Origin of the sequence: Kitasatospora sp. CB01950 (assembly GCF_001905465.1) — a bacterium.
In the GTDB taxonomy this organism is placed as follows: Bacteria; Actinomycetota; Actinomycetes; order Streptomycetales; family Streptomycetaceae; genus Kitasatospora.
The window spans coordinates 66,713-159,762 of the sequence record NZ_LISX01000002.1 but is presented as its reverse complement, the minus strand read 5'-3'; the positions used below and the strand labels follow the sequence as shown (position 1 = coordinate 159,762).

The window sequence follows — 93,050 nt, the reverse complement described above, 5'->3', positions numbered from 1 at the left end:
TGGGCGGGGGGCGAACGCCGGGCCGTGGCCCGGGCGTTCGGCGAGTGGCTGGCGGGTCAGCCCCCGTGGGGACGCCGAGCCCGGCGCGGGGGGTCCGGGCGGGGCCGGGGCGGCGTCGGTTGTCGGGGCGGGGAGAGTTTCAGGGGGTGGTCGGTCGCGTGGGTCCTACGGGGCCTGTGGGCGGTGGGGCATGTGCGGCCGGACGCAGCGTGGGCGGTCGGGCGGGGTCGGGGCGGCGTCGGTTGTCGGGGCGGGGGAGAGTGTCGGGGGGTGGTCGGTCGTGTGGGTCCTACGGGGCCTGTGGGCGGTGGGGCATGTGCGGCGCGGACGTAGGTGCGTGGGCGGTCGGGCGGGGCCGGGGTGGCGTCGGCTGTCGGGTCCGGTGGGCGGGGGGCGAACGCCGGGCCGTGGCCCGGGTGTTCGGCGAGTGGCTGGCGGGTCCGCCCGGGTGGGGACGCCGAAGCCCGGCGCGGCGGTGACGGGTGGGCCGTCGGGGCCGCGCCGGGGGGCGGGTCAGCGGGGGGTGAGGCGGCCGTCGTGCATCTCCAGGGTGCGGTCGGTGCGGGTCAGCAGGTCGCGGTCGTGGGTGACCATGACGGTGGCGGTGTTGTGGGTGCGGGTGATGTCGGCGAGGAGCTCGACGACCTGGGCGCCGCGTTCGTGGTCGAGGGCCGAGGTGGGCTCGTCGACGAGAAGGACCGATGGGTTGCCGAACAGGGCCCGGGCGATGTTCACGCGCTGGCGTTCGCCGCCGGAGAGCTGGTGGGGGCGGCGGCGCTGCTTGGCGGCGGCGAGGCCGACGGAGTCGAGGAGTTCCTCGGCGCGCCGGCGGGCGCGCTCGGGGCGGCGGCCGCGGACGGATTCGAGGACCAGGAGCTGTTCGACGGCGGTGAGCGAGGCGAGCAGGTTGGACTGCTGGAAGACGATGCCGAGGCGCTCGCGGCGCAGGGTCGTCCGCTCCCGGTCGCTGAGCGTGCCGGCGTCCACGCCGTCGACGAGGACCTGGCCGGAGTCCGGGCGCTGCAGCGTCGCGGCGACCGCCAGCAGGCTGGACTTGCCGGAGCCCGACGGGCCCGCGACGGCGGTGAACTCGCCCGGGGCGACCGTGAGTTCGACGTTGTCGAGGGCGACCAGGCGGCTCTCGCCGTCGGGGTAGGTGAGGGTGACGCCGCGCAGCGCGAGGCCGGTGCGGACGGCGGTGGTGGTGGTCATGGCGCGGGCCTTTCGGTGGTCGGGGGCGGCGGTCAGCGGTTGGCGCCGAGGGCGGCGAGCGGGTCGACGGCGGTGATCCGGCGGACCGCGAGGGCCGCGCCCGCCAGGCCGAGCAGCACCATCGCGGCGACCGGCACCGCGATCGTCGACACGCTCACGTCGAACGGCACCGCCGCCGAGGCGAACGCCCCGCCGATCGCGCCGATCGCCCCGCCGAGCAGCGCGCCCGCCAGCAGCACGGCCGCGGCCTGGGCGAGCGCGTCGCGCACCAGGTAGCCGCTGGACGCGCCGACCGCCTTGAGGACCGCGATGTCGGGCCGGCGCTGCACCGTCCACACCGTGAAGAACGCGCCCACCACGAGGGCGCTGACCGCGAACAGGAAGCCCTGGATCAGCTGCAGGCTGCCCTGCTCGGCCGCGTACCCGTTGATGCCCGACAGTGCGTCGCCCCGGGAGACGGCCTTCAGGTCGGCGGGCAGGTCGTGCGGGGTGCCGCGCACCGCGAGGGCGGTGGGCTGCTTCTGGCCGGAGACCTGCTGCCAGGTGTCGACGGTCGTCCACACGCTCGGCGCGTGCGACAGGGAACGCTCGGCGGTGACCGCGCTGACCGTCAACTTCTGCGAGCCGAGGGTGACTTGGGAGCCGGGGGAGAGGTGGTGCGCGGAGGCCGTGTCGGCGCCCACGGCGACCTCGCCGTCCTTCGGGGCCGCGCCCGCCGACAGCGGGGGCAGCAGCGCCGCGTCGGTGCCCAGCACGCTCACCGAGGCCGCGCCGTCCGGCGCCGTGAGCCGCGTCATCGCCACGCCCAGCGGGTGGACGGCGGTGGTGCCCGGGGCCGCGGCGACCCGCTCCTGCTGGGCGGTCGTCACCGTGCTGGACGCGAACGACACCTCCGCGTCCGCGCCCGCCGGCGCGCCGAACACCACGCCGTCCGCCGGGAGCTCGGCGACCGTCGAGGACGCGGCCGAGGCCAGCCCGCCGGTCAGGCCGTACAGGAACACCACCAGAGTTGTGATCATGGTGACCACCGCACCCATCAGGGCGAAGCGCCCACGGGCGAAACGGATGTCACGCAAGGCGACGAACACGGGAAACCTTCCGACGGACAGCGGACGAGACCACTCAACCCTCGCGGTTTTCGACCGCCCTGCCATCAGGGAGACGGCGGACTTCGCACCGTCCGAGGGGTGCAGCCGAAAATCCATCGAACGGTTGATGCCGCGCCGCGCCGACCGGCCGCCCCCGCCCCGTACCCTCGGACAGCGTGCCCCGTACCGAACCGCCCCCACCCGCCGTAGAACCGCACCGCTCGGCCGTCGGGCCGACGCCCGCCCTGCGCCTGGCCAACCTCGCCGTGCACGGCCTGTTCTTCACCCTGCTCGCGGTACTGCTGGTCCGCGCCGCCGCCGACGGCGCACTCGACGCGGCGGGCTGGGCCTTCGCCGGGGCACTCGCGGCCGTGTACGCCGCCGGCGGAGTGCTGCGCCAGGTGCGCGAATCGCGGGTGGTGGGCAGCGCCTGGCTGCTGGCGGTCGCCCTGCTGTGGATCGAACTCACCCTGCACCACCCCGAGTTCAGCTACCTCGCGTTCCCGCTGTACTTCGTCTGCCTGCACGCCCTGCCGCCGCGCTGGGCGCTGACCGCCGTCGCCGGGCTGACCGCCGCCGTGATCGCCGCCCAGGCCACCACCCCCGGCGGCCTCACCACCGCCAAGGTCCTCGGCCCGCTCGCCGGCGTCGTCGTCGCGCTGCTCACCGCCTACGGCTACGCCGCGCTCTACCGGGAGAGCCGGGCCCGCCAGCAACTCATCGACGACCTGGTCCGCACCCGCGACGAACTCGCCGCCAGCCAGCGCGAAGCCGGCCGCCTCGCCGAACGCCAACGCCTCGCCCGGGAGATCCACGACACCCTCGCCCAGGGCCTGTCCGGGATCGTCCTGATGGCCCGCGAAGCCGCCGCCGCGCTGCCGGACTCCCCGACACCCGCCGCCGCACCGCTGCTGCGCGACATCGAACGGACCGCCTCCGCCAACCTCGCCGAGGCCCGCCGCTTCGTCCACGCCCTCACCCCGCCCGCGCTCGACGACACCACCCTCGCCGACGCGCTGCGCCGCCTCGCCGACGGCGCCGGCGCCGCCTTCCACCTCGACGGCGAGCCCTACCCGCTGCCCGTCGAGGCCGAGGTCGCGCTGCTGCGCCTCACCCAGGAAGCCCTCGCCAACGCCGTCCGGCACGCCGCCGCCCAGCACATCGCCGTCACCCTCGGCTACCTCGACGACACCGTCACCCTCGACGTCTACGACGACGGCACCGGCTTCGACCCGGCCGACGCACCCGCCCCCGGCTCCTTCGGCCTGCACGGCATGCACGAACGCATCGCCGCGCTCGGCGGCACCCTCACCGTCGAATCCGCCCCCGGCGAAGGCACCGCCGTCGCCGCCACCCTGCCGCTGCGCGCCATCGACCCGCCCGCGTCGCCCGCCGAGGAGCCGAAGGCCCCTCCGGCGCGGCCCGGCGGCGGCACCGCGCTGCGCCTGCGACTCGCGGGGGTGCTGCGGTGATCCGGGTGCTGGTGGTGGACGACCACCCCGTGGTGCGGCGCGGCCTGCGCGCCATGGTCGACGACCTGCCGGACGTCACCGCCGTCGGCGAGGCCGCGGACGGGGCCGCCGCGCTCGACCTGCTCGCCGCGCTGCCCGCCGAGCAGCGCCCGCACGTGGTCCTGATGGACCTGCAGATGGGCGCCGGCATGCACGGCGTCGAGGCGACCCGCCGGGTCACCGCGCTGCCCGACCCGCCCGCCGTGCTCATCCTCACCACCTACTCCACCGACGCCGACATCCTCGCCGCCGTCGAGGCCGGCGCCACCGGCTACCTGCTCAAGGACGCCCCGCCCGAGGACCTCGCCGCCGCCATCCACGCCACCGCGCGCGGCGAGACCGTCCTCGCCCCGCCCGTCGCCGCCCGGCTGCTCGGCCGCGTCCGGGCCGGCCGCCCCACGCTGTCCCCGCGGGAGGCCGAGATCCTCCAACTCCTCGCCGAGGGGCTGCCCAACCGGCAGATCTCCAAGCGGCTGTTCATCAGCGAGGCGACGGTGAAGACCCACCTGGTGCACATCTACGACAAGCTCGGCGTCGACTCCCGGACGTCGGCCGTCGCGGCGGGCCTGGCGGCGGGGCTGATCCGGTCCGTGGGCTGATCCGGGCCGCTGCGCGAATTCTGGACCGAGTATGGTTTTGCACTCGGTCCAGCGTAGGGTGATCGGATGGTCGGACTGCGGGAAATGAAGAAGGAACGGACCGGGCGGCGGATCGCCGAGCAGGCGCTGCGCCTGTTCGACGAGCGCGGCTTCGAGGACGTGACGATGGGCGAGATCGCCCGGGCCGCCGAAGTGGCCCGGGCGACGCTGTTCGCCTACTACCCCACCAAGGAGGCGCTGGTCCTCGACGGCGTCGCCGGCGACGACCTGGCCGCCGCAGTGGCCGGACGCGCCGACGGACAGAACGCGCTCGCCGCGCTGCGCGCGCACCACCGCGCCCTGGCGGCCGGTCCGGTCGCCGCCGCCGACCTGCCGGCGCTGCTCACCCGGGTCCGGGTGATCCAGGCCAGCCCTGCGCTGCGGGCCGCCGCCGACAGCCTCCGCTACCGGCAGCGCCGGGCCCTCGCCGACGTCCTGGCCGAGGAACACGGCGAAGCGGCGGGCACGCTGATGGCCGCCCAGATCGCCGCCTCGCTGGCCGTCCTGCAGGAACGCCACTTCGCCCGCCTGGTCGGCGGAGACCCGGACGGGCGGGCGGGCCGCGCTCTGGAGCAGGAGGTCGAACTCGCCTTCGACCTGCTGGAACGGGGCTCCGCGCAGGCCGAGGGACGATGAGCACGCGCACGCTCGGCATCACCTACGACACCGGCACGTTCGGCGGTGAGCGGCTCACCCGGCGGCACTTCGATCCGGCCCAGGTGCGTCGCGAACTCGCGGTGATCGCCGAGGAGTTGCACTGCCGGGCGGTGCGGATCACCGGCGGCGACCCCGAACGGCTGGACGTGGCAGCACAGGCGGCGAGCGAGATCGGGCTGGAGGTGTGGTACTCGCCGTTCCCCGCGGACCTGCCGCCCGCTCGACTGCTGCCGTACTTCGCGGACTGCGCGCGGCGGGCTGAGACGCTGAGGGCGGAGGCGCTGCGGCGGGACGGCGCAAGCGGGTGTTCGAGGCGATGGCGAAGGCCTACCTGAACGCGGCGACGTAGCGCTGCGTCGAGTACGAGATCAGCGAACTCGGCCGCAGCCTGGCCCCGCTCTTCGCGCACCTCGCGCAGTGGGCGGCGAGCAACCTCGACGAGGTGGAACGGGCGCGGCGCGCGTACGACGTGCAGAACCCCTGACCTGGTGGGGTCACGGCCGTTGCGGGGGCGGCGGGTTGGGGGGTTGCCGGGCTGCGCGAGAATCGGCGGCATGGTGAGTGTCGGGTCGGTGGTGTTGGGCGCTTCGGATGTGGCGCGGGCGGCGGCGTTCTGGGAGGGGGCCCTCGGGTACCTGCCCCGGGAGGCGGGGACGGAGAGCTGGGTGGTGCTGGTGCCCGGCGAAGGGGGCGGGGGCGTGCAGATCGCGCTCGGGCTGAGCGAGTCGCCGGTGCAGGAGCACCCGCGGGTTCACCTGGACCTGTACGCGGCCGATGCAGCGGAGCAGGCCGCCGAGGTCGAACGGCTGGTGGCCCTCGGCGCGCAGCGCGTCGACTGGGACAGCTACCCGCAGGACCCGGACTTCGTGGTGCTCGCCGACACCGAGGGGAACCGCTTCTGCGTGATCGACACCAGCCGCGCCTGACCCGCCGAGCCACGGGAAAACCGCTGGTCGGGAGGGTGCCTCGGCTGGCAGGCTGCGGCGCATGGAGTCTCTGCGTGTGATGGCGATGCGTCAGGTCGTCGGGCAGCTGCGCTACGAGCAACTGCCCATGGTGGCAGCCGAGTTGCTGGCCGAAGGCGACGACTCGCCGGCGCTGCGGGAGTTGGCCGGGTGCAACGGCCGGGAGCCGCGCGACGAGCTGGAGCAGCTGTGGGGGCAGGCGCTCGACGAGCTCGGCGTGCAGCGGCCCGGGCAGGAGGAGGCCCAGCGGTGGGCGCTGCGCGACCTCGCCGGCCGTCTGTACTCCGGTGAGCTCGACTCGTTGGCCGAAGCGGTGGCGACGGTCGGCGGACTGGAGTACGCGGAGGGCGAACGGGAGTCGGCGTTCTGCCGGAGCGTCATGGAGGGTTGCTGCGAGGGGTGCGTCGCGGACGGGAACCCCGAGGTGCTCGCCGAGTGGGAGGCGAGGGTGCGGGCCGCCGCGGCGGCGCTCGTGGCCGAGGGGCGCCGTGTCGGCGAGTGAAGTGTCCATGGGCGGAGCGGCGTTGAAGCCGCGGTGCGAGCCAGTGCCTCGGGTGCTGGGTGCTGGGTGCTGGGTGCGTTCGGGTGGGGAGGCGGGGGAGCGGTGAGCGGGACGGTGGACGTGCAGCGCGTGCGAGAGGTGGCGCTGCGGTATCGGGCGGAAGAGCTGAGCACCGACGAACTGCCCATGGCAGCAGCCGAGTTGGTGGCCGAAGGGTGCGACTCACCGACGTTGTGCGACCTGGCGGGGCGGGGCGGGGGCGGCGGGAGTCGGCGTTCGAGCTGGAGGCGCTGCTGCGGCAGGTGGTGGACGAGTTCGGGCTGAGCCGGCCCGAACAGGCCGACGGGGAACGGTGGTTGCTGCGGAGCCTCGCGGGCCGGGCGGTGGCGGGGAGGATGACGCCGCTGGAGTTCGCCAGGGCGGTGACCGAGCGCGAGCTACGTGGCGTGGGCGAGGACGAGAAGGCGCTGGCCAGGCTGCTCAACCAGTACTGCTGGTGCTGCGGCGGACGGTGGACGCCGGCGGAGTTCGTCGTCCGGGAGGCGGACGTCCGGGCGGCCGCCGCGCGGGTGTCCGCCCCTGTCGCGGGGCCCGGGGGCGCCGCGACAGGGGCGGGGCGTCAGGCGAACTGTCCGGGGACGTAGTCGCCCGCCGGCTGGCGGATGATCACGTTGACCCGGTTGTAGGTGTTGATCAGCGCGATCAGGCCGACCAGGGCGATCAGCTGCTCCTCGTCGAAGTGCTTGGCGGCCTCCGCCCAGGCCTCGTCACCGACCCCGCCCGCCGCGTCGGCGATCCGGGTGCCCTGCTCGGTGAGTTCGAGTGCGGCACGCTCGGCCTCGGTGAAGCAGGTGGCCTCGCGCCAGGCGGCGACCAGGTGCAGGCGCTGGTGGGTCTCGCCGGCGTGCACGGCGTCCTTGGTGTGCATGTCGGTGCAGAAGCCGCAGCCGTTGATCTGGCTGGCGCGGATCTTCACCAGCTCCTGGGTGGCGGCGGGCAGCGCGGACCCGCCGATGGCGGCGCCGGCCGAGTTGATGTGCTTGAGGATCTTCCCGGCGAGCGGGTTGCCGAAGTAGTCGATGCGTGCGTCCACGGTCGGGCTCCTTGTCGTGTGTGCTTCTGCAAGGACTGACCGAACAGGCCCCCCGAATGTGACGACCCTGCAGATGTGACGCCCGTCACGCTACCGGCGGATGCTCTCCCGGCCTCGGAACCGGGGCCGCGCCGACACCGCGCACCCACACCGGGAACGGCGGGAACTCCGGCTCGGGCTCGTCGAGTACCGACCGGTCGGTGACGGTGACGAGGCCCGCCCAGGGGACCAGGCCCGGTTCCTCGTCCCGCAGGTAGCCCTCGACGATCGGGCCGAGGTCGTCGACCGGCAGGTACGCGGCGCCGAACGGCAGGCGGTCGGCGGGCACCGACCCGGTCGAGCAGCGGAGCTGGCCGGCCTGCTCGTCGTGCCACACGTAGAAGGTGGCGACCCCGGAGAAGCCCCGCTCCCGGATGCGCCGCCGGATGCGGTCGGCGGTCTCCTCGAAGGCGGCCGCCACCTCCCGCACGGACAGTGCCCGTCGCTCGGCGTCGTCCGTGCTCAGCCGCCAGGTGTTGGTCCTCCACTCCACCGGCCGGTCGTCCGGCTCCAGCGCCAGTGGTTCGTCCGCCACTTCGGCGATCCAGGTCAGCAGCATCCGGGGAGTGTCCCACGGCCGCCGGACGAGGGAGCGTCGGGGGGATCGGGCGCGGACGTAGGGTGGGGGCGACCGGATCGGCGCGCGTGGAGGCGAGGGAGCGGCATGGCATTCGACTGGGAGGTGCCGCTGATCGCGGCCCCGATGGCGGGCGGGCCGAGCACCCCCGAGCTGGTCGCGGCCGTGAACGGCGCGGGCGGCATCGGCTTCCTCGCCGCCGGGTACCGGACGGTCGACTCGACGCTCGAACAGATCCGCCGCACCCGCGAGCTGACGGACCGCCCGTTCGGGCTGAACCTGTTCGTGCCCGCGCCGCCGTCCGACCCCGGGCCGGTCGCCGCGTACCGTGAGCGGCTGCTCCCCGAGGCCGAGCGGTGGGGCGTCGAGCTGCCCGCCGGCATCCGGCCCGACCGGGACGGCTGGGAGGCCAAGCTGGAGGCCCTGCTGCGCGACCCGGTGCCGTACGTCTCCTACACCTTCGGCCTGCCCGGGCCGGACGAGGCCGCCGCGATCCGGGCCGCCGGGATCCGCCAACTCGGCACCGTCACCGGCCCGGAGGAGGCCCGCGCCGCCACCGCGCTCGGCCTCGACGCCCTGGTCGTCCAGGGCCCGGAGGCGGGCGGCCACCGCGGCACCCACCGCGCCGAGGACGTCCCCGGCACCCTCCCGCTGATCCAACTCCTCGCCACCGTACGGGAAGTGACGCCGCTCCCGCTGATCGCCGCGGGCGGCCTCGGCGACGGACCGGCCGTCGCCGCCGCCCTGCGCGCGGGCGCGATCGCCGCCCAACTCGGCACCGCGTACCTGCGCACCGACGAGTCCGGGGCCTCCGCCGCCCACCGCCGGGCCCTCGTGGAGATCCCCGACACCACCGTCACCCGGGTCTTCACCGGCCGCCCCGCCCGCGCCCTGCGCAACGCCTTCATCGCCCGCCACGACGGCCACGCCCCCGCCGCGTACCCCGAGGTCCACCACCTCACCCAGCCGCTGCGCGCCGCCGCCGCCCGCCACGACGACCCCTCCGGCATGCACCTGTGGGCGGGCACCGCCCACGCCTCGGCCCGCGAGGGCGGCGCGGCGGAGGTCACCCGCGCGCTGTGGGAGGAAGCCCGGCGCGCGTGACCCCCCACGACCCGAAGAACGGAGCCACCATGGCCGAGCGGCCCTTCGTGCTGCTGAGCGTCGCCACCTCGATCGACGGGTACATCGACGACGCCTCGGCAGAGCGGCTGCTGCTGTCGAACGCCGCCGACTTCGACCGGGTGGACCGGGTGCGGGCCGAGTCGGACGCGATCCTGGTCGGCGGGAACACGCTGCGGTCGGACAATCCGCGGCTGCTCGTCAACAGCGAGCAGCGGCGGGCCGCGCGGGTGGCGGCGGGCAGGCCGGCGTACCCGCTGAAGGTGACGGTCACGGCGAACGGCGACCTCCCGCGGGGGCTCAACTTCTGGCACTTCGGCGGCGAGAAGGTCGTCTACACCACCGACGCGGCCGCGTCGAAGCTGCGCGACACCCTGGACGGGCTGGCCGAGGTGGTCGCCACCGGGGAGGCGGTCGACTTCGGCGCGGTGCTCGACGACCTGGCCGGTCGCGGCGTGCGGCGGCTGATGGTGGAGGGCGGGGGGCGGATCCACACGCAGTTCCTGGCGCAGGGCCTCGCCGACGAGATCCAGTTGGCGGTGGCGCCGCTGCTGGTCGGCGAGGCCGGGGCGCCGCGGTTCGTGTACCCGGCGGCGTTCCCGGGCGGCAGCGCGCACCGGATGCTGCTGCTGGGCGTCGAGACGGTCGGCGACGTGGTGCTGCTGCGGTATGCGCCGAAGGGGAGTTGACGGCGCGCGTCAGTCGGTGTCGGTGGCCGCGAGGACGGCGAGGCGGCGGCCGTCGGGAGTGAGGGCGGCGAGCGCGACGTCCCGGGCGATGCGGTCGAACCAGGGGGAGGTGGGGGCGTCGAAGGTGAACCGGCGGTACGCGGCGGCGCGGGACTCGACGGTGTCGCGGCCGACGTCGGCGAGGGCGGTGACGGACTTCCGGGCGGCGAGGCGGCCGTACGCGCCGCGGCTGCCGGAACTGTAGGCGCCACCGGCGGAGGCTGCGGCGAACAGGATGCGCCAGGCCTCGGCGGGCGGGCAGGTGGAGACCGAGAAGGCGGCGGGCCGCACACCGGCCAGGCACTCCAGGCCGAGGGCGTGCAGGGCCCCGGGCACGGACGCGACGGGCAGCGGTTCGGCGAACGCGAACACCCGGGCTCGATCCGGCCGTTGGACTCCTCCGCCCAGCCGGCCACGGCCCGGGCCGGCGCAGCGCCCAGCTCGGGCGTGGTGGTCTCGGCGGCGGCGGGCGGGAGCACCGCGCCGCGACGGGACGTCAGTTGCTTGCCCGGGGCGGGCGCACGGCTCGTGACCTGCGCGCCGAGGCTCGGCAGGTCGGCGAGGATCTCCAGCGGCGAGCGCGTCAGCGGCAGTGGGCCCAGCGGATGGTGGGTGAAGGGGGCGCCGTTGCCCGGGCGAGGAGCCGGGGCAGCGCGGCGACGTTCGTGCTCCGCAGCACCAACTCGTGGACCAGGCAGGCCCGCAGCTCCTGCGAGGCGGGGTCGGCGAAGCGCCCAGCGGATGGTGGGTGAAGGGGGCGCCGTTGCCCGGGCGAGGAGCCGGGGCAGCGCGGCGACGTTCGTGCTCCGCAGCACCAACTCGTGGACCAGGCAGGCCCGCAGCTCCTGCGAGGCGGGGTCGGCGAAGCGCCCAGCGGATGGTGGGCGATGGGGGCGGGCGTCGCCCAGGCGAGGAGCCGGGGCAGCGCGGCGACGTTCGTGCTCCGCAGCACCAACTCGTGGACCAGGCAGGCCCGCAGCTCCTGCGAGGCGGGGTCGGCGAACACCGCGTCGAGGGCCGCGGGCCGCTGACCGGACGCCGGCATCGAGGCGGCGAGGCGCTGCACCCGCCGGTCGGCGGCCGGTGCGGTGGTGAGCAGGCCGAGCGCCCGGCGGACGTGCTCCGCGCCGGGCGTGGTCGTCAGCAGCCGGACCAGGTGGTCGAAGACGCTCCGGTACTGCCACACCTCCCCGGCGCCGCCGGGGCATTCGTCAAGACGTTCGGCGAGGCCGAGGTCGGCGAGGAAGGCGGGGTCGCCCTGCGCGAGCCGTCCTCGGCCACCGCCCGGACGCCGGTGACGCTGTTCAGATCGGGGAGCTGCGCCGGCAGGCGGGCGATGCGGTCGGTCATGGCAGCCGAGCCTGCACAGCACCGCCCACCCGATCATCCGGTTGTCGGGTCAGCGCTCCGACAGCAGCTCGCCCATCCAGGTCTCGATGCCGTCCACCGTGCGCGGCAGCGCGGAGGACATCAGCCGGGCGCCGTCGGCGGTGATGACCAGGTCGTCCTCGATGCGGACGCCGGTGCCGCGCAGCGCGGGCGGCAGGGTGAGGTCGTCGGGCTGCAGGTAGAGGCCGGGTTCGACGGTGAGCACCATGCCCTCCTCCAGGACGCCGTCCAGGTACGTCTCGGCGCGGGCCTTCGCGCAGTCGTGGACGTCCAGGCCGAGCATGTGGCCGCTGGCGCACAGGGTGTAGCGGCGGTACAGGCCGGAGTCCTCGCGCAGCGCCTCCTCGGCGGAGACGGGCAGCACGCCCCACTCGGAGAGGCCCTCGGCGATCACCCGCATTGCCGCGCGGTGGAAGTCGCGGAACGACGCGCCGGGGCGCAGCGTGGCGATGCCGGCGCTCTGGGCGGCGAGGACGAGTTCGTAGACGTCGCGCTGGGCGGAGGAGAAGGTGCCGGACAGCGGGAGGGTGCGGGTGATGTCCGCGGTGTAGAGGGTGTCGGTCTCCACGCCCGCGTCCAGCAGCAGGAGCTGGGTGGGGTCGAGCGGCCCGTCGTTGCGGATCCAGTGCAGCACGCAGGCGTGCGCGCCGGAGGCGACGATGGTCTCGTAGCCGGTGCCGTTGCCCTCGGCGCGGGCACGGGCGTTGAACGCGCCCTCCAGGATGCGCTCGCCGCGGTGGTGGCGCAGCGCGGCGGGCAGGGCGCGGACCACGTCGGCGAAGCCGGCGGCGGTGTGGTCGACGGAGAGCTGCAGCTGCTCGACCTCCCACGGGTCCTTGATCAGACGCAGCTCGCTGAGCGCGGCGGCCAGCTGGCCGTCGCGGACGGTGTGGTCGGCGTGCGGGCGGCCGGTCAGCGCGTCGAGGACGGGGTCGACGTCGGAGAGGACGCGGGTGGGGACGGAGCCGGTGAACAGCTTCGGCAGGTCGTCGAGGTGGGCGGCGCGGAGGCCGGTGAGGTTCGCGGCCTCGGCGAGGTCGGCGCGCCGGCCGACCCAGAGCTCGCCGTAGCGGCGGTCGCGGAAGAACGCGCCGGTGCCGTCGGACCGGTCGGAGCGCGGCCGCAGGTAGAGGACGCCCTCGCCGTCGGGCTCGATCACCAGGACGTGGCCGACCTGCTCCTCGCCGGTCAGTCCGGTGAGGTGGGCGTAGGCGCTGTTCGGGCGGAAACGGTAGTCGCAGTCGTTGCTGCGGACCTTCAACTGCCCGGCGGGAACGAGCAGTCGCTCGCCCGGGAAGGCGGCGGCGATCCGGGCCAGGCGGCCCGCGAGGTACCCGTGGCCGGGGACCCGCAGGTCGGCGGAGAGCGGGGTCGGGGCCCACTGGTCGGACATGTAGGCGGACAGGGCGGGGGTGACGGGGAGGTCGTGGCTGCCGGTGTGCAGCACGGACTGGTCGGCCATCGGGGGCGGGCTCCTTCGCGGGGGCGCGGTCAACAGGCGTGGTGGAAAAATCAGTTGCACTTTCGGGCGGGAGTCAATGACACGTCTCGGTAACGGTCCGACCGCCTCATTGCGCAGTGCAATTTCACATTACTATGTTACGGGTCACACCTCAGAGCGGGCCAGTCCCCGGGCGGCACGGATCCCCGGTTGAGCGGCCCCCAGTACCGGAGTGCACTCATGAACAGGCGTACCCACGCCGCCCTCGCGGCGGTCATCACGGCATCCCTCACCCTCGCCCTCGGCGCGTGCAGCAGCACCTCCAACGACGGCGGCGACAACGGCGGACAGCAGGGGGTGACCACCGCGGGCGACGGCATCATCGGCGGCACCCCGGTCAAGGGCGGCACCCTGACCATCCTGTCCAACCAGGACTTCGACCAGCTCGACCCGGCCCGCAACTGGACCATGCCCGTGATGGACGTCGGCGTGCGGATGCTCTACCGCACCCTGACCACCTTCAAGGCCGCCCCCGGCGCCGAGGGCCTGAAGCTCGAAGCCGACCTGGCCACCGACCTCGGCACCTCCAGCGACGGCGCGAAGACCTGGACCTTCCACCTGAAGGACAACCTCAAGTACGAGGACGGCACCCCGATCACCGCCGACGACATCAAGTACAACGTCGAGCGGTCGTACTCGCCGGAGCTGGCCGGCGGCCCCGACTACGCGGTGCGCTACCTCAACGCCCCGGCCGGCTACCAGGGCCCGCTGAGCGGCGAGCGGCTCGGCAAGGAGGCCATCGAGGTCCCCGACGCCAAGACCATCGTCTTCCACCTCAAGCGCCCGGTCGCCGAGTTCGCCTTCACCACCTCCCTGCCCACCTTCTCGCCGGTGCCCAAGGCGAAGGAGGCCGGCGCCAACTACTCCAACCACCCGGTCTCCTCCGGCCCCTACAAGATCGAGAGCTACGACCGCGGCAAGCGCATGGTGCTGGTCCGCAACACCAACTGGGACCAGGCCACCGACCCGGTCCGCAAGGCCTACCCCGACAAGATCGTCGTCGACCAGACCCTCAAGGGCGGCGGCATCGCCGACCGCCTGATCGCCGACCAGGGCGACGACAAGAACGCCGTCTCCTACGTCGACCTGGTTCCCTCGAAGATCTCCGAGGTGCTCACCAACCCCGACGTGAAGAAGCGCCTGGTCAGCGAGAACGCCGGCTGCACCACCAAGCTGGACATGAACAACACCAAGGCCCCGTTCGACAACGCCAAGGTCCGCCTGGCGATGCAGTACGCGGTGGACAAGGAGTCCTTCGCCGGCGCCATGGGCGGCCCCGCGTTCAACGAGATCGCCACCACCTACCTGCCGCCCGTGCTCACCGCCGGCGCGGCCGTCGACCACTTCATGATCAAGCCCGCCGGCGACCCCGAGAAGGCCAAGCAGCTGCTCGCCGAAGCCGGCTTCCCGAACGGCTTCTCCACCGAGATGGTCACCTCCACCGGCGGCAAGCCGCAGGCCGAGTCCATCCAGGCCTCCCTGAAGCGCGTCGGCGTGGACGTCACCATCACCACCGTCGACCCCACCGCCGTCAACTCCATCGTCGGCGACAAGGACAAGCAGCCCGGACTCACCAGCCTCGGCTGGTGTCCCGACTACCCGTCCGCCGGTACCTTCCTGCCGATGATCTTCGACGGCCGGGCGATCAAGGACAAGAGCAACAACGGCAACATGACCCGGTTCAACGACCCGTCCGTCAACGCCGAACTCGACCGGATCGCCGGCATGGACGACCTCCAGAAGGCCAACGCCGCCTGGCTCGCCCTGGACGCCAAGATCATGGACCTCTCGCCCGCCGTCCCGCTGGTCTGGCAGAAGAAGCCCGTCCTGGTCGGCTCCAACATCGCCGGCGCCTACGCCCACCCGGTCTGGGCCGGCCAGCTCGACTACGCGGCCATCGGCCTCAAGTCCGCCAAGTAGAGCCGGAGTCCAGACCATGACCACCCCGCTCCCCACGGCCCCGGCCGAGGGAGCGGGGGCCCCGGCCGCTGCCGAGGCCCCCGCCTCCCCCTGGGCCCTCGCCCTGCACCGCCTGCGCCGCCGCAAGGCCGCCCTCGTCGGCGCCGGCATCATCGGCTTCTTCGTGCTCGCCGCCCTCCTCGCCCCCGTGCTCACCGCGATCAGCGGCACCCGCCCCGACACGGTCGACAAGAAGGCCATCGACCCCTACCTCGGCGGCCTGCCCCGCGGCTCCCTCGGCGGCATCAGCTCGCACCACTGGCTCGGCGTCGAACCGCTGCTCGGCCGCGACATCTTCGCCCGACTCCTCTACGGCGCCCAGATCAGCCTGCTCGTCGCCTTCAGCGCCGCCCTGCTGATCACCCTCATCGGCACCGTCCTCGGCATCACCGCCGGCTACTTCGGCGGCCGCATCGACGCCCTGATCAGCCGCTTCATGGACGTCATGATGTCCTTCCCCAGCCTGATCTTCATGATCGCGCTGCTCTCCGTCGCCCGGGACGTCAACCGCGTCGTGCTGCTGATCGGCGTCATGTCGCTGTTCTCCTGGCCGTACATCGCCCGCGTGGTCCGCGGCCAGACCCTCTCGCTCCGGCACCGCGAATACGTCGAGGCCGCCCGGGCCAGCGGCACCGGCAACGCCCGCATCCTGTTCGGCGAGATCCTGCCCAACCTCACCGGCACCATCGTCGTCTACGTCACCCTCGCCGTCCCCGGCCTGATCGGCACCGAAGCCGCGCTCAGCTTCCTCGGCGTCGGCATCCGGCCGCCCACGCCCTCGTGGGGCCAGATGATCTCCGACGCGGTGCTCTACTACAAGGTCGACCCGATGTTCTTCATCCTCCCCAGCGCCTGCCTCTTCCTGGTCGTCCTCGCCTTCACCCTGGTCGGCGACGCCCTGCGGGACGCCCTCGACCCGAAGGGCAGCCGGGCATGATCGGATACCTGCTCCGCCGGCTCGCCGCGATGGCAGCCACCCTGCTGATCGTCTGCGCGCTCACCTTCGCCGTCTTCTACCTGCTCCCCAGCGACCCCGCCGCCCAGTTCTGCGGCAAGGACTGCTCCACCGAACGCATCGAACTCGTCCGGCAGCAGCTCGGACTGGCCGACCCCCTGATCGTCCAGTTCTGGCACTACGTCCGCGGCATCTTCGCAGGCCAGACCCTCGGCACCGGCCAGTACGCCGTGCAGTGCGGCTTCCCGTGCTTCGGCTACTCCTTCCAATCCGCCCAGCCCGTCTGGGCGTTGATGATGGACCGGCTCCCCACCAGCATCTCCCTCGCACTCGGCGCGGCCACCCTCTGGCTGCTCCTCGGCGTCGGCGCCGGCGTGATCTCCGCCCTGCGCCGCGGCACCTGGATCGACCGCACCCTGATGATCGGCACCATCGGCATCGCCGCCCTGCCGGTCTACTTCACCGCGATGATCCTGCTCTACCTGGTCGTCACCGTCGCAGGCATCCTGCCCTACCCCCGGTACATCGCCTTCGGCGAGAACCCCGTCGGCTGGATCACCAACCTGATCCTCCCGTGGATCACCCTCGCCCTGCTGAACGCCGCCATCTACGCCCGGATGACCCGCAACTCCGTCATCGAGACGATGGCCGAACCGTACGTCCGCACCGCCCGCGCCAAGGGCCTGCCCGAACGCCGGGTCGTCGGCAAACACGGACTGCGGCCCGCCCTCACCCCCGTCGCCACCATGCTCGGCATGGACCTCGGCGGACTGCTCGCCGGCGCCCTCATCACCGAATCGCTGTTCAGCCTCCCCGGCATCGGCAAACTCTTCGCCGACTCCCTCAACAAGTCCGACCAACCGGTGATCATGGGCGTGACGCTGCTCGCCTCCTTCTTCATCGTCACCTCCAACCTGGTCGTGGACCTCGTCTACGCCTGGATCGACCCGAGGGCGAGGCTGTCATGACCCCCCACCCGCTGCTCGAAGTCCGCGACCTCGCCGTCGAGTTCCCCACCGCCGAAGGAACCGTCCGCGCCGTCAAAGGCATCGACTTCACCGTCGAACGCGGACGCACCCTCGGCATCGTCGGCGAATCCGGCTCCGGAAAGTCCGTCACCTCGCTCGCGGTCATGGGACTCCACCGCGGCGCCACCGTCACCGGCTCCGCGAAACTCGACGGCACCGAACTGATCGGCACCCCCGACGACCGGCTCCGCGCCCTGCGCGGCCGGAAGATGGCGATGGTGTTCCAGGACGCCCTCACCGCACTGCACCCCTACTTCACCGTCGGCGACCAGATCGCCGAGGCCTACCGCCAGCACTTCGGCGGCACCCGCAAAGCCGCCCTCGCCCGCGCCGTCGACGTCCTCGGCGACGTCGGCATCCCCGAACCCGCCCGCCGCGCCCGCGAACACCCGCACCAGTTCTCCGGCGGCATGCGCCAACGCGCCATGATCGCCCTCGCGCTGTCCTGCGACCCCGACCTGATCATCGCGGACGAACCGACCACCGCCCTCGACGTCACCGTCCAGGCCCAGGTCCTCGAACTGCTGATGCGCCTCCAACAGGAACGCGGACTCGGCATCGTCATGATCACCCACGACCTCGGCGTGATCGCCCGGGTCGCCGACGAAGTCCTCGTCATGTACGGCGGCTCCGCCGTCGAACAGGCCCCCGCGGAGAAGCTGTTCACCGCACCCCGGCACCCGTACACCCGCGGCCTGCTCGACTCGCTGCCCCGCCTCGACGACGAGGACGGCGCCGAACTGCGCGCCATCCCCGGCTCCCCGCCCTCCCTGCTCGCCCCACCCGCCGGCTGCGCCTTCCACCCGCGCTGCCCCGCCTACGCCGCGACCTCCGACGGCCGCTGCACCGGCGACCGGCCGCCGCTGCGCACCGTCGCCGACGGACACCGCAGCGCCTGCGTCCTCGATGAGGTGACCGCATGACCACCGAGACCCTCCACGCCGCCGACCGTGCCCAACCCGCGCTCTCCGACGCCCTGTTGAGCGTCCGCGACCTCGGCATGACCTTCCCCGGCGCACGCGGCGTGCTGCGCCGAATGCCCGGCGTCCGGGCCGTCGACGGCGTCAGCTTCGACGTCCGGCCCGGCGAGACGCTCGGACTGGTCGGCGAATCCGGCTGCGGGAAGTCCACCACCGGGCGGATGCTGGTGCGGCTGCTGGACCCGACGGCGGGCACCGTCGCCTTCCGCGGCCAGGACATCACCCGGACCTCGCAGGGACGGCTGCGGCCGCTGCGCAGCAAGTTCCAGATGATCTTCCAGGACCCGTTCGCCTCGCTGAACCCGCGGCAGACCGTGCAGCAGATCATCGCCGCGCCGCTGCGGGCCCAGGGGGCATCGTCCGGGGAGATCGCGCGCGAGGTCCGTGACCTGGTCCAGCTGGTCGGACTCGCCCCGGAGCACCTGGAGCGCTACCCGCACCAGTTCTCGGGCGGACAGGCCCAGCGGATCGGGATCGCGCGCGCGCTCGCCACCCGGCCCGAGCTCGTGGTGGCCGACGAACCGGTGTCCGCGCTCGACGTCTCGATCCAGGCGCAGATCGTCGGACTGATGGAGCGCCTGCAGCGCGAGCTCGGCGTCGCCTACGTGTTCATCGCGCACGACCTCGCCGTGGTGAAGCACATCAGCCACCGGGTCGCGGTGATGTACCTCGGGCGGATCGTCGAGATCGGCGACAAGGACGACGTCTACCAGCGGCCGGCGCATCCGTACACCAAGGCGCTGCTGTCGGCCGTCCCGCTGCCCGACCCGGCCGCGGAACGGGCGCGCGAGCGGATCGTGCTGCTCGGCGACCCGCCCAGCCCGGCGAACCCTCCGTCGGGGTGCACGTTCCACCCGCGCTGCCCGAAGGCGCAGGCGCGGTGCCGCGAGGAGGCCCCGCTGCTGACGCTCACCACACGGGCGCAGCAGGTGGCGTGCCACTACCCGGAGACGTAGCAGCCGCGTCCGGCCCCCCGCGCCCCGTGACGGGGCGCGGGGGCAGTTGTCCTTGTTGATTCGCTCGGAAGGAACGTTTGTTGTGACTGCTCTGTCGTGGGACGGCTCCGCGCCGCCGTCCGGTCTGGTCGAGACCTCCCGGACCGTCGAGGCCGGGGGACTGGTGGTGCGGGTGACGGCGGTCGGGAGCGAGGTGCCGCCCGTGGTGCGGGTGGTGCAGGACGCCGGGGTGGTGGTGGTCGAGGCGGACGGCGAGCGGCTGCGGATCGAGTGGCAGCTGCCCTGCACCGGAGCCGCCGCGTACTGGACGCCCAACACCAACTCCCGCTGGCTGCCGCCCAGTTGGGCCCGGCCTCGGGAGACCTCGGTGGCGAAGGGCGCCCCCGTGGGCAGCCTGATCGGCGCGGGCGACCGGGCGTTGTGCACCTTCGCGCTCGGCGAGCTGGTCCGGCCGGTGACGATCGGCGAGGGCGCGGTGGAGGAGACCGGTCGGTTCGCCTGGTGGGCCGAGCACGACGGGCCGACGCTCTCCCTGCGCCTCGACCTGAGCGGACGCCACTTCGCCGACACCCTCGCCGACGTCTCCACCTGGTGGGAAGCGAGCCTGCCCGCCCGGCCCCCCGTCCCGGACCTCGCGTACCTGCCGGTGTTCTGCACCTGGTACGCCCTGCACCTCGCGATGACGCACACCGACGTCGAACGCCTCGCCGCGCTCGCCGCCCCGCTCGGCTTCCGGTCCCTGATCGTCGACGACGGCTGGCAGACCGACGAACGCACCCGCTCCTACGCCACCACCGGCGACTGGCAGCCCGCCCCGGAGGCGTTCCCGGACTTCGGCGCGCACGTGAAGCGGATCCAACAGCTAGGCCTGGCCTACCTGTTGTGGCACGCGATCCCGTTCGCCGGCGACCGCAGCGCCGCCGCGCAGCGCCTCGCCGGGCACACCCTCGCGCACCTGCCGCAGCTGGAGACGCACGTCCTCGACCCGCGCAGCCCCGGCGTCCGCGCCCACCTGGTCGACCGGCTCGCCGCCGCCGTCGAGCAGCACGGCGTGGACGGACTGAAGATCGACTTCATCGACACCTTCGCCCGCCCCGCCGACACCGCGTCCCCGGAGGCCGACCGCCCGACCGTCGCCGAAGGCGTCAGCGAGCTGCTCGCCGCGCTCGACATCCGGCTGCGCGCCACCACGCCGCAGGTGCTGGTCGAGCACCGGCAGGACTACGTGAGCGCGGGGCTGTGGCCGTACGCCACCATGGTCCGGGCCGCCGACTGCCCGCACAACGTGGTGGAGAACCGGGTCCGCACCGTGGACCTGCGGCTGACCGCCGGGCCGCTCGCCGTGCACGCCGACCCGCTGACCTGGCACCCCGACGAGAGCCCCGAGCAGATCGCCGTGCTGCTCCAGTCGGTGCTGTTCTCCACCGCCCAGGTCTCCGTGGACCTCGCCGCGCAGCGCCCCGAGCAGCTCGCCGCGCTGCGCTTCTGGCTGGGCGTCATGACCGAGCACCGCGGGCTGCTGCAGCGCGGCGAACTACGGCCGCACCGGCCCGAGTTGGCGTACCCGATGATCGAGGCGCGGAGCCGCCGGCAGCTCGCGTTCGGCCGGTACGCGCCGCTGCCGCTGCGGGCGGCCGGCGAGTGGGACCTGCTGCTGGTGGCCAACTCCGACCCCGACACCCTGGTGCGGATCGAGTTCGACCGGCCGCCGGGCCGGGTCGAACTGCTGGTCCAGGACTGCCTGGGCGGCGAAGTCGCGCGGGCGCAGACCCCGGTCGACGGGACGGAACTCGCCGTCCGGGTGCCCACCGGGGGCCTGCTCACGCTCACCAGGGCCGAGTAGCCGTCAGACCTCCAGGTCGGTCTCCACCTTCTTCAGCTGGTGACGGGCCATCGCCAGGTTCGCCCGGTTGCGGTCCAGCGCCAGGTACAGGAACAGACCCTTGCCGGAGCGGGAGGTGAGCGGGCGGATCAGGTGGTACTGGGAGGAGAGGGTGATCAGGATGTCCTCGATCGCCTCGTCCAGGTTGAGCAGTTCCATCGCGCGCAGCTTGGCCCGGACCACGTCGGTGTTGCCGGCGGCGGCGACGTTCAGGTCCAGGTCCGGGCCGCCGCCGATCAGGCCCAGGGCCATCCCGCTGTTGTAGTCGACCAGGGCGACACCGATGGTGCCCTCGACCGAAGCCATGATCTCCTTGAGGGCGGTTTCCAGACCAGACATCGTGCAAGTACCTCTTCCGTTGGGCAAGTTGAAGGCGCGTCGGATCGGCGCACCCGGCTGTTGCGAGAATGGGACGAGCGTCGCAGGGGCGACCGGATCAGAGCGGGCCGCGGTCGAGGTCCGCGTCGGCGAGGGCGGCTATCCGCGCCCCGGCCCGGCGCGCCTCCAGGTGCAGGCGGCCGACGTTGGCCTGCGCGCCGGCCATCAGGGTGAGCACCGTGTACGAGCCGGCGGCGTACGTCGCCGTGTAGCCGCGCTCGCCGCGGGTGATCAGCTCCAGGAAGGCGCCCTGCCCGGTGGCCTCCGTGAGCCGCGCACCGACGCCGAGCGCGGCGGCGGTCAGCGCGGCCACGCTCTCCGCCTCCAGGGCACTGGTGTCGTGCGCCACCACCAGGCCGTCGATGGTGGCGACCAGCGAACCCGTCAGGTGCGGGACGCGGGACCGCAGGCCGCGCAGTTCGGCGTGCACCTCGGCTTCCGGCAGCACGGGCGTCCTCCTCGCGGTCAGTTGACGGAACGTGCGCTTCATGACTCGAACGGCTGCTGGCAGGGGCGGGCGGGCAGGGCGGTCACAGGGCCTCCAGGGCGGCGCGTAGACGGAGCAGCAGGCCCACCTCCGGGTCCGAGGAGTCGTGGGGGCGCGGGCCGGGCGGCGACAGCTCGGCCGGAGGCGCCGTCGGCGGCACGGCGGCCGGTGGCGGGTCGGGGAGGACGGCGGGCCGGCCGGACGCGAGCAGCCCGGCGGCGGCCAGCTGCCGGACGTCCAGCAGGGTGCCGAAGGTGGAACGGCCCAGCAGCCGGGCCAGTTCGGGTGCCGTGCGGGTGCCGTCGGCGGCGGCCAGCAGCGCCTGAAGGCGGCGGCGCGGCACGGCGGTGCGGCGGACCGGCGCGGCGCCGGTGACGGCCGGCGGGACGGAGTCGAGCTCGGCGGACGGCCAGCAGGCGTCCAGCAGGGCGCGCCGCCGGCCGACCGCGCCGCGCAGCTCCAGCACGGACAGCGGGCGGGCCAGCCGGAACGCCGGGCGGGCGACGGGGTCGAAGCGCAGCTCGCCGCCGTGCTGGGCGAGTGCGTCGAACGCGCCGTCCAAGGTCGCGGTGAGGCGCGCGAGTTCGAGTTCGGCGCGGCCGACCAGACCGGCCGTGAACAGGTGGTCGGCCGGGCTCCCGGCGTCCCGCCGCACGGCCTCCTCCCAGTCGCGGACGGTGATCCGTCCCGCACCGTGGAGCAGGTGGCCGACGCTCGCCCCGCGCGCGGACTCGGCGTGCACCACCAGGCCCTCCGCCAGGTGCACCGCGCCGTCCGGGCCGTGCAGGACGCCGGTCGCGCCCTGGGCGGCGAGTTCGGTCAGCGCCGCCTCGAAGGTGGTCGCTGGCGCGCAGCTGGAACGCCGGCGGCGGGGCAGCGGGGCGGCCGGGGTGCGGGGTCCGCGCCGCGCCGACTGCGGCTCGGGCGGGGCGAGTCGGGGAGAGGAGACCAGCAGCGGCGGCACCGCCGGCATCGGCGGGACGGGCCGCGGGACGAGGGCGCCGACGGCCGGCGCGAGCTGCGGAGGGACGGCCGGCGCGAGCTGCACGGGGAGGGTCGGCGCGGGGAGGGTCGGGGCGGTGAGGGCCGGGGCGGTGAGGGTCGGCGCGGTGAGGGTGTCGGTGGGCCACATCAGGCGAGCACCAGTCGGTCGGCGACGGCGGCGAGGCGGAGCCGGGCCATGGCCAGGTTGGCGTGGTCGCGGTCCAGCCGGAGGTAGAGGAAGACGTTCGCGTCGAAGGCGGCGGGGACGAACCGGATCAGGTGGTAGTGGCCGGCCGAGGTGACGATGACGTCCTCGGCGGGCGGGGCTCCGGAGTCCGGGTCGGCGAACGACGGGGTCTGGGTGACGGCCCGGGCGAGTTCGGTGGCGTCGGCCGCCCCGACCTCGTGGTCGCCGTCGGGGCCCAGACCGGCCGTCCCGATGGCCAGGCCGTTGGTCCAGTCGACCAGGCTGACTCCCAGGGCGCCGGTGATCCCCATGGCTTCCGCAAGGCACTCTTCGATCCCGGGCACGTACGGCGTTCCCTCCCCACCGTGCGCGGCACGGTGCGTCCCTGGCCACCGCCTTCACCTGCGGTAGTCTGACCGGGACGCAACGCTACCGGCGGGGCCCCCGGAGGGCGAGACTTTCGGCCATATCCATCGGGCATATGCCCGAATGCGCTATCGTGCCTCGCCCTTCCGAGCCGCCGTCAGACCGGATGTTCGACCGGTTTCGGCTGGTCGGGCCGCTGATTCTGCTCCACCGGCCGGTTCTGGGCGGGCAGTTCGCGCAGCCGCGGGATCGGCGAGAAAACCACCCACAGTCCGGAGGCCACCGCTCCGATCGCGGCGATCCAGAGTGCGGGCCGCAGGCCCAGGGTGGAGCCCAGCAGGCCGCCGAGCAGCGAACCGAGCGGCCGCACGCCGTAGTTGACGGCCTGGTAGGCGCCGAACACCCGCGAGCGCAGGTCGTCGGGGATGCACGCGGCGAAGATCGTGCCGGCGGAGATGTCGAGGATCATCACGCCGACGCCGGACAGGAACTCCGCGCCGAACAGCAGCGCGGCGGCGGTGGCGGTCGAGCCGCCGGCCAGCGGGATCAGCAGCAGCGGCGCGGGGAACAGGACCAGGCCGAACAGGAACGCCGGGCCGACGCCGATCCGGGCGGCCAGCCGTCCGGTGACCGCCGCGCCGAGCAGCGTGCCGACCGCCGCGGCGGCCAGCACCGCGCCCAACAGGCCCGGACTGAAGCCGAGTTCACGCGTCGCGTAGAGCACGAACAGCGCGCCGATGACGAAGGTGAACAGGTTGACGGTCGCGGTGCCGAGCAGCGAGGCCCGCATCACGGGGGAGCGGCGGATCCAGCGCAGGCCCTCGCCGGCCGAGCCGCGCCCGGCCTCGGCGGGCGGCGGCTCCGCCGGGTCGATCCGGTGCAGGAACAGCGCGGACACCAGGAAGGACAGCGCGTCCACCACCAACGCCATGGGCGCCGCCAGCAGTTGGACCAGCAGGCCGCCGAGGCCCGGGCCCGCCACGTAGGTGGCGGCGCGGCTGCCGTTGATCAGCGCGTTGCCGCGCAGGTACTGGTCGGCGGGGACGAGCGCGACGAACAGCGGCGGGTTGCAGACGTTGAAGAACACCGACAGCGAGCCGACGGCCAGCACCACGGCGTACAGCTGGACCAGCGTCAGCGCGCCCGCCGCCCAGGCCGGCGGCACCGTCAGCAGCACCGCGGCGCGCCCCAGGTCGGCGGCGATCATCACCCGGCGGCGGCGCCCGTAGCGGTCGGCCCAACTGCCCGCGTGCAGCGACAGCAGCAGGTACGGCAGGTAGCCGGCGGCGGCCAGGTAGCCCATCTGCGCGGCGTCGGCGTGCAGCGCGGACACCGCGATCAGCGGGATCACCAGCAGGGTGATCTGGTCGCCCAGCGAGGAGACGGTCTGCCCGCTCCAGTAGCGGCGGAAGGCCGGCTCGCGCAGCAGCGGGGGTATCAGCGGGCGGCCGGTCACGGGCGCACGTCCGTCGGGACGGCCAGTCGGATCAGCTGGACCGCGCGTGCGCCGTCCGGCCGGTCGGCCGTCCGCTCCACGTACGGCCGGGTCAACTCCTCGATGCGGGCGTTGAGTTCGGCGAGCTCCTCGGCGGTGACGCGGACCACGGTGTCGCCGAAGCCGGCCGCCTCGCGCCACTCGGGCGGGTCCTCGGCGCGGTGCGCCAGCCAGGCGGCGGCGCGGGCGAACCAGCCGTCCAGCACGGCGCGTTGCAGGGTGTCGACGGCGGCGGCCTGCTCGGGGTCGGCGGGGGAGGCGTCCCAACCGGTGAACGCGGCGGTGGCCTGCCAGGGCTTCTCCCGACCGCGCCCGCCGCCGGCCTCCTCCACCAGTCCGTACTTGGCGAGTTGGCGCAGGTGGAACGAGCAGCTGGCGACGGACTCGGTACCGAGCAGCTCCGCGGCGCGGGTCGCGGTCAGCGGCCCGTGCACGCGGAGCAGGCCCACCAGAGCCATCCGGGTCGGGTGGGCGTAGGCGCGCAGGGCGCGCGGATCGGTCAGCCGAACGGTCGGCGGCGGTTCGCTCATGATGGAAAGCTATCTTTCTAAAAGATGCTTTACAAGCGAGCGGACCGGCCGCCGACCGTCACGGTCGGTGCGGGATCGACGGGATCGGCGGGATCAGGACGCCGGGCCCACCCGGACGGTGGTCAGCTTGCCGTCCTGGGTCTCGCGGACCACCTCGATCTTGGTGTTGGTGTCCGGCACCTTCACCCCGAGCTGCGGGATCGCCGGGTCGCTGTACACCCCGCTGTGGTCGTTGAACGCGGGCACCGCCGGCTCCGACGGAACCTTGGTCGCCACGCCCGCCTTGTGCAGGGTGAACGCGTCGGTCTTCTTCAGCGAGAACGTCGCGTCGTAGGGCTGCGAACGCCCGTTGGTGAGCGAGCCGTCCGCGAACCGCAGCGCCTTCGGGTGCGCGTCCACCGGTAGGATCAGCCCGCCGCCCAGGTGGTCGACGGTGTTGTTGTCGCCGTAGGAGGTGTCCCACAGCCACACCAGCACACCCTCCTGGTACGGGTAGTTGTCGATCACGTCGCTCTTGCCCGGCACGCCCGAGTACCCGAAGTTGTACGGCCCGGTCTTCAGGAACGCGCCGTAGCCGGCGTAGCGGCGGTTCTCCACCAGGTACGCCCGCGGGTGCTGCTTGACGACGTTCTTGCCGTGGACGACGGAGAACCCGACGGCCGCCCAGTCGCCCGGGCCGCCCTCCGCGCCGTCGGACAGCAGCACCGCGCCGTCCGCGGTCAGCTTCACCGCGTCCACCAGCACGCCCTTGCCGTGCGTGTTGGTGTCGGAGGTGACGTGGAAGCGCACCTGCACCTGCTTGCCCAGGAACCCGTCCAGCGGGATGTGCAGCTGCTTCCAGCCGCCCGAACTTCCGCTCAGGCCGGGGGTCTTGGCGCTGGTGTCGCCGATCGGCTGCCCGTCGACGGTGCCGTGCAGCGGCGTCCAGGTGCGGCCGCCGTCGGCGGAGGCCTCGACGGTGAAGAAGTCGTAGTCCTGCTCGGTGTCCCACCAGGCGGCCGTGTCCAGGGCGGCCGAGGAGGTCTTCCCGGTCAGGTCCACGGTGCGGGCCAGCGAGGCGTCCATGTTGTCGCCGGTGTCGCTCCACCAGTGCGCGCCGCCCTCGAAGGGGTCGGTCAGCGAGGTCGTGGTCGAACCCGGCGGCAGGTGCACCAGGACGGCCTGCGCCTGGTCGGTGTTGTAGCCGGACACGCCCAGGGTGTGGCTGGAACGGGTCGCGGCCTGCGCCTCGTCGTAGTTCAGCCAGCCCATCTGCAGCTTGCTCCAGGCGTCCAGGTCGCCCGGGTACGCGCCGGTGGTGTTGCGTCCCTTGCCCAGGTACGAGCCCGAGGACATCAGCGACCAGAAGGCGACGGAGTTGTCACCGCCGTTGGTCGAGTACAGGTCCGGCAGGCCCAGGTTGTGCCCGAACTCGTGGGAGAACAGGCCGACCCCGCTGTTCTCGCCCGCCTGCACGTAGTCGTACACGTACAGGCCGGTGTCGCCGACCGGCGCGCCGCCGATCCGGTTGCCCGCCGGGCCGGTCTGCCCGGCCGGGTCGGGGAAGGTCCAACTGCGGTGCGCCCACAGGGCGTCGCCGCCCTGCGCGCCGCCGCCCCAGGTCTCGTCGACGCCGGCGTGCACCACGATCACGTTGTCGAGGTAGCCGTCCGGCTCGTCGAAGTTCCCGTCCTTGTCGAAGTCGTAGCGGTCCTGGACGTCGTACTGCGCCAGCTCCGCCTTGACGTTCGCCGCCGAACGGCCCTTGGCGATCTCGCCGTCGTACCAGGCCTTGGTGGCGTCGCGGACGAACTCCTGCGCCTGGGTCCAGCCGCCGCCGCCCTGCGGGCCCTTGTTGGAGCCGTAGCGGGCCTCGTTCCACGGCAGGGTGACCCAGTCGGTGACGGTGCCCTCGATGTCGTACCGGCCCGAGGACTGGGTGCGGTAGAAGTTGCGCATCGAGTTCGCGCCCGGCGCGTCGTCGAAGAACATCTTCTGGTAGGAGTCGCGGCTGAAGTCGCGCTGCCAGTAGGTGTGCGTGTCGTTCGCGCCAGGCTGCGGAATCCGGTTGTGCTGCGGGCCCGGGGTGCCGCCGTAGCGCGGCTTGCCGTCGTACAGCGTGGTGTTGTCGACCTGGTCGCCGAACTGGGCGAGGATCACGAACACCTTGTCGGTGCGCTGGTGGGCCAGCTGGACGTAATCGTTGCCGATCTTGACCTTGGCCGGGGTGGTGCCCTTGTTGCTCTTGGCGACCTTGCCCTGGTTGACCTGCGCCATGGCCTGCGCCTTCAGCGCCTGCCGGGCCCGCTCCTGCGGCGGCAGCGGCGACGGCGGGGCCTCACGGCCCTCCTCCGCCCGGTCGACCGTCAACCGGCCTGCGGCAGCGGACGGTTCGGCGTGGGACGGGACGGCGGACAGCGCTATCGCGCCGGTGGTCAGCGCAGCCAGAAGGGCTGTGGAGAGTCTGCGCAAGTGACCTGCTCCTTGGTTGAAGGGGAGGTAAAGGAATGGGCGGTAATATTTCACATGTCATGCATCATGTGGAAGGGGTTGCGCCCAACTCCCGACGCAGGAACTCCAGTTCCACCGCCACCACGCGCTCCAGCTCGCCGTCCGGCAGCATGTGGCTCACCCCGGGCAGCGGAAGCACCGCATGCGGACGGCCCGCCCGGGTCAGCGCCTGCGACAGCAGCATCGTGTGCGACGGGTGCACGTTGTCGTCCGCCAGGCCGTGGATCAGCAGCAGCGGACGGCTCAGCGCCGGCGCGTCGGCCAGCAGGCAGTCCGCCTCGTAGCCCTCCGGGTTGTCCTGCGGCAGACCCAGGTAACGCTCGGTGTACGCCGTGTCGTACAGCCGGAAGTCGGTCGGCGGTGCGCCCGCGCTCGCCGCGTGGAACACGTCCGGGCGGCGCAGCACCGCCAGTGCCGCGAAGTACCCGCCGTACGACCAGCCGCGCGCGCCCACCCGGGACAGGTCCAGGTCCGGGTGCACCGCGGCCAGCGCCTGCAGGGCCGCGACCTGGTCGTCGATCGCCACCTGCGAGAAGCGGCGGAAGATCGCCCGGGTGAACTCCGGCGACACGAACGGCGTGCCGCGGTTGTCGACGGTCACCACGGCGAAGCCCTGGTCGGCCCACCACTGCTTCAGCTGCCAGCGGCGCGGCTCGTTCGCCACCGCCTGGAAGCCCGGGCCGCCGTACACGTCCAGCAGCACCGGCAGCCGCCGGCCCGCCACGTGGCCGCGCGGGTACAGCACCGCCGTCGGCAGGCCGTGCTCGGTGACGCGCTGCAGCAACGGCTGCGGCCGGTAGGGGAGTTCGGCGGACAGGTCGGCGAACGGGACGTGGCTGCCGGTGCCGGTGTGGCGCCACTCGCGGCGGATGCCGTCGAGGTCGGCCGAGGTGAGCAGCAGCACGCCCTCGCCGTGCGCGGCCACGGTGTGCACGCCCGGGTCCCCGGTGAGCCGCTGCGGGGTGCCGCCGTCCGGGTCGAGCAGGAAGACCTGCTGGTCGGCCGGGTCGCCGTCGCCGGCCTCCACCAGCAGGCCGCCCTGCCACGGGCCGAGGACGCGCCGGACCTGCAGGCTCTCGTCGGTCAGCGGCTTGCCGTCCAGCGCCAGCCCGCGTGCCGCCGGGGTGTCCGCCGAGGTCAGCACCCGTCCGTCGGACAGCCGCAGCGGGGTGCCCGGCAGCGGGTCCACCCAGAACTCGTCCTCGGTGCGCGAGAGTTCACGCGTCACGCCGGTCGCCGGGTCGGCGCTCAGCAGCAGCACCCGCTGCTGGAGGCGGTCCGCGACGGTCAGCAGGAGCTCCGCGTCGCCGTCCCACTCCGCGGCCAGCAGGTACGGGAAGTCGACGTCGTCCCAGCGCAGTCGGACCTGCTCGCCGTCCAGCCGCAGCACCCAGAGCTGGACGTCCGCGTTCGGGCCGCCCGCCTGCGGGTAGGCGAACGAGTCGGCCGCCCGCTCCGGGTGCGCGAGGTCGCCCAAGTGCCGCATGGGAAGCGCGGATTCGTCCACCCGGGCGGCCAGCACGGCGGCGCCGTCGGGCGACCACCAGTGGCCCCGGGAGCGGCCCAGCTCCTCCGCCGCCGCGAACTCCGCGACGCCCCAGCGGGCCCCGTCCGCCGGGCTGAGCCGGCCGCCCGGCACCAGGTGCAGCGCGTCGTCGGCGACGTACGCGACGCGGGTGCCGTCCGGGTTCGGTCGCGGGTCCCACGCGGGCCCCGCGACGGGGAGTTCCGCGCACTCGCCGGTTGCGGTGTCGCACCGGAACAGGCGGCCGTCGAGGGTGAAGACGGCGGTGGCGAGGTCGGGGGTGGCGGCGAACCAGCCGATGCCGGGCGCCCAGATCCGGACCCGCTCGCGCAGGTGGCGCTCCACCGGCGGCAGGTCGGCGACCGCGCCGGTGCGCTCGGGCGCGAGCGCCGACGGGTCGGCGACCAGGCGCTCCTGATGGGTCGTCAGGTCGTAGCTCCACAGCCGCTCGACCGGGTCGGTCGGGCCGGTGGAGCGCAGGAACAGGGCGCGGCTCGCGTCGGCGGCGAGGGTGACCGCGCGTGGGGAGCCGTAGCCGAAGCGGCCGGTGGCGGCGCTCAGCGCGAGAAAGGTGTCGGTGTGGGTCACCTGCCGATGGTGGCGGCAGGAGGGTCGGTTCGGCTAGAAGTGTGACCTGTGAAATGTCACACAGCACGAATGTTCGTCCGGTGCCCATGGGCGGGCCACCCGGTGCGGGTGGCCCGTCGGGGTGTCAGCGGGCGGCGCGGAGCTCCTCCAGCAGCATGCCCTGGTCGGCGAGCAGCTCGGTGAGTATCCGGCGGGCGGTGCGCAGCAGTTCGGCGACGTCGGCGCCGGCCAGGGCGTAGACCACCGTGGAGCCCTCGCGGGTGGAGGTGACCAGGCCGGAGCGGCGCAGGATCGCCAACTGCTGGGAGAGGCTGGACGGTTCGACGTCGAGCTCGGGCAGCAGGTCGCGGACGGGCGTCGGCCCGGCCTGGAGCAGTTCGAGCACTCGGATCCGGACCGGATGGCCGAGCATCCGGAAGAACTCGGCCTTGGCCTGGTACAGCGGTACGGGCATGCTTCCTCCCCTTGTTTCCGGCGGCCCGCAGGCCGCCGCCCCGCGCTCAGACCTCCAGGGACGCCTCGATCCGCTTCAACTGGTGCCGGGCCATCGCCAGGTTGGACCGGCTGCGGTTGAGCGCGAGGTAGAGGAACAGGCCGCGCCCGCCCGTCGTGGTGAGCGGGCGGATCAGGTGGTACTGGCCGGTCAGGGTGACCAGGATGTCCTCGATGCCGTCGTCGTGGAGGTTGAGCATCTCCATCGCCCGCATCTTGGCACGGACCAGGTCGGTGTTGGCGGCCGCGGCGACATTCAGGTCGATCTCGCCTCCGTCGCCCAGCGTCCCCAGGGCCATTCCGCTGCCGTAGTCCACCAGGGCCACGCCGATGGCGCCTTCGATGGTCATGGCTTCCTTGAGCGAGGTTTCGAGATTCGCCATCGCCTGTCCTCCTGCTGTTGCGGCCGGGTCGGTCGGCACGACTGTAGGAACCGGATCGCAGTTCGGCCGAGTGTTGAGCGAAATCGTTCGAAGCTGGACGGTTTCCGATCGAGAAGTGCCGGACCGGTGACCACTTGAAGACATTTGCACATCAGGATGTGAACACTTCGCCCGAACGCCCGCCCCGGAACGTGACGGACCCGGGAGCGGTATCCAGCTCCCGGGTCCTCGAGGTGCCACCCAATTGCTCTGCGTCGGCACGTTTAAGGCCGAGGGTCACTCTCACGACGTCGTGCTTTGCCATTGAAGCTACCGCGCCACGGAGAGGCGCAGGCGGGAGTCGAACCCGCATCCGACGTCACCGGCCCTCGACCGGTCGATCCGGCGCTCGGCGGCGAATGCTGAGACGTGAGCGAGAGTCTGAGTTTCACGGGGCTGCCTCTGCCATTTGGGCCACCCCGGCGCGTGATGGTGCCGGGGGGAGGATTCGAACCTCCACCGTGTACCCCGAAGTCAGCTTCAACTTCAGTGTCAGCTTGCGCTTTTCGCGCCACCCCCGGTCTCACCCGGGGGGCTCTTGGGGCTACCCGAACAGGTAGCCGAACACGGCGTCGCCGACCCGGCGGTCGGTGACCTCCGCGGCGTTCGCCTCCTCACGGGCGAACTGCACCGCCTGCTGGAGCTTCTCCACCCGCTCCAACAGCTCGTTCACCCGCCGCGCCGGCAGCGCGCCGGAGAACTTCACGGTCGTCCAGTACCCGATCGCGACGTCCTCGTAGTACACCTCGACCTGCGCCGGGTGCTTCTCCGTCGCCTCCGCCTTCACGTGGTTGCGCGGCACCTTCTTGGTGCGGATGGTGCGCACCGCCTCGGTCTTCCACGCGTCCGAGGACGGGTCGTGCGACCAGAACTCGGCGGCGTCCAGCACCGGCAGCTTGCGGACGAACGTCCGCAGGTCGGTCAACTGCTTCTCCAGGAACAGCAGGTACGTCACGGGCACACCGGCCACCAGCGTCCGCCCGTCCACCACCACGTCCGCCCGGGCCTCGGTGTTGGCCCAGTCCTTCGTCGCGGTGACGTCGAACAGCCGGGTGAGCGTGGCGGCGGTGGCCCGCATCACGTCCTCCGCCTTGACCTGGACCCGGGTCGACTCGGGCGGCAACTGCTCGCCCTCCTCGTCCTTCGGCTGGTACGACCGGGAGATGCCGGCCAGCAGCGCGGGCTTCTGCAGGTCCTGGTGAGCCTGCGTCAGCTCCTGGAACGACTTCGACTTGACGCCTTTTTCCACGGCGATGATCTGGTTCAACTTGGCCACGGCGAGGACGCTAACGGAACGCCCGTTCGATCCGCACCCGGTTTTCCGGACGCTCGCCGCCGCCCCCTTTTCGATCACCCCCGGCAGCCGTCCGATCACGCTTCGCACCAGCGTCCGGAACCCTTTTCAGCTGCCGGAAAACTCGGCTGTTGATGTCACTCCAGACGGGTAATCTCAGGCTGAGATGCTCGATCACCACACCCCACGCACCCGCTGCGCCCCGTCGCCCGCCCGGGCCACGGCCCCGCAGCCGCAGGCGTCGCCGTCTGCGACCCCGTCCAGCCACACCCACGGGAAGAAAAGGTGACGCCAGTGCACGGCAACCCCACGCCCGAAGAGCAGCTCAGCCCCGCCGAGCGCTACGCGGCCTCCCGCGAGCGCGCCAGGGAGCAGGCAACGGCCCTCTACGGCTTCCAGCAGTTGTACGACTTCCCGCTCGACGACTTCCAGATCCGCGCCTGCGAGACGCTGGAGAGCGGCAAGGGCGTCCTGGTCGCCGCCCCCACCGGCAGCGGCAAGACCATCGTCGGCGAGTTCGCCGTCCACCTGGCGCTGGCCGCCGGGCGCAAGTGCTTCTACACCACGCCCATCAAGGCGCTGTCCAACCAGAAGTACGGAGACCTGGTCAAGCGCTACGGCCAGGCCAAGGTCGGCCTGCTCACCGGCGACAACTCCGTCAACGGGGACGCCCCGGTCGTCGTGATGACCACCGAGGTCCTGCGGAACATGCTGTACGCGGGCTCCAGCGCCCTCGACGGCCTCGGCTACGTGGTGATGGACGAGGTCCACTACCTCGCCGACCGGTTCCGCGGCGCCGTCTGGGAGGAGGTCATCATCCACCTCCCCGAGTCCGTGACGCTGGTGTCGCTCTCCGCGACCGTCTCCAACGCCGAGGAGTTCGGCGACTGGCTGGACACCGTCCGCGGCGGCACCGAGGTGATCGTCTCCGAGCACCGCCCCGTCCCGCTCTGGCAGCACGTGATGGCCGGCAACCGGATGTACGACCTGTTCGCCAGCCCCGACCGGGACGGCCGCCCCAAGGGCAGCGTGAAGAACCCCGCCAAGGCCGTCAACCCCGAACTGGTGCGCCTGGCCCGCTCCGAGAGCGACCGCGGCCGCGACCGGTTCGCCCGCGGCCGAGGCCGCTCGATGCCCGCCGGCCGCCCCGGCCGGGTCTGGACGCCCAGCCGCGTCGACGTCATCGACCGGCTCGACGCCGAAGGCCTGCTCCCCGCCATCACCTTCATCTTCAGCCGGGCCGGCTGCGAGGCCGCCGTCCAGCAGTGCCTCAACTCCGGCCTGCGCCTGAACCGGGACACCGACCGCCTCAAGGTCCGCCAGTTCGTCCAGGAACGCTGCCGCGACATCCCCGACGAGGACCTCAACGTGCTCGGCTACTTCGAGTGGCTCGACGGCCTGGAGCGCGGCATCGCCGCCCACCACGCCGGCATGCTGCCCCGGTTCAAGGAAGTCGTCGAGGAACTCTTCGTCCAGGGCCTGGTCAAGGCGGTCTTCGCCACCGAGACCCTCGCCCTCGGCATCAACATGCCCGCCCGCTCGGTGGTCATGGAGAAGCTCGTCAAGTGGAACGGCGAGACCCACGCCGACATCACCCCCGGCGAATACACCCAGCTCACCGGCCGGGCCGGCCGCCGCGGCATCGACATCGAGGGCCACGCCGTGGTCCTGTGGCAGCGCGGCCTCGACCCGGAGGCGCTGGCCGGCCTGGCCGGCACCCGCACCTACCCGCTGAAGTCGTCCTTCCGACCGTCCTACAACATGGCCGTCAACCTGGTCGGCCAGTTCGGACGCCACCGCTCCCGCGAACTGCTGGAAACCTCCTTCGCACAGTTCCAGGCCGACCGCTCGGTCGTCGGCATCTCCCGCCAGGTCCAGCGCAACGAAGAAGGCCTCGACGGCTACCGCGAGTCGATGACCTGCCACCTCGGCGACTTCGACGAGTACATGTCGCTGCGCCGGAAACTCAAGGACCGCGAGAACGAACTCGCCCGCGAAGGCTCCACCCAGCGCCACGCCGCCGCCGTCGAAGCCATCGAGCAGCTCAAGCCCGGCGACATCATCCACGTCCCCACCGGCAAGTTCGCCGGCCTCGCGCTCGTCCTCGACCCCGGCCTCCCGCCGGACGTCCGCGGCCGGCACGGGCGCACCGGCCCCCGCCACCCCGACTACCAGGACGGGCCGCGCCCCGTCGTGCTCACCGCCGAACGCCAGGTCAAGCGCCTCGCGATGATCGACTTCCCGTACCCGGTCGCCGCCATGGACCGGATGCGCATCCCCAAGTCCTTCAACCCGCGCAGCCCGCAGTCCCGCCGCGACCTCGCCTCCGCCCTGCGCACCAAGGCCGGCCACCTCGAACCCGAGCGCTTCCGCAAGGGCCGCGCCGCCGCCGCCGACGACCCCGAGATCGCCCGGCTCCGCAGCGCCCTGCGCCAGCACCCCTGCCACGGCTGCGACGAACGCGAGGACCACGCCCGCTGGTCCGAGCGCTACCACCGCCTCCACCGGGACACCGAACTGCTGGAACGCCGCATGCGCTCCCGCACCCACACCATCGCCCGCACCTTCGACCGGGTCTGCGGCCTGCTCACCGAGCTCGGCTACCTCAGCGGCGACACCGTCACCGCCGACGGCAAGCGCCTCGCCCGGCTCTACGGCGAACTCGACCTGCTCGCCTCCGAATGCATCCGCGAAGGCATCTGGGACGGCCTCGCCGCCGCCGAACTCGCCGCCTGCGCCTCGGCGTTGGTCTACGAGGCCCGGCAGTCCGACGACGCCACCGCCCCCCGCGTCCCCGAAGGCGGCGCCAAGGACGCGCTCGGCCGGATGGTCCGCATCTGGGGCAAGCTCGACGCCCTGGAGGAACAGCACAAGATCTCCACCGACGAGGGCGTCGGCCAGCGCGAACCCGACCTCGGCTTCGCCTGGGCCGCCTACCGCTGGGCCCTCGGCCACGACCTCGACGCGGTCCTCCGCGACGCCGACATGCCCGCCGGCGACTTCGTCCGCTGGACCAAGCAACTCATCGACGTCCTCGGCCAGATCCAGGACGCCGCCGGCGACAACCTCGAACTCCGCCGCACCGCCCGCAAGGCCGTCGACGGCATGCGCCGCGGCATCATCGCGTACTCCTCCGTCGGGTAACCGCTTTTCCGCACGCGAAGGGCCCGGTCACTCTCCTTGAGCGGCCGGGCCCTTCGCGGTTCAACGGGTGGCCAGGACCTCCAGGAGGCGGGTGAGGGAGGTGCCGAGGGCCCAGCGGTCGGCGAGGGCTTCGAGGGCCATGGGGTCGCGGGGCTCGTGGGGCAACTGGGGGTCGAAGGGCGGGAGTTGGATGTCGGTGGCGACGCGGACGACGGTGCGGGCGACGTCGAGGTAGGGGGCCGCTTCGAGGAGGTTCTTGCGGCGGGCCGGGGTGAGATTGGAGGCGGGGTCGGCGGCGGCGGCCCGGACGGCCGGCAGGTCGCCGTAGGTCTGGATCAGTTGGGTGGCGGTCTTCTCGCCGATGCCCTTGACGCCCGGCAGGCCGTCGCTGGCGTCGCCGCGCAGGGCGGCGAGATCGGCGTAGGAGGAGCCGGGGACGCCGTACTTCTCCAGGAGCGCCGCGTCGTCCATGCGCTGGGCCGCGCCGATGCCCTTGGCCGGGTAGAGGACCGTCACCGCGCGGGCGTCGTCGACCAGTTGGAAGAGGTCGCGGTCGCCGGTGACGATCTCGACCGGGCCGGTGGCGCGGGTGGCGAGGGTGCCGATCACGTCGTCGGCCTCGTAGTCGGGGACGCCGACGCGGGCGATGCCGATCGCGTCCAGCACCTGCTCGATCACCGGGACCTGCGGGGCGAGGGTGTCCGGCACCTCCTCCTCGCCGTCGGTCGCGGCCTCCGCCACCCGGTGGGTCTTGTAGGTGGGGATGAGGTCGACCCGCCACTGCGGACGCCAGTCCGCGTCCATGCAGGCGACCAGGTGGTCCGGGCCGTGGTCCTGGACGAGGCGGGTGATGAAGTCGAGCAGGCCGCGCACCGCGTTCACCGGCTCGCCCTGCGGGGAGCGGAGCGAGTCCGGGACGCCGAAGTAGGCGCGGAAGTAGAGGCTGGCGGTGTCGAGCAGCATCAGGCGCGGTGCGTGGGGTGGGGTCACCCCCCCGATCATGCCGTATGCCGGTGACAGTCAGGGCCTGACGCGGGGTCAGTGCGGGTGGGGGCCCGAGCGGTGGATCGGGCCGTGGGCGTCCTCGCAGTGTTCGCGGGCCTCCTGCTCGGCGGCCGCCGCCGCGCTGCTGGACGAGATCTGCAGCAGCCCGTCCGCGTCGCCCGTGCCGCCCGCGCCGACGTGGTCGACCTGGAGGGTGGCGTGGGTGATCCGGTAGTCCTCGCGCAGCCGGCGCTGCAACTCGTGCTGCACCGCGTGGCAGTCACCGCCCGGCGCGACCAGGATGTGCGCCGACAGGGCGGGCTGGTTGGAGGTGATCTCCCAGATGTGCAGGTCGTGGATCTCCTCCACCTGCGGCGTCGCCACCAGCCGGTCCGCGACCTGGTCGGGGTCGATCCCGGCGGGCGCCGCCTCCAGGAAGATCCGCGCCGAGTCCCGCACCAGCCCGATCCCGGCCCGCAGCATCAGCGCCACCACCACCAGCGAGGCGATCGCGTCCGCCCGGACGAACCCGGTGAGCAGTACCACCGCACCGGCGACCGCCGTCGCGACGAACGCGTACAGGTCGGTCAGGACGTGCTGGAAAGCGCCTTCCACGTTCAGCGAGGACCGGTTCGCCTTCGACATGCACCAGGTCGCCGCGATGTTCACCACCACGCCCACCAGTGCCGTCACCAGCACCAGCGACCCCGTCACCGCCGGCGGCGCGATCAGCCGGGCGACCGCCTCGTACCCCAGCCACGCCGACAGCACCAGCAGCGTCACCCCGTTCGCCTGCGCCGACAGGATCTCCGCCCGCTTCAGCCCGTACGTGTAGCCGCCGCGCGCCGGACGGGCCGCCAGCCGCATCGCCACCAGGGCCAGCGCGATCGACGCCGCGTCGGTCAGCATGTGCGCCGCGTCCGAGATCAGCGCCAGCGACTGCGCCGCGAAGCCGACCACGACCTCGCCGGCCATGAACACCACCAGCAGGATCAGCGCGCTCCACAGCCAGCGGCGGTCGGCGTCCGCCGAGACGGCGTGGCTGTGACCGCCGTGACCGCCGTGGCCGCCGTGGCCGCCATGGTCGTCGTCGTGGCCGCCGTGCTCGTGGTCGTGCTCGTGGTCCGCCATCGAGGGTCCCTCCGCTCCGGTCTCCGACCCCGAAGTGAACCCCAATTCGGAGGAAGATCCAAAGGCTGCACTGGTGACCGTTGTCGTTCTCCTGTAGGCCATTCGGGTCAGGTAGGGTGCGGCCCGCATCCGCGCAGGTCGTGCGGGTTTTCGAGCCACCGACGGGGGAGCGGAGCGATGGCGGAGCAGGTGCCGCTGAGAGTGATCGCCAAGGAGTGGGGTCGGATCGGCGTCCTCGGGTTCGGCGGGCCGCCCGCGCACATCCTGCTGCTGCGCCGGCTGTGCGTGGAGCAGCGCGGCTGGCTCGCGGCGAGCGAGTTCGAGGACGGCATCGCCGCGACCAACCTGCTGCCCGGTCCGGCCTCCACCCAGCTGGCGATCTTCACGGCCTGGCGGGTGCGCGGCACGGCCGGGGCGCTGGTCGGCGGGGCGGCGTTCATCGTGCCCGGGCTGGTGCTGATCCTGCTGCTGGCCGCGCTGTTCCTGGCCGGCGACCCGCCGCGCTGGGTGCTCGGTGCGGCGGCCGGGGCGGGCGCGGCCGTTGCGGCGGTGGCCGTGCAGGCCGCGGGCGCGCTGGTGCCGGCCAGCCTGCAGCGCTCGGGCGGTGGCGCGGCCCGGGTCCGCTGGGTCTGCTACCTGCTGCTCGGCGCGGCGGCGGCGATCCTCACCGGACCGTGGCTGGTGCTCGTCCTGCTGGCCACCGGCGCCGCCGAGATCGCCTTCCGGCGCCCCGCCCGCCGAACCAGCCGAACGGGTGACACCGCACCGCCCCGACCCGAGGGTGACGCCCCTCGGGCCGCCCTGCCACTGCTCGTCCCCGGCCTGGCCGCGACCGGCGGACTCGGCGCGCTCGCCTGGGTCGCCCTCAAGGTGGGCGCGCTCTCCTACGGCGGCGGCTTCGTGATCATCCCGCTGATGCAGCAGGACGCGGTGCACCGCTACCACTGGATGACGGACGGTCAGTTCCTGAACGCCGTCGCCCTCGGCCAGATCACCCCCGGCCCGGTCGTCCAGACCGTCGCAGTGGTCGGCTACGCGGCGGCGGGCGTGCTCGGCGGACTGTTCGCGGCGGCGGTGGCGTTCGGCCCGTCCTTCCTGCTCGTCCTGCTCGGCGCCGCCCACTTCGACCGCCTGCGCGCCAACACCGCCGTCCAGGACTTCCTCACCGGCGCCGGCCCGGCCGTCATCGGCGCCATCGCCGGCTCCGCACTCCCGCTGGCGCTGGCCCTCCACCAGCCGTGGCAGTACGCGATCCTGGGCCTCGCCGCGCTGTGGCTGCTCGTCCTGCGCCGGGGCGTCGTCCCCTGCCTGCTGGCCGCCGGCGCTCTCGGCACCGTCGCCGCCCTGTGCGAACTCGCGCTCCCGTAGCAGGAGTTGGTGTCTCGATGTCGGAAAAACCGCTCCCTGCGGGGCGGGGCGAGTGGTAGCCATGGACCATGAGGCCGAAATTTCGAACGAAGGACAATCGCACGGTCCGCTTCGGAGACCACGTCTGGGCCCAGAACGGTGAGGGCCCGTTCGTCATCACCGGGTGGCTCCCGTACGGCGACCGCAGCCACCTGCAGTTGGACCTGGTGGGGGGTGGACCCAGCGGGTCCATGCGGGTCCACGCCCCGGAGGACATCACGCTCTACTACCTCGCCGTGCGGCCCCGTTAGCAGAGCTGTGGACTCGCCGTGTTCCTCGCGACGGCGCTCAGGCGGCCGGGACGGGCGCCGGGCGGGTCGCGTGGACGAGGGCGCGGGCGACGCGGAGGTCCTCGCCCTGTTCCGGGTGCCACTGGACGCCGAGGGCGAAGCCGGGGCCCTCGACGGCTTCGACGGTGCCGTCGGCGGCGTGGGCGCAGACGGTGAGGCCTTCGCCGAGGCGGGCCACGGCCTGGTGGTGGTTGGTGGGGACGGTGACCGAGGGCTCGGGGAGGAGGCCGGCGAGCAGGGTGCCGGGGACGGGGTGGATCGCGTGCCGGTTGTACCCGGTGCGGGTGCCGCGGTGTTCGAGATCGGGGCCGACGACGTCCGGCAGGTGCTGGATCAGTGAGCCGCCGCAGACCACGTTGAGCAGTTGCATGCCCCGGCAGATGCCCAGCAGCGGGGTGCCGGCGGCGAGGGCAACGCGGATCAGCGCGGCTTCCCACAGGTCGCGTTCGGGGGCGTCGGCCACCGTCTCCGGGTGGGCGGGTTCGCCGTAGAGGGCGGGGGAGACGTCCTCGCCGCCCGCGATCACCAGGCCGTCCAGGCGGGCCACCGCGGCCGCCGCGTGCTCGGGGGCGTCGGGCGGGAGCATGACGGCGATGCCGCCGACCTGCTGGAAGAGCGCCGGGTAGCGCTCGGGGAGCAGCACCGAGCGCATGGAGTCCCACCGGCCCCAGGCGGCGTCGAGGAGGAAGGTGCTGATCCCGATCACGGGGCGAGAGGTCATGGCGCGGATTCTGTCGCGCGGTCGCGCCCCGGGTGGTGCGACCCACGACCGATGTGCGCCCCGTCAGGCGCGTGGAGCACAGAATGCGCCCCGGTTGGCGTACCTGGATCACCCGGACGGCGGTTGTGCGCGATTCTCACCCGAATCTCATCGCCGAACCCCGGATTCCGGCCGCGCGCTGATTTCCCGTTTATCCGCGGCCCCCTAGGGTCGTGGGTGTGAGTGAGCAGCAGATTCCGGCCGGGTGGTACCCGGACCCCGTCGACACCGACAGCGACCCCCGCCCCGAGCGCTGGTGGGACGGCAAGGGCTGGACCGCCAGCACCCGCCCGGCCTCGGCCGCCCCCGCCGACACGCCCGCGCCCGCAGCCACGGCCACGGCCACGGCCACGGACACCGAGGCCGCGCCCGGCACGCCGACCGACGCCGTGCCGCCGCCCGCGCCCGGCACGCCCGCGCCCGGCATGCCCGGCGTCGAGGACACCACCGTCCTGGAGGGCACCGTGCTGGACGCCTCCGGGCAGTCCGTCCACTACCCGCCGCCGCCCCCGTACGCCGAGCTGCCGCCGTCCAAGCCGCGCCGCCGCCCGTCCAGGCCGGTACTGATCACGGCCGCGGTGGCCGCGCTGCTCGGCCTGGCGGTCGGCTCCGGCGCCACCTACCTGGTGATGGACGGGCGCACCGACAAGTCCGCCTCCGCCCGGCCGTCCCTGGAGGGCCGGTCCGGTCACCAGGGCAGCGGCGACGGCGGCCAGAACGGCCAGAACGGCCAGAACGGCCAGAACGTCCCGGGCGACGGCCTGCCGAGCTTCCCCGGCCAGGGCGGCGGCAGCGGTGGCAGCGGCGGCAACAGCAACGGCAAGGGCGTCGCCGTCGACCTCGTCAACGGCATCTCCCTGCCGGTCCCCAGCGGCTGGAAGGGCGGCACCAGCTCCGACGGCTTCGCCGGCGCCACCGTCGGCGACTACACCTGCGCCGACGGCCAGGGCAGCTGCTCGCTCGGCGGTGTCACCACGGGCCGGATCGCCGGCACCGGCAACGGCGGCGGCACCGACGTCAAGCAGGCCGCGCAGCAGGACATCGAGAACGCCGCCAAGGAGGCGTACCCCGACATCACCGGCCACCAGGAGCTGAAGAGCGAGGCGGTCACGGTGGCCGGCCGCTCCGGCTACCTGGTGCGCTGGCAGGTGACGGTGTCCAAGGGCAACAGCGGGTACGTGCAGACGGTGGTCTTCCCGACTGCCGACGGCAAGGCGCTGACCGCCGTCCACTTCGGCTTCGACATCGCCGACAAGGCCCCCGGCCTCGATCAGATGGACACCATCCTCAAGGGCATCGCCACCTTCCAGGGCGGACCGGGCGCCGGCACCACCACCTGAAGCGGCACCGCAGCGCGGCTCAACTCCCGTCCCGTAGAAGGGTGTTGAGCCGCGCTGCCTGCCGCACCAGATGGTCCCGCTCGGCCACCGCCCCGGCTTTCGCCGCGGCCTGCGCGTACAGCCGGGCCGCCGCCCGCAGGTCGCCGGCCCGCTCGTGCAGGTACGCGGACGCGGCGGTGTGCCGGGGCAGCGTGTCGTCCAGCGCAGCGAGCGCGGCCAGACCCGCCCGCGGGCCGTCCGCCTCGCCGACCGCGACGGCCCGGTTCAGGCGCACCACGGGGCTGTCCGTCAGCGCGGCCAGTTCGTCGTACCACTCGACGATCTGCACCCAGTCGGTCTCCTCGGCGGTCGGCGCGTCCGCGTGCAGCGCCGCGATCGCGGCCTGCGCCTGGAACTCGCCCAGCCGGTCGCGGGCCAGCGCCGCCTGCAGAATCGTCACGCCCTCGGCGATCATCGCGGTGTCCCAGCGGCCGCGGTCCTGCTCGGCCAGCGGGACGAGACTGCCGTCCGGCGCGGTCCGACCGGCCCGGCGGGCGTGGTGCAGCAGCATCAGCGCCAGCAGGCCCGACACCTCCGGGTGGTCGATCCGGGCCGCCAGCTGCCGGGTCAGCCGGATCGCCTCGGCCGCCAGGTCGACGTCCCCCGAGTAGCCCTCGTTGAACACCAGGTACAGCACCCGCAGCACCGTCGCCGGGTCGCCCGGCCGGTCCAGCCGCGCCCCGCCCACCGTCCGCTTCGCCCGGCTGATCCGCTGCGCCATGGTCGCCTCCGGCACCAGGTACGCCTGCGCGATCTGCCGGGTGGTCAGCCCGCCGACCGCGCGCAGCGTCAGCGCCACCGCCGAGGCCGGTGTCAACGACGGGTGCGCGCACAGGAAGTACAGCTGCAGCGAGTCGTCGGCGTCCGGCACCGGGCCGGGCTCCGGCTGGTCCTCCACCAGGTCCTCGCGGCGGCGGCGCGAGGCGTCCGAACGGGCCGCGTCCAGGAAACGCCGCCAGCCGACGGTGATCAGCCAGCCCTTCGGGTCGCGCGGCGGATCGGCCGGCCAGGTCCGCACCGCCTCCAGCAGCGCCTCCTGCACGGCGTCCTCGGCGGCCGCGAAATCCGCGCCGCGCCGCACCAGGACGGCCAGCACCTCGGGCGTCAGGACACGCAGCAGCGCCTCGTCCATCGCGCCCGGCCGGCCGTCCCGCTCGCGGTCGTTCCGCTCGCGGTCGTTCCGCTCGCGGTCGTCCCGCTCCCGGTCGTCCCGCTCGCGGTCGTCGTTCACTCGGTGACGGTGTCCGGGTACTCGGTGAGGAACGGGCGCAGCTCCAGCCACTCGTGGATCGGCTCGCCGTTCGCGCCCGGCGCCGCGGACAGCTCGGCGGCCAGCTCCAGCGCCCGCTCGTAGGAGTCCACGTCGATCGCCATCCAGCCGGCGATCAGGTCCTTGGTCTCGGCGAACGGCCCGTCGGTGACCGGCGGCCGGCCCTCGCCGTCGTACCGCACCCACACACCCCGCGGGGCGAGCGCCTGCGCGTCGACGAACTCGCCGGTCTCCCGCAGCCGGTCCGCGAAGTCGTTCATGTACTGGATGTGCGCCGAGACCTCCTCCGGCGTCCACTCGTCCATCGGCACGCAGTTCACGGCCTCCGGGTTGCCCCGGTAGTGCTTCAGCATCAGGTACTTCGCCATGGCTCTCACTCCTCGGTGGTGACGCGACCCCATTGTGGTCGCCTTCAACCCGGGGACGGAGCCGTGACAGGGTTCTCGACACGGCTCCCGAAAGATCTTCGACCGCCGACCGGCCGACTACAGGAAGGTGTGGCCCTCGCCGCGGTACGTCGGCGCCGTCGCGACCACCGCATCGCCCTCGACCAGGTGCAACTGCGCGAAACGCTCGCACAGCTCGCCCGCCTTCGCGTGCCGGAACCACACCCGGTCACCGATCAGCAGGTCGTCCGCCGCCGAACCCAGCAGCGGCGTCTGCACCTCGCCCGCGCCCTCCTGCGGGTCGTACCGCAACCCGGCCGGCAGGTACGGGACGGGGGAGCGGTCCGCCCCCGCCGGACCGGACGCCGGATAGCCGCCGCCGAGCACCGTCACCACACCCACCCCGGGACGGCGCACCACCGGCTGCGCGAACAGCGCCGCCGGACGGCCCCGGAACGCACGGTAGTTGTCGAACAGCCGGGGCACGAACAGGCCCGACCCGGCCGCCACCTCCGTCACCGCGCGCTCCGCCACCGTCGACTCCACACTGCCCGTGCCGCCGCCGTTCACGAACTCCAGATCCGCGACCTGCCGCACCCGGCGCACCACCTCGGCCCGCCGCCGCGCCAACTCCGCCCGCGCCTTCGTCTGCATCAACCGGATCGCCGCCGACCGCACCGGCCGACCCGGCACCGCGTCCCCGACGCCCGCCACATGGCCCTCGTACGCCATCAGCCCGACCACCTCGAAGCCGCGCCGCGCGTTCACCGCCTCGGCCAGCCGGCCCACCTGCTCGGGCGTCCGCAACGGCGACCGCCGCGCGCCCACCCGGACCCGGCCGCCCAGCAGCTGCAACGAGGTGTCCAGCTCCAGACACACCCGCACCGTCGCCGAACCCTCCCGGGCCGCGTCGATCAACTCCAGCTGCGCCACGTCGTCCACCAGCACGGTGATCTGCCGGGCCGACTCCTCGTCCGCCGTCAGCTGCCCGAACCCGGCCCGGTCCGCCGACGGGTACGCCAGCAGCACGTCCGTGAAGCCGCTGCGCACCAGCCACAGCGACTCCGCGAGGGTGAAACTCATGACCCCCGCGAAGCCGTCCCGCGCCAACACCCGTTCCAGCAGCGCCCGGCACCGCACCGACTTCGACGCCACCCGGATCGGCTTCCCGCCCGCCCGCCGCACCAGGTCCGCCGCGTTCGCGTCGAACGCCGCCAGATCGACGATCGCCAGCGGCGCGTCCAGGTGGGCCGTCGCCCGGTCGTAGCGGGCACGGTCGGAGACGGTGCCACTGGTCACGGTGGTTTCAGCGAGAGCCATGGCCGCAGACTGCCACATCGCCCTACCGGGCGGTAGATCCTTCGCCGCGCCAATCCGCGACGCGGGCGCGGGCCGCCCGAGGGCCGACTTCCATCGGCGCGGGGCGACGCCCCGACCGGTGTGCAACGCCGGCAGCCGACGCGCGTGCCGAGCTGCCGGGTGCGGCACTCGACGGGTCGGAGCGGACCGAGAAGTGGAGTACGTGCGCAGCCGGCTGCTGCGCGCGTGGCGCACCCCCGGTCCGGCTTCCCGGGCGCAACCCCAGCCGCGGCCGCAGGCCCCGCTCGCACTGGACGCGGAGCACGAGCTGAACCCGGGCGGCCCCGGCCGCTGCGGTCCTCTCCGGCATGCCGGGTCCACCGCCGGGCGCCGACCGCCCGTGCCTCGCGGCCCACGACGTCCGGGCTCAGCCGGTGTGCAGCACCCGCCACCGCCCCGGGTCGGCCGGGTCGCGGTCGGCGACCTGGACCGGGGCCCATGCCCACTGCCACACGCCGATGCCCGGCACCCGCTCGAACCGGATCGGTCCCCGGGTGCCGGCCAGCTGCACCCGTGACCACTCCGCCTCGCCCGAACCGAGCATCGCCGCAAGCACGTTGACGGTGTCCCAGCCCTCGAACGCGACGAACGACGGCTCCCTGCCGAAATCCTCACGCAGTACGGCGGCGACCCGCGCGCCCACCGGGTCGAGCCGCTCCGGCAGGTAGCGCAGGAACGGCACCCCGGCGCCGTCCGGGCCCAGCAGGGACGCCCATTCGGTGAACTCGGGCTGCCCGGCCGGGGCGCCGATCAGCACATCGGCGAGCCGCGGGTCCCGGCGGACGGCCCGGACGATCGGGACCGCCGGGTCCGGGAAGCCCGTCAGCAGCAGGACGGCGCTCGCGCCGGACGCGGCCAGCGCGTCGGGCACGCCGACCGGGTCGAGCTCGACCACGTCGCCGCCGTGCGCCGCGAGGCGCTCCCGCAGGATGCGGGTGCCGGACTCCCAGTACGCGCCGCCCTGGGTGACCACGGCGACGCGGCGGTGCCCGGCACCGAGCAGGAAGTCCGCGTACACCCGCCACCCGTGCGACTGGGCGGGGGCGAGGCGCGCCACCAGGTCCGTCGGCTGCTCGGTCAGCGCGTCCAGCACCGCCGAGGAACAGAGGAACGGCACCCCCGCCTGCTCCGCCCGGGCCGCCGCCGCCCGGGCCGCCACGCTGTGGAACTCGCCTGCCAGGGCGTCCACTTGGAGCCCGGCGAGCTCGCCGACGGCCGCCGCCGCGCGCTCCGGATCCGCCGCCGTGTCCCGCACCAGCAGCTCCACCGGCCGCCCGGCCGCGCCGCCCGCCGCGTTGAGCTCGCGGACGGCCGACTCCATGCCGCCCAGCAGCTGTCGACCGGCCTCGACCCATCCGGGTCGGCTCAACGGCACCAGCACGCCGATCCGTATCGCGTCCATGCCCACGCCACTCCCGCCCCACGAGTTGTCCGAGCCACCATGATGCCGGTCAGCGCACCGCGCGGGTGGTGGCGGTGGCCTTCCGGATCTGCTCGGCCAGTTGGGCGGCGGCGGTCGCGGCCTCGGCGACCAGCTTGGCGGCCTGCGCCGCCTGCGGGTCCCGGGTGAGCTGCGGCAGCGCCAGGGCCTGGTGCCGCAGCAGGTCGGACAGGGCGGTGACCAGGTGGTCCATCCGCTCCAGCGAGTTGGTGGCGTCCGCCGGCCGGTGCCATCCGGCGCGCCCGCCGGCCACGTCCTTCGCCGCCACGGTCACCGCGTCCGCGGCGCCGCGCACCGCGAACATCGGGTCGTACGTTCCCACGATGATCGTCCTCTCCACCGGCACCACAGGTACCACCGGCACCGGTCCGCCCAGCCTGCCGCACCCCCGCCGCACCCGCAGCGGGGAGACCGCCAGGCCCACCCGTACAGTCGACCCCGGCCCCGGTCCCGGCGGTGGCCCCGCACCGGCGACCGGCCCGAGGTAAACGTGGCATACGCTCGACGGGTGGAGCGCAAGAACATCCCCAACCCCGGGTTCGCCGAGGACGACGGCACCGCCGACCCCGTCCTCGCCGCGGCCCTCGCCGCCTGGCAGCAGGACCCGTCCGCCGAGGGCGAGTTGCTGGCCGCGTTGACGCCGAGTCGGCTGATGGTGCCGATCGTGGCCGTGCTCGGGGAGGTGGAGTACGACGAGAACGGGCACAAGCGCGAGAAGACCAGCGACATGGCGGTGCCCGTCCTGGAGGCCGCCGACGGGCGGCGCGCGTTGCCGGCGTTCACCTCGATGGAGACCATGGCCCGCTGGCGTGCGGACGCCCGGCCCGCGCCGGTCGCCGCCCCGCAGGCCGCGATGGTGGCGTTCTCGGAGCGCGCCTCCATCGTCCTGGTCGACCCGGCAGGCCCGGTCAGCTACCAGCTCGACGGCGCCCGGCTGCGCGCCGTCGCCGAGAACCGGCCCTACCTGCCGCCGCACACCGACCCCGAGGTGCACCGCGCCCTGCGCGAACTGCTGGCCGCCGAACCCGAGATCGCCGCCGCCCACCTCGCCCCGGCCCCCGACGCGGACGCCACCCTCGCCCTCGTCCTCGCCGACCCCACCGCGGACCCCCGCCCCCTCGCCACCCGCCTCGGCCAGGCCCTGGCCGCCGACGACACCCTCCGCCTGCGCCTCGACCACGGCCTCCAACTGGCCTTCCTGGCCCAACCCCTCGACCAGCAACCGTTCTTCACGCGCGCCTGAGCACCGCCCGGGATGCGGTCCTCACACGAATGGGTGAAGTCGTAGGAGGGCGGTTCGCGTTCGGAGTGTTGCGGCCGAACGGGGTACCGCCCTCGCTACGTTGAGGACTCCCGGACCGGGCGGCGGCAGCGGGCCGTTCGTCGGCCGGCTTCGTGCGAAGGGGAAAACCCGTGTTCTCGAGGACCAAGAGGGTCGTCTGCTCGCTGGCCACCGCGTTCGCGGCGGCGCTCGCGTTCACCGTCACCGTGCCGAGCGGCCACGCGTTCGCCATCGACCACATCCAGTGCGTCGGCGGCGAGAACTTCCTGAAGATCTGGTCGCACCTGGACGGCCGGGACAGCGTCGACTGCTACGCCAACGGCGGCACCACCGACTTCGGCGGCTGGTGGGTGGATCGCATCTCCACCGGCAACAACGACCTGATCTACTACGACGTCAACGGCGACTCGGTCCGCATCGACCGCTGGACGGACATCACCTTCCCCAACCGCCCGCCGCAGGTCCGCGCCATCCAGATCGTCTGAACTGCCGTACCGGGCCCCGCCGTTGACGTAGACGGCGGGGCCCGGCGGTGGGTCAGGCGGTGATCGGGCGGGTGTCGAGGCGGATGTGGTCGACGGCCCAGTACCAGTTGTTGCCGGCGTCGTACATGCGGAACCTGAGGGTCACCGACTTCGCGCCCGCGGGGACGGCGAACTGGCGGGTGATGAAGGCGTTCTCGGCGTCCTTGCCGGCGTTGTCGTTGCCGGTGGCGTCGCTGCTGTAGGTGAGCAGGCGGGTTTCGGCGCCGGTGTCGAAGACGGCGGTGACGGTGGCCTTCTGGGGGGCCTCCTGGCGGTAGTGGGAGTCGAAGGCGAGGTGGAGGGTGGTGGTGCCGGCGGGGACGGGGACGGCGGGGGAGACCAGGGTGGAGTCGAACTTGCCCTTCGCGGAGGGGGATCCGGTGTCGTCCCAGTCGTCGGGGTCGGCGACGGCGAGGATGCCGAGGCCGCGGGTGAAGTTGCCGCGGTCCTGGCCGGCGGGGGTGGACCACTCGCGCTTGGTGTGGAAGGTCCAGCCCTGGAGGCGGACGGTGCCCTGCGGCATGCCGGGCGCGTTGACGACCGTCCAGCCGGCGGGGGCCTTCGCGGTCCAGCCGAGCACGCCGGAGACGGCGGTGAGCTGCGGGGCCAGCGACTCGAAGTCCTCGCCGAGCAGGTGGCCGGTCATCGACGGGGCGGTGCGTGCCGCGAGCTCGCCGTCGGCGACGGCGTAGCGGCCGGCGGCGGTGGCGCGGGCGGTGACCAGCAGGCGGCCGGCCGAGGAGGTGGAGAGCGTCGCGGGCGGCAGGATCTCCCACTCGGCCTCAACGGTGTGGCCGGCACTGAGAGTTGAGGGAAGGGCGGTCACCGCGGCGGCCGCGGGCCAGCCGGCGGGCAGCACCGGCGCGGCCTCCAGGGCGGCGAGGTCGGCGGTGGCGGTGAACCGGGCCTTGAGCCGGGCGGGCCGGCCGGGCAGCAGCAGCGGTTCGTCGATGGTGGCGGACGCGGAGCCCAGCGTGACGTCCACGACCAGCGGGTCGGCGAGGCCGATCGCCGGGTCGGTGAAGCCCACGGCCTGGTTCGGCAGGCGCCCGGCCCGGCGGAAGCGGTAGCGGGCGTCGTCCCGGGCGGTGACCACGACGTCGTACCAACCCTCCTTGCCCACCGGCAGGTTGACGACCGCGGACTCGCCCGCGCCGAGTCGCACCTCGCGCTGCCCGCCGCCGTAGGCGAGGTCGCCGATGGTCATCACCCGGCTGACGTCGGTGCGGTTGGCGACCTCGACGGCCAGCTGCCAGCCGCCCCCGCCGTCCTCGGAGACGCTCGTCTCGTAGGAGCCGGCCGCGTCGCCGCGCAGGTGCCACAGCGCGCCGTTCGGGCCGTGCAGGCGCAGGTCGTAGCCGTCGGGGCCGATCTGCCAGGTGTCGGAGAGCTTGCCCTTGACGTCCACGGTGTAGTGCCGGGGCGCGGCGCCGGGCTCGGGGTAGGCGGCGATCACCGCGCCCTGCCTGCCGGGGTTGGCCAGGTCGAGGGTGAGCACGCCCTTGCGGACCCGGGCCTTGACCTGCAGGTGGTACGGGACGGGCCGGGCGGTGCGGGTGGCGCGCGGCTGCTGCGGGAAGGCCTGCGGCTTGGGGACGGTCGGCGCGGGCAGCTTGCCGGTGTCGGTGACCTTCTGCCGGTTGCCGGAGGTGTCGGGCAGCGCGGGCCACACCGGGTCCTGGCCGGAGAAGTCGAACAGGTTGGTGAGGTCGCCGGTGACGGCCCGCCGCCACGGCGAGATGTTCGGCTCGGCGACGCCGAAGCGCTTCTCCAGCAGCCGGATCACCGAGGTGTGGTCGTACACCGTGGAGTCGACCACGCCGCCGCGGGTCCACGGCGAGACCACCACCATCGGCACCCGCACGCCCAGGCCCATCGGGAACGGCCCGGCCACCAGGGTCTCCCCGGCGGGCAGCGCGGCGGACCAACCCAGGCTGCCGTCCGCGTTCCTGACCCGGTAGCGGCCGTCCTGCCCGACCACCCGGTGGTACGTCGAGCCGCCCTTGGAGACCCGCACCACCACCTCGCCGTCCACCGGCACGGTGGACGCGCCGCGCCCGGCGGCCAGCGGCGGGACGGGCGGCAGCTGGTGGTCGAAGAAACCGCCGTGCTCGTCGTAGTTGAGGATGAACACGGTCTTCGCCCACACGTCCGGGTTGGCGGTCAGCGCCGTCAGCAGCCGGGCCGTCAGGTGCTCGCCGTTCGGCGGGGCGTAGTTGGCGTGCTCGGACAGCGCGGCGGGCGCGATCAGCCAGGACACCTGCGGCAGCTTGTCGTCCCGCACGTCGGCGGCGAACGCCTCGACCAGCGCGTCGCCCATCGCGAACGGGTCGCCCTGCTTCGCCGGGTCGCCGACCTGCCGCAGGCCGCGCTCGTACAGCGCCGAACCGGGCTTCGCCTTGATGAAGTTGGTGAACCAGGCCAAGGCGTTGTCGTCGAAGTTGTCCAGCGCCTGGTACGTCTGCCAGCTGACGCCGGCGCGCTCCAGCCGCTCCGCGTAGGTGGTCCACTCGAACCCGGCGGCGGGCTCGGAGTTGTCGGTCATCGGGAGGTCGCGGACGGTGCCGCCGCTGGTGCCCGACATCAGGTGCTCGCGGTTGGTATTGGTGTTGCACTGCACCGAGGCGTAGTACGCGTCGCAGGTGGTGAACACCGAGGCCAGCGCGTGGTAGAAGGGCATGTCGGCGCTCTCGTAGTAGCCCTGGCCGAGCCAGCCGGACGAGCGCCGGGTCACCGAGCCGTCCGCCCGGCCGTCGTTCCAGGCGCTCATCGAGTCGCCGTAGCCGAACGAGGGCGCGCCCTGCTGGTAGGCGCTGGTGTGCGCGGCGTTCATCGCGAACGGCAGCAGGTAGCCCTCGGCCCGGGACGGGTCGGGCTGGTGGAAGATCGAACGGCCGTTGACGCCGCGCACCGCGGCGCGGTCGCCGAAGCCGCGCACACCGGGCAGGGTGCCGAAGTAGTGGTCGAACGCCCGGTTCTCCTGCATGAAGATCACCACGTGCTGGATGTCCTCCAGCTTGCCCGGGCGGGCGGGGGCGGCCAGCGCCTGACGGACGCTCAGCGGCAGTGCGGACAGCACGGCCGCGGCGGCGGCGCCGCCCAGCAGGGTACGGCGCGACAGTTCGGGACTCATCGGGGGCTCCTCGTGCACGGTGCCGGGCGTCGCTCCGCCCGGCCGCGACCATTCCTAAGCCGCCCAAGTGGACTGGACCAGTGCGGCGGATGTCCGGCGGATGACGCGCTCCGCAACCTGTACAGACATCTCGCCCCGGCGGGAGTGGGCAGAGAAATTCGATGACGGCCCCCGCCCCGGACAAGTAAGATCCGCAAAAGCCATTGGACCCTTACCTAGCGCGGAGTGTGCCCATGCCCGACGACCCGACCGTCCCCGCCCTCGTCCGGGCCTGGATCAGCGGCTGGACGGTCTCCCGCGGCGCCGCCGACCCCCAACCCGAGCCCTGGGGCTGGACGATCGACGTCGGCCAGTACCGCCACCCCTGGCGGCACGTGCTGCCCGCCCCCGTCGAGGCGGACGTCCGCACACTGACCGAGGGCACCACCGTCCCGTGGACCTGGCTCAAGCTCTTCGGCGTCGACGAACACGCCCTGCCCTGGATCGGACCGGGCTGGCACATCGACGTCCCCGGCCACCTGATGACCTGCCGGCTGCGCCCCGAGACCCCGGCCGTCCCGGCCGGCTACCGGATCACCACCTGGAGCCGCGGCGGCGTGATCCGCGCCCTGGTGCGCACCGTCGACGGCGAGTACGCCGCCCGCGGGCAGATAGGGGTCGGCCCGGGGATCGGCCGGGGGGAGGACCCGGTTGCCGTCGTCGACCAGGTGGAGACCGCCCCCGAGCACCGCCGCCGCGGCCTCGGCTCGCTGCTGATGCGCACCCTGCAGAGCGAGGCGCACGCGGAGGGCGCGCGCACCGGCCTGCTGGTCGGCACCACCCAGGGGCGCGCCCTCTACGCGACCCTCGGCTGGCAGTGGCACGCCCCGATGCTCAGCCTCTGGTACGACCCGTCCACGCCCTCCGACCTGCCGGTCGGCGGCTCCTGACGGCTCCTGGCGGTTCCTGACGACTCCTCGGGGAACGCCGACGCCCGCCGGGAGGGCGCAACTCCGGGCGGGCGGGGTGCTCGGTCGACGGGTCGATCCGGTCGATCGGTCGACAGCGGAGAACCGGGGCGTTCAGGCGGCGATCAGCAGGGTGCGGCGCGGGGCGATCACGCGGCCGTCCGGCAGCAGTTCGCCGGTGTCGTCGAACAGCAGCACCCCGTTGCAGAGCAGGCTCCAGCCCTGCTCGGGGTGGCTGGCGACCGATTCGGCCGCCTCACGGTCCGACGACTCGGCGGACGGGCAGTCGGTTCGGTGCTGGCACATCGTTGTACCTCGCTTCACTCGTGATTCGCGCCGCCGCACGGCCACCCCCCTGGGCGCCCGCCCTGTCGACGGAAAGTTTCTTCACCGCCACAGGTGTGAAACGGCGTCAGCCGGGTAGGAGGTGTGGTCTTCCTCCCGACCGACACCAGTGTCCGACTCTCCGGGCGTGCGCGCAGGCATTTGGTGACATGCGCCACAGAAGATCCGGCGAGATCACCCTACCGGGCCGCGGGTGCTCCGATCCGCGCACGGACGGGCCATCCCGGACCGATCCGATCGGATCAGTACGGCATGGCCCGTCCGGGTGGTGCGGAGTCGGGCGGTGACAGAGCGTCACCAGGGGGGCGTCAGCCGATCAGCGCCGTCGCCCGGGCCGCCGGGGCGTTCGCCAGCCGGGCCAGCAGCTCGGCGGCGGACAGCACCTGGTGGGCCGCCACCCCGACCGGCGCGGGCGCCAGCGGGATCAGCAGGTCCTCGCCGGGCAGCGCGCCGTGCAGCCACAGCGCGGACGCGTAGTGCTCGGGCAGCGACAGCAGCCGCGGCTCGTAGCGGGCGGGGGAGAGGTGCACCAGCTGCCAGGCCTGCCGCAGCGCCCGGACCGTGGAGTCCAGGTACGGGCCGGCGGCCAGGTGGGAGAACACCGGCCCGTCCGCGCCGGCGGCGACCTCGGCGGCGGCCACCACCTGCTCCAGCCCGTCCTCGCTGAACTCGCCGGTAACCAGCGGGCGTTCCGTCCGCTCCGCCCTCGCGCCGACCGCCCCGTCGCAGCCGCCGCCGTGCGGGCACTGCGGCCCCGCCGCCTCGGGCAGGCAGGCGCGCAGCAGGAACCGCCAGCCGATGCACTCCGCCCCGGCCAGCCGGGGCTCGGGCCCGCGCAGGGCGTGCACGGGCAGCGCGAGCAGCGGCTCCGGGCGGTCGGCGCTATGGCGGAGGACGGCGGCCGCCGACGGCGGCAGGGCCGCCCCGGGCGCGAGGGCCGAGCGTACGGCGTGCAGGGCGCCGGCCGGGGGCTGGGACAGGTGCAGCGTCATGGTGAGTCGCCTCTCCGTTCGAGATCGGCGTACTGCGGCATACCGGCATGGCGTCGACATTGACGGGGTCTGGCCGTGTCCGGTTGGGCAAGAGCGCCGAGGGGGTGGGCGGGTCGTCGACGAGTCCCTCGACAGTGGGGGTTTCTCGGACGGCCCTGACCTGGCCTGAGCGGCGTGCGAATTCTACTCGAACAAGTGCGCAGGGTGACCTTCATATCACTTTCCGTGGTGCGGCGCAAGCCGGTGTGAGCTGACAGACCGTCAGAAACCCTCCCCCGTTCGGCTGTTCGCACCCGAGGCTAGAAATCTTCGCGCTGGGCATGATGCACAGGCACTGTCGACCGAGGGGAGGGAAGGCACCCGTGGGCGAGAAAGTCGTCGCGACCCGGGCGGAGCTGGCCGACCGGCAGCTGTACCGCCGCAAGCTCCAGTCCTGTCTGGACGTGCTGGGGCGGATGCTCAGGGAGGAGCGGTTCGACCGCCCGAAAGCCATGATGGGCGTGGAGATCGAGATCAACCTGGCCGACGAGCAGGGACTGCCCATGCTCGGCAACGAACAGGTGCTGGACGCGATCGCCTCCACCGACTTCCAGACCGAGCTGGGCCGCTTCAACATCGAGCTGAACGTCGCCGCCCGCCGCCTCGGCGGACACGTCTTCGAGGACCTGCGCGAGGAACTCGGCGCCGCCCTGCGCTACGCCGACCGGCGGGCCGAGCAGGCCGGCGGACGCCTCGTCATGGTCGGCATCCTGCCCACCCTGGACCTGGCGCACGCCGGACGGGAGGCGATGTCCAGCAACGACCGCTACACCCTGCTCAGCGACCAGATCCTGGCCGCCCGCGGCGAGGACATCGCGCTCGACATCGACGGCGTCGAACGGCTGACCGTCGACTCGGTGTCGATGGTCGCCGAGGCCGCCGCCACCTCCGTGCAACTGCACCTGCAGGTCACCCCCGCCCGGTTCGCCTCGGTGTGGAACGCCGCCCAGGCCATCTGCGGCGTCCAACTCGCCCTCGGCGCGAACTCGCCGTTCCTGTTCGGCCGCGAGCTGTGGCGCGAGACCCGCCCGGTGCTGTTCCAGCAGGCCTGCGACACCCGGACGGCCGAACTCAAGGCGCAGGGGGTGCGTCCGATCACCTGGTTCGGGGAGCGCTGGGTCGACTCCGTCTACGACCTGTTCGAGGAGAACCTGCGGTACTTCCCGGCGCTGCTGCCGATCTGCGACGACGAGGACCCGGTCAAGGTGCTGGCCTCCGGCGGCGCGCCGCGGCTCGGCGAGATGCGGCTGCACAACGGCGTCATCTACCGCTGGAACCGCCCCATCTACGACGTCGCCGACGGCGTCGCCCACCTGCGGGTGGAGAACCGCTGCCTGCCCGCCGGGCCCACCGTCGCCGACGTCCTCGCCAATGCGGCCTTCTACTACGGCCTGGTCCGGGTGCTGGCCGAACAGCCCCGTCCGATCTGGACCAGGCTCCCGTTCGAGAAGGCCGACGAGAACTTCCGGAACGGCGCCCGGCACGGCATCGACGCCGTCCAGTGGTGGCCCCGCTCCGGGCGCGGCGCCCGCGGCCTGGTCGAACTGCCCGCCACCGACCTGGTGCTGAACGAACTGCTGCCGCTCGCCCACCAGGGCCTCGACCGCTGGGGCATCGCCGCCCGGGACCGCGACCACTACCTCGGCATCATCGAACAGCGCTGCCTGCGCCGCACCAACGGCGCCGCCTGGCAGGCCGCCGTCGTGCACCGCCTGCGCGAACGCCACGGCCTCGACCCGAACGCCGCGATCGCCGCCATGACCCGCCGCTACATCGAGGGCATGCGCAGCGGTGAGCCCGTGCACACCTGGCCGGTGGACTGACCAACACCTCACCGGGGGTCCAGGAACGTCTCATCGTGCTGTGAAAGGATGATCGGCCCGGAGCCGGGAGTGAGCTCCGGGCCGCATCCGTCCCCGGGGAGACCAGTGACCACCGCCTCGGCCGAGCCGGCCACCACCAAGCCCCTCTCGCGCCGGCTGCTCGCCGTCGAACTGCTGATCGTCCTTGGGCTCTCGCTCGGCGCGAGCGGCGTCTCCGCGCTGATCAGCTTCGTCGGCTCGCTCACCGAACCCATCGGCCTCGGCCAGCAGGTCGCCACCCTCAACGCCTCCCGCGCCCCCGGCCGCCCCTGGCTCGACCTCGCCTGGCAGCTCTACTACATCGCCCGCGCCCTGATGCCCGTCGCGCTGGTCGGCTACCTGCTGGTCCGCGAGGGCGCCTCGCTGCGCACCATCGGGTTCGACCTGCGCCACAAGCTCTCCGACCTCGGCCGCGGCACGCTGCTCGCCGCGGCCATCGGCGGCTCCGGGCTGGCGTTCTACCTGGGCATGCAGGCGGCCGGCTTCAACCTGACCGTCGCCGCCTCCGGCCTGCCCGACGTGTGGTGGCGGATCCCCGTGCTGATCGCCGCCGCCTGGCAGAACGCGATCCTGGAAGAGGTCGTGGTGGTCGGCTACCTGGTGCGCCGCCTGCACCAGATGGGCTGGACCTGGCCGGCGATCATCGCGGCCAGCTCCCTGCTGCGCGGCTCCTACCACCTGTACCAGGGCATCGGCGGGCTGGTCGGCAACGTGGTGATGGGCGTGGTGTTCTGCCTGCTGTACCGCCGCTGGCGCCGGGTCGGCCCGCTGGTCGCCGCGCACGGCCTGATCGACACGGTCGGCTTCATCGGCTTCGCGCTGCTGGCCGGGCACGTCAGCTGGCTGCCGTCCTGACCGATCCGTCCTGACCGATCCGCCCCGGTGGCCGGTCAACTGCCGGTAGGGTGAAGCCCGGTGGGCGCGGCGGCGCGGCGACGCGCCGTCGGGCGAGGGGAGCGGCATGGGCGGCGAACAGGACTGGCACGGGGGCCACGAGCGCGACGAGGCCCGGATCCGCCGCATCGAGGACGCCCTGCACAAGCTCATGGGACGCAAACCGCTGAGCGAGACCCGCGGCGGCGTCACCACCGTCAGCCTGAAGATCGACGAGCACCCCGACCGCACCCAGACGCAGGCGGTGCTGCGGGTGCTCGGGTACGGCGACCGCTTCGGGCACAGCCGCACCGCCCGCTGGGAGCGGATCTGGGTGGAGGTGGGCGGCCCGGCGCCGGTCAGCCCGCCCGCCGGTTGAGCCAGGCCCGGGTCGGAGGGCGGCGCAGCAGCCGGTCCACGTGCTCGCGGCGCAGGCCCTGCGCGGGGTCGATCGGCATCAGCAGCCGGTCCGCGCGCAGCAGGCTGCGGCGCACCAGCCGCGACGGAATGCAGTCGTCGATCCAGGCGAACGGGCGGCCCTGGGCGTGCCGCAGCAGCGGCGCCCATTTGAACGCCGAGAACAGCTCCATCAGCGGCACCCGCGGGTCGCCGGGCTGCGGCACGTACCCGCTGAACTTCACCACGGGGAGCTGCGGAAGGCCCAGCAGCGGGGCGATGTACCGATTCGCCTCGAACTCCCACGTGGTCGCCCACACCAGCTCGTAGTGCTCGGCCAGTTCGTGCAGCCACTCGCCGTGGCGCGGTGAAAGCAGCACCGAGTAGCCGAGCAGGGTGTGGGAGTCGAAGTCGTCCTCGGGGTTCGGGAACACCGGGTTCAGCACCCCGTCGACGTCAAGGTAGAGCAGCGGCTTGCCCATGCGCTTTCCTCACCGGGTCGTGGCCAGTTGTCCGCACGGACGCATTTCGGCCGCCGGGGGTTGCAGGCCGGGGCGGCAGTCACCCGGACGTGGCAGGTTCCGGTTGCGGCAGGTTGCCGCGCGCCTCGGGCACCTTGCGCTCCAACTGCCGTACCTCCGGCACCAGCAGCACCGCTGCGGCCAGGCCCAGGCACGTCAACGCGCAGGCCCACAGCGCACCGGAGCGGCCCAGCAGGTCCGCCGCCGGGCCGGCCAGCGCGGTGCCCGCCGGCAGCAGCGCGAAGGAGCCGAAGGCGTCGTACGCGGAGATCCGCGACAGCAGCTCCTCGGGGATCTCCTGACGGAGCGCCACCATCCAGCCCACCACGAACACCGTGACGCCGACCCCGGACAGGAACATCGCCACCACGACGGGGATCAGCGGCAGTCCGAGCGCCAACGCCAGTGCGGGGAGGCCGAACAGGAACACGCCGCCGTTGCCGACCAGCAGGATCCGGCGGGGCTGCCAGCGGGCCATCAGCACCGCGCTCGCCACCATGCCGACGCTGAGCGCGGCCATCGCGGTGCCCCACGCCCCGGCGCCGCCCATCCGGTCCTCGGCGATCACCGGCCCGTACACCGTCTCGACGGCCAGCACGCAGGCGTTCATCAGGGAGAACTGCACGACGATCGCCCACAGCCAGCGGCGCGAGACGAACTCCCGCCAACCGACCCGCAGTTCGTGCACCAGGCTGGGCCCGGACTCGCGCCGCCCGCCGACCTGCGTCAGGCCGGAGCGCATCAGCGCGGCCACCGCGAAACAGGCCGCGTCGCCCGCCAGCACCCAGCCCGGATCGGCCACCGCGGCGAGCAGGCCACCGAGCGCGGCGCCGGCGATCTGCGCGCCGTTCATGCCCATCTTGAACACCGAGAGCGCCTTCGACGCGTGCTCGGCCGACACCGCCCGGAGGATCACGCCCTCGGCGGCCGGGGCGTAGAACGCCTGCCCGGCGCCGCCCGCCGCGGACAGCGCCAGCAGCGTCCACAGCGGCGGATGCCCCATCAGCACCAGCGCGGCCAGCACGCCCTGCGACACCGCGTTGAACACGTTGGCGCTCACCATCACCACGTGCCGCGGCCACCGGTCGGCCACCGCCCCGCCGATCAGCATCAGCACCACCAGCGGCACCGTCCGCGCCGCCGTCACGTACCCGACCTCGGCGGTGCCCCAGCCCGCGCCCAGCACCGCGAACGCGGTGGCGATCGGCGCGGCGGCGTTGCCCAGCCCGCTCACCACCGTCGAGGCGGTCTGGATCCGATAGTTCCTGCCGGCCCACGCCGGATAGTTGATGCCCACCGCCAGACGATGGATCGCCAACACCGGCCCTGTCCACCGAATTTCAGGGCCCCCGGCCGTCCGCGAGCGGCCCCGGCCGGAGGCTTTCGTCAGCCGAGGTGCGCCCAGAGGAAGGTGAGGGTGCGGCGCCAGGCGATGGCGGCCTGGAGGGGGTCGTAGCTGCTGGGGGTCTTCTCGTCGTTCATGAAGGCGTGGCCGGCCGGGTAGAAGTGGATCTCGGGGCGGCGGTCGGTGGCCTCGCCGATGCGGATGGCGGCCTCGTCGACGGCGGCGGCGGGCAGCGAGGCGTCCTGTTCGCCGAAGTGGCCGAGGACGTGCGCGGTCAGGCCGCGGTAGTCGTAGTCGGGGTCGCCGGGCAGGCCGTAGAACGGGACGACGGCGGCGACCCGGTCGCCCTCGGCGGCGGCGAGGCGCAGGGCGAGGCCGCCGCCCATGCAGAAGCCGACCGCGCCGATCGCGTCGCCGACCGAGCCGGGGTGCGCCAGCAGGTGGGAGACGGCCGCGGCGAGTTCCTCCGCGGCGCGTTCGGCGGGCAGTTCGCGTTTCATCCGGGCGGCGGCGTCCCGGTCGTGGGTGACGGTGCCGCCGTACAGGTCGGGCGCGAGGGCGAGGAAGCCCTCGGCGGCGAGCCGGTCGGTGAGTTCGGCGATGTGCCGGGTCAGCCCCCACCACTCCTGGATCACCAGGACTCCGGGGCCGACCCGGGCGGGCGGCACCGCCAGGTAGCCGTGCACGGTCCGGCCGGAGTGTCCGGCGAAGCTGACGTTCTGGCGGGCAGCGCCCATGGCCTCTCCGTCGGGGTGGCCGCGCGCGGCGGCGGGCAGGAAGGTTTGTCTGGCACTCTAGGCCCGAATTCGCCGCCGACTCCGGCGCGGTGAGGGTGTGTCAGGAAGTGTTCAGCCCATCTCTTCCAACGCTTTGCCCTTGGTCTCCTTGATGCAGAAGACCACGAACGGGATCGACAGCAGTGCGAAGCAGGCGTAGATCACGTACGTCGCGGACAGGTTCCAGTCCGACAGGGTCGGGAAGGAGACGGTGATCGCCCAGTTGGCGATCCACTGCGCGGACGCGGCGACCGACAGGGCCAGCGCCCGGATCGCGTTCGGGAACATCTCGCCGAGCAGCACCCACACCACCACGCCCCAGGAGAACGCGAAGCACAGCACGAAGAGGTGCGCGGCGACCAGTGCCACCACGGCGTGGGTGTTGTCGAGCGTCGCGGTGTTGCCGGTGCCGTGCCGGTAGGAGAACGCCCAGGCGGCCAACGCCAGCGCGACCGTCATGCCGGCCGAGCCGGCCAGCGCCAGCGGCTTGCGGCCGATCCGGTCGACCAGCGCCATCGCGATGACCGTGCCGATGACGTTGATGATCGAGGTGGACAGCGACAGCAGCAGAGAGTCGGACTCCTTGATGCCGACCGACTGCCACAGGAACGACGAGTAGTAGAAGATCACGTTGATGCCGACGAACTGCTGGAACACCGAGGCGCCGATGCCGACCCAGACGATCGGCAGCAGGCCGAACCGCCCGCCGAGCAGGTCCGACAGCCGCGGCTTGCGGCGGGTCTCCAGCACCCGGCGGATCTCCGCGATCCGGGCGTCCAGGTCGACGTTCGGGCCCTCGACCTCGACCAGCACCTTGCGGGCCTGCTCCTCGCGCCGGTCGGCGATCAGGTAGCGCGGCGACTCGGGGATGGACAGCGCCATCAGGCCGTACACCAGGGCGGGCACGGCCTCCACGCCGAGCATCCACTGCCAGGCCTGGATGCCCCCCAGGTGGTTGGTGGACTCGCCGCCCGCGGCCTGGTTGAGCGCCCAGTTGGCGAGCTGCGAGACGGTGATGCCGAGCACGATCGCCATCTGCTGGAACGAGGCGAGCCGGCCCCGGTAGGCGGTCGGCGCGACCTCGGCGATGTACGTCGGGGCGATCACCGAGGCGATGCCGATCGCGATGCCGCCGACCACGCGCCACACGCCCAGCACCTGGATGCTGGGCGGGAACATCGAGCCGATGCCGCTGATCGCGAACAGCGTCGCCGCCATCAGCATGGTCCGCACCCGGCCCAGGTGGTCGGCCAGCCAGCCGGCCACCACGGCGCCGGCCGCCGAGCCGAGCAGCGCGATCGCCACCACGAACGCGGTCTCGCCGTTGCCGACGCCGAAGTGCTTCTGGATGCCGGTGACCGCGCCGTTGATCACCGCACTGTCGTAGCCGAACAGGAAACCGCCCATCGCGGCGGCGGCGGAGATGAACACCACATGCCCGAGGTGCTCGTCCCGGACGGCGGAGGAGTGGGTAGCCAGTGCTCTCTCCCTACGTGACGATCCGTCCGGTGACGGGCGGACATATCCGGAGGTCATTCGACCAGCGGCTACCCCGTGACACGGCTCCGACACGCCCGCGACCGACGGGCTGTCAGTCCGACGAAGGGCCGAGCGCCGGGCGGCGGGTGCGGCGGCGCAGCATCTGGACGCGGGCCGCGGCGTCCTGCGGATTGCCGGTCGCGGCGTGCCGTTCGGCGAGGCGCTCGGCGATGTCCAACTGCCTCTCGACCGGCTTCTTGTCGTCGTACTTGAACTTCGCCCGCACCCGGCGCACCGTCAGCCGCAGCCCGCGCAGGCCGGTCAGCAGCCCGCCGTACGGGGCCGCGCCGACCGTCACCCGGTCCTCGGTGTTCTCGGGCTGGAAGTGCGCCAGCTGCCGGTTGAGGATCTCCGCCTTCTGCGCCGGGTCGTCCACCAGCTCGGCCGTGCAGGAGAACTGCACCGAGGCGTAGTAGCTGGTCGGCGTGTACGGTGCGTCGCGCCAGCGGCCCGGGGCGAAGGCGTAGTCGTCGGTGACCGCCAGCGTCACGTGCGGGTCGGCGCGCACCGCCGCCAGCAGCGGGTTGGGGGCGGCCAGGTGCAGCAGGACCTCGCCCGCCGCGACGTCCAGCAGGAAGTGCGTGGGCACCAGGACCGGGCCCTCGGGGCCGTTGGCGGCCAGCGTGCCGAAGTCCCGCCCGGCCGCCAGCCACTCCTGCCACTCGCGTTCGGTGCCGCGGTCCCAGCCCCGGATCAGCATGCCGGCCCCGCCAGGTAGCCGGGCAGCGGGAGGGACGAGTGCGGGGAGGGCTCCGGCGCGCCGTACACCGCGGAGACCGGCACCACGCCCGCCCAGTACGGCAGGCCGAGGTCCTCCTCCTCGTCGTTCACGCCGCCGGTGCGGCTCTTCGCCGACACCTGGTCCAGCTCCAGCCGGATCACCGCCGTCGCCGCCAGCTCCTTCGGGCTGCCCGGCCGGCAGTCCGCGGCGCGCCCCGGCACCACCTGCTCGACGATCGCGTCCAGCGCCGCCCGCAGCTCCTCCGGGTCGGTGACCTGGTACGCGGTGCCGTGCGCCACCACCGAGCGGTAGTTGACGGAGTGGTTGAACGCGGACTTCGCCAGCACCAGCCCGTCCAGGTGCGTCACCGTCACGCACACCGGCAGGCCCTGCTCGTCGCGGGCCCCGCGCAGCGGGCGGCTGCCGGTGGAACCGTGGATGTACAGCCGCTCGCCGACCCGCGCGTACAGCGTGGGCAGCACCACGGGCGCGCCGTCCCGGACGAAGCCCAGGTGGCACAGGTACCCGGCGTCGAGGACCGCGTGCACCGCGTCCCGGTCCCAGGAGGCCCGCTCCTTGTCCCGGGTGGGGGTGGTGAGATCGTTGCGGGCGTAGGCGTCCTTCGGCGTGTCCGACATGACAACCCCCTATGTACTAGTGCATAATTGCGTTTGTGCTAGGAGAGTATCGGATCACCGGTCGGCGGGCCAGCGAGATCGCCGCCGACGTCGAACGCGCCATCGCCGACGGACAACTGGAACCCGGCGCCGCCCTGCCACCACTGCGCGACCTGGCCGGCGAACTCGGCGTCAACCCCAACACGGTGGCCGCCGCCTACCGCCTGCTGCGCGAACGCGGCGTCATCGAGACCGCCGGCCGCCGCGGCAGCCGCATCCGCCCCCGGCCCGCCACCACCCCCCGCGACGAGGCCCGACTGCCCGTCCCGCCCGGCGCCCGCGACCTGTCCGCCGGCAACCCCGACCCCGCCCTGCTGCCCCCGCTCGGCCCCGCCCTCGCCGCCGCCGCGACCGGCCCCGCCGCGCTCTACGGCGACGCCGTCGCCGAACCCGAACTCCTCGACGGCTTCCGCGCCGAATTCCGCGCCGACGGCGCCCCCGACGGCGAACTCGCCGTCTGCTCCGGCGCGTTGGACACCATCGGCCGCGTCCTCGCCGCCACCCTGCGGACCGGCGACACCGTCGCCGTCGAAGACCCGGGCTGGGGCAGCGTCCTCGACCTGCTCCCCGCCCTCGGCCTGCGCACCGCGCCCGTCCCCGTCGACGACGAAGGCCCGCTCCCCGCCGCCGTCGCCGCCGCCCTCGACGCCGGCGCCCGCGCCCTGATCGTCACCAGCCGCGCCCAGAACCCCACCGGCGCCGCCCTCACCCCCGCCCGCGCCGCCGCGCTGCGCACCGTCCTCGCCGCCCGCCCGCACACCGTGCTGATCGAGGACGACCACGGGCACGGCATGGTCGACCAGCCCTTCCAGTCGCTCGCCGCCGACGGCCGCGGCGCCGCCACCGTCCACCACTGGGCGCTGATCCGCTCCGCCGCCAAGGCCCTCGGGCCCGACCTGCGGGTCGCCGTCCTCACCGGCGACGCCGACACCGTCGCCCGGGTCCTCGGCCGCCAGCGCCTGGACGTCGGCTGGGTCAGCCACCTGCTGCAACGCGCCGTCGTCGAACTGCGCCGCACCGACGCCGCGCCCGCCGCGACCGTCGCCGCCGCCTACCGGGCCCGGCGCGACGCGCTGCTCGGCGCGCTCGCCGCGCACGGCATCCGCGCCCACGGGGAGAGCGGCCTCAACGTGTGGGTGCCCGTCCCCGACGAGACCGCCGTCGCCGCCGCCCTCCTCCACCACGGCTGGGTGGTCGCCCCCGGCTCCCGCTTTCGCCTTGCCTCCCCGCCCGCCGTCCGCATCTCCGTCGCCACCCTCCACCCCGCCGAAGCCCCCGCCCTCGCCACCGCCGTCGCCGCCGCCCTCCACGGCCCGCCCCACGCCTCCCGCGTCACCTGACCCGCCGCCGTACGAAGTCGACGGACCCGAAGCGCCTCCTCGCCGTCGACTGGACCTGCTGGACGTGCTGTGACGAAGCCCCCGTCCGGGGCGGGCGGGGGCTTGTGAGGGGGCGGGGCGGTCAGTCCTTGGCGAGGAGGGCCTGGGCGTGTTCGCGGACCTGGTCGCGGGAGAGGTAGGCGTCGGTGTACTCGAAGTCGCGCAGGCGGGCGGGCTGGCGGGCCAGGAAGCCGGTGCGGACGAAGTCGTCGCCGGCGGTGGCGTTCAGCAGCCAATTCGCGCTGGTGCGGTACTTCGCGGAGTTGGTGCGCATCGCCATCACGTGGTAGCCGCGGGCCACCAACTGGGCGGGCAGGCCGTGCAGTTCGACGCCCATCGGCTTGGATACCGCGTCCTTGCCGCCGAGGTCGACGACCAGGCCCAGGTCCTTGTGGAAGTACGGCTGCAGCGGCTGGTTGCGCACCGCCGCCACCAGGTTCTCGGCGACCCGCTTGCCCTGCCGGGCCGAGTGCTGCGCGGTCGGCGGGCAGACCGCGCCGTCGCCCTTGGCGAGGTCCGGCACCGCGGCGGCGTCGCCGAGCGCGAACACGCCCTCGAACTGCGGCACCCGCATCTCCGCGGTCACCGCGAGGCGTCCGCGCACCGTCTCCGCGTCCAGGGTGCCGATCAGCGGCGACGCGGCCACGCCCGCCGTCCAGATCAGTGTCCGGCAGGGCAGCGTGCGGCCGTCGGTGAACTTCACCGTCTCCGCGCCGACCTCCGCGACCGAGACGCCCAGCGACACGTCCACGCCGCGCTTGCGGAGGATCTCCATCGCGGTCTGGCCGAGCTTGTCGCCCAGCTCGGGCATCAACTTCGGTGCGATGTCGATCAGATGCCACTTGATCAGGTCCGGGTCGAGGCGCGGGTAGCGCTTGATCGCCGCCGTGGTCAGCCGTTGGAGGCAGGCCGCCGTCTCGGTGCCCGCGTAGCCGCCGCCGACCACCACGAACTGGAGCCGGGAGGCCCGTTCCTGCTCGTCCATCGACGCGGACGCCAGGTCGAGTTGGGCGATCACGTGGTCGCGGATGTACGTCGCCTCGGCGAGCGTCTTCATGCCGCGCGCGTAGTCGGGCAGGCCCGGGATGTCGAAGGTCCGGGTGACGCTGCCCGGCGCCAGCACCAGGTAGTCGTACTTCTCCGCGACCACCTCGTCGGTGATCTTGCGGACCACGGCGACCTTGGAGCGCGGATCGATGCCGATCGCCCCGCCGGGGACTATGTGCGTGCGGTTCAGCGTGCGGCGCAGCGAGATCGCCACCGACTGCGGGGTCAGCACCCCGGCCGCGACGTGCGGCAGCAGCGGCAGGTACAGCTGGTAACTGAACGGCGTGACCAGCGAGATCTCCGCCTCGGAGGGGGCGAGCTTGCGCTCCAGACGGCGCGCGCACTCCAGCCCGGCGAAGCCGCCGCCGACGATCAGGATCCGAGGTCGTTCCATCGTTCATCCCCTACGTGTGCGGGTCCGTGAACTGCGTCCGTGCCGACGGGAGCGGCTCAAGGACGACTGCTGGCCACACTCGCACGGGCCCACGGCGGGTGCATCTCCAACCGCTCCCGGGCCGTGGCCGCCCACGGGGGCCGCTAGGCTGTCGGGATGCTCTCCGAGGTGACGGCCGTCCGCTACGCGACGCCGCTGCGCGAAGGCGGTTCGATGCCGGGCCTGATCGAGGCCGACGACCGCCGCCTGTACGTGCTGAAATGGGTCGGCGCGGCCCAGGGCCGCAAGGCGCTGGTCGCCGAGGTACTGGCCGGGGAACTCGGCCGCCGGCTCGGCCTGGCGGTGCCCGAACTCGCCCTGGTCGCCCTCGACCCGGTGCTCGCCCGCAGCGAGCCCGAGGTGCAGATCCAGGACCAGATGCGGGCCAGCGGCGGCACCAACCTCGGCATGGCCTACGTCTCCGGGGCGCTGAACTTCGACCCGCTCTGCTTCGACGTGGACACCGACACCGCCGCCCGGGTGCTCTGGTTCGACGCCCTGATCGGCAACGTCGACCGGTCCTGGCGCAACCCCAACCTGCTGGTCGCCACCGGGGGCCTGCGGCTCATCGACCACGGCGCCAGCCTGATCTTCCACCACAGCTGGACGCGCGCCGAGGCCTGGCGCCGCAAGCCCTACGACGCCTCCGACCACGCCCTGCGGCACGCCGTCGGCCACCTGCCGAAGGTCGACGCCGACCTCGCCGACCTCGCCGAGGCCGCGCTGCCCGCCGCCGTCGCCGCCGTCCCCGACGTGTGGCTGGTCGACGAACCGGGCTTCGAGACGCCCGAGGACGTCCGCGCCGCCTACGTCGAGCAGCTCACCGCCCGCCTCGCCGGGCCCCGCGACTGGCTCCCGGAGGTGGCCGGCTGATGGACCAGCACCCCAAGGACTACGAGTACGCGCTGATCCGCGCCGTCCCCCGGGTCGAACGCGGCGAGTGCGTCAACATCGGCGTCCTGCTGTACTGCCGCGACTCCGGCTACCTCGGCGCCCGCACCCACCTCGACCAGGGCCGGCTGCTCGCCCTCGACCCGGTCGCCGACGCGGCCGGCGTGCGGCGCGCCCTGCGCGGCATCGAGGCGGTCTGCGAGGGCGGCGAGGCCGCCGGGCCGGCCGCCGCCGACAGCCCCGGCCAGCGCTTCCGCTGGCTGACCGCGCCGCGCAGCGCCGTCGTCCAGCCAGGCCCCGTGCACACCGGGCTGACCGTCGACCCGGACGCGGAACTCCACCACCTGTTCGACCGTCTGGTGCTGTAACCCGCACCGTTTCTCCGACCCCCCGACATACTTGCCTCGCTCAATACTGGAGGTACTGAAACGATGGGCGTACCCTGACCGCCATGGGCAGCACCACAGGCACCGGCACCGCACCCTCCACCACCGAACTGATGGAGCAGGTCGCGGCCGTCGGCGCGGCCTACTTCCAGGACTTCGCCGCCGCAGCGGCCCGCCACGGCCTCAACTCCTCACAGGCCAAAGCACTCAAGGCCGTCCTCGAACCCGTCCCGATGCGCGCCCTCGCCGGCCGCCTCGGCTGCGACGCCTCCAACGTCACCGGCATCGTCGACCGCCTCGAAGCACTCGGCCTCGCCCACCGCGAAGCCGCCGCCGCCGACCGCCGCGTCAAGATCGTCACCATCACCGACGAGGGCCGCGCCGTCCTCGACCGGATCCGCGACGACATGACCCGCGCCCGCCAGGCCTTCGACAGCCTCGACACCGAGCAACGCACCGCCCTGTCCCGGCTCTGCCAACAGGTCCTGCCGCTGCTGCGCCCCTGACCGTCCGTCCGGGCATCCAGGGCCGGACAGGCCCTACACTCACCGGATGCACCAGGCGAACGGATGGACCTCGACCGGGCTGCGCTGGCTGGACGGCGCACCCCGGCTCACCGCCACCGACGGCACCACCAGGCACGACCGGCCGCTCACCGACGGGCTCCCCGTCGCCTGGCGGATCGCCGGCCCGCGCCGCTGCACCGGCGCCACCACCGCGCGCGGCCACCGCCCCTGCCCGCACCGGGCCGCCATCGAACCCGACGGCACCACCACCCAGTGCCCCACCTGCCAGAACGCCGACCGAGGCCTGCAACTCGCCCGCGACCGCATCCTCGACGACGGCCGCACCTACCGCCTCTACCTCGCCTGGTTCGGCCCCGGCCTGCTCAAGGTCGGCCTCACCGCCGAGGAACGCGGCACCGTCCGCCTGCTCGAACAGGCCGCCCTCACCTGGACGTTCCTCGCCCACGGACCGCTGCCCGCCGTCCGCCGCGCCGAACTCGCCCTCGCCCACGCCAAACTGGCCCGCGAACGGATCCCCGCCGCCGCCAAGTACCCCGCCTGGTGGGCACTCTCCAACCCCGCCGACCGGCACGCCGAACTCACCGCCGGCCGCACCCGCGCCCTGGCACTGCTCGACCGTCAACCGCCCGCGGGGCACCCGCTCACCCTGCTGCCCGAACACCCCGTCACCGACCAGGTCGAGCTGTACGGCCTCACCGACGGCGCCCCCGAGCAGTACCAGCAGGTCAAAGCAGTCAGCGACGGCGCCCGCCTGACCGGCCGACTGCGCCGGCCGATCGGCGGCCACCTCTTCCTCGACCCGCCCGCCGGGCCCCCGCTGCTCCTCGACACCCGCCTGCTCACCGGCTGGACCCTGCACACCGAGGCCGCCGACAGCTGCGACGGCCTCACCCTGCTGCCCCGGGCCCGCCCCGCCGCCGAGCAGGACACGCTGTTCTGAGCCGCCGGTCGGCCGGTCAGTGCTTCTTCCGGGCCTCCTGCTTGCCGCGCGCGCCCACCGCCGCCAACGTCATGTCCTGCGCCTGCGACTTCAGGTTCTTGTAGCCGTACCCGCGGTCCGTCAGCCACAGCTCCGCCGCCGTCTCGGCCCGCACCGACGCCGCCACGACGTCCTCCTCCGCCTCCCCGTACTCCAGGAACCGGAAGGTGAAGAACGGACGCGCCGACAGGTCGTACGTCAGGTGCCCCTCGTCGGTGAACTTCGCCTGCAGCACATCGTGCTCGGCCGCCTCGGCGGTCAGCTCGGCGTGCTGCTCGGCGGTGAGGGCGTCGAAGGAACCGCGCACCATGATTCGGAACGTACGAGTCGTCATGGCGGGACCCTAACCCGGCCGGCCCGCCCGCTTCACCCCATTTTCGCCCGCCCCGCCGTTTCGAACGCCGCCCCCAGCGGCTCCGGCAGCGGACCGTGGTGGGCGACGGTCAGCCGGCGGGTGGCCCGGGTCAGCGCGACGTACAGGTCGTGGCCGCCGCGCGGGGACTGCGCCCGGATCGCCGCCGGATCGGCCACCACCACCGCGTCGAACTCCAGGCCCTTGCACTGCGCCGCACTCAGCGCCCCCAGGTGCGCCAACTCCGCCAGCCGCCCGTCCGGCACCACCAGACCCGTGGTCCCCGGCCCGTCCTGGGCCAGCAGGGCCGGCAGCTGCGCCGCGTAGTCCGTGACGGCGACCGCCCGCGGCCGTTCCCCGTCCGCCCGTACCGACTCGGGGGCCACCGCCGCCGGATCGACGGCCGCGAGCCACGCCGCCGCCACCGCCATGATCGGCGCCGGGGTGCGGTAGTTGACGGTCAGCCGCTCCTCCCGCCAGCGGGTGCCCAGGTAGCGGCCCAGCATCTCCTGCCAGTCCCGCGCGCCCGCCGCCGAGGAGGTCTGCGCCAGATCGCCCACCACCGTCAGCGAACGGGTCGGGATCCGCCGCATCACCATCCGCCAGGCCAGCGCCGACAACTCCTGCGCCTCGTCCACCACCACGTGCCCGAACGTCCACTCCCGGTCCGCCGCCGCCCGCTCCGCGGTCGACCGGTACGGCCCGTCGTCGGCGTGCCGCCCGGCCAGCGCCGCGGCGTCCAAGTCGCCCTCCTGGCCGGTCACCTGGAGCACCCCTCGGGCGTACGCCTCGGCATCGGCCCGCTGCCGGCCCTGCGCGGCGGCGGCCCGGCGCCGCTCCGCGCCGTCGCTGCCGAGCAGTTCGGCGGCCTCGTCCAGCAGCGGGACGTCCTCCACCGTCCACGGCGCGCCCGGCGGGCGGTGCAGGGCGGCGCGTTCGACGGGGGACAGGGACGGGGCGAGGCGCTCGGGGTCGGCGAGCAGCGACTCGACGAGCTGCTGCGGCGTCAGCAGCGGCCACAGCGCGTCCAGGGCGGCGCGGACCTCCGGCTCGGCCCACAGCTCGCCCGGCGCGTAGCGGGCCTCCTCCTCGTCCCAGGGGCGGCCGAGCGCGTCCGCGCGGGTGCGGGCCAGGCTGCGCAGGGCGGCCCGCAGGAACTCGGCGCGGGCCGCGTTGTGCGGCAGCCGCAGGCCCCGGGCGCGCTCCCGGGCGGCGGCCAGCAGCCGGCGGGGGAGCGGCAGGTCGAGGGCGGCGAGCAGGCCGTCCCCGGCGGGCAGCCGCTGGTGCAGGCGCACCGCCTCGGCGAGGACGTCCGCCATCCGCTCCGAACCCTTCAGGAAAGCGCTTTCCGGTTGGTCCGTGTCAACCGCGCGCACCCCCGGGAACAGCTCGCCGGGGGTGCGCAGCAGCACCTCGGTCTCGCCGAGCGAGGGCAGCACCTGCTCGATGTAGCGCAGGAACGCCGGGTTCGGGCCGATCACCAGCACGCCGCGCCGCTCCAGCACCTCCCGGTGGGTGTACAGCAGGTAGGCGGCCCGGTGCAGGGCGGCCACCGTCTTGCCGGTGCCCGGACCGCCGTGCACCACCACCGCGCCGTGCAGCCCCGAGCGGATCACCCGGTCCTGCTCGGCCTGGATGGTCGCCACCACCTCGCGCATCCGTCCCGTCCGGGTCCGGCGCAGCTCGGCCAGCAGCGCGGCCTCGCCGACCAGGGTGCGGCGGCCCTCGGCGTCCAGCGCGTCCAGGTCGAACGCCTCGTCGTCCAGGCCGACCACCCGCCGGCCCTCGGTGCGCAGGTGGCGGCGGCGCAGCAGGCCGGCCGGGTCGGCGGCGCTCGCGGTGTAGAACGGGCGGGCGGCCGGGGCCCGCCAGTCCAGCAGCAGCGGTTCGAACTCCTCGTCCAGCAGCCCGATCCGGCCGATCCGGTGGACGGCGCCGTCGAGGCCGTCGATCCGGCCGAAGCACAGGCCGCGTTCGACGGCGGTCAGCCGGGCCAGCCGGCGGGTGCGTTCGGCGAGCACCACCTCCTGCTCGATCCGGGCCTGCCGGGTGCCGCCCGGCCCGAGGTGCGCGTCGGCGGCCTGCTCCAGCGCGCTGCGAGCCCGCTCGCGGGCGGCGTCCAGGTGGGCGTACAGCTCCGTCAACCGGCGCTGCTCGGTGCGGAGTTCGGCGGCGAGGACGGCGTCGCTTGCCAGATCTTGAGTCAACGTGATATCCTTGCGGAGGAGGAGTTCTTTGCACGGATTGGCATTGGTGCTCAACCGGCCATGCTACCCGCCCGCACGGCGGAGGCGCTGCATTCCCGCCTGACCTCGACTGTTAGGCTTGCGAAGCGTGAGCGCGAAGCCCAAGATCCCCAATGTCCTGGCCTCCCGGTACGCCTCGGCGACCCTGGCCCAGCTGTGGTCCCCCGAGCACAAGGTGGTGCTTGAGCGCCACCTGTGGCTGGCCGTCCTGAAGGCCCAGCAGGACCTCGGCATCGAGGTGCCGGCCACCGCGATCGCCGACTACGAGCGCGTCGTCGACCAGGTCGACCTGGCGTCCATCGCCGCCCGCGAGAAGGTCACCCGGCACGACGTGAAGGCCCGCATCGAGGAGTTCTCCGAACTCGCCGGGCACGAGCAGATCCACAAGGGCATGACCTCGCGCGACCTCACCGAGAACGTCGAGCAGCTGCAGATCCGCCAGTCCCTGGAGCACGTCCGCGACCGCACGGTCGCCGTCCTGGTCCGCCTCGGCCGGCTCTCCGCCCAGTACGGCGAGCTCGTGATGGCCGGCCGTTCGCACAACGTCGCCGCGCAGGCCACCACCCTCGGCAAGCGCTTCGCGACCGCCGCCGACGAGATCCTGGTCGCCTTCGCCCGCCTGGAAGAGCTGATCGCCCGCTACCCGCTGCGCGGCGTCAAGGGCCCGGTCGGCACCTCGCAGGACATGCTCGACCTGCTGGCCGGCGACGCCGACAAGCTCGCCGAGCTGGAGCGCCGGGTCGCCGGCCACCTCGGCTTCGACAACGTCTTCACCTCGGTCGGCCAGGTCTACCCGCGCTCGCTCGACTACGACGTCGTCTCCACCCTGGTCCAGCTCTCCGCCGGCCCGTCCAGCATCGCCAAGACGATCCGCCTGATGGCCGGCCACGAGCTGGTCACCGAGGGCTTCAAGGCCGGCCAGGTCGGCTCCTCGGCGATGCCGCACAAGATGAACACCCGCTCCTGCGAGCGCGTCAACGGCCTCGCCGTCATCCTGCGCGGCTACGCCTCGATGACCGCCGAGCTCGGCGGCGACCAGTGGAACGAGGGCGACGTCTCCTGCTCCGTGGTGCGCCGCGTCGCGCTGCCGGACGCGTTCTTCGCCTTCGACGGCCTGCTGGAGACCTTCCTGACCGTCCTCGACGAGTTCGGCGCCTTCCCCGCCGTCATCGAGGCCGAGCTCGACCGCTACCTGCCGTTCCTGGCCACCACCAAGGTCCTGATGGCGGCCGTCCGGGCCGGCGTCGGCCGGGAGACCGCGCACGAGGTCATCAAGGAGCACGCCGTCGCCGCCGCCCTGGCGATGCGCGAGGGCGCCCGCGAGAACACCCTCGTCCCGGCGCTCGCCGCCGACGCCCGCATCCCGCTCGACCACGAGGCGATCGACGCGCTGCTGGCCGACCGCCTCTCCTTCACCGGCGCCGCCGCCGCCCAGGTCGGCGAACTCGTCCGCCGCATCGAGGCCGTCGCCGCCGCCCACCCGGAGGCCGCCAAGTACGCCCCGGGCGACATTCTCTGACGCCCCGGGTGCCCTGCATGCTCAACTGCCCGTCCCCGACGCCGAGTCGGGGACGGGCAGTGCGCTACCGGGGCCCCTTGGCAACGGTCGTCAAGGCGTCGTAGGGTCGGGACGCGGCCACGCTGTGCGAGCGATCGGCCGGATTCGGAGCGGGGGACGGGGCGTTCCGGTCCGATTGTGCGACCTGGCCGTCAACCGGCCGGGGCGGTTGCCCGATCCCCTCTACGGGCAGGTAAGTTACGCCTTGCACGTGCATCTGATGCCTTGTCAGACGAAACGGGGGAATGTCTGGTGGGCCGAACTCAGTGTCCGACGCTGCGCCTTGGTGTCGAATCGCCCCGTCACCAGGGCCTCAACCCATGACTGCCGGGCAGATCCGGAAGCGGGGAGACGGCACGTTACACGCACCCGCCGCCCAATGGGGGCAAACGGCCGGAATCGGCAACCGGGCACGCGGCTTGAGGGGTAGACAGGACATGTCCGTCATGACGTCGTCGACAGCGGAGACGCCGGCGGAGGTCTCGAACCTGCGCGGGGAGTCAGCGATGCGACCGACGAAGCCGAGGAGCGGGGCACTCGCCCCCGGGACACAGGTCCCTGCGGGCGCGGTGGTGGGCTACCTCGGGGCGCTCGGCGTACTCGACCTGCTGCTGTCGGCGGTGCTCGCCCGAGTGCTCACCGGCACCGCGGCCGGAACGGCGACCGTGGCCGTGTTCCTCGCCGTCTTCGTCCCACTCGGGGTCGCGTCGGTGCTCAGCGCGGACCGGGTGCTGGTCGCGATGGTGCAGCGCCACGAGCGGTGAGCTCGCCGGGTCGCTCAACGACCCTTTCGGGAACGGGCGTTGGACCTCCGCTGCGGCTGCTGCCGCTGCTGCGGGGCTGCTCCGGCCTGCTCGCGGCGCCGGCGGTTCGCCCGGGCGCTGCGGGCGACGCCCCAGCCGGTGAGCAGCAGGGTGCCGGTGCCGGCGGCGGAGGCGAGCGGCATGTTGTGGAGCAGGTAGCCGACGCCGAACGCCGCGCCTGCGACGGCCAGCACCAGGACGACGACGATCAGGACGAACCGGAACGTGTCGCCGGTGTCGCGGGCGATGTCCCGCAGCAGGGTGTGCTGGCGATCGAGGAACGGGTAGAGGCCGCTGCCCAACTGCTCGGGCGGGACGGGCGCCAGAGGTTCGGACTCGCGACGGGCCGGCCGCGACGGCGCGGGGTCCTTCGCGGCCTCGGCCCCGGCCTTGGCGTCGACCTTGCCCTTGGCCGCGGCCTGACGGCGCGTTCGGGGCGCGGGCAGGCGGGAGTCCTGCGGTGCCAGGTCGGGCTGTGCGTTCCGACCGGCCCGGTCGCGGGGCTGGCGCGGGACGTGGGCCTTCGGCGTGTCCGGCCGGCCGGCGGCGGACGGCTCCGGCGACGGAGGCTCGGTGGCGCTGGTGGTCACGGGCAGGGGTCTCGCTTCGCGCTATGCGAGCCGACCGGCGGGCCGGCTCGGGTCAGGAGCTGAATGACGGGGCGCCGGGACCGGTGGTGCTCGATCCGGGCCGGACCCCGAAGGAGAGCCGCCGTTCGGTGGCGTCCCCCGGGTGGGAGCGGCCCGGCCGACCGGCCGAACCCCTTCCAGCAACGGCCGGAGACGGCCAACCATCCCGCCGCCGGCCGCATCTCGGTGCCGTCTCACTAGCGCCACTGGGTCGAACCGACACGCCTCGGTGCCCGCCCGCCCCTTCGTCCCCGCCTTCGTCGTCGCGCCCGGAGAAACTCCTCCGGTGTCCAGCCTCATCAGTGCCGCTCGGCGGACTCGGGACGAGCCGCAGCGGGCGGATGCTCACCTTACCGTCAACACGCCGCGACTGCCCGTAACCCTCTCGGGTGGGCTGCGCGTGACCCGGAGTCTAGCTCCCCGACCCCGCTCCGGCACCCTTCGACTAGCCGCAGAACTGATGCTGCGTCAAGCACGTCGCGGTCAAGATCCATGGCAGGGAGGTGAGTTGGTGGCCTCCGGTCGACTGTCGGCTGTTGTCGGCGAGGTGTTTCAGACCGGTCGGTCGGAGCTCGCCGCCCCTTCGTCCGGGTGGTCCGGATGGATCGGCGGGGAGGTCGGGCCGCAGTACCAGTCGCAGTCGGGTTCGGCGATCGGGTGGGGCGGGGCGAGGGCGTTCGAGCGGATCGTGGTGAAGGCGAGCAGGGCACCCGTGACGAGCAGGCCGGCACAGATCAGCATGGAGGTGCGGAAAGCGCTGTCCACCTCGGACGGGATCCGGTACGCGTCGCCGCTCAGGCCCGCCAGCGGGGGGATCGCCGCGACCGCGAACAGGCCGGCGGCGCGGGCGGCCGCGTTGTTGACGCCGGACGCGATGCCCGCGCGGCGGACGTCGACGGCGGCGAGGACGGTCGCCGTCAGCGGCGCCACCAGCAGCGTCATGCCCGCGCCCTGCACGGTCACGGCGGGCAGCACGTCCACCCAGTAGTTCGCGTCCGGGCCGATCCGCAGCATCAGCAGCACCCCGCACGCCACCAGCAGCGGCCCCGCGGTGAGCGGGATCCGCGGGCCGACCGCGCGGCCGAACTGCCCGGCCCGGCCCGAGAACAGCAGCATCAGCACAGTGATCGGAATCAGCGCCACCCCCGAGAGCAGCGGCGTGAACCCGGCGACGATCTGGAGCTGCACCGTCAACAGCAGGAACACGCCGCTGAACGCCGCGTACACGCACAGCGTGACCAGGTTGACCGACGTGAACAGCCGGGACCGGAACAGCGACAGCGGCAGCATCGGGTTCGCCGAACGGTGCTCGACGAAGATGAACGCGGCTGTCAGCGCGATGCCCGCCAGCCCCGCGACGATTCCGATCGGGGACAGGCCGGAACCCGCCTCCGTCAGCGCGTACGTGATGCCCGCGAGGGCCAGCGCGGCGAGCAGCGCGCCCAGCACGTCGAAATTGCCCTGCTCGTCCGGGTCTCGCGACTCGGGGACGTGACGGGCGGTCACCGCGACCACGACCGCCGCCAGCGGCAGATTCAGCAGGAAGATCCACCGCCAGCCGGGACCGTCCACCAGCCAGCCGCCCAGGAACGGGCCGACCGCCGCCGCGACGCCGCCCAGGCCCGACCACGCGCCCACCGCGCCCGCCCGGTCGTCCTCGTGGAACACCGCCTGCAGCATCGCCAGCGAACCCGGCGTCAGCAGCGCACCGCCGATGCCCTGCAACGCCCTTGCCAGGATCAGCACGTCGACGTTGGGCGCGGCCGCGCAGCCCGCCGAGGCCAGGGCGAACCAGCACACGCCGATCAGGAACACCCGGCGGCGGCCGTAGCGGTCGCCGAGAGAGCCGCCCAGCAGGATCAGCGCGGCGAGCGTCAGCATGTAGGCGTTGATCGTCCACTGGAGGGAGGCGAGGCTCGCGCCCAGGTCCTCACCGATCCGCGGCAGCGCGACGTTCACCACCGTGCCGTCCAGCATCGCCATCCCGGACCCGAGCGCGGTCGCCGCGACGACCCACCGCCCACGCCCCGTCCCCAGCCGAATTCCGCCGGCCACACCCGCCGCATCGTCGCTCACGCAACGCATCTTCCGCCAGGACCCGCCCGACGACCAGTCCACCACGCCCTCCGGGCGGGCGGGGCGGGCGGAGTGGGAGGCGCCTTCCGAACGGCTGCGGACGGGGACCGGGACTCCGCCAACGGCGCGGGCGGGACGACCCGCGGACGGCCGGGTCGGGCGCGGGCGCTCCTATGGGCTTCACGCTCGCCCGCTGCCTGCGGCGTTCCGGCGGTGGGTTGGGTAGCGCGCGGGCGGGAGGCCCTGCGGGCGGCCGCGTCCGCGGGTGCCATGCCGTGCGCGCGGACTGGCCACCGGGCGGCTGCGTGGCGGGTCAGCTCTGCTCGCCGCCCGCAGGGCGTTCCCTCCGCGCTTGGGGCAGGTGGGTGGGCGGGGTGGGGAGGGCTTCTCCGTTTCGGGGTCGCCGCCCGCAGGGGCTTGGCGGGGTCAGGGGAGGAGGGCGGCGCGGCGCCAGGCGCGGGTGGTGGTGGGGGTGATGATGCCGAGGTCGGTGAAGAAGTCGACGGCCTTGCGGGACCAGTCGATGCGGGCCTGGTGCCAGTGGGGGTTGGCGGCGGCGGTGCGGGCGGCCTCGGCGGGGTCGAGGCCGGCGAGGGCGTAGACGCGCGGGTGGACGATCTCGGCGACGGACTGGCGGGCCAGCAGCGCGAGGGCGCGGCGGAAGACGGCGCGGCGGGCGGGCGTCATCCGGGCCCAGCGGCGTTCGAGTTCGGGCTTGGCGTAGCCGATGTGCCGGGCCTCCTCGACGACGTGGATCCGGGCGACCGAGCGGGCCAGCGGCTGCAGGCTCTCGTCGCGGATCATCTCCCGCTGCATGGCGTCCGTGAACTCCTCGACGAATATCGCCCCGGCGAAGGTCATCGTGGTGTCGTTGAGCAGGAAGTGCAGCCGCCCGAGCAGGTCCGCGCGCCGGGTGGGCCGGGCGGACGGGTAGCCGGTGGCGGTGATGTAGCGGGCGAACATGGTGGAGTGCCGGCACTCGTCCGCGACCTCGGTCAGCGCGTACTGGGCGTGCCCGGTGGTGAGGTCGTTCGTGTAGACGTGCCGGATCAGGCCTTCCATCAGGACGAGTTCGAACCAGATGCCGGCCGCCGTGGTGGAGGCGAGCTGATGGACGCTCAGCTGCGCCCGCCGGCGTTCGTCGAGGCGTTCCCACAGCGGGGTGCCGTAGAGGGTGACGCGGTGGGCGGGCAGCGCGTAGTGGTCGGGGTCGACGGGGGCGGTCCAGTCGACCTCGGTGAGGGGGTCGTAGGAGTGCTTGGCGGAGGCGCGCAGCAGGCGGGCGGCGTTGAGTTCGCGGTCGGCGTTGCGCTGCTGGGCGAGGGTCGCGGTGGGGGCGGCGGTGTCGGGCACGGGCGGGCTCCGGAGGTGGCGGGGGCAGGGGCTCCAGGAGGAGTAAACCAATGAGACAGAGTGTCAACAAGGGTTTGGGGCAGATCAGGAGACCCACGGCCGTCCGGCGGCAACCCGCATGCGGCCCCGCCGGGCCCCGCGCAGACTGACCGCATGGATCCGGTCACCGCCCTGGAACGCATCGCCTTCCTGCTGGAGCGCGAACTCGCCTCCCCGTACCGGGTCAAGGCGTTCCGCACCGCCGCCGAGGCCGCCACCGGGTTGGCCGCGGGGCCGGTCGACGTCGCCGACGCCGAACGCCTGCCCGGCGTCGGCCCGGTCACCGCCCGGGTGATCGCCGACGCCACGGCGGGCCGCACCCCGCAGTACCTGCTGGAGGCCGAGGCGCGGGCCGCCGCCGGTCCCGCGCCGTCCACCGACGCGCTCCGGCTGCGCGAGAAGATCCGCGGCGACTGCCACCTGCACTCGGACTGGTCCGACGGCGCAGCCCCGATCGAGCTGATGGCCCGCACCGCCCGCGACCTCGGCCACCACTGGGCGGTGCTCACCGACCACTCGCCGCGGCTGACCGTCGCCAACGGCCTGAGCGCCGAGCGGCTGCGCGAACAGCTCGACGTGATCGAGGACTTGAACGGCCGGCTCACCCCGTTCCGACTGCTGTCCGGCATCGAGTGCGACATCCTCGACGACGGTTCGCTCGACCAGGACGAGGACCTGCTCGGCCGGCTGGACGTGGTGGTCGCCTCGGTCCACTCCAAGCTGCGGATGGACCGCGCCGCGATGACCCGCCGGATGCTGTCCGCCGTCCGCAACCCGCTGGTCGACGTGCTCGGCCACTGCACCGGGCGGCGGCTCGGCGACAAGCCGCGCCCGCAGTCCGCGTTCGACGCGGAGGCCGTGTTCGCCGCCTGCCGGGAGCACGACACCGCCGTCGAGATCAACTGCCGCCCCGACCGCCAGGACCCGCCGGACGACCTGCTCGCCCTCGCCGCCGACCTCGGCTGCCTGTTCGCGATCGACACCGACGCGCACGCCCCCGGCCAGCTCGACTGGCAGATCGCCGGCTGCGAACGGGCCGCCGCGCTCGGCCTGGACGCCGAACGGATCATCACCGCCTGGTCGGTGGACCACCTGCTGGCCTGGTCCGGAGCCCGATGATCACGCTGTCGGACCGGGTCGCTACGCTGCCCCGATGACAGAGCCCCAGCCGCAGACGCACAGCACGATCCGGCCACTGGCGTTCCACGCCGCGCCCGGCACCGAGGACTGGCGGGTCCTGGGCGAGGGGGCGTGCACGTTCTTCCCCGCCGCCTCCTTCGCGGACGCGGCCCGGCTGGTGGCCGCGATCGCCACCGCCGTGGACGGCCTCGGCGCGCCGGACGTGGACCTGCGGCCCGAGGGCGTCACCGTCCGCCTGATCACCGTCGCCGAGGACTACTACGGCCTGACGGAGCGGCACATCGAGCTGGCCCGCCGGATCTCCGCCGCGGCCCGTGCCCTCGGCGCCACCGCCGAGCCGCACGCCGCGCAGACCGTCCAGGTCACCGTGGACGCCCTGGAGCGGCCCGCCGTGGTCGCCTTCTGGCGGGCCCTGCTCGGCTACCGCGACCGGGCCGGCAGCCCCGAGGACCTGATCGACCCGGCCCGGCGCGGCGCGCCGTTCTACTTCCAGCAGATGGACGAGCCCCGGCCGCAGCGCAACCGGGTGCACGTGGACGTGTGGGTGCCGTACGACGTCGCCGAACAGCGGGTCGCCGCCGCGCTCGCCGCCGGCGGCCGCCTGGTGAGCGACGACGACGCCCCCGCGCTGTGGGTGCTGGCCGACCCCGAGGGCAACGAGGCCTGCGTCGGCGCGGCCGGCGCGGCGGGCTGACGCGCCGTCAGGACGGCTGGACCAGCCGGGCGCGCAGGCTGTCCAGCGTCTCGTCCTTGAGGCCGAGGCCGACCCGGGCGTAGGTCTCCGGGTCGCCCCAGCGGTCGGCCAGGGTGTCCAGGGCGGTGGTCAGGTACTCGGCGCGCACCGACAGCACCGCGTCGGCGATCTCCGGGTCGCCGCCCCCGGCGAGGAAACGTTCCCGCACCGGGGCGTCGTGCGCGTGCACCGCCGGACCGACCGACAGGTACTCGGTGCGCACCGTCTCCGCGTCCGCGCCGAGCAGCAGCAGGATCAGCGCCGCGCCCCAGCCGGTGCGGTCCCGGCCGGCCGTGCAGTGGAACAGCACCGGGCCGCCGCCCCGGTGTGCGAGCGCGGTCAGCAGCTGCTTGTAGGCGTGCCGGGCGGCGGTGGAGGTGACGAACGCCCGGTAGTCCTCGCACCGGGCGAGGGCGGCGCGGCCGCGGCCCAGGGTGCGGTTGGCGGCCGCCGGGTCGGCGAGCGCCGCCGTCAGCGCGGCCGTGACGCCGTTGCCGGCCCGGTCGGCGAGCACGTCGGCGACCAGCAGGTGCGCCCCGCCGGGCACCCGGTCCGGGAACGCCGCCCGGTCCGGTCCGCTGCGCAGGTCGACCACGGTGCGCACGCCGAGCGCGTCGAACATCGGGTCCGCCGCCGGGTCGAGCCGGTCCAACTGGCCGGAACGGAACGCCAGTCCGGGCCGGACCCGGGCGCCGCCGGGCAGGTCGATGCCGCCGAGATCGCGCAGGTTGGCGACGGTGGCGGAGTCAACGATGTGCGAGTGCTGCATGACGACCTCCCTGCCGGCGGACGGGTGTGGCGGCGGCCTCGCGGGCGGCGGCCGGCCGGGCGGCACCGCGGGCGTCACCCGAAGCAGGCCCCGTCAGCACGCTAGGCGCGCCCCGGGCGGGTCGCCCCCGGAGTTCCCCCGGCCGGGCGGCCGCTGCATCGAGCGGCGGAGCGCACGCCCCGGCCGCGCGCCGTGCTGCGCGCGCCCCATTGCTTGACGGCGTGTCAGCAGGCAGGGTGGCAGCGTCGGCCCCGGAGGGGGGTGGGCGGCGCGCGAGGCGCGACGAAGGGACGGGAGCCCCGAATGGCAGCGAAGATCCTGATCATCACCGGCGACGCGGCCGAGTCACTGGAGGTGTTCTACCCCTACCAGCGCCTGCTGGAGGAGGGCTACGAGGTGCACATCGCCGCGCCCGCCAAGAAGACGCTGCAGTTCGTGGTGCACGACTTCGTCCCCGGGTTCGACACCTACACCGAGAAGGCCGGCTACACCTGGCCCGCCGACCTGGCGTTCGCCGACGTGGACCCGGCGCAGTACGTGGCACTGGTGCTGCCCGGCGGCCGGGCGCCCGAGTACCTGCGCAACGACCCGGAGGTGCAGCGGATCGTCGCGCACTTCGTCGCCGACGACAAGCCGCTCGCGCAGATCTGCCACGGCCCGCTGATCACCCTGCGGACGGGCTCGATGGCCGGGCGCCGCACCGCCGCGTACCCGGCGCTGGAGCCGGACGTGGAGGCCGGCGGCGCGAGCTTCGTGGACGGGGACGCGGTGGTGGACGGCGTCGTGGTCTCCGCCCGCGCCTGGCCGGACCACCCGGGGTGGATGCGGGCGTTCGTGGAGCTGCTGCGGGAGAAGGCGCCCGTCGAGTAGCCCGCCGCCGCGGCGTCGCCGGGTCCCGGTCGACGGCGTCGTCGCGGGGTGTCGCCTTGCCCGGGAGGCGTGGGCGGGCAAGCGTGGGGCCCATGGCGACACACCTCGACGACCAGGACCTGCTCGTGCTGCACGCCCGGGCCCTGGAGCACTTCGGCCGGCTGGTCCGGGCCGTTCCCGACGACCGCTGGCAGGCCCCGACGCCGTGCACGGACTGGACGGTCCGGCAGCTGGTCGGGCACCTGACGTACGAACAGCTCTGGGTGCCGGACCTGCTGGCCGGCGCGACCGTCGCCGAGGTCGGCGACCGCTACGACGGGGAGCAGCTCGGCGACGACCCGGCGGCGGTCTGGACGGCCGCCGCCGACGCCGCCGGGGCCGCGTTCGGCGAGCCGGGCGCGCTGCGGCGCACCGTCCACCTCTCCTACGGGCGGCGGCGGGCGGCCGGATACGCGCGGGAGATGACGGTGGACGCGATCGTGCACGGCTGGGACCTGGCGATCGGGATCGGCGCGGACGCCCGGATCGACCCGGCGGCCGTGGCCTTCGCGCTCGACGAACTCGGCCCGCAGACGGGCGCGTTGGCGGCCTCGGGCCTGTTCGCGGACGCGGTGCAGGTGCCCGCCGACGCCGATCCGCAGACCCGGCTGCTGGGGCTGGTGGGGCGCGACGCGGCGCACCCGCTCGGCTGAGGGAGTGTCAAGAAGCTTGCGGGAGAGGGGGTTTCAGGGGCGGGAGCGGATGCCGTCCAGGGCGATGGCGAGGACCCGGGTGCGCTGCTCGTCGTCGAGGAAGGCGACGGAGGCGATGCCGGACACCATCCGGAGCAGGTCGTCCATGTCCATGTCGGTGCGGACGGCGCCGTCCTGCTGGGCGCGTTGCAGCAGGGGGGTGGCGGAGTCGTACATGGACCGGCGGCAGGCGAGGAAGACGGGGGACTCCTCGCCCTGGAGCGCCTCGCGGATGGCGCGCTTGGTCATGGCGTAGTCGACGAAGCGGTGCAGCCAGGTGATCAGGGCGTCCCAGGAGGGCCGGTCGGCCAGGGATCCGGCCATGCGGCCGAGGTCCTCCACCTCGTTGACGTAGACGGCCTCGAAGAGGTGCCGGCGGGTGGGGAAGTTCCGGTAGAGGGTGCCGATGCCGACGCCGGCGCGGCGGGCGATGTCCTCCAGGGAGGCTTCGGCGCCGTGTTCGGCGAAGGCCTCGCGGGCGGCGACGAGCAGCGCGTCGAAGTTGCGCGCGGCGTCGGCGCGGCGCGGGCGCTGGGCGGCGAGGAACTCGCGGACGGAGAGCGGTTCGGACACGGGACCTCGTTTCGACACATCCGGATTGAACCGGAGGCTCACCTCCGCTAATCTGGAGGCGTGCCTCCAGATTAGCACCGGGGCCTCTGCTTCGGCCTGCCGCCCCGGTGGCGACAGGCCACCCGTTTCTTCCTCCGCGCCACCCGCACCGGCACCGCTGCCGGCGCTCCGGGTTGACCGCGCCTGCACCACATCCGTCCATCAGGGCTGACGGAGCCTGCCTCACCGTCGTCAATTCGGGCTGACGGAACCTGCACCATCGTCGTCAATTCGGATTTACGGAACTTGCACCGCCGTCGTCAATTCGGCTTGACCGTACCGGCATTGCTCCTGCACCGTCCGGATCGCCCGTCTCTCACTGCATCACCGCAGACAGCCAGTTGTGCGCCGCGGCGCGCCCTTGTTCCGTGCGCCGCGACCCGAGTCCCGAGAGGGTTCGATGAAACGCCAGTCCCACCGCCTCACCTTCGGTGTGCTCGCCGCCGGAGCGGGCGTGTTCGCGCTGCTCCAGTCGCTGATCACGCCGGCCCTGCCGATCGTTCAGGAGGCGATGCACACCTCGCAGTCCACCGTCACCTGGGTGATGACCGCCTACCTGCTGTCCGCGTCCGTGTTCACGCCCATCCTCGGCCGGGTCGGCGACCTGATCGGCAAGAAGCGCACCCTGGTGGCCGCCCTGGTCGCGCTGCTGACCGGCTGTCTGGTCGCCGCGCTGGCCCCCAACATCGCGGTGCTGCTGCTCGCCCGGGTGCTGCAGGGCATCGCGGGCGCGCTGTTCCCGCTGTCGTTCGGCATCATCCGCGACGAGTTCCCGCCCGGGCGGGTGGCCACCGGCATCAGCAACATGTCCGCCGTGATCGCCGTCGGCAGCGGCCTCGGCATGGTGCTGGCCGGGCCGATCGTCGGCGCGCTCGACTACCGCTGGCTGTTCTGGCTGCCCGTGATCGTGGTGGCCGCCACCGTGCTGCTCGCCTGGCGCTTCGTCCCCGAGTCGCCCACCCGCAGCGAGGGCGGCGTGGACTGGGTCTCCTCCCTCCTGCTGTCCGGCTGGTTGGTCGCTCTGCTGCTGCCGGTCAGTCAGGCCGCCCAGTGGGGCTGGGGATCGGCCCGGGTGCTCGGCCTGCTCGCCGTCGCCGCAGTGCTGTTCGCGCTCTGGTTGCTCAACGAGGCGCGCTCCCGCAACCCGCTGATCGACCTGCGGGTGATGCGGCTGCCCGCCGTGTGGACCACCAACACCGCGGCCCTGCTGTTCGGCGGCGGCATGTACGCCGTGTGGGCGTTCCTGCCCGGCTTCGTCCAGACCCCGGCGAGCGCGGGCTACGGCTTCGGCTCCACCGTCACCGAGGCCGGCCTGCTGATGCTGCCGATGGTCGGCGCGATGTTCGTCTCCGGCATCCTCGGCGGGCGCCTGGCCGGCCGTTTCCCCGCCAAGGCGCAGCTGGTCACCGGCTCGCTGTTCGCCGCCCTCGCCTGTGCCCTGCTCGCCTTCCGGCACGCCACGCCGGCGGACGTCGCCGTCGCGGCCGGCGTGTTCGGGCTCGGCGTCGGCCTGGCGTTCGCCTCGATGAGCAACCTGATCGTGCAGAGCGTCTCGGCCGCGCAGACCGGCGCCGCCACCGGCATGAACGCCAACATCCGCACCATCGGCGGCTCGATGGGCGCGGCGCTGATGACCGGCCTGGTCACCGGGCACCTCCAGCCCTCCGGCCGGCCGCTGGAGTCCGGCTACACCCACGGCTTCGCGCTGCTCGCGGTGTTCTGCCTGGCCGCGGCGTTCGCCGCGCTGCTGGTGCCGACCCGGCGCGGCCGGCCGGTGCCCGCTCCGGTGGAGCCGGCGGCCGACCGGCTGGACAGCGAAGTCACGCTGGGCTGAGGCGAGTCGGACAGCCGTTCGCCAGAAGCCCGGAGCCCGGAGCCGGACGCCCGTCGTCCCGGTGGCTGCGCCGGGGCGGCGGGCGCCGGGCGTTGCCCGGGTGCGGTCAGCAGTCGCGCAACTCCGGCGACTGGTTGAGCAGTTGCGCCCGCGGGGAGGTGAACCTGCGGTAGGCGTCGGTCTGTTCGGCGCCCGGGTGGAAGACCGCCACGCGGTGGCAGTTCTGGAAGGCCAGCTTCACCGAGAAGTGCCGCTCCAGCGCCCCGCGGATCGAGTCGCTGGCCAGCGCGCGCAGCAGCTGGGCCCGTTCGGCGTCCGACGGGGCGACCATGTTGTCGGCGAACTCGGCGTCGGTGACGGCGAGTTCGGCCGTCAGGTCGTTGACCGTCCGGTACGCGTAGGGCAGCGAGGTGCGGACGGTTTCGAGGAAGTCGGCGTCGGCGACCTCGTCGCGCTCGGCCAGGGCCAACAGGGAGGGGGAGACGTCCAGCGACATGGGGGTAGGGCCTTTCCGGGAAATGGAAGTCGTTTTCAATAGGGGATCCTGGCAACCCCTCGGACGCCCTGTCAATTACGCTCCCTCGTTCGGGGCAACGTGCCGCGCCACGCCGGGCCGCCGCCCCGATCCGCCCGGCCGGCGGCCCGCCTCCCGGCATCCTGGAGCGAGGGGGCCGACGGACCGCGAGGAGAGGGACCCGATGGGCGAGCAGGGCAAGGGCGGCGGCACCGACCGCCGCATCCTGGAGCGGATCAGCGACATGGTCGACACGGAACGCAAGCTGCGCGCCGCGCTCGTGGAGGGCCGCATCGACGAGTCCACCGAACGGCGCGAACTCAAGGACCTGGAGGAACAGCTCGACCAGTGCTGGGACCTGCTGCGCCAGCGCCGGGCCCGCACCGACGCCGGCGAGGACCCGGACCAGGCCTCGGTGCGCAGCGTCGAGGAGGTCGAGCGGTACGAGTCATAGGGTCTGTTGGGTTCTGTTGGGTGTGGCATCGACCGCCTCGAGCGCCATCGCGCGGTCGCCACGAGGTACGACAAGCTCGCCGTCCGCTACGAAGCGACCGTGCTGGTCGCAGCCATCAACGAGTGGCTGTCACCAGCACGGTCGACACAGGCCCAGGCAGGTGGCGCATCGCGAGCGGCCCCTCCGGCGCCGCAGGGCGATCCCGACGGTTGGTGGCCGGAGCGCCCACGTCTTGCCGATGAGCTGCCCGATGACGGCGTGCCCGGTCACAGGGAAGTCTGCGGGACAGCGGAAGCCGATCGTGTCGACGACGGCGCCTGCTGTGCCGGCCGGGAGGACCGCCGGGAATCCAGCCGTGGCGTCGTAGCGGGGTGCAGACGAGGGTGTCGAGGATCTCGGCGGCAAGGAAGGCCGTTGCGGAGGCGAGGGCCAGCTCGACGGGCGCGGTGGCGGGGCATCACGACGCGCCGACGCCACTTGCGTTGTACGTCCTTCGGTCTCCCGGGTGGAAGGACTTCCGTCGCCTCGGGTCGTGCAGCGACTCGACGGCGTCGCACCAGATGCCGAGATCGGGGGCCGCGCTCAGCTCGTCGGAGCGTACCTTGGCGCGGCGGGAGGCCCTTGCCCAGTTCTTCGGGTCCTGCAGTGACGCCAGGGAGTGGATCCAGGCGTTCAGGTCGTCGCGGTAGGCGAAGATCCCCGCCTCACCGAGGGACTCGACCAGCCCGGGGGTGGGGTGGGCGATCACCGGGATTCCGGAGGCGAAGGCCTCCACCGCCACCCGCCCCCAGGACTCGTAGATGCTCGGCATGAGCATCACGCGCGAGCGGCTGTAGACGTGCGCTCGCATCTCCTTTCCGGGTACGCCGTCCACGACCTCGCAGTTGGGCAGCCGCGGTGGCGGCATGACCTGCTGCCCGTAGGCGCCGCGGACCCCGAGGAACCTCCACTCGGGCGTCCATGCGGCGATCTGCCAGAAGAGCTCGCCTCCCTTGTCCGCGTTCAGGTTCACCAGCGTCACGCAGTCGCCCGGTTCCGTGCGGTACTCCTCTGCGATCACGGGAGGGCGGACGACGATCGTGTTCCTGGGCAGGAACTCGTCGGGGTAGCGGGCGTAGAAGATCTCGCCGTCCCGCCGGATCCATTCGCTGTTGTAGACGACGAGATCGGCTCCGGCCGCGTCGTGGAAGCTGGTGGCGAAGTTGTCATGGCAGATCACCACCACGGGTATTCGGCGGGCGGCGGCGAGGCCCGACACCAGAGGAACGTTCTCGAAGTGGGAGAGCAGCACGTCGGCCTTCTGGGCGTCGGCCGCGAACTCGGTGCCCTCCTGGTACGGGACGACCCGTACTCCGTCGATCTCGTAGCTCTTCTCGATGCTCCCGGGATGGGAGAGCCAGACCGTCACCCGGTGGCCGCGCTCGGCCAGCGGGCGCAGCATCGAGTGGAGCATCCATTCGGAGCCGGCATTGTGGGCCGGTGGATATCCGTACACCCGGGCCACCACGGACATGCTCCGTGACCTGGGGGGCGCGGCCGGCCTGTGCGGGCGGGATGCCACCGTGTCCACCTGTAAGTACTCCCTCTGGTCGGGATGACGCGATGAGCGGTTCACGCGACCCCGCCCGCAGGGGTCCGGGCCGCGGTTGTACCGCTGACCGGCCCTGCGGGCGGTGGTCCCTCGTGTTGCTGCGACCCGCCGGGGCGAGGGCCCGGAGGACGCTCGGCCTACCGGCCTACCTGTCCGCGACGTGGATGAGCGAGGAGGCCGAGATCTGGTCGCCCACCTGGAAGCTCAGGCTGGTGTCTCCCAGCGGGGCGCCGGCGGCGGCGCTCACCTCGATCAGCGCACCGGACTTCGAGCCCTGCCCGGCCAGCGCCAGGTCGATGCCGTCGAAGGTGAGGCTCTGGCCGTCCGGCGACAACGTTCCCTGGTAGGAGCCCAGTTCCCGCCACTGGCCGTCCTGCACGATTCCCAGGATCAGCCGGTCGGCGACCTGCAGACCCTTCCCCTGCGGGATGGTCACACGGACCTTCTGCGGCGGGACACCGCCGTCTGCGACTGCCTGCAGTTCCACCCCCACGTAGCCGGAGACGCCGCCACGGACCAGGTTCACCGGGCCCCCGGGCGACACCGAGAACCGGCCCTGGGGGCGGGCGGCCGTGTAGCGGTAGTAGACGCTGCCGAGCTGGAACGCGTCCTCCGCCCTGGCCGGGTCCCAACCGAGGCTGCTCACCGAGCCGTCGGGGTTGCTGGATTGCGGCCAGACCAGGAAGCGGTAGTACCCCGGCCTGTCGCCCAGCTGACGGAGGTCGATCGCGGGCAGCGTCACCTTGCGGCCGGTCCCGCTGTCCCGGTGGCCCTCCGCCTTCTGCACCTGCGGGGTCAGGGTGAAACGGGAGGGTGTGCCGTCCTCGTGGACGAGCTGGTAGTACACGTGGTCGCTGCCGTTGCTCGGCACGTTCGGCTCGCCCTGGCGGAGATTGACCAGGTCGATGATGAACTTGTCGCCGGGGATGCGGCCGTTGTCCGAGACGAAGCCGAAGCCTGCCTGGCTGTTGGGCGTGCCGCCCCAGTTGTTGTCGTACGGCAGGCGAACGAACGGCCGTCCCACCTTCTCCGGGTCGCTTTTCTGCCAGGCGCCGGAGAGCACCTCGACCTGCGGATTCACCGTGCGGACGTCCCCGTTGTCCAGGATGACGTCGATGCGGATCGGGTAGGTGCGGCTGTAGGCCGGGCGCGGGTCGGCGTCGACGTTGAGGTCGCCGCGGAGGGTGAAGGTGATGAGGTCGGAGTCGTCGAGGAAGGTGAGGTCGATGACCTCGTACTCCTGGTCGATGCCACCGCGGCCGCGCTTGACCTCGATTGCCTCCGTGCCTGCCTGCCCGTTGCCGGTGTACGAGTACCGGATCGTCTTGATCTTCACGCCCATCGGGACACGGATCCGGCCGTCGTAGCGGAACTCGCTGTCCCAGACGGCGAACCGGTTCGCGTATCCGAGGGTCCGGATGCCGGTCCATTCCACATCCGGGTCGCCGCCCTGGGGTGTCGCGGGAGTGGCCATCTACGGGTCCTTCCTGGATGGAGTCAGGGTCTCGGGAAGACCCTGATCACGGAGTGGGACGAGGGATCAAAAGCGCCCGACCCACACCGATTTGTCATGGAACACGGCGATGTTTCTTCGCGGTGCAGGACAAGGCTGACCCGGCTCGGGGCGCCTGCGGAAGGGGGCCCGGGTGCATACACATGCCATTCCCGCCATATGCACGCCCCCCAAGTCATGCGGCAACCGGCGACACCGCTCCCATGCGCACCACGCGTGAGCCGGCCGCCGTTCCGCGCGCCGCATGGCGCAGCCTCGGCCCCACCCGGACCACGGGTACCCCCGTCCCGGAGCCGATCACAATGGCTGGGACCCGCTCGAAGAGAACGGCCGGCGCACCGCGCCGGCGGGAAAGGCGCCAAGCCCCCGAGGCGGTCGCGATCCTCGGCCGCCCCGGAGGACGGCCGCCACCCGGCCGTGCTGGTCGGCAAGGGCGGTGGTTCGAAGTGTCGGTGCCTAGGAGGCCGCGGCCCCGGGCCGGGTGGACGGCAGGGGGCCGTGGGCGGTGGTGAGGCGGTCGAGGCGGCGCAGGTGGGCGGCGAGGCGGAAGGCGAACTCCGGGTAGTCGCCGGCGGTGCCCCACAGGACCTCGGCGAGGGTGCACAGGCGCGGGAAGGCCATGTACTCGACGTGCCGGCTGTCCGGCATCAGCTCGGTCCACAGGCAGCCCCGGCCGCCGAGGACGTGGGCGGCGGCGCTCGGCGGGAGGCCGGCCGGCACCGGGCGGTAGGCGTACACGTCGGCGGCGGTGAGGACCCGCCGGCCGCGATGCCGTGCACGTAGTTGTCGCTGATCACCGTGCCGGTGCTGGGCGTGAACGCCCGGTACTCGCCGGTCGGCGCGCCCAGGAACGACCACAGCGACGTCCAGCCGTCGCGCTGCATCCACGTCGACCAGCCCGAGATGCCGTACGAGGCGATGTTCGCCACCTCGTTGTTCCGCACCGTCAGCCCGGTGAAGTACGTCGGCGTGGTCGAGCCGCGCACGGTGTAGATGATGCCGCCCGAGCCCGGGTTGGAGCTGTTCGGCGGGGCGTCGATGTCGTGCACGTAGTTGTCGGTGATGCGGACGTTCGGCACCGCGCCGACGTCCTGCGCGAACACGTTGACGCCGATCCGGTACGGCGTCGAACTCGTGATCGGGCCTGCGGAGTTGGCGATATCGAAGCCGCTCACCATGACGTCGTGCTGGTTGGACAGCAGCACCACCGAGGCGACCGCGCCCCGGCCGTCCAGCTTGGGCTTGGCGCCCGTGCCGTAGGAGGTGAAGGTGATCGGCGCGCCCGCCGTGCCGGAGCCGTGCGGGGCGAGCCGGCCGGTCCAGGCGTCGCCGGAGCGGAAGGCGATCGTGTCGCCGGGCCGGAAGGTCTGCTTGCCGACCTGCGCCAGCGACTTCCACGGCGCGTCGGGGGAGGTGCCGCTGTTGGCGTCGCTGCCCGCCGAGGCGGACACGTAGTAGGTGGTGCCCGCGGCGTGCGCGGCCGGGGCCGCGAAGGCGGTGAGCGCCGCGGCGGCCAGGGTCAGCGCGCCCAGGGCGCTCAGGCTTCTCGTGGGTGTGGTCACGTCCTGCCCTCTCCTGAAGTGGGGTTCACGGGGGCCTTGCCTGAGGCCGAGACGAACTCGGCCCAGGGGGCGGCTACTTGGTGGCGCCGAGGGTCATCCCGTCCATGATTCGCCGGCCGCACCAGAAGAACAGCGCGACCATCGGCGCGACCAGGATGGTGACGCCCGCGAACAGGCCGCCCCAGTCGGAGGTGTACTGCATGGTGCTGCTGAGCTGGTTCAGGGCGGCGGGCAGGGTGAACTTCGCCGGGTCGTGCACCATCACCGACACCAGCAGGAACTCGTTCCACAGGCCGATGGCGTTCAGCACCGTCACGGTCGTCATGCCGGGCCGGGCGACCGGCACCATCACCGTCCAGAAGGTGCGCACCGGGCCGGCCCCGTCCAGGGCCGCCGCCTCCTCCAACTCGGCGGGCAGCGAACGGAAGTAGCCGGTCAGCACGAACACCGTGAACGGCAGCGACATCGCCACGTCCACCACCAGCGAGATCCGGTCGTCCCACCAGCCGGTCACCCAGTCCACCATGAACTGGCTGACCGAGGACGCCAGCGTCTGGTACGGGATCAGCACCGCCTGCACCGGCAGCGCCAGACCCGCCGCGAAGTACGTCAGCGTCGGGGCCGCCGAGCGGCGGGAGGAACGGGCCAGCATGTACGCCGCCGGGGTCGCCACCAGCAGGATTCCCACCAGCGAAACACCCACCACCACAACGGTGTTGAGCAGCATCCCGGCGAAGTCCGCGGCATGCCAGGCCCGCGCGTAGCCGCCCAGGTCCAGCCCGTCCGCGCCCAGCGGCGAGGACCACAGCGCCCGCGAGGTGCGCGTCGAGGACAGGAACGTCCACGCCAGCAGCAACACGTTGAACGCGGCCACCGCCCACAGCAGCACCTTGACGACGCCGGGCACCGCCAGGTCGCCGAAGAACCGTCTGACAGTGCGGAGTTGTGTCTTGGTGGTCACGAGATCTCCAGTCGGTCGCTGCGGCCCAGCCGGCGCACCAGCACCACCAGCGCGACGGTCAGCACCGTCAACAACGTCGCCATCGCCGAGGCGTACCCCAGCTCGGGCGCCCCGCCGCCGGTGGTGTGACCGGCCGACAGCCACTGCTGCCCCGCGAACGCCGCGATGTGGTCGGTGCCGCTGTCGAACATGTCCGGACCGCTGCCCGAGGCGATCGCCTGCGGCATCGTCGTGGTGCCGGACCGGCCCAGGTACTTGATGTTCACCTTGATGCCGGTCTGCGCGGTGAAGTCGTCCGCCGCCGCCTTGAAGATCGCGGCCTGCGGCTCCTTCTCGCCCCAGGTCGACCAGTAGTCGACCTGGCCCTGCGCCTTCGCGGCGGAGACCACATCGGCGGCCGAACCGCCCTGGGCGTGCTGCGCGCCACCGGAGTTCTTGACACCGCAGGAGGACACCAGCAGCACGGCCGCCAGCGAGGCGGCGAGCGCGGCCGCGGTGGCCGGGGACGGGTTACGGGACATGACGTTTCTCCATCGAGAAGGCGTGGCGGTGGGGGAGAGGAGGGAAAAGTCGGTCAGGGGGTGGCGAGAGTGACGACGGTGCCGGTGCGGCGGGCCCGCTCCGCGGCCCACACGGTGCGGTGCGCGGCCAGGCTCTCCCGGCCGCCGGAGCGGATCCGCTCGCCCGCACCGGTCGCGACGGCGTCGACGAACGCCTCGAACAGCCGGTCGTCCGCGCCGCCGTGCCCGGCCGCGGCCGAGGCGTCCGCGCCCGGCACGTCGGTGGCGTCGATGAACTCCCAGGCGGCGGTGGTGAAATCGTGCACCGACAGGCGCACGCCGTCGCCCTCGACGTAGCCGCGGGTGCCGAAGATCCGGGTCTTGCGGAAGTCCAGCGGCGTGAACGCCGACATGGTGAACGAGGCGGTGCGCCCGTCGCCGAAGTCGAAGTCCACCACCTGGGTGTCCACCACGTCGTTGTCGCAGGCATACACGCAATGCCCGTACGGCCCGGTGCGCAGCGCCGCGCGGACGCCGTCCTCGGTGCGGTCGGCGGTGACCGCGCCCAGCGGCCAGTACTCCTTGTCCGGGTCGCCCAGGCAGCCGAGGTACAGCCGGGGCGCCGAGTACGGGCAGGTCGGCTCGACCGGGCAGTCCAGGCAGTTGTCGGCGGCGGCGGCCGGCCGGTTGCGCTCGGTGAAGTGCACCAGGCCGCCGAACGAGGACACCCGCTCGGGCGGGCGGCCCATCAGGTACAGCAGCCAGTCCACGTCGTGCGAGGACTTGGCCAGCAGCCTCGGCGAGGACTCGTCCTCGCGCCGCCAGTTGCCGCGGACGAACGAGTGCGCCTGGTGCCACCAGCCGACCGGCTCCAGGTGCTGGATCGACACCACCTCGCCGAGCCGACCGGAGTCGATCAGCTCCTTGAGGGTGCGGGTGTAGGTCGTGTAGCGCAGCACGTGGCAGACCGCGAGCAGCACCCCCGCGTCCTCGGCGGCCCGCACGATGCGCAGGCAGTCCTCCTCGGTGGTCGCCATCGGCTTCTCCAGCAGCAGGTGGTAGCCGGCCGCGGCCAGCGCCTCCACCGGCTCGGTGTGCTGGTTGTCCTGAGTGGCCACCACCGCCGCGTCCGCCAGCCGGGGCCGGGCCGCGAGATCGCGCCAGTCGGCGAACACCGCGTCCGGCGGGACGTCGTACGCGGCGGCGAACGCCGCCCGGCGCTGCGGGTCCGGCTCGGCGACGGCGACGATCCTGGCCCGGCCGCCGCGGAGCGCGCTCTGGGCGTAGACCCCGCCGCGCAGCCCCGCCCCGACGACCGCCAGCGTCACCGGCGTCACGGGCGTCACGGGCGTCACCTGGTTGTCTGGCACAACACACCCCGTTTTCCGGGCAGTTGGCGAATTCCGGCCGGACGGCACACCGGACGTCCAGGCCGTGCGAAGAGTGACTTTGCAAGGTCACTTATGTAAGTGACTTGTGGAATCATGGGGATCAGAACCGGCCACCGTCAAGGCTTTGGCGCGGAACGATGTCTGACGGACCGAACGGTCACCGGGCCCCCACGGCCCGGATTCCACCGGCGACTTACGAAAGGCAGGCGATCGATGACCGCAGGACGTGCGACGACTTCGGCAGGCGAGGAGGAACCGGCTCCGGCCACGGCCCGGGTGCCGGTACTGCCGGCCAGCGCGGCGCAGGTGCTCGCCGCCGTGCGGGCGGCGGCCGCGCCCGCCGTCAAGGTCGCCGAGGCCGCGACCGCGACCGGACTGTCCCGGCCCACCGTCGAAGTCGCCCTCGACCGGCTCGCCGCGCTCGGCCTGGTCGGCGAACTCGCCCCCGACCCCGGCGAACGCCGGATGGGACGGCCCGCCCGCAGCTACCGCTTCCGGCCGGGCGCGGGCCACGTCCTCGGGCTCGACATCGGCAAGTACAAGGTGCTCGCCGTCCTCGCCGACCTCGACGGCGACGTGGTGGCCACCCACCGCATCGAGGTCGACCCGGCGCTCCCGCGCAAGGGCCGGCTGGCGGCGACCCGCGCCGCGGCGAAGGCGGCGCTCGTGGCCGGGGGCGTCGCCGCCGACCAGTTGTGGGCGGTCACCGCCGGCACCACCGGCATCGTCGACCGCGACGGCCGCATCAAGCTCAGCTCCGCACTCCCCGAATGGACCGGGCTGCACCTCGCCCGCTCCCTCGGGCGGACGTTCGCCTGTCCGGTGCTGGTCGAGAACGACTGCCGGCTCGCCGCCGTCGCCGAACGCTGGCTCGGCGTCGCACAGGAGGTGGACGACGTCGTCTACCTGCTGGCCGGCATGCGGATGGGCGTCGGCGTCCTCAACGGCGGCGTCCTGCAACGCGGCCACAACGGCTCGCTCGGCGAGATCGGCGCGCTGCCCGAGATCGGCTGGAACGCCGCGCCCGGGCATCTCGTCGACAACCCCGACGCGGAATCCTCCGAACAGGCCGTCACCGCGCTCATCGCTGCCGCGAGGGCCGGGGACGGATCGGCCAGCGCGCGGATCGGACGCTTCCTCGCCGCGATCACGCTCGGCGCGGCGACCGTCGCCCTCGCCTTCGACCCCGAACTCGTCGTCGTCGGCGGCGGGTTCTCCCGCGCGGACGACCTCGTCCAGGCCCCCGTGCAGCACGCCCTCGACACCCTCTGCCCGATGCCGCCCCGGGTCGCCTCCTCGGCGCTGGGCGAGGACGCGGTGGCGCTCGGCGCGGTGCGGGTGGCGCTCGACCACGTGGAGGCGCAACTCGCCTGACGGGCAGGCCTTCCGGCGAGGCGGCGGAACTCGCCGGAGGCGGTCGTCGGTCGGCGGGGGAGGGGGGCGGTCGGGTGCAACTAACCGCTGGCGGTGGCGGGTTGGCCGGGGCGGAGGCGGCGGTAGGCGTTCGGATGCAACTGGCCGATGGCGGCGATGGGTTGGCCGGGTGGTGGATGCCTGGGCGTGCGGGCGCGTGGCGTGGCGTTGATGCGCTTTGGGTCAACTGGCCGGAGGCGGAGGTGGGTTGGTCGGAGTCG

Annotated in this window: 88 protein-coding genes and 5 pseudogenes; 40 read left to right on the top strand and 53 right to left on the bottom strand. The window is 73.4% G+C overall.

Features of this window, described 5'->3' with window-relative positions; translation table 11 throughout:
* Positions 1 to 513 precede the first annotated feature (513 nt).
* Both AMK19_RS05465 and AMK19_RS05460 read right to left on the bottom strand, forming a co-directional pair.
* On the bottom strand, positions 514 to 1,212 hold the full coding sequence (locus tag AMK19_RS05465; RefSeq protein ID WP_073808602.1) for an ABC transporter ATP-binding protein: 699 nt from the start codon (positions 1,210 to 1,212) through the stop codon (positions 514 to 516).
* Between the two features lie 32 nt (positions 1,213 to 1,244).
* The gene (locus AMK19_RS05460) at positions 1,245 to 2,231 is read right to left on the bottom strand and encodes an FtsX-like permease family protein (protein WP_443134989.1); all 987 of its coding nucleotides are present in this window, start codon (positions 2,229 to 2,231) and stop codon (positions 1,245 to 1,247) included.
* A 245-nt stretch (positions 2,232 to 2,476) separates the two neighbouring features.
* Between AMK19_RS05460 and AMK19_RS05455 the strand changes: the two genes are divergently transcribed.
* The 8 genes and pseudogenes from AMK19_RS05455 (at position 2,477) to AMK19_RS05420 (ending at position 7,217) form a co-directional block, all read left to right on the top strand.
* Complete coding sequence (locus AMK19_RS05455; protein ID WP_073808599.1) at positions 2,477 to 3,772, top strand: sensor histidine kinase; 1,296 nt, start codon at positions 2,477 to 2,479, stop codon at positions 3,770 to 3,772.
* Positions 3,769 to 4,410, top strand: coding sequence for a response regulator (locus AMK19_RS05450; protein WP_073808597.1), 642 nt, complete (start codon positions 3,769 to 3,771; stop codon positions 4,408 to 4,410). The genes AMK19_RS05455 and AMK19_RS05450 overlap by 4 nt, the downstream gene beginning before the upstream one ends.
* A gap of 84 nt (positions 4,411 to 4,494) precedes the next feature.
* On the top strand, positions 4,495 to 5,085 hold the full coding sequence (locus AMK19_RS05445) for a TetR/AcrR family transcriptional regulator (protein ID WP_241844259.1): 591 nt from the start codon (positions 4,495 to 4,497) through the stop codon (positions 5,083 to 5,085).
* The gene (locus tag AMK19_RS05440; RefSeq protein ID WP_198953221.1) at positions 5,082 to 5,441 is read left to right on the top strand and encodes a hypothetical protein; all 360 of its coding nucleotides are present in this window, start codon (positions 5,082 to 5,084) and stop codon (positions 5,439 to 5,441) included. The genes AMK19_RS05445 and AMK19_RS05440 overlap by 4 nt, the downstream gene beginning before the upstream one ends.
* A gap of 20 nt (positions 5,442 to 5,461) precedes the next feature.
* Positions 5,462 to 5,590: pseudogene (locus AMK19_RS05435) on the top strand (winged helix-turn-helix transcriptional regulator); the annotation flags it as partial.
* A gap of 70 nt (positions 5,591 to 5,660) precedes the next feature.
* Positions 5,661 to 6,032, top strand: a complete 372-nt coding sequence (locus AMK19_RS05430; RefSeq protein ID WP_073808594.1) for a VOC family protein — start codon at positions 5,661 to 5,663, stop codon at positions 6,030 to 6,032.
* A gap of 61 nt (positions 6,033 to 6,093) precedes the next feature.
* Positions 6,094 to 6,573 carry a hypothetical protein gene (locus AMK19_RS05425; protein WP_143200062.1) on the top strand — a complete coding sequence of 160 codons (480 nt, stop codon included), beginning with the start codon at positions 6,094 to 6,096 and terminating at the stop codon, positions 6,571 to 6,573.
* Positions 6,574 to 6,788: 215 nt separating this feature from the next.
* A complete protein-coding gene (locus AMK19_RS05420; protein WP_073808591.1) occupies positions 6,789 to 7,217 on the top strand; it encodes a hypothetical protein in 429 nt (142 codons plus the stop codon).
* Here the strand turns inward: AMK19_RS05420 and AMK19_RS05415 are convergent.
* Both AMK19_RS05415 and AMK19_RS05410 read right to left on the bottom strand, forming a co-directional pair.
* Positions 7,193 to 7,666 (bottom strand): carboxymuconolactone decarboxylase family protein, encoded by a 474-nt coding sequence (locus AMK19_RS05415; RefSeq protein ID WP_073808589.1) that lies wholly within the window; start codon positions 7,664 to 7,666, stop codon positions 7,193 to 7,195. The genes AMK19_RS05420 and AMK19_RS05415 overlap by 25 nt on opposite strands.
* 85 nt (positions 7,667 to 7,751) lie before the next feature.
* Positions 7,752 to 8,264 (bottom strand): hypothetical protein, encoded by a 513-nt coding sequence (locus AMK19_RS05410; protein WP_073808588.1) that lies wholly within the window; start codon positions 8,262 to 8,264, stop codon positions 7,752 to 7,754.
* Between the two features lie 105 nt (positions 8,265 to 8,369).
* On the opposite strand from AMK19_RS05410, the gene AMK19_RS05405 reads away from it, so the two are divergent.
* Both AMK19_RS05405 and AMK19_RS05400 read left to right on the top strand, forming a co-directional pair.
* A complete protein-coding gene (locus AMK19_RS05405) occupies positions 8,370 to 9,386 on the top strand; it encodes a nitronate monooxygenase (RefSeq protein ID WP_073808586.1) in 1,017 nt (338 codons plus the stop codon).
* On the top strand, positions 9,383 to 10,093 hold the full coding sequence (locus AMK19_RS05400) for a RibD family protein (protein ID WP_241844258.1): 711 nt from the start codon (positions 9,383 to 9,385) through the stop codon (positions 10,091 to 10,093). The genes AMK19_RS05405 and AMK19_RS05400 overlap by 4 nt, the downstream gene beginning before the upstream one ends.
* A gap of 9 nt (positions 10,094 to 10,102) precedes the next feature.
* On the opposite strand, the pseudogene AMK19_RS05395 reads toward AMK19_RS05400, so the two are convergent.
* From AMK19_RS05395 to AMK19_RS05385, 5 genes and pseudogenes are all read right to left on the bottom strand, one after another.
* A pseudogene (locus AMK19_RS05395) lies at positions 10,103 to 10,698 on the bottom strand (DUF6183 family protein).
* A 17-nt stretch (positions 10,699 to 10,715) separates the two neighbouring features.
* On the bottom strand, positions 10,716 to 11,006 hold the full coding sequence (locus AMK19_RS38565; protein ID WP_443134993.1) for a DUF6183 family protein: 291 nt from the start codon (positions 11,004 to 11,006) through the stop codon (positions 10,716 to 10,718).
* Positions 10,936 to 11,103 (bottom strand): annotated as a pseudogene (locus AMK19_RS38560) (hypothetical protein); the annotation flags it as partial. The pseudogene AMK19_RS38560 and the gene AMK19_RS38565, both read right to left, overlap by 71 nt.
* 38 nt (positions 11,104 to 11,141) lie before the next feature.
* Positions 11,142 to 11,519 (bottom strand): annotated as a pseudogene (locus AMK19_RS38555) (DUF6183 family protein); the annotation flags it as partial.
* A 12-nt stretch (positions 11,520 to 11,531) separates the two neighbouring features.
* Positions 11,532 to 12,983 (bottom strand): aminopeptidase P family protein, encoded by a 1,452-nt coding sequence (locus AMK19_RS05385; protein ID WP_073808582.1) that lies wholly within the window; start codon positions 12,981 to 12,983, stop codon positions 11,532 to 11,534.
* A gap of 219 nt (positions 12,984 to 13,202) precedes the next feature.
* Here AMK19_RS05385 and AMK19_RS05380 point away from each other — a divergent pair, with 219 nt between their 5' ends.
* The 6 genes from AMK19_RS05380 to AMK19_RS05355 all read left to right on the top strand — a co-directional run bounded on the left by AMK19_RS05380 (position 13,203) and on the right by AMK19_RS05355 (position 20,743).
* Entirely contained in the window at positions 13,203 to 14,942 is a 1,740-nt protein-coding gene (locus AMK19_RS05380) for an ABC transporter substrate-binding protein (protein ID WP_073808581.1), read from the top strand.
* 16 nt (positions 14,943 to 14,958) lie between these two features.
* Positions 14,959 to 15,918 (top strand): ABC transporter permease, encoded by a 960-nt coding sequence (locus tag AMK19_RS05375; RefSeq protein WP_073808579.1) that lies wholly within the window; start codon positions 14,959 to 14,961, stop codon positions 15,916 to 15,918.
* The gene (locus AMK19_RS05370) at positions 15,915 to 16,904 is read left to right on the top strand and encodes an ABC transporter permease (protein WP_073808578.1); all 990 of its coding nucleotides are present in this window, start codon (positions 15,915 to 15,917) and stop codon (positions 16,902 to 16,904) included. The genes AMK19_RS05375 and AMK19_RS05370 overlap by 4 nt, the downstream gene beginning before the upstream one ends.
* Positions 16,901 to 17,887 carry an ABC transporter ATP-binding protein gene (locus AMK19_RS05365; RefSeq protein WP_073808576.1) on the top strand — a complete coding sequence of 329 codons (987 nt, stop codon included), beginning with the start codon at positions 16,901 to 16,903 and terminating at the stop codon, positions 17,885 to 17,887. Before AMK19_RS05370 ends, AMK19_RS05365 begins: the two co-directional genes overlap by 4 nt.
* Positions 17,884 to 18,900 carry an ABC transporter ATP-binding protein gene (locus tag AMK19_RS05360; protein ID WP_073808575.1) on the top strand — a complete coding sequence of 339 codons (1,017 nt, stop codon included), beginning with the start codon at positions 17,884 to 17,886 and terminating at the stop codon, positions 18,898 to 18,900. The genes AMK19_RS05365 and AMK19_RS05360 overlap by 4 nt, the downstream gene beginning before the upstream one ends.
* A gap of 82 nt (positions 18,901 to 18,982) precedes the next feature.
* Entirely contained in the window at positions 18,983 to 20,743 is a 1,761-nt protein-coding gene (locus AMK19_RS05355; protein ID WP_083646515.1) for a glycoside hydrolase family 36 protein, read from the top strand.
* Between the two features lie 3 nt (positions 20,744 to 20,746).
* On the opposite strand, the gene AMK19_RS05350 is transcribed toward AMK19_RS05355, so the two are convergent.
* The 11 genes from AMK19_RS05350 to AMK19_RS05300 all read right to left on the bottom strand — a co-directional run bounded on the left by AMK19_RS05350 (position 20,747) and on the right by AMK19_RS05300 (position 32,002).
* Complete coding sequence (locus AMK19_RS05350; protein ID WP_073808573.1) at positions 20,747 to 21,121, bottom strand: hypothetical protein; 375 nt, start codon at positions 21,119 to 21,121, stop codon at positions 20,747 to 20,749.
* A 97-nt stretch (positions 21,122 to 21,218) separates the two neighbouring features.
* Positions 21,219 to 21,650 carry a roadblock/LC7 domain-containing protein gene (locus AMK19_RS05345; RefSeq protein WP_073808571.1) on the bottom strand — a complete coding sequence of 144 codons (432 nt, stop codon included), beginning with the start codon at positions 21,648 to 21,650 and terminating at the stop codon, positions 21,219 to 21,221.
* A 40-nt stretch (positions 21,651 to 21,690) separates the two neighbouring features.
* Positions 21,691 to 22,779, bottom strand: a complete 1,089-nt coding sequence (locus AMK19_RS05340) for a hypothetical protein (protein WP_083646514.1) — start codon at positions 22,777 to 22,779, stop codon at positions 21,691 to 21,693.
* Positions 22,779 to 23,162 (bottom strand): hypothetical protein, encoded by a 384-nt coding sequence (locus AMK19_RS05335; RefSeq protein ID WP_073808570.1) that lies wholly within the window; start codon positions 23,160 to 23,162, stop codon positions 22,779 to 22,781. Before AMK19_RS05335 ends, AMK19_RS05340 begins: the two co-directional genes overlap by 1 nt.
* A gap of 179 nt (positions 23,163 to 23,341) precedes the next feature.
* Positions 23,342 to 24,640: an MFS transporter gene (locus tag AMK19_RS05330; RefSeq protein WP_073808568.1), complete on the bottom strand. Its 1,299-nt coding sequence runs from the start codon at positions 24,638 to 24,640 to the stop codon at positions 23,342 to 23,344.
* Positions 24,637 to 25,209, bottom strand: a complete 573-nt coding sequence (locus AMK19_RS05325; RefSeq protein ID WP_073808566.1) for a winged helix-turn-helix domain-containing protein — start codon at positions 25,207 to 25,209, stop codon at positions 24,637 to 24,639. Before AMK19_RS05325 ends, AMK19_RS05330 begins: the two co-directional genes overlap by 4 nt.
* A 93-nt stretch (positions 25,210 to 25,302) precedes the next feature.
* Positions 25,303 to 27,660: an immune inhibitor A domain-containing protein gene (locus tag AMK19_RS05320; RefSeq protein ID WP_241844257.1), complete on the bottom strand. Its 2,358-nt coding sequence runs from the start codon at positions 27,658 to 27,660 to the stop codon at positions 25,303 to 25,305.
* 64 nt (positions 27,661 to 27,724) lie between these two features.
* On the bottom strand, positions 27,725 to 29,812 hold the full coding sequence (locus AMK19_RS05315; RefSeq protein WP_073808565.1) for a S9 family peptidase: 2,088 nt from the start codon (positions 29,810 to 29,812) through the stop codon (positions 27,725 to 27,727).
* Positions 29,813 to 29,936: 124 nt separating this feature from the next.
* A complete protein-coding gene (locus tag AMK19_RS05310; protein ID WP_073808563.1) occupies positions 29,937 to 30,266 on the bottom strand; it encodes an ArsR/SmtB family transcription factor in 330 nt (109 codons plus the stop codon).
* 46 nt (positions 30,267 to 30,312) lie between these two features.
* A complete protein-coding gene (locus tag AMK19_RS05305; protein WP_073808561.1) occupies positions 30,313 to 30,687 on the bottom strand; it encodes a hypothetical protein in 375 nt (124 codons plus the stop codon).
* A gap of 583 nt (positions 30,688 to 31,270) precedes the next feature.
* Positions 31,271 to 32,002 carry a DUF7873 family protein gene (locus AMK19_RS05300; protein ID WP_073808560.1) on the bottom strand — a complete coding sequence of 244 codons (732 nt, stop codon included), beginning with the start codon at positions 32,000 to 32,002 and terminating at the stop codon, positions 31,271 to 31,273.
* A gap of 312 nt (positions 32,003 to 32,314) precedes the next feature.
* Here AMK19_RS05300 and AMK19_RS05295 point away from each other — a divergent pair, with 312 nt between their 5' ends.
* Positions 32,315 to 35,164 carry a DEAD/DEAH box helicase gene (locus AMK19_RS05295; protein WP_073808558.1) on the top strand — a complete coding sequence of 950 codons (2,850 nt, stop codon included), beginning with the start codon at positions 32,315 to 32,317 and terminating at the stop codon, positions 35,162 to 35,164.
* Between the two features lie 60 nt (positions 35,165 to 35,224).
* Here the strand turns inward: AMK19_RS05295 and AMK19_RS05290 are convergent, their stop codons facing one another.
* Positions 35,225 to 36,127, bottom strand: coding sequence for a 5'-3' exonuclease (locus AMK19_RS05290; protein ID WP_083646513.1), 903 nt, complete (start codon positions 36,125 to 36,127; stop codon positions 35,225 to 35,227).
* A 75-nt stretch (positions 36,128 to 36,202) separates the two neighbouring features.
* Positions 36,203 to 37,279: a cation diffusion facilitator family transporter gene (locus tag AMK19_RS05285; protein ID WP_073808555.1), complete on the bottom strand. Its 1,077-nt coding sequence runs from the start codon at positions 37,277 to 37,279 to the stop codon at positions 36,203 to 36,205.
* Between the two features lie 177 nt (positions 37,280 to 37,456).
* Here AMK19_RS05285 and chrA point away from each other — a divergent pair, with 177 nt between their 5' ends.
* Positions 37,457 to 38,647 (top strand): chromate efflux transporter, encoded by a 1,191-nt coding sequence (gene chrA, locus AMK19_RS05280; protein ID WP_073808554.1) that lies wholly within the window; start codon positions 37,457 to 37,459, stop codon positions 38,645 to 38,647.
* Between the two features lie 327 nt (positions 38,648 to 38,974).
* Here chrA and AMK19_RS05270 read toward each other — a convergent pair whose 3' ends face one another.
* A complete protein-coding gene (locus AMK19_RS05270; protein WP_073808551.1) occupies positions 38,975 to 39,697 on the bottom strand; it encodes a gamma-glutamyl-gamma-aminobutyrate hydrolase family protein in 723 nt (240 codons plus the stop codon).
* A gap of 218 nt (positions 39,698 to 39,915) precedes the next feature.
* Between AMK19_RS05270 and AMK19_RS36425 the strand changes: the two genes are divergently transcribed.
* Complete coding sequence (locus AMK19_RS36425) at positions 39,916 to 41,076, top strand: DUF2510 domain-containing protein (protein ID WP_073808549.1); 1,161 nt, start codon at positions 39,916 to 39,918, stop codon at positions 41,074 to 41,076.
* A gap of 19 nt (positions 41,077 to 41,095) precedes the next feature.
* On the opposite strand, the gene AMK19_RS05260 is transcribed toward AMK19_RS36425, so the two are convergent.
* The 5 genes from AMK19_RS05260 to AMK19_RS05240 form a co-directional block, all read right to left on the bottom strand.
* Positions 41,096 to 42,247, bottom strand: a complete 1,152-nt coding sequence (locus tag AMK19_RS05260) for an RNA polymerase sigma factor (protein ID WP_073809497.1) — start codon at positions 42,245 to 42,247, stop codon at positions 41,096 to 41,098.
* Between the two features lie 95 nt (positions 42,248 to 42,342).
* Positions 42,343 to 42,753 (bottom strand): YciI family protein, encoded by a 411-nt coding sequence (locus AMK19_RS05255; protein ID WP_073808548.1) that lies wholly within the window; start codon positions 42,751 to 42,753, stop codon positions 42,343 to 42,345.
* 117 nt (positions 42,754 to 42,870) lie between these two features.
* Positions 42,871 to 44,091 (bottom strand): alanine racemase, encoded by a 1,221-nt coding sequence (locus AMK19_RS05250; protein WP_073809495.1) that lies wholly within the window; start codon positions 44,089 to 44,091, stop codon positions 42,871 to 42,873.
* 406 nt (positions 44,092 to 44,497) lie between these two features.
* The gene (locus AMK19_RS05245) at positions 44,498 to 45,532 is read right to left on the bottom strand and encodes an ABC transporter substrate-binding protein (RefSeq protein WP_073808546.1); all 1,035 of its coding nucleotides are present in this window, start codon (positions 45,530 to 45,532) and stop codon (positions 44,498 to 44,500) included.
* Between the two features lie 49 nt (positions 45,533 to 45,581).
* Positions 45,582 to 45,893 carry a hypothetical protein gene (locus tag AMK19_RS05240; RefSeq protein WP_143200061.1) on the bottom strand — a complete coding sequence of 104 codons (312 nt, stop codon included), beginning with the start codon at positions 45,891 to 45,893 and terminating at the stop codon, positions 45,582 to 45,584.
* A gap of 186 nt (positions 45,894 to 46,079) precedes the next feature.
* On the opposite strand from AMK19_RS05240, the gene AMK19_RS05235 reads away from it, so the two are divergent.
* Positions 46,080 to 46,814, top strand: a complete 735-nt coding sequence (locus AMK19_RS05235; RefSeq protein WP_073808543.1) for an SseB family protein — start codon at positions 46,080 to 46,082, stop codon at positions 46,812 to 46,814.
* A 170-nt stretch (positions 46,815 to 46,984) separates the two neighbouring features.
* On the top strand, positions 46,985 to 47,338 hold the full coding sequence (locus AMK19_RS05230) for a beta/gamma crystallin domain-containing protein (protein WP_073808542.1): 354 nt from the start codon (positions 46,985 to 46,987) through the stop codon (positions 47,336 to 47,338).
* A 52-nt stretch (positions 47,339 to 47,390) separates the two neighbouring features.
* Here AMK19_RS05230 and AMK19_RS05225 read toward each other — a convergent pair whose 3' ends face one another.
* On the bottom strand, positions 47,391 to 50,510 hold the full coding sequence (locus AMK19_RS05225; protein ID WP_073808540.1) for a phosphocholine-specific phospholipase C: 3,120 nt from the start codon (positions 50,508 to 50,510) through the stop codon (positions 47,391 to 47,393).
* 233 nt (positions 50,511 to 50,743) lie between these two features.
* Here AMK19_RS05225 and AMK19_RS05220 point away from each other — a divergent pair, with 233 nt between their 5' ends.
* The gene (locus AMK19_RS05220) at positions 50,744 to 51,439 is read left to right on the top strand and encodes a GNAT family N-acetyltransferase (RefSeq protein ID WP_073808538.1); all 696 of its coding nucleotides are present in this window, start codon (positions 50,744 to 50,746) and stop codon (positions 51,437 to 51,439) included.
* A 132-nt stretch (positions 51,440 to 51,571) separates the two neighbouring features.
* Here the strand turns inward: AMK19_RS05220 and AMK19_RS05215 are convergent, their stop codons facing one another.
* Both AMK19_RS05215 and AMK19_RS05210 read right to left on the bottom strand, forming a co-directional pair.
* Positions 51,572 to 51,763: a DUF5999 family protein gene (locus AMK19_RS05215; RefSeq protein WP_073808537.1), complete on the bottom strand. Its 192-nt coding sequence runs from the start codon at positions 51,761 to 51,763 to the stop codon at positions 51,572 to 51,574.
* 347 nt (positions 51,764 to 52,110) lie between these two features.
* On the bottom strand, positions 52,111 to 52,794 hold the full coding sequence (locus tag AMK19_RS05210; protein WP_073808535.1) for a hypothetical protein: 684 nt from the start codon (positions 52,792 to 52,794) through the stop codon (positions 52,111 to 52,113).
* A 362-nt stretch (positions 52,795 to 53,156) separates the two neighbouring features.
* Between AMK19_RS05210 and AMK19_RS05205 the strand changes: the two genes are divergently transcribed.
* The 3 genes from AMK19_RS05205 to AMK19_RS05195 all read left to right on the top strand — a co-directional run bounded on the left by AMK19_RS05205 (position 53,157) and on the right by AMK19_RS05195 (position 55,947).
* Complete coding sequence (locus AMK19_RS05205) at positions 53,157 to 54,656, top strand: glutamate-cysteine ligase family protein (protein ID WP_073808534.1); 1,500 nt, start codon at positions 53,157 to 53,159, stop codon at positions 54,654 to 54,656.
* Positions 54,657 to 54,761: 105 nt separating this feature from the next.
* Positions 54,762 to 55,550, top strand: a complete 789-nt coding sequence (locus AMK19_RS05200; protein ID WP_073808532.1) for a CPBP family intramembrane glutamic endopeptidase — start codon at positions 54,762 to 54,764, stop codon at positions 55,548 to 55,550.
* A gap of 106 nt (positions 55,551 to 55,656) precedes the next feature.
* Positions 55,657 to 55,947, top strand: a complete 291-nt coding sequence (locus AMK19_RS05195) for a hypothetical protein (RefSeq protein WP_073808531.1) — start codon at positions 55,657 to 55,659, stop codon at positions 55,945 to 55,947.
* On the opposite strand, the gene AMK19_RS05190 is transcribed toward AMK19_RS05195, so the two are convergent.
* From AMK19_RS05190 to AMK19_RS05165, 6 genes are all read right to left on the bottom strand, one after another.
* Positions 55,928 to 56,446, bottom strand: coding sequence for an HAD domain-containing protein (locus AMK19_RS05190; protein ID WP_073808529.1), 519 nt, complete (start codon positions 56,444 to 56,446; stop codon positions 55,928 to 55,930). The two genes, AMK19_RS05195 and AMK19_RS05190, sit on opposite strands and share 20 nt — an antisense overlap.
* Before the next feature lie 79 nt (positions 56,447 to 56,525).
* On the bottom strand, positions 56,526 to 57,806 hold the full coding sequence (locus AMK19_RS05185; RefSeq protein WP_443134988.1) for an MFS transporter: 1,281 nt from the start codon (positions 57,804 to 57,806) through the stop codon (positions 56,526 to 56,528).
* Positions 57,807 to 57,871: 65 nt separating this feature from the next.
* On the bottom strand, positions 57,872 to 58,567 hold the full coding sequence (locus AMK19_RS05180; protein ID WP_073808527.1) for a dienelactone hydrolase family protein: 696 nt from the start codon (positions 58,565 to 58,567) through the stop codon (positions 57,872 to 57,874).
* A 111-nt stretch (positions 58,568 to 58,678) separates the two neighbouring features.
* Positions 58,679 to 60,040: a sugar porter family MFS transporter gene (locus tag AMK19_RS05175; RefSeq protein WP_274536954.1), complete on the bottom strand. Its 1,362-nt coding sequence runs from the start codon at positions 60,038 to 60,040 to the stop codon at positions 58,679 to 58,681.
* Between the two features lie 157 nt (positions 60,041 to 60,197).
* The gene (locus AMK19_RS05170; protein WP_073808526.1) at positions 60,198 to 60,845 is read right to left on the bottom strand and encodes an FMN-binding negative transcriptional regulator; all 648 of its coding nucleotides are present in this window, start codon (positions 60,843 to 60,845) and stop codon (positions 60,198 to 60,200) included.
* Entirely contained in the window at positions 60,839 to 61,504 is a 666-nt protein-coding gene (locus tag AMK19_RS05165; RefSeq protein ID WP_073808524.1) for a pyridoxamine 5'-phosphate oxidase family protein, read from the bottom strand. Before AMK19_RS05165 ends, AMK19_RS05170 begins: the two co-directional genes overlap by 7 nt.
* A gap of 35 nt (positions 61,505 to 61,539) precedes the next feature.
* Here AMK19_RS05165 and AMK19_RS05160 point away from each other — a divergent pair, with 35 nt between their 5' ends.
* A complete protein-coding gene (locus AMK19_RS05160) occupies positions 61,540 to 62,883 on the top strand; it encodes an aminotransferase class I/II-fold pyridoxal phosphate-dependent enzyme (protein WP_073808523.1) in 1,344 nt (447 codons plus the stop codon).
* A 121-nt stretch (positions 62,884 to 63,004) separates the two neighbouring features.
* Here AMK19_RS05160 and AMK19_RS05155 read toward each other — a convergent pair whose 3' ends face one another.
* Entirely contained in the window at positions 63,005 to 64,363 is a 1,359-nt protein-coding gene (locus AMK19_RS05155; protein WP_073808521.1) for an NAD(P)/FAD-dependent oxidoreductase, read from the bottom strand.
* A 156-nt stretch (positions 64,364 to 64,519) separates the two neighbouring features.
* On the opposite strand from AMK19_RS05155, the gene AMK19_RS05150 reads away from it, so the two are divergent.
* The 4 genes from AMK19_RS05150 (at position 64,520) to AMK19_RS05135 (ending at position 67,146) form a co-directional block, all read left to right on the top strand.
* The gene (locus AMK19_RS05150; RefSeq protein WP_073808520.1) at positions 64,520 to 65,275 is read left to right on the top strand and encodes a HipA family kinase; all 756 of its coding nucleotides are present in this window, start codon (positions 64,520 to 64,522) and stop codon (positions 65,273 to 65,275) included.
* Positions 65,275 to 65,661: a DUF3037 domain-containing protein gene (locus AMK19_RS05145; RefSeq protein ID WP_083646509.1), complete on the top strand. Its 387-nt coding sequence runs from the start codon at positions 65,275 to 65,277 to the stop codon at positions 65,659 to 65,661. Before AMK19_RS05150 ends, AMK19_RS05145 begins: the two co-directional genes overlap by 1 nt.
* Before the next feature lie 83 nt (positions 65,662 to 65,744).
* Entirely contained in the window at positions 65,745 to 66,185 is a 441-nt protein-coding gene (locus AMK19_RS05140; RefSeq protein ID WP_073808518.1) for a MarR family winged helix-turn-helix transcriptional regulator, read from the top strand.
* Positions 66,186 to 66,231: 46 nt separating this feature from the next.
* Positions 66,232 to 67,146 (top strand): DUF2797 domain-containing protein, encoded by a 915-nt coding sequence (locus AMK19_RS05135; RefSeq protein WP_073808517.1) that lies wholly within the window; start codon positions 66,232 to 66,234, stop codon positions 67,144 to 67,146.
* Between the two features lie 16 nt (positions 67,147 to 67,162).
* Here the strand turns inward: AMK19_RS05135 and AMK19_RS05130 are convergent, their stop codons facing one another.
* Positions 67,163 to 67,519: a DUF6204 family protein gene (locus tag AMK19_RS05130; protein ID WP_073808515.1), complete on the bottom strand. Its 357-nt coding sequence runs from the start codon at positions 67,517 to 67,519 to the stop codon at positions 67,163 to 67,165.
* Between the two features lie 32 nt (positions 67,520 to 67,551).
* Positions 67,552 to 69,744, bottom strand: a complete 2,193-nt coding sequence (locus AMK19_RS05125; RefSeq protein ID WP_241844255.1) for a HelD family protein — start codon at positions 69,742 to 69,744, stop codon at positions 67,552 to 67,554.
* Positions 69,745 to 69,862: 118 nt separating this feature from the next.
* Between AMK19_RS05125 and purB the strand changes: the two genes are divergently transcribed.
* Both purB and AMK19_RS05115 read left to right on the top strand, forming a co-directional pair.
* The gene (purB, locus tag AMK19_RS05120; protein WP_198953218.1) at positions 69,863 to 71,302 is read left to right on the top strand and encodes an adenylosuccinate lyase; all 1,440 of its coding nucleotides are present in this window, start codon (positions 69,863 to 69,865) and stop codon (positions 71,300 to 71,302) included.
* Positions 71,303 to 71,847: 545 nt separating this feature from the next.
* Positions 71,848 to 72,105 (top strand): hypothetical protein, encoded by a 258-nt coding sequence (locus AMK19_RS05115; RefSeq protein WP_143200060.1) that lies wholly within the window; start codon positions 71,848 to 71,850, stop codon positions 72,103 to 72,105.
* A 14-nt stretch (positions 72,106 to 72,119) separates the two neighbouring features.
* On the opposite strand, the gene AMK19_RS34985 is transcribed toward AMK19_RS05115, so the two are convergent.
* The 3 genes from AMK19_RS34985 to AMK19_RS05100 form a co-directional block, all read right to left on the bottom strand.
* On the bottom strand, positions 72,120 to 72,734 hold the full coding sequence (locus tag AMK19_RS34985) for a hypothetical protein (RefSeq protein ID WP_073808511.1): 615 nt from the start codon (positions 72,732 to 72,734) through the stop codon (positions 72,120 to 72,122).
* Between the two features lie 591 nt (positions 72,735 to 73,325).
* Positions 73,326 to 74,849, bottom strand: a complete 1,524-nt coding sequence (locus tag AMK19_RS05105; protein ID WP_241844254.1) for an MFS transporter — start codon at positions 74,847 to 74,849, stop codon at positions 73,326 to 73,328.
* Positions 74,850 to 75,275: 426 nt separating this feature from the next.
* A complete protein-coding gene (locus AMK19_RS05100; RefSeq protein WP_073808509.1) occupies positions 75,276 to 76,202 on the bottom strand; it encodes an AurF N-oxygenase family protein in 927 nt (308 codons plus the stop codon).
* A gap of 153 nt (positions 76,203 to 76,355) precedes the next feature.
* On the opposite strand from AMK19_RS05100, the gene AMK19_RS05095 reads away from it, so the two are divergent.
* Positions 76,356 to 77,360, top strand: a complete 1,005-nt coding sequence (locus AMK19_RS05095; RefSeq protein ID WP_073808508.1) for a PHP domain-containing protein — start codon at positions 76,356 to 76,358, stop codon at positions 77,358 to 77,360.
* 34 nt (positions 77,361 to 77,394) lie between these two features.
* Entirely contained in the window at positions 77,395 to 78,075 is a 681-nt protein-coding gene (locus AMK19_RS05090; protein ID WP_073808506.1) for a VOC family protein, read from the top strand.
* A gap of 7 nt (positions 78,076 to 78,082) precedes the next feature.
* On the opposite strand, the gene AMK19_RS05085 is transcribed toward AMK19_RS05090, so the two are convergent.
* Positions 78,083 to 78,883 carry a tyrosine-protein phosphatase gene (locus tag AMK19_RS05085; protein WP_073808505.1) on the bottom strand — a complete coding sequence of 267 codons (801 nt, stop codon included), beginning with the start codon at positions 78,881 to 78,883 and terminating at the stop codon, positions 78,083 to 78,085.
* A gap of 303 nt (positions 78,884 to 79,186) precedes the next feature.
* On the opposite strand from AMK19_RS05085, the gene AMK19_RS05080 reads away from it, so the two are divergent.
* Positions 79,187 to 79,753, top strand: a complete 567-nt coding sequence (locus AMK19_RS05080) for a DJ-1/PfpI family protein (protein WP_073808503.1) — start codon at positions 79,187 to 79,189, stop codon at positions 79,751 to 79,753.
* A gap of 92 nt (positions 79,754 to 79,845) precedes the next feature.
* The gene (locus tag AMK19_RS05075) at positions 79,846 to 80,445 is read left to right on the top strand and encodes a TIGR03086 family metal-binding protein (protein WP_073808501.1); all 600 of its coding nucleotides are present in this window, start codon (positions 79,846 to 79,848) and stop codon (positions 80,443 to 80,445) included.
* 33 nt (positions 80,446 to 80,478) lie between these two features.
* Here the strand turns inward: AMK19_RS05075 and AMK19_RS05070 are convergent, their stop codons facing one another.
* Positions 80,479 to 81,057 carry a TetR/AcrR family transcriptional regulator gene (locus AMK19_RS05070; RefSeq protein WP_073808500.1) on the bottom strand — a complete coding sequence of 193 codons (579 nt, stop codon included), beginning with the start codon at positions 81,055 to 81,057 and terminating at the stop codon, positions 80,479 to 80,481.
* A 439-nt stretch (positions 81,058 to 81,496) separates the two neighbouring features.
* Here AMK19_RS05070 and AMK19_RS05065 point away from each other — a divergent pair, with 439 nt between their 5' ends.
* Positions 81,497 to 82,930 carry an MFS transporter gene (locus AMK19_RS05065; protein ID WP_073808498.1) on the top strand — a complete coding sequence of 478 codons (1,434 nt, stop codon included), beginning with the start codon at positions 81,497 to 81,499 and terminating at the stop codon, positions 82,928 to 82,930.
* A 106-nt stretch (positions 82,931 to 83,036) separates the two neighbouring features.
* Here the strand turns inward: AMK19_RS05065 and AMK19_RS05060 are convergent, their stop codons facing one another.
* Entirely contained in the window at positions 83,037 to 83,426 is a 390-nt protein-coding gene (locus AMK19_RS05060; RefSeq protein ID WP_073808497.1) for an SCO5389 family protein, read from the bottom strand.
* A 202-nt stretch (positions 83,427 to 83,628) separates the two neighbouring features.
* Here AMK19_RS05060 and AMK19_RS05055 point away from each other — a divergent pair, with 202 nt between their 5' ends.
* Entirely contained in the window at positions 83,629 to 83,898 is a 270-nt protein-coding gene (locus AMK19_RS05055; protein ID WP_073808495.1) for a DUF2630 family protein, read from the top strand.
* A gap of 12 nt (positions 83,899 to 83,910) precedes the next feature.
* Positions 83,911 to 84,027: pseudogene (locus AMK19_RS38550) on the top strand (IS5 family transposase); the annotation flags it as partial.
* Positions 84,028 to 84,355: 328 nt separating this feature from the next.
* On the opposite strand, the gene AMK19_RS05045 reads toward AMK19_RS38550, so the two are convergent.
* From AMK19_RS05045 to AMK19_RS05015, 7 genes are all read right to left on the bottom strand, one after another.
* Positions 84,356 to 85,411, bottom strand: a complete 1,056-nt coding sequence (locus AMK19_RS05045; protein WP_073808494.1) for a glycosyltransferase family 4 protein — start codon at positions 85,409 to 85,411, stop codon at positions 84,356 to 84,358.
* Positions 85,412 to 85,634: 223 nt separating this feature from the next.
* On the bottom strand, positions 85,635 to 86,963 hold the full coding sequence (locus tag AMK19_RS05040) for a hypothetical protein (RefSeq protein WP_073808492.1): 1,329 nt from the start codon (positions 86,961 to 86,963) through the stop codon (positions 85,635 to 85,637).
* Between the two features lie 495 nt (positions 86,964 to 87,458).
* Positions 87,459 to 87,722, bottom strand: coding sequence for a family 20 glycosylhydrolase (locus tag AMK19_RS36420; RefSeq protein WP_198953215.1), 264 nt, complete (start codon positions 87,720 to 87,722; stop codon positions 87,459 to 87,461).
* Complete coding sequence (locus AMK19_RS05030) at positions 87,650 to 88,564, bottom strand: hypothetical protein (RefSeq protein ID WP_073808490.1); 915 nt, start codon at positions 88,562 to 88,564, stop codon at positions 87,650 to 87,652. The genes AMK19_RS36420 and AMK19_RS05030 overlap by 73 nt, the downstream gene beginning before the upstream one ends.
* Positions 88,565 to 88,637: 73 nt before the next feature.
* Positions 88,638 to 89,525, bottom strand: a complete 888-nt coding sequence (locus AMK19_RS05025; protein WP_073808489.1) for a carbohydrate ABC transporter permease — start codon at positions 89,523 to 89,525, stop codon at positions 88,638 to 88,640.
* Positions 89,522 to 90,046: an extracellular solute-binding protein gene (locus AMK19_RS05020; RefSeq protein ID WP_073808488.1), complete on the bottom strand. Its 525-nt coding sequence runs from the start codon at positions 90,044 to 90,046 to the stop codon at positions 89,522 to 89,524. The genes AMK19_RS05025 and AMK19_RS05020 overlap by 4 nt, the downstream gene beginning before the upstream one ends.
* 53 nt (positions 90,047 to 90,099) lie before the next feature.
* Positions 90,100 to 91,371 carry a Gfo/Idh/MocA family protein gene (locus AMK19_RS05015; RefSeq protein WP_241844253.1) on the bottom strand — a complete coding sequence of 424 codons (1,272 nt, stop codon included), beginning with the start codon at positions 91,369 to 91,371 and terminating at the stop codon, positions 90,100 to 90,102.
* A 258-nt stretch (positions 91,372 to 91,629) separates the two neighbouring features.
* Between AMK19_RS05015 and AMK19_RS05010 the strand changes: the two genes are divergently transcribed.
* The gene (locus AMK19_RS05010) at positions 91,630 to 92,790 is read left to right on the top strand and encodes an ROK family protein (RefSeq protein ID WP_083646507.1); all 1,161 of its coding nucleotides are present in this window, start codon (positions 91,630 to 91,632) and stop codon (positions 92,788 to 92,790) included.
* Positions 92,791 to 93,050 lie beyond the last annotated feature (260 nt).

What these genes read in the sequence shown, in the direction of transcription:
- AMK19_RS05465 (WP_073808602.1), bottom strand. Translation starts at nt 1,212, where the DNA reads ATGACCACCACCACCGCCGTCCGCACCGGCCTCGCGCTGCGCGGCGTC.
- AMK19_RS05460 (WP_443134989.1), bottom strand. Translation starts at nt 2,231, where the DNA reads ATGATCACAACTCTGGTGGTGTTCCTGTACGGCCTGACCGGCGGGCTG.
- AMK19_RS05445 (WP_241844259.1), top strand. Translation starts at nt 4,495, where the DNA reads ATGAAGAAGGAACGGACCGGGCGGCGGATCGCCGAGCAGGCGCTGCGC.
- AMK19_RS05440 (WP_198953221.1), top strand. Translation starts at nt 5,082, where the DNA reads ATGAGCACGCGCACGCTCGGCATCACCTACGACACCGGCACGTTCGGC.
- AMK19_RS05430 (WP_073808594.1), top strand. Translation starts at nt 5,661, where the DNA reads ATGGTGAGTGTCGGGTCGGTGGTGTTGGGCGCTTCGGATGTGGCGCGG.
- AMK19_RS05425 (WP_143200062.1), top strand. Translation starts at nt 6,094, where the DNA reads ATGGAGTCTCTGCGTGTGATGGCGATGCGTCAGGTCGTCGGGCAGCTG.
- AMK19_RS05410 (WP_073808588.1), bottom strand. Translation starts at nt 8,264, where the DNA reads ATGCTGCTGACCTGGATCGCCGAAGTGGCGGACGAACCACTGGCGCTG.
- AMK19_RS05405 (WP_073808586.1), top strand. Translation starts at nt 8,370, where the DNA reads ATGGCATTCGACTGGGAGGTGCCGCTGATCGCGGCCCCGATGGCGGGC.
- AMK19_RS05385 (WP_073808582.1), bottom strand. Translation starts at nt 12,983, where the DNA reads ATGGCCGACCAGTCCGTGCTGCACACCGGCAGCCACGACCTCCCCGTC.
- AMK19_RS05380 (WP_073808581.1), top strand. Translation starts at nt 13,203, where the DNA reads ATGAACAGGCGTACCCACGCCGCCCTCGCGGCGGTCATCACGGCATCC.
- AMK19_RS05375 (WP_073808579.1), top strand. Translation starts at nt 14,959, where the DNA reads ATGACCACCCCGCTCCCCACGGCCCCGGCCGAGGGAGCGGGGGCCCCG.
- AMK19_RS05370 (WP_073808578.1), top strand. Translation starts at nt 15,915, where the DNA reads ATGATCGGATACCTGCTCCGCCGGCTCGCCGCGATGGCAGCCACCCTG.
- AMK19_RS05365 (WP_073808576.1), top strand. Translation starts at nt 16,901, where the DNA reads ATGACCCCCCACCCGCTGCTCGAAGTCCGCGACCTCGCCGTCGAGTTC.
- AMK19_RS05360 (WP_073808575.1), top strand. Translation starts at nt 17,884, where the DNA reads ATGACCACCGAGACCCTCCACGCCGCCGACCGTGCCCAACCCGCGCTC.
- AMK19_RS05350 (WP_073808573.1), bottom strand. Translation starts at nt 21,121, where the DNA reads ATGTCTGGTCTGGAAACCGCCCTCAAGGAGATCATGGCTTCGGTCGAG.
- AMK19_RS05345 (WP_073808571.1), bottom strand. Translation starts at nt 21,650, where the DNA reads ATGAAGCGCACGTTCCGTCAACTGACCGCGAGGAGGACGCCCGTGCTG.
- AMK19_RS05340 (WP_083646514.1), bottom strand. Translation starts at nt 22,779, where the DNA reads ATGTGGCCCACCGACACCCTCACCGCGCCGACCCTCACCGCCCCGGCC.
- AMK19_RS05325 (WP_073808566.1), bottom strand. Translation starts at nt 25,209, where the DNA reads ATGAGCGAACCGCCGCCGACCGTTCGGCTGACCGATCCGCGCGCCCTG.
- AMK19_RS05310 (WP_073808563.1), bottom strand. Translation starts at nt 30,266, where the DNA reads ATGCCCGTACCGCTGTACCAGGCCAAGGCCGAGTTCTTCCGGATGCTC.
- AMK19_RS05305 (WP_073808561.1), bottom strand. Translation starts at nt 30,687, where the DNA reads ATGGCGAATCTCGAAACCTCGCTCAAGGAAGCCATGACCATCGAAGGC.
- AMK19_RS05290 (WP_083646513.1), bottom strand. Translation starts at nt 36,127, where the DNA reads ATGCTGCTCGACACCGCCAGCCTCTACTTCCGCGCCTACTTCGGCGTC.
- AMK19_RS05285 (WP_073808555.1), bottom strand. Translation starts at nt 37,279, where the DNA reads ATGGCGGACCACGAGCACGACCACGAGCACGGCGGCCACGACGACGAC.
- chrA (WP_073808554.1), top strand. Translation starts at nt 37,457, where the DNA reads ATGGCGGAGCAGGTGCCGCTGAGAGTGATCGCCAAGGAGTGGGGTCGG.
- AMK19_RS05270 (WP_073808551.1), bottom strand. Translation starts at nt 39,697, where the DNA reads ATGACCTCTCGCCCCGTGATCGGGATCAGCACCTTCCTCCTCGACGCC.
- AMK19_RS05260 (WP_073809497.1), bottom strand. Translation starts at nt 42,247, where the DNA reads ATGGACGAGGCGCTGCTGCGTGTCCTGACGCCCGAGGTGCTGGCCGTC.
- AMK19_RS05255 (WP_073808548.1), bottom strand. Translation starts at nt 42,753, where the DNA reads ATGGCGAAGTACCTGATGCTGAAGCACTACCGGGGCAACCCGGAGGCC.
- AMK19_RS05250 (WP_073809495.1), bottom strand. Translation starts at nt 44,091, where the DNA reads ATGGCTCTCGCTGAAACCACCGTGACCAGTGGCACCGTCTCCGACCGT.
- AMK19_RS05245 (WP_073808546.1), bottom strand. Translation starts at nt 45,532, where the DNA reads ATGGACGCGATACGGATCGGCGTGCTGGTGCCGTTGAGCCGACCCGGA.
- AMK19_RS05225 (WP_073808540.1), bottom strand. Translation starts at nt 50,510, where the DNA reads ATGAGTCCCGAACTGTCGCGCCGTACCCTGCTGGGCGGCGCCGCCGCC.
- AMK19_RS05220 (WP_073808538.1), top strand. Translation starts at nt 50,744, where the DNA reads ATGCCCGACGACCCGACCGTCCCCGCCCTCGTCCGGGCCTGGATCAGC.
- AMK19_RS05215 (WP_073808537.1), bottom strand. Translation starts at nt 51,763, where the DNA reads ATGTGCCAGCACCGAACCGACTGCCCGTCCGCCGAGTCGTCGGACCGT.
- AMK19_RS05210 (WP_073808535.1), bottom strand. Translation starts at nt 52,794, where the DNA reads ATGACGCTGCACCTGTCCCAGCCCCCGGCCGGCGCCCTGCACGCCGTA.
- AMK19_RS05195 (WP_073808531.1), top strand. Translation starts at nt 55,657, where the DNA reads ATGGGCGGCGAACAGGACTGGCACGGGGGCCACGAGCGCGACGAGGCC.
- AMK19_RS05190 (WP_073808529.1), bottom strand. Translation starts at nt 56,446, where the DNA reads ATGGGCAAGCCGCTGCTCTACCTTGACGTCGACGGGGTGCTGAACCCG.
- AMK19_RS05180 (WP_073808527.1), bottom strand. Translation starts at nt 58,567, where the DNA reads ATGGGCGCTGCCCGCCAGAACGTCAGCTTCGCCGGACACTCCGGCCGG.
- AMK19_RS05170 (WP_073808526.1), bottom strand. Translation starts at nt 60,845, where the DNA reads ATGCTGATCCGGGGCTGGGACCGCGGCACCGAACGCGAGTGGCAGGAG.
- AMK19_RS05165 (WP_073808524.1), bottom strand. Translation starts at nt 61,504, where the DNA reads ATGTCGGACACGCCGAAGGACGCCTACGCCCGCAACGATCTCACCACC.
- AMK19_RS05155 (WP_073808521.1), bottom strand. Translation starts at nt 64,363, where the DNA reads ATGGAACGACCTCGGATCCTGATCGTCGGCGGCGGCTTCGCCGGGCTG.
- AMK19_RS05150 (WP_073808520.1), top strand. Translation starts at nt 64,520, where the DNA reads ATGCTCTCCGAGGTGACGGCCGTCCGCTACGCGACGCCGCTGCGCGAA.
- AMK19_RS05145 (WP_083646509.1), top strand. Translation starts at nt 65,275, where the DNA reads ATGGACCAGCACCCCAAGGACTACGAGTACGCGCTGATCCGCGCCGTC.
- AMK19_RS05140 (WP_073808518.1), top strand. Translation starts at nt 65,745, where the DNA reads ATGGGCAGCACCACAGGCACCGGCACCGCACCCTCCACCACCGAACTG.
- AMK19_RS05135 (WP_073808517.1), top strand. Translation starts at nt 66,232, where the DNA reads ATGCACCAGGCGAACGGATGGACCTCGACCGGGCTGCGCTGGCTGGAC.
- AMK19_RS05130 (WP_073808515.1), bottom strand. Translation starts at nt 67,519, where the DNA reads ATGACGACTCGTACGTTCCGAATCATGGTGCGCGGTTCCTTCGACGCC.
- AMK19_RS05115 (WP_143200060.1), top strand. Translation starts at nt 71,848, where the DNA reads ATGCGACCGACGAAGCCGAGGAGCGGGGCACTCGCCCCCGGGACACAG.
- AMK19_RS05095 (WP_073808508.1), top strand. Translation starts at nt 76,356, where the DNA reads ATGGATCCGGTCACCGCCCTGGAACGCATCGCCTTCCTGCTGGAGCGC.
- AMK19_RS05090 (WP_073808506.1), top strand. Translation starts at nt 77,395, where the DNA reads ATGACAGAGCCCCAGCCGCAGACGCACAGCACGATCCGGCCACTGGCG.
- AMK19_RS05085 (WP_073808505.1), bottom strand. Translation starts at nt 78,883, where the DNA reads ATGCAGCACTCGCACATCGTTGACTCCGCCACCGTCGCCAACCTGCGC.
- AMK19_RS05080 (WP_073808503.1), top strand. Translation starts at nt 79,187, where the DNA reads ATGGCAGCGAAGATCCTGATCATCACCGGCGACGCGGCCGAGTCACTG.
- AMK19_RS05075 (WP_073808501.1), top strand. Translation starts at nt 79,846, where the DNA reads ATGGCGACACACCTCGACGACCAGGACCTGCTCGTGCTGCACGCCCGG.
- AMK19_RS05065 (WP_073808498.1), top strand. Translation starts at nt 81,497, where the DNA reads ATGAAACGCCAGTCCCACCGCCTCACCTTCGGTGTGCTCGCCGCCGGA.
- AMK19_RS05060 (WP_073808497.1), bottom strand. Translation starts at nt 83,426, where the DNA reads ATGTCGCTGGACGTCTCCCCCTCCCTGTTGGCCCTGGCCGAGCGCGAC.
- AMK19_RS05055 (WP_073808495.1), top strand. Translation starts at nt 83,629, where the DNA reads ATGGGCGAGCAGGGCAAGGGCGGCGGCACCGACCGCCGCATCCTGGAG.
- AMK19_RS05045 (WP_073808494.1), bottom strand. Translation starts at nt 85,411, where the DNA reads ATGTCCGTGGTGGCCCGGGTGTACGGATATCCACCGGCCCACAATGCC.
- AMK19_RS05040 (WP_073808492.1), bottom strand. Translation starts at nt 86,963, where the DNA reads ATGGCCACTCCCGCGACACCCCAGGGCGGCGACCCGGATGTGGAATGG.
- AMK19_RS05020 (WP_073808488.1), bottom strand. Translation starts at nt 90,046, where the DNA reads ATGTCCCGTAACCCGTCCCCGGCCACCGCGGCCGCGCTCGCCGCCTCG.
- AMK19_RS05010 (WP_083646507.1), top strand. Translation starts at nt 91,630, where the DNA reads ATGACCGCAGGACGTGCGACGACTTCGGCAGGCGAGGAGGAACCGGCT.